The following is a 114,665-nucleotide window of genomic DNA, read 5'->3' as shown; positions in this document are numbered from 1 at the left end:
GCCTCTAGATTTCTCCTGCTGGGCCTGGGCGTGGTTATCGCCCTGCTCGGCGTAGCGCTGGCTGTGGGCGGCGCCAAGCTGGTCAGCCTGGGCGGTTCCTGGTACTTCCTGGTCGGTGGCGTGGCCATGGCCGTTTCAGGCATGTTGATCGCGCGGCGCAAGCCGGCGGGCGCCTGGCTGTTCGCCGCGTTCCTGGTTGGCACCGCCGTGTGGGCGATTGCGGACGTGGGCCTGGTGTACTGGCCGCTGTTCTCGCGGCTGTTCATGTTTGCCGTGATCGGCCTGGTGGTGGCGCTGGTGTATCCGCTGCTGGCCGGCCGACCGGCGCGTGGCGCCTATGGCGTTGCCGCCGTGCTGGCCGTCGGCGTGGCGTTGGCGGCGGGCAATATGTTCGTTGCACACCCAAGCGTTGCGCCCACCGGCAAAGGCCCTGGCGTCACGCCAGTGGCCGCCGCCGATGCGCAGAAGGACTGGGCGCATTACGGCAACACCGAAGGCGGCAGCCGTTTTGCGGCGCTGGACCAGATCAACCGCGACACGGTCAATAAGCTCAAAGTGGCGTGGACCTACCACACCGGCGACGTGGCGATCAGCGACGGCAACGGTGCCGAAGACCAACTGACGCCCCTGCAGATCGGCAACAAGGTATTCATCTGCACCCCGCACAACAACCTGATCGCCCTGGATGCCGACACCGGCAAAGAGCTGTGGAAGAACGAAGTCAACGCCAAATCGGCGGTCTGGCAGCGTTGCCGTGGCATGGCGTATTTCGATGCCACTGCGCCGATTGCCCAGCCAACCCAGCCAAACAGCTCGCCGATCATTGCTGCCAGCGTACCGGCCGGCGCGCAATGCCAGCGCCGCTTGCTGACCAACACCATTGATGCACGCCTGATCGCAGTGGATGCCGACACCGGCAAGTTCTGCGAAGACTTCGGCACCCACGGCCAGGTGGACCTCAAGGCCGGCCTGGGCAATGTACCGGACAGCTACTACCAACTGTCCTCTGCGCCCTTGATCGCCGGCACCACCGTAGTGGTCGGCGGCCGCGTGGCAGATAACGTGCAAACCGATATGCCCGGCGGTGTGATCCGCGGCTTCGACGTGATCAGCGGCCAGATGCGCTGGGCGTTCGACCCGGGCAACCCCGAAGACAAGCAGGCCCCGGCAGCCGGCAGCACTTATGTACGCAGCACGCCGAACAGCTGGGCACCGATGTCTTATGACCCGCTGATGAACACGGTCTTCCTGCCGATGGGCAGCTCGTCCACCGACATCTACGGCGTTGAGCGGACCCAACTGAACCACAAATACGGCGCTTCGGTGCTGGCGCTGGACGCCTCTACCGGTGCAGAAAAGTGGGTGTACCAGACCGTCCACAATGACCTGTGGGACTTCGACCTGCCGATGCAGCCGAGCCTGATCGACTTCACCCCACCGGGCAGCGACAAGGCCGTGCCAGCGGTGGTGATCGGCACCAAGGCCGGGCAGATCTATGTGCTCGACCGCGCCACCGGCAAGCCGCTGACCGACGTGAAGGAAGTACCGGTCAAGGCCGCCAACATCCCCAACGAGCCTTACTCGCTGACCCAGCCTAAATCGGTGGGCATGCCGCAGATCGGCGCGCAGACGCTGACCGAATCGGACATGTGGGGCGCCACGCCGTTCGACCAATTGCTGTGCCGTATCGACTTCAAGGGCATGCGCTACGAAGGCCTGTACACCGCGCCGGGCACCGACAAATCGCTGAGCTTCCCGGGTTCTTTGGGCGGCATGAACTGGGGCAGTATTTCCACCGACCCGGTGCACGGCTTTATCTTCGTCAATGACATGCGCCTGGGCCTGTGGATCCAGATGGTGCCGTCGCAGAACAAGGCCCAGGCCGCGTCCGGTGGTGAAGCGCTGAACACCGGCATGGGCGCCGTGCCGCTCAAGGGCACGCCGTATGCGGTGAACAAAAACCGCTTCCTGTCCGTGGCTGGCATCCCGTGCCAGGCACCGCCGTTCGGCACCCTGACGGCCATCGACATGAAGACTCAGCAGATCGCCTGGCAAGTGCCGGTGGGCACTGTTGAGGACACCGGCCCGCTGGGCATCCGCATGCACCTGCCGATCAAGGTCGGCCTGCCGACGCTGGGCGGCACCTTGTCGACCCAGGGCGGGCTGATCTTTATCGCCGGCACCCAGGACTTCTACCTGCGCGCCTTCAACAGCGGCAACGGTGATGAAGTCTGGAAAGCCCGCCTGCCAGTGGGCAGCCAGGGCGGCCCGATGACCTATGTGTCGCCAAAAACCGGCAAGCAGTACATCGTCATCACCGCCGGCGGTGCTCGCCAGTCCACTGACCGTGGCGACTACGTAATCGCCTACGCCCTGCCGTAACGCCCCCTCTGTTCGCGCGGTGCTCTCCTGCACCGCGCGCGCCTTTCTATACATGCCGTTTGGAAGACCCCGCATGACCCTCACTTCTCCTATGCCCTTCGGCCGCCTGGCGCTGGGCCTGGCTTTGGCTGCCGCCCTGCCCGTTCAAGCCGACGACACTACCCTGACCGGCGACTGGGGCGGCCTGCGCCGTGAACTCGACGAGCAAGGCATCCGCTTCACCGGCGACTACAGCGGCGAGACCGCCTACAACGCCGACGGCGGCCAACACCGCTCGGCGCGCTACTCGCAAAACATCAAGCTCGGTGTGCAGTTCGACCTCGGCAAGCTCTACGGCTTCACCAACGGCGACCGCATTCAGCTGACCATCAACGACCGGCGCGGCAACAGCGCCTCCGAAGACCTGGTAGGCAACCGCCTGCCGATCCAGGAAAACTATGGCGGCCTCTACACCCGCCTCACCGAGCTGAGCTACGAGCGCACGCTGTTCACGCCCGCGCTGAACATCAAGCTCGGTTACATGGCGATGGGCAACGACCTCGGCGGCCTCGACAGCGGCATCCTGTGCAACTTCATGAACGCCGGTTTCTGCGGGCACCCGCTGAACATGTCCGGCGGCAGCGGCTGGACCAACTACCCGAATGCACGCCTGGGTGCGCGGGTGAAATACGACTTTTCGCCAAACTGGCAGCTGCGTGTGGCGGCATTCAATGTCGACCCCGACAGCAACGGCAACTCCAGCCGCGCCTGGCGCCTGGACCCCAAACACACCACCGGCACCGTGGTGCCGATCGAGCTGGTGTACAAACACGCGGGCACGCTGCCGGGTGAGTACAAGCTGGGTTATTACTACGACAGCTCCGATGTGAAGCGCATCGGCAGCAACAAAGACGTGAACGGTCGCGGCGGTCACTACCTGCTGATCGACCAGGCCGTCTGGGCCTCCAGCACATCCGCAGGCCGTGTGCTGCACGCTTTCGGCCAATACTCGGCCGCCAGCGAAGCCGCCTCGCCGTTCAGCAAGTGGTATGGCGCGGGCGTGGTGCTGTACAAGCCGTTTGAAGGCCGCCCACGCGACACAATCGCCTTGGGTTATGGCCGTGCGGTGCCCAACCCACGCAGCCGTGACGTGCAGGAGTTGGCGGCGTTCAATGCGGGGACGGACTACCCCAACCTGAACAATGCCGAGCAATTGATCGAACTCAGTTATGGCTACCAGGCCACGCCGTGGCTGACGCTGCGCCCGGATGTGCAATACATCATCGAGCCTGGGGCGTTCTCCGGTGAGAGCATCGATAACGCGCTGGTACTGGGGTTGCAGGTCAAAGCCGTATTCTAAAAGCATGAAATGAGGATCGTTCCCACGCTCCGCGTGGGAACGATCTCACTTCAAGGAACACTTGCGCCATGCTGGTACTCGCGCGGCGTACAGCCAAACTCTCGCCGAAACACTGTATGCAGGTACTGCGCCGATTTGAAGCCGCAACTCTGGGCAATGTCGGCGATCGCCAGGGCGTGGTTTTCCAGGCCCTTGGCCGCCGCCGCAAGTTTGAAGCGCAGAATCTCGTCATGCACGCTGCACCCACGCACCTTGCGAAAGTGCGACTCCAGGGATGAACGCGACACCCCCACATACGCCGCCACCTGCGCGGTCTTGATGCCCTGGCAGGCGTATTGGCGAATAAACAGCAACGCCTGCATCACATACGGATTGCCCAAAGGTTGATGCAGGCTGGAGGCCTGCACATTGATTGCATCCGGCGGCACCAAAATCTGCGTGCCCGCGCAGGGTTTGCCGTGCAACATCTGGTGCAGCAGCGCGGCGGCCGTGCGGCCCATGGTTTCGGTACCCTGGATGACCGAGCTGAGCGGCACGCGCGTGAGGGTGCGGGTCAGCGGGTCATTGTCGATGCCGATCAACGCGACCTGTTCCGGCACGGCGATGCCGGCGGTGAGGCAGGCTTGCAGCAATTGCCGGGCGCGGGCGTCGGTGACGGCGATGATGCCGATGGGCTTGGGCAAGGCTTGCAGCCAGGCGATCTGCTGCTCCACCGCGCTGTCCCACAGCGGCGCACTGGTGCCCAGCCCACGGTAAACCTCAACCTGCAAACCATCGCGTTGCATCAGGCGGCGAAAGGCTTTCTCGCGCTCCTGCGCCCAGCGGTTGGCCTGGGCTTCGGGCAGGCTGAAGCAGGCAAAGCGGGTCAGCCCCGCCTCAATCAAATGTTCGTACGCCAACTTGATCAGTGCATGGTTATCGGTGGCCACATAGGGAATGCCCTTGGGGTAGGCGCGTGCATCCTGATAGGAGCCGCCCACTGCCACCACCGGCAAATGAATATCGGCCAGCGCCTCACCGATCAGCGGGTCATCGAAGTCGGCAATGATGCCGTCGCCCTGCCAGCGCTCGATGCCTCTTAAACGGCACAAAAAGTCTTCCTCCAGGAACAAGTCCCAGGACACACGCGTGCTGCTCAGGTAATTGCCGATGCCGGTAATGATGCCGCGATCGTAGATTTTGCTGCCGTTGAACAACAGGGCAATGCGGTGCACGGGCGGTAGGGTTTTCATTGTTTTTATCCTGGGGCCGGTCGCTACAGACTAGCCCTGGCTGGTCAAAATCGCACTACGTCTTGGTGATTTTCATAATCGGCAGTCCCGATGCCGTTGCTAGTATCGGGGCACCACCAAGAACAATAAGGAAAACACCATGCCGTACTTCCCAGGTGTCGAGAAGGTTCGCTTCGAAGGCCCCAGCAGCGACGCCCCTCTCGCCTTTCGCCATTACAATGCCAACAAACTGATCCTCGGCAAGCCCATGCGTGAACACCTGCGCATGGCCGCCTGCTACTGGCACACCTTTGTGTGGCCGGGGGCGGACATGTTCGGCATGGGCACCTTCAAGCGCCCGTGGCAGCGCAGCGGCGAGCCGATGGACGTGGCCATCGGCAAGGCTGAAGCGGCGTTCGAGTTTTTCTCCAAGCTGGGCATTGATTACTACAGCTTTCACGACACCGATGTGGCACCCGAAGGCAGCTCGCTCAAGGAATACCGCAACCACTTCGCGCAGATGGTCGACCACCTGGAGCGCCACCAGGAACAGACCGGCATCCAGTTGCTGTGGGGCACCGCCAACTGTTTCAGCCACCCGCGTTTTGCCGCTGGCGCCGCCAGCAACCCGGACCCGGAGGTATTCGCCTACGCGGCCGCTCAAGTGTTCAGCGCGATGAACGCCACCCAACGCCTCAAGGGTGCCAACTACGTGCTGTGGGGCGGTCGCGAAGGTTATGAAACCCTGCTCAACACCGACCTCAAGCGCGAGCGCGAACAGCTCGGGCGTTTTATGCGCATGGTGGTCGAGCACAAGTACAAGATCGGCTTTAAGGGTGACCTGCTGATCGAACCCAAGCCCCAGGAGCCGACCAAGCACCAGTACGATTACGACAGCGCCACGGTGTTCGGCTTCCTGCATGAGTTCGGCCTGGAACACGAGATCAAAGTGAATATCGAGGCCAACCACGCCACCCTGGCCGGGCACAGTTTTCACCATGAAATTGCCACCGCCGTGTCCCTGGGGATTTTCGGCAGCATCGACGCCAACCGCGGCGACCCGCAGAACGGCTGGGACACCGACCAGTTCCCCAACAGTGTCGAGGAGATGACCCTGGCCACCTATGAAATCCTCAAGGCCGGGGGCTTCAAGAACGGCGGCTACAATTTTGATTCCAAGGTGCGCCGCCAGAGCCTGGATGAGGTTGACCTGTTCCACGGGCATGTCGCCGCCATGGATGTGCTGGCCCTGTCTCTGGAGCGTGCGGCGGCCATGGTGCAAAACGACCGATTGCAGCAGTTCAAGGACCAGCGTTATGCCGGGTGGCAGCAGCCCTTGGGCCAGGCGGTGCTGGCCGGTGAGTTCAGCCTGGCATCGTTGGCCGAGCACGCGTTTGCCCATGAGCTGAACCCGCAGGCTGTGAGCGGCCGTCAGGAGATGCTCGAAGGCGTGGTCAACCGGTTTATCTACACCTGACCGCCTGCTCGCCACAGGTACGGTACATTCATCAAGTCAGTGTCTTTCCAACAACAATAAAAGGACGCACCACCATGAAAGCATTCAAACGTACCCTGCTCGCCACTGCCCTAGCCCTGCTCGCCCCGCCGGTGATGGCCGACTCGGCCCACCCGAAAATCGGCTTTTCCATCGACGACCTGCGCCTGGAGCGCTGGTCCCGCGACCGCGATTACTTTGTCGCCGCGGCCGAAAAGCTCGACGCCAAGGTGTTTGTGCAGTCGGCCGATGCCAACGAGCAGAAGCAAATCTCGCAGATCGAAAACCTCATCTCTCGCGGCGTTGACGTGATCGTCATCGTGCCGTTCAACGCCACCGTGCTGACCAACGCCGTCGCCGAAGCCAAGAAGGCCGGGATCAAGGTGGTGTCCTATGACCGCCTGATTCTCAACGCCGATATTGACGCCTATATCTCCTTCGATAACGAAAAAGTCGGCGAGATGCAGGCCAACGGCGTGCTGCAAGCGGCGCCCAAGGGCAATTACTTTTTGCTCGGCGGCGCGCCCACCGACAACAACGCCAAAGTGCTGCGCGAAGGCCAGATGAAGGTGCTGCAACCGGCCATCGACAAGGGCGATATCAAGATTGTCGGCCAGCAATGGGTCAAGGAATGGAACCCCACCGAGGCCCTGAGCATCGTCGAAAACGCCCTGACCCGAAACGACAATAAGATCGATGCCATTGTGGCCTCCAACGACGCCACCGCCGGCGGCGCGATCCAGGCCCTGGCCGCGCAGAAACTGGCAGGCAAGGTGCCGATTTCCGGCCAGGACGCCGACCTCGCCGCCGTCAAGCGCGTGATCGACGGCACCCAGACCATGACCGTGTACAAGCCTCTCAAGCTGATCGCCACCGAAGCCGCGAAGCTCTCGGTACAGCTTGCGCGTAATGAAAAACCTACCTATAGCTCGCAATACGATAATGGCAGCAAAAAAGTCGACACCATCCTGCTCACGCCAACCCCGCTGACCAAGGCCAATATCGACCTGTTGGAGAAGGATGGTTTCTATACCAAAGAGCAGATTGCCGGGCAGTGACCGCCATGGCCGACTACTTGCTGCAAATGAACGGCATCGTCAAAACGTTTGGCGGTGTCAACGCTCTGAACGGCATCGATATCAAGGTACGGCCGGGGGAATGCGTCGGCCTGTGCGGTGAAAACGGTGCCGGCAAATCCACCTTGATGAAGGTGCTGTCGGCGGTCTACCCGTATGGCACCTGGGAAGGGGAAATACTCTGGGACGGGCAGCCGCTTAAAGCCCATTCCATCAGCGAAACCGAGGCCGCCGGCATCGTTATCATTCATCAGGAGTTGACCCTGGTGCCGGACTTGTCGGTGGCCGAAAACATCTTCATGGGCCACGAATTGACCCTGCCCGGCGGCCGCATGAACTACCCGGCCATGCTGCAGCGCGCCGAAGCGCTGATGCGCGAACTCAAGGTGCCGGACATGAATGTGGCGCTGCCGGTGTCGCAGTATGGCGGCGGTTACCAGCAACTGGTGGAAATCGCCAAGGCGCTGAACAAACAGGCGCGACTGTTGATTCTTGACGAGCCCTCCTCGGCCCTGACCCGTTCGGAAATCGAAGTGCTGCTCGACATTATCCGAGGTCTCAAGGCCAAGGGCGTGGCCTGCGTGTACATCTCTCACAAGCTCGATGAAGTGGCGGCCGTGTGCGACACCATCGCAGTGATTCGCGATGGCAAGCACATCGCGACCACGGCCATGGCCGACATGGATATCGCGCAGATCATCACGCAGATGGTCGGCCGCGAGATGAGCAACCTTTACCCCACCGAGCCCCATGCAGTCGGTGAGGTGATTTTCGAGGCGCGCAACGTCACCTGCTATGACGTCGACAACCCCAAGCGCAAACGCGTGGACGATGTTTCTTTCGTGCTCAAGCGCGGGGAAATCCTCGGCATTGCCGGGCTGGTCGGTGCCGGGCGCACGGAACTGGTGTCGGCCTTGTTCGGCGCCTACCCCGGCCGCTACAGCGCCGAAGTATGGCTGGACGGGCAACTGATCGACACGCGCACGCCGCTCAAATCGATCCGCGCCGGGCTGTGCATGGTGCCCGAAGACCGTAAGCGCCAAGGCATCATTCCTGACTTCGGCGTGGGCCAGAACATCACCCTGGCGGTGCTCGACCGCTACGCGCATATGACCCGCATTGACGCCGAGGCCGAGCTTGGCAGCATCGACCAGCAAATCGCGCGCCTGCACCTCAAGACCGCCAGCCCGTTTTTGCCGATCACCAGCCTGTCCGGTGGCAACCAGCAAAAGGCCGTGCTGGCGAAAATGCTCATGGCCAAGCCACGGGTGCTGATCCTCGACGAGCCCACGCGCGGCGTGGATGTGGGCGCCAAGTATGAGATCTACAAACTGATGGGCGCGCTGGCCGCCGAGGGTGTATCGATCATCATGGTCTCCTCGGAACTGGCCGAAGTGCTGGGGGTTTCCAACCGCGTGCTGGTGATTGGCGACGGCCAGTTGCGTGGAGACTTCATCAACCAGGGGCTCACCCAGGAACAGGTGCTCGCCGCTGCGCTCAGCCAACACAATAAGAATGGGAAAACCGCGTAGATGAACCAGGTCAAACACCTTTTTACCCGCTACAAAATGCTCGCCCTGGTGATCGCAGTGGCGATCATCTGGGTGTTTTTCAGTTGGCAGACCGAAGGCGGCTTTCTCACGCCGCGCAACCTGTCCAACCTGCTGCGGCAGATGTCGATCACCGGGATTCTGGCGTGCGGCATGGTGCTGGTGATCATCAGCGGCGAGATCGATTTGTCGGTGGGTTCACTGCTGGGGCTGTTGGGCGGGCTGGCGGCAATTCTGGACGTGGTCTACCACATTCCGCTGCTCGCCAACCTGAGCCTGGTGGCGCTGTGCGGTTTGATGATCGGCCTGGCCAACGGCTACATGACCGCCTACCTGCGCATCCCCTCGTTCATTGTCGGCCTGGGCGGCATGTTGGCGTTTCGCGGGATTTTGCTCGGCATTACCGGCGGCACCACCATTGCGCCGGTGTCGCCGTCGCTGGTGTATGTGGGCCAGGGGTATTTGCCGCATGCCGTCGGTGTGGGGCTGGGCGTGTTGCTGTTTGCCTTGACCCTGTTCCTGACCTGGAAGCAACGGCGCAACCGCGCACTGCATGGCCTGGCGGCGCATTCGTTGGTGCGTGACCTGTTACGCGTGGCTGTGATCGGCGCAGTGCTGGCCGGGTTCGTCACCACCCTCAACAGTTACGACGGCATCCCCGTGCCGGTGTTGCTGTTGCTGGTGCTGCTCGGCGTGTTCAGCTACGTCACCAGCCAGACCGTGTTCGGCCGTCGCGTTTACGCGGTGGGCAGCAATATGGAAGCCACACGCCTGTCGGGCATCAACGTGCAGGCGGTAAAACTGTGGATCTTCGGCATCATGGGCGTGATGTGCGCCCTCGCCGGCCTGGTCAACACCGCGCGCCTGGCTGCCGGCTCACCGTCGGCGGGCAATATGGGCGAACTGGATGCGATTGCCGCGTGTTTTATCGGCGGCACCTCCATGCGCGGCGGCTCGGGCACGGTGTATGGCGCGTTGCTCGGCGCGCTGGTGATTACCAGCCTGGATAACGGCATGTCGATGCTGGACGTGGACAGCTACTGGCAGATGATTGTGAAGGGCAGCATTCTGGTGCTGGCGGTGTGGGTGGATGTGAGTACGCGGGCGGGGCGTCGCTGACAGGGTCGCGCCAATGTGGGAGCTGGCTTGCCAGCTCCCACCATTGACCTGCAGTGTATTTAAGTTATTTCGACACCGGCATCGCAAACTCCGCGCCCTGCTCAATGCTCTCCGACCAGCGCTGCATGATCGACTTCTGCTTGGTGTAAAAACGCACACCTTCCGTGCCGTAGGCATGCATGTCGCCAAACAGGCTCTTCTTCCAGCCACCAAAGCCGTGCCAGGCCATCGGCACCGGAATCGGCACGTTGATGCCGACCATGCCCACTTCGATGCGCCGGGCGAATTCGCGGGCGATGTTGCCGTCGCGGGTGAAGCAGCTGACGCCGTTGCCGAACTCGTGGTCGTTGACCAGCTTGATCGCCTCGGCAAAGTCATTCACGCGCACGCAGGCCAGCACCGGGCCGAAGATTTCTTCGCGGTAGATGCTCATGTCTTGGGTCACGTGGTCGAACAAGGTCGCACCGAGCCAGAAGCCGTTTTCCAAGCCTGCCTCGGTTGGCACGTAATCACGCCCGTCGAGCAGCAATTGCGCGCCGGCTTGCACGCCTTGTTCGATGTAGCCGCTGATGCGTTCCAATGCGGCGCGGGACACGATCGGGCCCATTTCAGCCTTCAAATCGCGGCCGTCGGTGATGCGCAATTGCTTGGCACGCTCGGTCAAGCAAGCGATGACTTTGTCACCCACATCGCCTACCAACACGGCGACGGAAATCGCCATGCAGCGCTCGCCGGCACTGCCGTAGGCGGCGCCCATCAGCGCATCCACGGTTTTTTCGATGTCGGCGTCGGGCATCACCACCATGTGGTTTTTCGCGCCGCCCAGGCCTTGTACGCGCTTGCCGTTGCGCGCGCCGGTTTCGTAGATGTATTGGGCAATCGGCGTGGAGCCGACGAAGCTCACGGCCTTGACGTCCGGGTGTTCGAGCAGGGCATCCACCGATTCTTTATCGCCCTGCACCACGTTGAACACGCCTTTGGGCAGGCCGGCTTCACGCAGCAGCTCGGCCATGAACAGCGAGGCGCTCGGGTCGGTCGGGCTTGGCTTGAGGATAAAGGTGTTGCCCGCCGCAATGGCGATCGGGTACATCCACATCGGTACCATCACCGGGAAGTTGAACGGCGTGACGCCGGCAACCACGCCCAGCGGCTGGCGCATCGTCCAGTTGTCCATACCACGGGAAACCTGGTCGGAATGCTCACCCTTGAGCAGGTTGGGAATGCCGCAGGCGAACTCCAAAATATCGATGCCACGGTCGACTTCACCCTGGGCATCGGTAAAGACTTTGCCGTGCTCGGCGACGATGATGCGCGCCAGGTCGTCCTTGCGTTCACGCAGCAAGTGCAGGTACTCGAACAAGACGCGAGCGCGGCGGATCGGCGGCGTGTCGGCCCAACTGGCAAACGCGGCCTGGGCAGCGGCGACGGCTTCACCGACGGTCTGGCGGCTGGCCAGGGCGACCCGACCGGTGATTTCGCCGGTGGCTGGGTTGTAGACGTCCTGATAGCGATCATCGCGGCTCACGCGTTGGTCGTTGATGTAGTGCTCGATCGTACTGGTCATGGCAGGTGATCCCAGGTGGGTAGCGTTGAGGCACACGATAGGCTTTCAGTTTGTTCCAAACCAGAGCAGAATCCTGAACTTATTGTCCTTGTGAGCGAACAATAGAACCATGGAAAAATCCGAGATCGAAGGGCTGTGGACCCATATTCACTGGTTGTCGGTGCTCGAAGAGCAAGGCACCTACACCGCCGCCGCAGCGCGTCTGGGGGTGAGCAAGTCGGCGGTCAGCCAGCGCATCTCGGACCTGGAAAAGGCCACCGGCACCCGCCTGGTCACCCGCACCACGCGCAGTGTGCGGCTTACCGATGCGGGGCTGTCGTTGACCCGCGAAGTGCGCAGCGCCTACGAACATATCGCCCGCAGTTTCTCGTCGGTGCGCGACTCGGCCGGAGAGATTCGCGGGCTGGTGCGCCTCACCGCGCCGGTGGCGTTTGCCCGGCAGCAGTTGGTGCCGCATCTGTCGGAATTCCTGCAGCAATACCCGCAAGTGCGTATTCAACTGGACGTGTCGGATGCCCTGAGTTCACTGACAGCCGAAGGTTACGACCTGGCGGTGCGCCACGGCTTTCAGGTGCCAGAAACCCACGTGGCCTGGAAGTTGTGCGACACCGGCTCGGTGCTGGTCGCCACCCAGGACTACCTGCAGCGCCACGGCGAACCCCGCGAGCCCAACGACCTCAGCGCCCACAACTGCCTCTACTACCCACGCGGCGCCGACCAGCCGGCCTGGACATTCGAGCGCGGCGGCAAAAAAGTCGAACGCGTCACCGTGCCGATCGCCGGCAGTTTTTCCACCAACAACAGCGAAGCCCTGCGCGACTCGGCGCTCAACCACCTGGGCATCGCCCTGCTCCCGGACTTCAGCGCACAGGCGGCGCTGGCCAGCGGCACGTTGGTGCAAGTGCTCAAGGGCTGGACACTCAAGGGCGCGTTTGCCGATGAGATCTACTTGATCCGCCCGTATTCGCCCCATGTGCCGAAGTCGGTGAGTGCGTTGGTGGGGTACCTGAAGGAGAAACTGTCGGGTGGGTTTCGGTTTGTGGGATGAGGCGAGGTTGCGCGAATAAATCAGCGCCATTAAGCGTGGCGCTTATAGCCAACAGGTATTGATAACTGTCATTTATACCAGGCGTATCGTCTACGCCTGCCACTTACTATTTGAAGCGTACACCTAACCCGGTTAAATACCTTGGAGGCACCATGAGCATTGCAGATTTCGACTCAGCAGTGGAAGCGGTCACACGGTTATCAAAACGACCAGCCGACGATGAACTTCTTGAACTGTATGGGTTACACAAACAATCCACACAGGGTGACAATAACTCTGCAAGGCCTGGCTTCACTGATTTTGCAGGAAAAGCTAAATGGGAAGCTTGGAACAAACTAAAAGGTACGTCACAACGTGAGGCCCAAAATAGGTATATCGAATTAGCGAATAGCCTGATCAACCGAGAGAGCACCTCATAAGGGTCGGCCACCACACTCAATTGCAGTGAAATGCTCGCCAGCCCCGAACGCGCGAAGATCCTGGCGGTGTGGCATTTGCTGGAGCTGGCCCGCACCAGGGTGGATCGCTCTATCGAGTGCCTGAAACCCGCAAAAGCAATGGCTTAAACACGGTCAAAAATGTGGGAGCTGGCTTGCCTGCGATAGCGGTGTATCAGACAGAAAATTAGGTGCAGATATACCGCTATCGCAGGCAAGCCAGCTCCCACATTGGATCGTGTGGCTGCTGCTCCGTGTGGCTGATCAGTCAGTGGCCTTTCGACATGGTTTGTAAAGGGCCAGCAAGGCGCGTCCCTTTTAATTGCAGGACGTTTCCTAGACAATCCCTGCCGCCTTGTGCCTGTTGGAATCGATGGCTAGTCTGCGATCCGTCACTGCTCATCAGTGATCGGGTTTAGCAGCCTGACTTCAATAGGTACACGGTTCACCGCTGCGTTTATGGTGGCTGTGCGTGGGGCACCTTCGGGTGCGCTGGTTTTCCTATTGACCGGTCTGCTAACCCGCGTACAGCTACCACCCTCGTTTAGCAGCGTTGGTGATAGCTCTCTGGTTCAATAGGAGTTACACCATGAAAAAAGTCGTCCCCGACCCACCCCGCAATTGCGCCAAAGACCGCGCCGCCTTCAACCGCGCCCTCGACCATTACCTGCCCACCCCAGGCGTTCACAGCGTGATCGAAGACCTGAGCTTTGAAGACGCCTTGCTCTACACCGCCAGCCTGCTCGACAGCGCTTCGGCCACCACACTCAATTGCAGTGAAATGCTCGCCAGCCCCGAACGGGCGAAGATTCTGGCGGTGTGGCATTTGCTGGAGCTTGCCCGCACCACGGTGGATCGCTCTATCGAGTGCCTGAAACCTGCAAAAGCAATGGCTTAAACACGGTCAAAAATGTGGGAGCTGGCTTGCCTGCGATAGCGGTGTATCAGACAGAAAATTAGGTGCAGATATACCGCTATCGCAGGCAAGCCAGCTCCCACATTGGATCGTGTGGCTGCTGCTCCGTGTGGCTGATCAGTCAGTGGCCTTTCGACATGGTTTGTAAAGGGCCAGCAAGGCGTGTCGCTTTTAATTGCAGGACGTTTCCTAGACAATCCCTGCCGCCTTGTGCCTGTTGGAATCGATGGCTAGTCTGCGATCCGTCACTGCTCATCAGTGATCGGGTTTAGTCGCCCGGTTTCAGAACAGGCGCATCGTCCTCCGAAGTTTATGGTGGCTGTGCGCAGGGCGCCTTCGGGCGCGCCGGGTTCCTGTTCTGACCGGTCGACTAACCTGCGTACAGCCGCCACCCTCGTTTAGTCGCGAAGCGTGTCGGCTCCTTGACCAGACAGGTACTAAACGATGAAGAAAATTGTTCCCGACCCACCCCGCAATTGCGCCAAAGACCGCGCCGCCTTCAACCGCGCCCTCGACCATTACCTGCCCACCCCCGGCGTTCACAGCGTGATTGAAGACCTGAGCTTTGAAGACGCCTTGCTCTACACCGCCAGCCTGCTCGACAGCGCTTCGGCCACCACACTCAATTGCAGTGAAATGCTCGCCAGCCCCGAACGGGCGAAGATTCTGGCGGTGTGGCATTTGCTCGAGCTGGCCCGCACCACGGTGGATCGCTCTATCGAGTGCCTGAAACCTGCAAAAGCAATGGCTTAAACACGGTCAAAAATGTGGGAGCTGGCTTGTCGGGTCGCCGCATCGCTGCGATGGCGGTATATCTGTACCTGATTTTCTAACTTATACACCGCTATCGCAGGCAAGCCAGCTCCCACAATTGACCATCGTCGCACCCACTAAACGGAATAGTTCTCGACAACTACGCGCGCATAAACTTGTTATAGCCAGCCGCAATAATTAACCAAACAAACCCCACCGTTATGTAATCCACTTGTTACTTTCAAAGCCCCTCACCAACAGCTTCTTGACGCAGACAAAAAAGCCATACAACTAATTGTAAATATTGAATAATCATCGCCACTCCTGCTCCACTCAAGCGCCCTTTTTAAACTCCCGCCCGCACAAACTTGCAAAACAACCACAACCGGCTACGTTCATGAATACCGTGAAAGCCATCAGCCATTACGCACAAAACCTGCCAGCCAGGTGAGGGGTTTTATTGCTCTAAAAACGGCGCAAGCACAGACACGGAACTTAAGTCTCAATACTCAAAAGGGATGCTTTGATGAAGCGCAGCCGGTGGTATCGTGCATGCTCGAAAAAGGCGCCAGCCGAACACTTTTGGCTGTCATTGGTGTGCTTTTCTGCGCTGGTGATTGCCAGCTTTCTGTTGTTTGAACAACAGATCCAAGACTTCCTGATTCACCTCAACCTGTACCAACCGTCCTCGCCTGCCCAGGCGTTCAACCTGGCACTGCTGCTGGTCGCCCTGCTCGCGCTGGACGTGGTGCTGCCGGTGCCGTCGAGCATGGTGGCGTTGCTGGCGGTGGCCATGCTCGGCAGCGTTGGCGGTTACCTGGTGATTTTTATCGGTCTGTGCCTGGGTGCAGGCTTGGGGTATGCGTTGGGCGCCGGTTATTTTCGTTTGCTGTCCGGCCGCCTTGGCTTGCATCAGCGCTCGCCCGGGCAGTTGGCGTACCGCTTGGGCACGCTGTCGTTGATTTGCCTGCGCGGTGTACCGGTGCTGGCGGAAACCTCGGTGGTGGCCGCCGGGATGCAGCGCTACCCGCTGCGGGCCTTTTTGCTGATCACCACTTTGGCCAATGCCGGCCTGGCGCTGGCCTACACGGCCATCGGTACCTTCCTGATCGAGCAGAATTCGTTGCTGGTCACGGTGCTGGCCAGCATGGTGTTGCCGCTGGTATTTGTGGCGATTTACAGCCTGCTCAAACGCAAGCCAAGTGGGGATCAGCCTCTGCGTGGGCGGTTCACGGTCGCTTATGACTACCCGGTGATCTTCACCGACCACCTATTCGACCCGCACAACCCATGCTTGCACCAGCAACTCACCGCAGCGCACAGCGGCCCGGTGACAGTGATGGTGTTCGCCGACGAGCAACTGCTGCACAGCGCGCCCGCGTTGCGCGACCAGATCGACGCCTACTTCGCGGCCCATGCCAATCTGCAGTTGCTCACCGCGCCCATCGCCGTACCGGCCGGTGAATTGAGTAAAACCTCAGAGGTGTTGCAACAGCTCTACAGCGACATGCTGCAACACGGCCTGGACCGGCATTGCTACGTGCTGGCCCTGGGCGGCGGCGCGGTGCTGGATTCGGTGGGTTACGCCTGCGCGACCTTCCACCGGGGCATCCGGCTGATCCGCATCCCTAGCACAGTGCTGGCCCAGAACGATGCCGGTATCGGCGTCAAAAACGGCATCAATGCCTTTGGCCAGAAGAACCTGCTCGGCGCGTTCTACCCCGCCACCGCCGTGATCAACGACTTCCAGTTGCTCACCAGCCTCACCCGCCGCGACCAGATCGCCGGCCTGGCCGAGGCGGTGAAAGTGGCGCTGATCAAGGACGCCGCGTTCTTCGAGTGGATGGAAGCCAATGCCAGCGCCCTCGCCCACTTCGACCACGCGGCCAGCCGCTACGCGATTCGCCGTTGCGCCGAGCTGCACCTGGGGCATATCACCGGCGCCGGTGACCCGTTCGAGCGCGGTAACGGCCGCCCGCTGGATTATGGGCATTGGGCCGCGCACAAACTGGAAAACCTTAGCCACCACCGGCTGCGCCATGGCGAAGCAGTAGCCGTGGGCATGGCGCTGGATGGGCTTTACGCGAACGCACTGGGCCTGTTGAGCGATTCCGAAACTGAGCGGGTGATGAGCCTGCTGCACACGTTGGGCTTCAACCTGTGCCCGCCGGAACTGAGTGTGACCGACGCACAGGGCCGCTCACCGCTGTTGCTCGGCCTGGAGGAATTTCGCCAGCACTTGGGCGGGCAACTGTCGATCCCCATGCTCACCTGCATCGGCCAATCGGTGGACCTGCATGCAATCGACAGCGCAAAAATGCAAACGGCGCTGCAACGGCTGGCGGCCCACAGCAGCCCGGCACTGGCGGCCACCGAGGGCTACGCGCGATGAGCCCGATGAAAACCTGGATGACCCTCGGCCGCGTGTCCAACCTGCCGACGGTGTGGACCAACACCCTGGCCGCCGCCCTGCTCGCCAGCAGTGCCGGGGCCTTGGCGCCGCCCTCCTCGCTGGTGTGGGTGCTGCTGTTGACCACCTTGTCGCTGCTGTACCTGGCCGGCATGTTCTTGAATGACCTGCTGGATGCCGACTGGGACGCGCAACACCACAACCCGCGCCCAATCACCCTGGGACTTGCCAGCCGTCAACAAGTCGGCCTGGCCACAACCTTGCTGCTGGTACTCGCGGCAGCGGCGGTGCTGGGCCTGAGCCGCTTGATCGACACGCCGCATTGGTTGCTCGGCGGCGTGGTGCTGCTGGTGGGCTGCATCTTCGGCTACAACCTGCTGCACAAAAAATATGCGCACAGCGTGTGGCTGATGGGCGCCTGCCGCTCGGCGCTGTACCTCACCGCCGCCGCCAGCCTGGCGGTGCCGCCGGAGCCGATCTGGCTCTGCGCGATTCTGCTTGGCGTGTACATCAGCGGCCTGACCTACCTGGCCCGCCAGGAGCACCGCAACCAACTGATCAGCCGCCTGCCGCTGCTGTTGATGCTCAGCCCGCTGGCCCTGGCGCTCTACTCCAACAACCTGTGGTTCTGGCCGGTATTGCTGCTGTGGCTGGGCTGGTTGGGCTGGCATTACTGGAAACACCTGGCCCACCCGCAACAGCGCCAGGTGCGCGCGTTTATCGGCGCAGGTTTGGCCGCGCTGCCGTTGTTCGATGCACTGGTGCTGGCGGTGGCCAATCAGCCATTGGGCAGCCTGGTGTGTGTGCTGGTGTTTTTCCTGCTTCCCCACTTTCAGCGTTGGATCAAGCCGACATGAACATGCGCCCGGATAACCTCGCCGACCTTCGCTTGAGCCTCACTCAACAGCTGGATGCCACGCAACTGCATTGGTGGTTGCAGGCACATGCAAAGCTTGAAGAACAACCGCATGCTTCCACGGCGGCGCTGCTGAGCGGCCAGTGCAAACGCCAGTTGCCTGCCGCCGTTGTCGCGCCAGCCCGGGCACTGGTGATAGCCAAGGCGCTGGAACACACGCCGGCAGACGATCACCTGCCGCTGCTGCGCCAACTGTTCCTGTGGGGCGATGACCAGGAAAAAATCGCCCTGCTCAGCGCCCTCGACTGGCTCGACCGCGACGGGATGTGCCTGGAACTCGCGTTGCAGGCCGGGCGCACCAGTAACCCCCAGGTATTTGCTGCCCTCGCCCTCGACACCGCTTACCCGTCACGTCATTACCCGGAACGCGCCTTTCACCAGTTGGTGCTCAAGGCGCTCGGTATGGGCCTCGACATCGGGCGCCTGGTGAACCTGGCGCAACACCACAGCGTGACCCTCAACCAGCTCGCCCTCGACCTGCTCGACGAACAGCTCGCGGCCTCGCGCACCGTATCCCCAGGCTTACCCAAAGCGATCGCCTTTGACCTGCTCAGCCCGGCGCAACTACAGCGCTTGCGCGGCCTGCGCCTGCCGCCCGAATGGCACGCCTACCTGAACTGATGCACATCGCCTTCCCTTGACGAGGATTCACCATGCTCAAGTACTTCGATCCGCATATCCATATGGTCAGCCGCACCACCGACGACTACCAGAACATGGCCGCCGCCGGCATCACCGGGGTCATCGAACCGGCGTTCTGGCAGGGCCAGGCGCGCACCAGCCTGGGCAGTTTCGTCGACTATTTCGACACGCTGCTGGGTTGGGAACGCTTTCGCGCGAGCATGTTCGGCATCCATCACTTCTGCACCATCGGCCTGAACCCCAAGGAGGCCAATGACCTGTCGATTGCCAATGAAGTGCTGGAGATTCTGCCGCGTTACCTGGTCAAGGATGGCGTGGTGGCGGTGGGTGAAATCGGCTACGACGACATCACCCCCGAAGAGGACCGCTTCCTCGCCGCGCAACTGGAACTGGCCAAGCAATTCAACCTGCCGGTGCTGGTGCACACGCCGCACCGTGACAAGATCGGCGGCACCAAACGCACCCTCGCCGTCATCCGCGAAGTGGGGATTGCCGAACACCTGGTGATCATCGACCACCTCAACGAACTGACCTTGCCGCTGGTGCTCGACAGCGACTGCTGGCGCGGCCATTCGATATACCCCAACACCAAGATGTCGGAGCAGCGCATGGTCGCGTTGCTGCAGGAATACGGCACCGAAAAAATGGTGGTCAACAGCGCGGCGGACTGGGGCATCAGCGACCCGCTCAAGGTGCCCAAGACCGGCCAGGCGATGCTCGCGGCCGGCTTCAGTGAAGCCCAGGTGGAACAGGTGCTGTTCCATAACCCGGTGGACTTTTTTGCCCAGAGCGGCCAACTCGACAAGGCCCTGGTGAGCACGCCGCTGCCCATCGACCAACGCAAGCAATGGCAAGAAAACTCGGCCCTGCGTGGCCAGGACCCGGTGGTCAAATGAGCGCCGCCAAGGGCTGGGCGGCCAGCCAGATCGGCTATTGCAGCAATGTACACCCGGCACGCGACCTGGCCGGGCTGCGCGCCTCCATCACCGAGCATTTTCAGGGCGTGCGCACCTTGCGCGGGCTGGCCCAACAAGACAGCGGCCTGTGGATCTGCGCCCAGGCGGCGGCGCAATTACAGCACGCCCCGGCGCGCACGCAGTTTGTGCAGTTACTCAAGCAAAGCGGCGTGCGCCTGACCTCACTGAACGGTTTTCCCTATGGCGACTTCCACCAGGGCGCGGTGAAGGCCGAGGTGTATTTGCCCAGTTGGGCCGACCCGCAACGGCTGGCTTACAGCCTGGACCTGGCGCGCATCCTTGCCCACGCCCTGCCCGACGATTGCCGCCAAGGGGTAATTTCCACGGTGCCGCTGGGCTATGCCGCAACCTGGAGCAAAGCGCGGCAACTGCGCGCCGATGAACACCTCAGCCAACTCACAGCCGCACTTGCCACGCTGCACCACAAAACCGGCAAGAAAATTGTGTTCTGCCTGGAGATGGAGCCCGACTGTGTGCTGGAAAACACCGAGCAGACCCTCGCATTCTTCCAGCACCGGCAGGCCATGGACCCGAACCATGCCTACCTGGCGCTGTGTTTTGATGTGTGCCACCAAGCGGTGATGTTCGAGGATTGTTATCAATCCCTGGAACGGCTGCGTGCCGCCGGCGTGCCGGTGGGCAAGGTCCAGCTGTCCAATGCGATGATCTGCCACTTGCCGCCCGACGATGCCGTTCGGCGCGAAGCCGTGCTCGACACCCTCGCAAGCTTTGCCGAAGCCACCTACCTGCACCAGGTCAAGGCACTCGATGCACAGGGCCGTCGCGTGGCCTGGGCCGATCTGCCGGCGGCATTGCAAGGTTGCACCGGGTTCAACGAACTGCGCATTCACTTCCATATCCCGCTGTTCAGCGAACACTTGCTGTTGCCCGAGCTGCGCGGCAGCCAGGCGGCCCTGGCCCAGACCTTCGACTACCTGGCCGCCCACACTGAGTTCCGCCCGGTGCTGGAGGTGGAAACCTACAGCTGGGGCGTGTTGCCCGCGCAACTGCGGCCCACCACGCAACAGGCGCAGCTGGAAGGCATCGCCGCCGAGCTGCGTTGGGTCGAGGGCCAATTGCGCCAGCGCAACCTGCTGCAAACCCTGATGCAGGAGGCGTATGCCGATGCGCTCTGAGCAACCGCTGCTGCTGATCAATGTGGTCGGGCTGACGCCGTCGCTGCTGGGCGAGGCGACGCCGCAGATCAACGCGCTGCTCAAGACCGCCAAGATGGCCAGTCTGCAACCGGTGTTCCCTGCCGTGACGTCCACGGTGCAGGCCTCGATCCTCACCGGCGCGCCGCCGTCGCAGCATGGGATCGTCGGCAATGGCTGGTACTTTCGCGACCAGGCCGAAGTGCGTTTCTGGCTGCAACCCAATGCGCTGATCCAGGGCGAAAAGGTCTGGCACACCCTCAAGCGTGAAATGCCGGGCTTTCGCTGCAGCCAGTTGTTCTGGTGGTACAACATGTACGCCGATGTGGACGCCTCCATCACACCGCGCCCGCATTACCCGGCCGATGGGCGCAAGCAATTTGGCCTGTATTCGTCGCCGCCCGGTTTGCATGAGCAGATCGAGGCGCAGATTGGCGAGTTCCCGTTCCATGGTTTTTGGGGGCCGGCGGCGGGCATCGCGTCGAGCCGCTGGATTGTCGAGTGCGCCATGGCCGAGTTCCAGATCAGCCGGCCGCACCTGCAATTGATCTACCTGCCGCACCTTGATTACAGCTTGCAGCGCGTGGGGCCTGAGCACCCGTCGATTGCTGATGAAGTGCGCGCCATCGACCACGAAGTCGGGCGTTTGCTGGCCTTCGCCGAGGCCCAGGGTGCGGCGGTGATGCTGCTGTCTGAGTACGGCATCGAAGCCGTCGCGCAGTCGGTGTCGATCAACCGCGTGCTGCGCGCCGAAGGCCTGTTGCAGGTGCGCCAATCCTTGAGCTGGGAACTGCTCGACCCCGGCGCCAGCGCAGCGTTTGCGGTGGCGGACCATCAGGTCGCGCATGTCTACGTAAAGCACGCGCAAGACATCCCGCGGGTCAAAGCCCTGTTGCAGCGCCAGCCCGGCATCGAGCAGGTGCTGGACAAAGCCGAACAACGCGTTTGGCAGCTCGACCATCCACGCAGCGGCGAGCTGGTGGCCGTGGCCGCCGCCGGGTTCTGGTTCGATTACTACTACTGGCTGGACGAACGCAAAGCGCCGGATTTTGCGCGCACCGTGGACATTCACCGCAAGCCCGGCTACGACCCGGTCGAGTTGTTTATCGACCCGGCCATTCGCTTGCCCAAGCTCAAAGTGGCGCGCCGCCTGCTGCAAAAAAAGCTCGGTTTTCGCTACTACATGGACCTGATCCCACTGGACACAGGGTTAGTCCGTGGCAGCCATGGTCGTCTGCCCAGCAGTGCGCAGACCGGCCCGCTGCTGATCACCAATTGCGACCTGGCGTTGCCGCAGCAACTGGCGGCGACGGCAGTCAAGCAACTGCTCCTGGAACACTTCCTGGGGCGCCCTCTCGAACTGGCGAATGCCAAGGAGCTTTCATGCGGCGAGCCTTATCTATAACGGTCCTGAGCGCACTGGCCGGATTGGCCCAGGCACAGGACACCACCCCCTTCGATTGCAGCAACTTTCTGCAGTTTGGAGGCAATCTCGACGCCACCCGGGCCGCCTTCACCCAAGGCCCCGACACCCTCGCCTGGAACTGGTTTGCCTGCCTGAACCAGCCTGCCGGCGCACAAAGCCCTGACCGGGTCTGGGAAACCCTCAAACCGTCGGACCAGGTCTACCTGCCTAACGGCGCCCAACCGCTGCCGTATGGCCAAAGCGTGCCGCCACCCGCCGCCGTGCTGAGCCAGGCCAAGGCGATGGGCATGAACCCCAACCGAATCTTGCATAACCTCAACGCCACGCAACAGGTGGACGGGCTGATCCTGCAAATGGGCGGCCAGGTGCCGGCAGCCGAGAAAGGCCAGCCGGTGCGCTTCCAACTGCTGATGGGCCAGGACACGTTCGAATACATCGTGCAGCAGAAGGTCTACAACGTGAACGGCCAGGCCGCACTCACCAGCGACCTGAACTTCCCCTCCACCGCCTGGGAGCTGAAAGCCGCGTGGCTGTGGATCGGTAACGACACGGCCTACCAGCAACAACTGGCCAGCCAGGGTTACTACATTGCCCAGGCCTACTACCAGCAGGGCAAGCAGTATCAGGTTGGCTATGCCGCGCTGAGCGGCTTGCATGTGATCAACAAGCTGAACCCCGATTGGGTGTGGACCACCTTCGAAAACCGTAACAACAGCCAGTACACGGTGACCAACGCCGCACCCGCCGCGCCGATGACCAACAGCACCGGGCCAACAGCGGCGGCGCAGCCGGTGAACGCCACCTTCCAGGCCCAATACCCGGCGTTGGCGCAGTACGAGCTGATAGGCGTGCAATCCAACACCACGCCAACGTTACTGGCCAACTCCCAGCTGGAATCGGCGTTCCAAAGTGAATCTTCCTGCTTTGCCTGCCATGGCACCGCGGCCTATTCGCCCAAGCAGGGCTACTTCAATTTCGCCTTGAACAAAGACGGCGGCATCGTCTACCCCACCGCGCCGTTGCCCGCCTCCGACTTTGTCGGCTACCACAAACTGGACTTTGTCTGGTCGCTCAAACGCGCCCAGTGGCAACGTTAAGGAGCCTCACATGAGCGTCTTGAATTTCCCGCGTATCTACCTGGGCGGCCATATGTTCTGGAACCCGCCGACGGCCAACAACAACGACATGTACCCGCTGTACGATGCGGTAAAAATGCAGATGAACTGGCCGTTCTTGAAGGCCTTCGACATCACGCCACTGAATGCCGCCAGCACCTTGCTGCCCTGGACCATCGCCCCGCTGCCGCCCGCCAGCGTGCCCGACTACGTGATGCAGGTGCCAGGCAATGCCGGGCAGTTGACCACGCCGATGATCCCTGGCGAGTGGAACCTGTTCGGCGACAATGCCTGCGGCACCGTGAGCTACAACCAGACCCAGTCGGTGATCACCGGCGGCGAGTTGCCCGGCGGTGGCTATGTGGACCAGGACCCGCTGATCAACCAGAGCTTCCAGTTGCTCGGCAACCCCTTCGGCGGTGCCCCCAGCTCGCCGGCGCGCTTTGTCGACGTGAGCCCCTGGCAGAACACTTTTACCGCGCTGTACTTCGACAAGCTGGTGCTGGGCAACGCCGAGTGCGGCCTGACGCTCAATCGCCAGTTCCGCATGCTCGACCGTTTCCTCAACTTCAACTGGGCCAACCTCGGTGGCCTGGCCTACGTGACCACCACCTGGCAAACCTGTTTCCCCAAAGAGAACCTGGAATGGGTGATCGGCAATTCCGCCTTGCTGCAAAACCTGCAGACCCAGATGGCGCAGCAAAATGCCAAGGGCTTGATGTTCCGTTTTTCGACCTACCTGACGTGCTACGACAAGAACGGCATCCTCAACAACTACCCGCCGATCGACACCCACTCCTCCAGCGCGGCGGCCCAGGCCCAGGTGCAGGCCATGTACCAACAGGGGCTGGATAACGTCGGCGATATCTTCTTCAACCCGGCCTATAGCCGCACGGTCGGCACCCTGGGCCTGTGGCTCGACGATGAGTTCCCCACCGCCCCCGCCGGCCGGCGCCTGGTGCCGGCCGGTGCAGTGCCCATCTACAAGACCTCGCCGGACACGGCCACCCAGGCGCAGCTCGGGGTGATCTCGGCGCAGGCCCACGACAACACCCTGTCGCTGGACCTGGGCAATGCCTTCCCGTTCTACCCGATCGACAAGACGGCCGACATCCCGGTCGCGGCCAAATTCCAGGCCGGCAATTACCAGATCGGCATCCGCCAGGGCACGCAATTCAGCCCGCTGGCCAGTTTTGGTTATGACGATTATCAACAGGCGGCTTTCGACAAACGCTCGGGCATCCTCGACCTGCCGCTGGGCGTGGACGCCCAGGCACTCCTGCAAACCGGCACCCTGGAACTGCAACAGCCCGGCACCACGCCCGTGATCGCCGCGACCCAGCAGATGTGGACCGCCGAAGTCGTCGAGAGCGCCAGCTTTATCGACGTGGGCGACACCAAAACCCTGCAGGTGATGGTGCAATACGACGGCCTGCCCGCGCCTGCCGGCACCACGTTGTGGGTGGCCGAATACGGCAATGCCTACATGCTGTGTACCACCGACTATTACCTGGCCTTCAGCAACGCGGCCAACTTCACCCTGTTCAACAACGACCCGGCCAACCCGGCCAATAACAGCGCCAATTGGCCGCAATTTCAAGGCGCAACCACGCTGCGCAGCCACGTGACCGAGGGCACCGGTCGCCAATTGATGGCCACGCGGCTGGCGGTGTCAGCCGATCAAATGACGCCGGTGACCTACCAGGAATTTTTACCGACACCTGCGGCAGTGGCCTTAAGCCCGACGCTCACGTTCGCCAACCCGATCGCCATGCAAGGCACCTTGCAAGACCCGCTCAACAATACGGTGCAATACAGCCTGGCGAAGATCCAGACCGACGCCAACGGCATCGCCAACCTGACCGTCACCGCCCAGGCGCCGGGTTTTCCGACCTTGCGTTTCTTTGTGCAGGAAGGTCAGCAGGCACCGGCGATCCCGTTCAGCTTCCCGCTGCCCACGGCCTTCACCGACTTCCTCGCGCCGCTGCGGGTGCTGCCGCTGGAACCGCAGTTGCAGCAGAACTTCGTCAACGCCTGGAACCTGATTTATCAACGCGAAAACGCTGGCCAGCTGATCTGGGAGACCTTCATCTACCCCTTCATCCTGCAGCCGTTTTATTACCTGTACCCGATCATGAGCAAGTTCATGCCGCTCAACTCCTTGTCGCGCATTGAGGGCGCGGTGGACCAACTGATTGTGTTGATCAGCAAGCCCTATCAGGAAGAAAGCACCCTGGCGATGCCCATTACGCGAGACATGCCGCAAAGCCGTCGAGCCGTACTGGAGTTGTGGGCGCAAGCCTTGGTGAAACGCAACTACCCGCCCGTGCAATTGAGCATGAGCGACTACCACTAAGCCACACGCAGGAGCGCCGGGTGGCCTGACGGCTGCCCGGCACCTCACAGGAGTGTCCTATGAACACCAGCCTTTTGAGCCGACTGTTGCTGCTGCTTGTGCTGCTCAGCCCCGCCGCGTTTGCCGCCGACGACAGCGGCGCCGTGTACTTCACCAATGGTGTACACAACAGCGAAGGGTGCAACGCGCAGAACGGCAACTGCATCGCCAAACGCGCGCCAGGCGAGCCGTCCGATCCGTTTTTTCCGGCGCAATGGATCAGCGACTGGACGATGTACCGGGTCATGAACAACTACGCGAAAAACCCGCCGCCCTATAGCAATCCACCCTCGACCCTCACACCTGCCGACTACACGGTCTCGCGCGGGACGAGCTACTACGACACCACGTATATCCCGCCGGATGGCGACGGCTTCGGCGCGATGATGGAGCACTACGAGAAGTACTGCCTGCCGATCTTCCCGATCAAGAACAACAACTACACCTGCTCATTCGTGTCCCTGGGCAACAAGGCGTACTTTTTGACTTACCCGCAGGACCGCCCGAAAGACATGCCGGCCTGCTGCATGTTTTCGCCGATGAACCACCCACCGCGCCAGGACTTTATCGAGCACCTGCCCTACAGCGCCGAGCGCAGCAAAAACCTCAACGCCAGCGTGCAGGCCTATGCCCTGGACCTGCAATCACCGTCGGGGCCGATCCTGTTTGGTTATGCCTTCAACAAGCGCCAGACAGGCTCACCACCCTACCGTTCGCCGCAGTCGTTCTTCTTTTCCGGGGACACCAGCGTGGCCAATGCGCCGATCGTGAGCCAGAACTACACCAACTTCCGTATCGCCAAACCCGACCCCAGGCAGACCTGGGACCAAGTGGCTGCGATGTGCCCGTCCAACCCGCCGCCTTGCCAGCTGTTCGAGCCGCCGGCCTCCCAGAGCAACGGCCATAAGGCGCAGTGGAACCAACTGATGCAGCGTAAGCCTTGAGGAAGATCATCATGAAAACACTACTGAGTGTGATGCTGCTGGGGCTGGTCAGCCTGCCGGCCCTGGCGCGCGAAGCACCGCAGCCGTCGACGCTGGCCACGCAGCTCAACTGCCAGCCACCCACCAGCGCCCCCGCCGCGAATGCGCCGCAGGACCAGTTCGATCAATACAGCTGGCAGATGTTCGTCGCCCTGAACTGGCCGGCCCAGGACGGGCAGCGTGGCACGCCCAACTGCAACAAACAGCCTGGGGATTCTGGCTACACCGTGTGGCAGACCTACAAGACCGTCAGTGAGATCTTCCTGCCGGGCGCCGCCAACCCTGGGCCGTGGAACAGCCCGCTGACGGCCCGCAGCCTGGGCATCATTAATATCGCTGCGTTGAAGAACAGTTCGCTGGTCAACTCCATCGACCAGGCGGTCGGTGGCTGGCTGATCGACCAGGCGGGCAACCCGACCTACTACGATATCTCGGCCAACCAGGCGTCCTATAACTACATTGTCGGCAACCGCTTCTACAACGCGAATGTGGTGTCCAAAGCCAATAACATCAGCTTCCCCAATGGGGTGATCGAGATCAAATCGAGCTGGCGTATCCTCACGCCCAGGGACAACGCCAGCCATTACCTGACGCAGATTGCGCGCGTGGCCACCTTCAACAGCCAGGGCCAACGCACCGGGGTGACCGAGGCGTATCTGGGGTTGGTGGGCCTGCATATCATTACCAAGGTCAATGGCTACCCGCAGTGGATCTGGTCGACCTTCGAGCAGATCGAAAACGTGCCGCCCAAGGCCAAGGTCAATGGCCAGTGGGTCGATCAGCCGGTGTCCGGTACGGCGTATTCCTACTACACCCCGTTGGCCCCGGCCGCCACGCTCAACCAGTCGCCGTGCAACTGGCAGACCCAGGGCACGCAACTGGTCTGTGTGCCCAAGCCCGGCACCACATTCAAGACGCCGAACCCGCTTAACCGCGTCACGCCGATTGCCGACGCCACCGGCTGGGTGAATGCCAATTACCAAGCCAACCCCGGCCTGCAACGCAGCGTCTTGAAGTACTACCAGCTGATCACCACCCAGCGCCCGCTGATGCCCAACAACCCGAGCAACCCACTGGGCCAGCCGACACCGGCGCTGTCGGCCAACGTGACCATGGAGAGTTATATCCAGCCCAACAGCAGCTGCATGAATTGCCATTCCATGGCCACACCGGTGAAGAGCCCGTTCAAGTCTGACTTCTCGTACCTGTTCAAATTTGCCAACCCTCCCGTCACCCCACACGCCACGGACAAGGAATAGACCATGAGCATCCTCAATGGACCACGACTGAATTTCTGGGGCGGCATCCGCACCGACGTGAGCTTGCCGAACAACTCGCCGACCATCCCGTTCAATGGCAACCCGAACTGGCCGCTGTTTGACCTGACCACCTCGACCCTGGCGCCGGGTGCGCAGTCTTATACCGATGACCAACTGAACAACATGATCAACGCGCCGGCCGGCAACTACTACACCGCCGGCGGCTGGAACCACTATGGCCAGCATGTGGTGGACATGCAGAACGCCCTGATCAGTTCCCAAGGTGTGCCGGGCAACATCAGCACCACCGGCGACCTGATTGGCCAGCCGGTGTACCTGCTCGGCTCGGTGGACCCGCTGACCGGCCAGGGCCCGGTCTCCGGCCCGATGATGGTGGACCTGGACCCCAGCGCCTCGACCACCACGCAGATTTTTGTGGGTGGCCTGCAAATAGGTGGCAACGACAATATCCAGTTGCTGATCCGCAACAATGCGGTGTGCAGCAGTTACGACGTGACCGGCCGCGTGCTCGACCCGGCAAAAATGGACGCACCGGGCTCGTTCCATGCCAGTGGCACGTTCCAGTTGACCTTCCCGCTGAGCAGTATCGTCAGCTGGAACCAGAACAGCGCCGGCCTCAAGGCGATTATCCAGGCGCCGGGGGCGACGGGCATTGTCTTGCGGTTTGTGATGTTTGAGATGTGCCCGCAGATGACCACGGCGCAGTTGGACGCCGATTACGCCGCCGGTAAATATACGCCTAACCCGAGCATCGGCCGGGTGATCGGCACCCTGGCCCCGGCGTTTGCCGGCGAGTTGCCGGGCTGCCAGCCAGGCCGCCAGATCGTCAACCAGGCCACGGGCAACGCCGCCTATGCGGCGCTGGGCAACAACGGTTTGCTGAGCCTCGATATGGTCAACGTCATCCCCAAGCAAACCTTCCGCGCCGTGCGCGATGACATCACCAGCCCCATCGGGCCGAATGCCAATTACGGGCCGGTGACCATTGCCGCCGGTGCCGCGCCGCTGACGACACTCAATCCCACCGCCAGCCCGCTGGTCAATTACTACGTGTATGGCGGTATCGTTGACCTGCCCCTGAATACCAGCCAACAGCAAGCCGTGAGGACCACGGCGCTGAACATCACCGCCCCCAATGCAGTGAACGGTAAAAAACTCAACGCCACCGAAGCGACGTACCGGGTGTATGCCGACCAGCGCAATGTGTACCTGGAGGACTACCCCACTGGTTTGACCATCACCTTGCGCGTCAGCTACCTGGGCGGACCAGTGCCCAACGCCACCAAGGTGAGCCTCGCAGCCAGCGCGCCGGGGGCTTACGATCAAAAGCAGTATTTTGACTTCCTTAACTTCCCCACGTCTCTGACCGTGAATGCCGGGCAACAGACGGTGAGCTTCCCGGTCACGCTCAAAAGCGGCAGTGCCGGCCAGGCCGGTTTTGTCGCGCTGACCTGCACGGCCAACGGCGTGGACGATGGCGCCTTCTTCACCAACTTGCGCAAATACGCCCAGACTGATTTCGGCATAGCCAAGGGCAGCACCATCACCTGGGCACAGGTTTACCCGAACGTGTTGCGCTTTCACTACCTGGCCTTCCCCGCCATGTCGCGCTACGTACCGCTCAACCAGCCCGACGCGATCATGGGCGCCAAAAACGCGATTTTGGCGCGCACCTCGGACGCCTACAAAGGCACCACGCTGTTCATGCCGGTCGTGCGCTCGATGTCGCCGGCCCAGCGTGCGTTGCTGCGCGCCTACCTCACCGGCAGCCCATGGCAGCCGCCGCAATAGGAGCACACCCCATGACCTTGCATATTCCGGCGCAGCCTATTGAGGCACTGCACCCCATTACACTGATCGCCGACGGCCTGCTCAACCCACGCGGCCTGTGCCTGCAAGACGATGGCAGCCTGCTGTTGGCCGAAGCCGGCTCCGGCCTGGCGGACCAGCCCTTCAGCGGCCGCATCAGCCAACTTCAACCCGACCCTGCGCGGCCTGGTGAATACTTGCCCGGCAAAGTCATCGCCCAAGGCTTTCGCAGCATGAACATGCAGGCGCGCATGCTGCGCGATGAAATCATGGGCGTGTCGGACATCGCCTGTGTTGATGGGCGTTGCCTGGCCAGCCTGACCGATTATGTCGGCGGCTCGCAACTGCTCGACCTGCAATACAACCCGCCTGAGCCGGTGTTCCACAGCCGGGGCAATTTGAATGCGCTGTGCTACCACCCCACGCGCCGCAGCTGGCTGGCGGTAAAACCTGATACCAATCAACTGGTGGAGTTCACACAAGGCAGGGACGAACGGGTGCTGGCGCAACTGCCGGAACTCGATCAGGGCCAGGAAGCCGTGCCCGTGACCCTGGTGTACGAACCGCAGACGGATGCAGTGCTGATCAGCCTGTTCTCTGGCGAGCTGCACGGCGACCCGGCGCGCAAGGGCATCGACTTTGCCGACTTTGCCGGCCAAGTGATCCGCGTGCACCCGGCCACCGGGCAGATGGAAGTGGTGATACGCGGCCTGCAATTGCCCACGGGCCTTGCGTTGTGCCCGCGCGGCAGGCTGCTGGTGCTGGAACTGTGCAGCCACCTGCAACAACCGCTGCTGCCGGACTGGAGCGGCGAGCCGCTGCACGGCGGTTTTACCCGATTCAGTGGGCGTTTGCTGCGTTGCAACCTGCACACCCGGGAAGTCGAAGTGCTGGTGCGCGGCCTGGATACGCCGTCCAACTTATGTGTGGTACAGGACGCCGTGCTGATCAGCGAAGGCATGGGCCTGGCCGGGCGGCCAATCCCCACGCCCTACAACACAGTGGTGCCATTGAGCGGCAAGATAAGGCGGGTGCCGCTTTGAAACCATGCCCTACGCAGTCAAGCAAGTCGAATCAGAAATCGAGCTGAAGAAAAGCAACCCGTGGCGAGCAGGCTTGCCACAGTGACAGTGTTCGTCCTTGATTAAAGGGTATCGCGGGTTATTCAAAGACCTTGAAAGCGCTGGCTCTGAAAACGGCCTTATACCGCGTCCTCCAGCAGCAAGACGGTCGCAGGCCCCGCACGAAACGACGGATTGTGTTGGGCCGCTTCCACCATATGAGGGGCGACATGGTGGGCGTCCAATGCAGCCTTTGAAGCCCATTTTTCGATGAGGACAAAGCTGTCGGGGTTGCCCACCACGGGATGCAAATCATAGTTCAGGCACCCGTGCTCGGCCCGCACCTTAGGTGCCAGCGCCTGAAACGCTGCCAACTGCTGCAAGCCCTTGCCGGGCTGGGTATTGATCATCACGACAAGCCGCACTTCATTTGGCATGAACACACCGTCACTTAGGCTGGATAAGGAAGCAGCACAGTACTTGAGCGTGATGCCTGGGTGCAAAAAACATAATTCACATGCAGATTTCACGCGTTTTTCACAGTGGCGCGCCTAGCCTGAACTCAGCTCCTAAGTGAACACCTTTTAAGCCCGCGCCCCCATCGTGGGCTTTTCTTTGTCTGGTTTTACCTGCGTGCCGAGCGGTTAGAGGTGTAGACAGCCCAGGCCATGCCCCGCCAACAACGTGAAGGCATTCACACTTCCGCAACGCCAGTGTTGAAGCACAAAAATTGCCCCAATAGTATTTCCCTCCACCCGAGCGCCCAACTTTATACGGATATTGCTCTGCGCCAGCTCGGGCGCTGACACGTGTGCAGGCAATCAAACATTGAGGTTTACCATGCGTCTTACCCAACTCGCACCCGCCGCCGCCCTGTTCAGCCTGTTTACCCTGCCCGCCCACGCCGCCGACCTGACAGCCTTGACGGGCGCGCTGTCCTCCGCCCTGGGTGGCAGCAGCAACAACACCGTCAACACCACGACCAACAACGCGTCCTGCCAGCAGCAGATCCGCGATCTGCAGGCCAACATCAATGCAGCCAACGCCAAAGGCGACACCTTGCGCGCGACAGCCTTTCAGGCGGCCCTGACGCAAACCAACAAAAGCTGCAGTAACGCGCGTTACAACACCCAGGCGCAGGTGGATACCAACCCACAACACCAGCAAAACGTGAACAAGGCTGCGGATGCGATTAATGCCATTGGTGGTTTGTTCAAGTAAGTCGAAATTTGATGTGAGAAGAGCCCGCGGTTGCGGGCTTTTTTACGACCGGTACTTGGCTATCTGCCGTGTGCAGCCCGAGGAGGTAGACATGCTTTAATGCACGCCTATCACCCTGCAAAGGGAATTGCCCGATGAGAAAATACCTCCAGTGCTCGGAGTGTTAAGGATATTTCAAATGAACGGACGCACCTTGCTGGTCGTTATGTTGCTTGCCCACCCCACGCTATCCGTTGCAGCCACCCAACCTGCCGACGGGAAGGTACTCGGGGCAAGCGATGGCCTGATGTACTCCCGGGCGCAATTCACCTGCGGGGCGCTGCCCGCCGATCTTGTTGCCGATTACGTAAAGGCATCCAAGCTGATTGCAGGGCCAAGCGCGGAATACGATGAAGGCTATGAACAAGTCGTCTCCCGAGGGGAGCGCAATTGGCCGGCCATCCCGAGCGCTGAGCAGCGAGCACTCGAATGCCAGAAGTCGAAAGAGGACCTGGCGATCAAGGTGAAGTTGGCACAACGCTGGTTTCCTGAGGCTTACAAGTAAGCGCTGGAAGTTATTGCCACCCGCTCATATTTATCTAACGGAGCGCCCACTCCATGGTCAGCGACCTCTCACAAAACTGAGGCTCTCAAAATATTTAAGGATATTTCAATACGTTATATACTATATTTAATTTTCAAATAACACTAAACGCATAACTCCTTTATAAAGATCAACACAACAAGAAAACAGCGAACACGTGATAAGCCTATAGCACTCCACGCTCAATGGACACGAAGGAATGTAAACTTATGACTGTCTCAACGAAAAATCTTGTTAATCCAACTGCCTCTTCGGCAGGAATCCAGACGAGTGAAGATTACCAAAGCCTCCTGAATTTTTCACACGCTTATGATCGAGGAGGATTTAATTTAAATGGAAAGCCGTCTTACACCATTACGCAGGCAGCGGATGAAATAACCCGAGGCGGTTACTATTGGGGCGACAATGACCATAACGGCAAATACAATTTCACCTACAGCTTTCTGACTTCAGAAAGTAAATCTTACGCCGCCGAGAAAGTTTCCGGCTTCACCGCTTTCAACGCACAACAAAAGTCCCAGGCAGCCCTTTCGTTCCAATCCTGGTCGGACGTCGCTAATATCTCATTCCGTGAATCTAAAAGCGGAGGCGACGGACATATATCCTTGGGTAACTATAGCAATGATCTGCAGCATGGCGGTGCCCGGTCGGCTTTCGCGTTCTACCCAAACAACAGCGAAAACAGTGACGCCCTGTTTTATACCAATAAAAGCTACCAGGAAAATTTAACGCCAGCGAACGGCAATTACGGCCGTCAAACGCTAACCCATGAAATTGGTCACACGCTTGGCCTGCAACACCCAGGCGCCTACGATGCCAGTGTGGGTCAGCCGTCCTATTCGGATGCGAAATATGCCGAAGATACACACGGCTACTCCGTGATGAGTTACTGGAACGAGAGCAACACCCATCAAAACTTCAGTAAAGGCGGGGGCGAAGCCTATGCAGCCGGCCCGCTGATCGACGACATCGCTGCGATCCAGAAGCTCTACGGCGCCAACTACGCCACCCGCGCCGGCGACACCACCTACGGGTTCAACTCCAATACCGGACGGGACTTCTACAGTGCCGCCTCCAATGCCGACAAGCTGGTGTTCTCGGTATGGGACGGTGGCGGCAACGACACCCTGGACTTCTCCGGCTTCACCCAGAACCAGAAGATCAACCTCACTGAAGGCGCGTTCTCCGACGTCGGCGGCCTGGTGGGTAACGTGTCCATCGCCAAGGGCGTTACCCTCGAGAACGCTTTTGGTGGCGCAGGCAACGACCTGATTATTGGCAACAACACAGCCAACATCATCAAAGGCGGTGCCGGCGACGACATCATCTACGGCGGTGGCGGTGCGGACCAACTATGGGGCGGCGCCGGCAACGACACGTTTGTGTATGGTGCCAGTTCCGACTCCAGGCCAGGGGCTGCAGACAGGATTTTTGACTTCACCTCGGGCTCCGACAAGATCGACCTGTCGGGCATTACCAAAGGTGCAGGCTTGAGCTTCGTCAATGCATTCACCGGGCATGCCGGCGATGCTGTGCTGAGCTATGCCTCGGGTACCAACCTGGGCACCTTGGCGGTGGACTTCTCCGGGCACGGCGTGGCCGATTTCCTCGTCACCACCGTGGGCCAGGCGGCCATCAGCGACATCGTGGCGTGATCTAAAGCGCGGTGCTTCGGCGCCGCGTTCTGAGGAGCCAGAAGTGGATTCTGGCCTTTAGACTAATTGTCGTAGAAGTACCACATTACAGCTATCACGGTGGCAACCCATCCTAGGGTAAGCAAAAATGATAGACCTGCGAGCCGCTTATCCATGGTGCCCTATCAAAAACCGGATGACCGCAATACGAACGCATCCAATCAGAGTAGTTGAGTGTTCTCAGTGTGCAATATCACGTGCCTGATGATCAGTCCTTGGTCGCCAGCGTCAGTGATTACCATAGCTCAATGAGGGCTACCATCAGGAACCTTTTGCATAATCTGGAATCAGTGCTGCTTGCTTTTACATCAATCAATTAGCGAGCGCCCAGCATGATTTTGAGAAACACCTTACTGTACATTGCGCTTGTCGCCGCTGGCTTCCTTGCCGGGTATGCAGCGAAGCCAACCCGTGAACTTCAAGTAACGGCCGGCCAACTCATAGAGTGCGGGCGGGTAATCATGCCGACTCTCGGTATGTGAGCCCTGCGTAATTCTTCTCGCAGGCCTGGTCAGCTATTCTGGCTCGGTCATACGCTGTGCCCAACGCTACCGTTCTTTTGGATGCGAAAGCCCAGCGTGGGCTGGGCTCTTTTTTTCGTGAATATTAAGAACCTTAGGGTTTTGCAGCAACGGTCACCGCTATTTCAACCGGACCACTATCGTGGATGCGAGCATGTCGCCTAAGCGTTTGCGTGAGCCAAAGAAAATAAAAATCCAGTCCAAAATGCTCAAAACAGGCGTAGTGATGTTGCGCATAAACGACTGATATAGATTGCAATTAAGATGGCTACGCTCGTCAATGACTGACATCCCCAGCAATTTTTTACCCACGCTTTGACCGTTTGGCATTGCGTCCGAAAACAGGTAATACGCCGCAGCGGATCCAATAGCCAGAATCCCGACCGCGTCTGGAGATACACCCACAAATTCAGCCGTTCTTCCCACGGCGAATAAAACAAAAAAGGTGATTAAGGAGTCAATCCACTGACCTCCCAACCGCCGCCCCAAGCCAGCCAAGTTGTCTGGCTTTCGGTACTCGCTTTGAGGGGTGCTCACTTCCATGCGTTGACGCTCCAATAATGTTCGATTTGAAATATCTCAATATGCACAAAGCTCAGCGCGGATACGCTTAAGCCCGTCCTCCGCAGCCGATTCCATCATGGCATATCTTGTTACAACTATTCACCTGCAGGCACCACCCGCAAAGAACTTCAAACTTTTGTCCTAGTCCCAATGACAGGCGTGCTTTAAACCGTGAGCGCCTGCTGACAACCCATAGAGGTTCACAAAATGAAAATGACACTGCCCGCCCTATTTCTGGGCGTCCTCATTTCGCAAGGAGCAATGGCTGCCGGAGATGGCACAGCCGGCCTTGGAGGCGGCGTTGGTGGTGCACTTGGCAACATCGTAGGTCAACAGCTCGGCGGCTCAACGGGCGCGGCGGTAGGCGCAGGCGTAAGTGGTGCTGCCGGCAGTGCTGTCGGTGCTCAAAAAGGCAATAGAGCGGAAGCTGCATTAGGTGGAGGAATTGGCGGCGCGGGTGGCTCATTGATTGGTAATCGCCTCGGCGGTACAACCGGCTCGACTATCGGTGCAGGTCTCGGCGGCGCGGCGGGTGGCGCGCTGGGAAACAACCTGGCAGACGATGAGAGCAATCATCGATCCGATGGCAGAAAGCACAAAGGCAACAACAAGCACAAACACAAGAACAAGCATCGTTAGGTTCTGACGCTGTTACATCGAAGCCCGGCCCAGCGCCGGGCTTCTTGTTTCTGGCAGGCTCCCTGCTCTGCTATCGTGGCCCGCTCTGATCGCAGTGGAAGCATCGAAGCATGAATTCATGGAAGACTCTGGCAATCGCCTTACTGGCATCGGTCAGCACACAGGCCGTATCAGGTGACAACGTCAACCCTGTCGCGGCAGGAATATTTATCACCATTTCCTTGCCAACCATTTTAATTGGGGCAACCACATCCCTCACCACCGAGCCGCCAAAGATATTCAAGTCAGCCAAGACTGATGCACTGGCGTTCATAGGTTCGGACGGCGAGATTCGCGGAGCACAGTTTGAGCAAGCCTGCCGACACTATCGATTGAGTTACAGGTCACCACTCATGTCCGATATGCAACTGGCCAAGGCGATCGCGGCGTCCTACTGAGCGCAACCTTTCACATCCCTTTCACACTCGGGCGCTTAGGGTTACTCCAGCTCCTAGAGAACATCCCTTTAAGCCCGCTAATCCCCATCGCGGGTTTTTCTTTGTCAGCGATTTGGAGAGCCGAGACGTGCCCTCGACGTCTTACCCGACGACCGCTATACACGCCCACCTTCAAAATGACACGATAACGCCTTGCCTTCGTAAGCAGGAATACAGGATGTTCAGTCACGTAACCGTTGGGACAAACGATCTTGATAAGGCGTCTAGCTTCTATGACGCGGTGCTGATCCCTTTGGGGCTATGTCGACGGCCTGTAACCCCTGATGGCGGGCCACCTTCGGCATGCTGGATCAAGCCAGATAACGCTCTCCCTCGCTTTTATGTGTACAGCCCTTATGACCGCAATGAGGCCGAAGCAGGGAATGGCAGCATGGTGGCTTTCACTGCACCCTCTCCAAATGCGGTAGATACCGCCTATGCAGCCGGGCTTCTTGCAGGTGGATCTGATGAGGGTGAACCTGGCCAACGCCCTCACTATGGTGACGGTTACTACGGTGCGTACCTGCGTGATCCAGATGGCAACAAGGTGCACATCGCTCATCGTGGAGATTTGCATTTGGCGGGATAGGCGCAGCTCACGGCATTGGCTTGAAGCCCGCCATTGCGCGGGCTGAATGTGCTGAATTGACTGTGTGACCAGGTGCTATCTACCGACTTTCCGAGCGCTAATCAGCAACTGGCATCTACCCGCCATCTGCGGGAGGGATACAGCCACATCAGACAACACGCGGTACATCTCATGCTCGTCCGCAAACGGGTAAACCTCGAGGTTGAGAGCGATCTGAATCTTGCGCAGATCTGTGCCTTCGACGAGCCAGCACTCAGCGGTGCGAGTCATCGTTGATCCGTTGTCATCCGTCTGCCAGGCGAGAAAGTCGAATAGCCTGGCGACCTGCCGAAAGGATATCGAGTCAGGGATATCGGCAAATGGCCGACCACCAGGAGTGCCTACGAAATTCGGGGCGATTCAGCTACTGCTGTATATCACTGATCACAATCTGCGAGCTCCCCTCGATCCTTTTGACTTCTACAGTCATGCTCCCATGCTCGCCTTTGACCAAGTAAAGGTAAAGATGAAAACCTGGCCCAGTGTCACTTTCATCGTATACAAACCGTTTCAACAAGGTTAAGGAAGCAACATTACCTATCTGAGTAGTCACCTGTTGGTTTGAACGTAAATACTCCTGAAACGCAATATTCGCCTCATCCTTTGCCTCGTAGTATCTCAGCACAAACCCTGCTATCACGACGACCAACACTGTCGCAATTACAGACCTGATTTTTTTGAATCTCGGGCTTTTTAAACTACTCATACTGAATCGTCGCTGATTTGGCAGGCAGGTGGAATGACCATTTTTGACCAAGAACGGACAAATCACAATTGCGCCCCTGCCCAGGCATTCAGTGTGGATGGAATGTCAGGAACAGCGACCGACAGGTTTGAACCGGCAGGCGTTGCGCTTAAAAAGTTATTTTCTGAAAAGGTGCATCCACTTTGATCGTTGGCTCGTAGATTCAATACCCTCACTCGGAGGGCACAAGAGCCAAGGAGATTCATCATGCACGCCTTTTACAAAAAAATTGCTGCTGCAGCCTGCTTCGCGTTTCTCTCCGTTACTGCAACACTCAGCTTTGCTGCCGACACTGTGATGGTCGGAGGCGCAGCGATGTACCCAAGCAAAACCATCGTGGAGAACGCAGTCAATTCAAAGGACCACACCACACTGGTAGCGGCAGTCAAAGCTGCCGGCCTGGTTGATACACTCAACAGCAAAGGTCCTTTTACCGTATTCGCTCCGACAAACGAAGCCTTTGCCAAGCTGCCAGCAGGCACCGTCGAAACTCTGGTCAAGCCTGAGCACAAAGCCGACCTGACTAAAATTCTGACCTACCATGTAGTTGCTGGCACACATACATCAGCACAGCTGATGGCCGACGCCAAGAAGAATGGCGGCACCGTTGTGTTGAAAACAGTTCAGGGGGAGTCGCTGAATATTAAGCTGCACGACGGCAAGCTTTGGGTTGTCGATGCCAAAGGCGGTAAGGCGAGTATCAGCATCGCAGACGTTATGCAGTCCAACGGCGTAATCCACGTTATCGACTCGGTCTTGATGCCTTAAACGCTCTTGAACCCGGCAGGCGTGCAGTTTGCCGGGTGTTGAGGCGCGCATATAGGCAGTTACTGTCAATTCAAGGAAGAGCTATGTCATCGCTACTGTTTTACACAGATGCTAACGAGGCGATCGTAGTGACTGAATTGGGCAGGGAGATCCGGCGCTTGCCGCAAAGATCGGCGGGTATCAGTTCAGGAATATTCGACCCAAAGCGGGGTCAGAAATCGTGGATATTGGCGATGCAAGCCTGTTGCTGGGGCATAGCAATCAGGAAATCGCAAAGCGCGTTTACAGAAGGCTTGGCGCCACTGCGAAGCCGTCAAAATAGAAAAGTTCTGGAACACTTCCATAATAGCTATGGAACGCGGAACAAATACAAACCCGCCACGACCAACCCCCAGAAACGCAAAAGCCCCGCTTTCGCGGGGCTTTCGTGTAAATCTTGGCGGGAAACCAGGGATTCGAACCCTGGAGACGCTATTAACGTCCGCCGGTTTTCAAGACCGGTGCATTCAACCACTCTGCCAATTTCCCTTTTGCTTCACAGGATTATGATAGCCCATCCCGTGTCAGCGGGCGCCATAATACCCGAATGAAACACACTGTCAAACTCTTGCCATGGCTTGTTACAGAGCGTCTGTTATGATCCTTGCGACTGAATGTTTCAAAACTGAAGGAGTGTCGCCATGCGCGAACAGAATTACGCACTGAATGGTAACGCGCAGGCTGAGCAGCTTGAAGTCAGCCGCGTGTTGCGCAACACCTACGGCTTGCTCGCCCTTACCCTCGCGTTCAGCGGCGTAATGGCGTATGTGGCGCAGCAGATGCGCGTCGGCTACCCGAATATCTTTGTCGTGTTGATCGGTTTCTACGGCCTGTTCTTCCTGACCAACAAGCTGCGTGACTCGGCCTGGGGCCTGGTGTCGGCGTTTGCCCTGACCGGTTTCATGGGCTTTATCCTTGGCCCGATCCTCAACCGTTACCTCGGTATGGCCGGCGGCGCGGAAGTGGTCAGTTCGGCATTTGCCATGACTGCCCTGGTGTTTGGTGGCCTGTCGGCCTATGTGCTGATCAGCCGTAAGGACATGAGCTTCCTGGGTGGCTTCATTACCGCAGGCTTCTTCGTGTTGCTGGCGGCGGTGATTGCCGGCATGTTCTTTCAGATCAGCGGCTTGCAGTTGGCGATCAGCGCGGGTTTTGTGCTGTTCTCCTCCGTGTGCATCCTGTTCCAGACCAGCGCCATCATCCACGGCGGTGAGCGTAACTACATCATGGCGACCATCAGCCTGTATGTGTCGATCTACAACCTGTTCATTAGCCTGCTGCAGATCTTCGGCATCATGAGCCGCGATGACTGATTGCTAGCGCAATAAAAAATGCCCCGTATCGAAAGATACGGGGCATTTTTGTTTTCACGGGATTGCAAACGCTCAGTACTGGTTAGGTTCCATTTCCAGATCGACCTTGAAACGCTCAGCAATATCACGCTGGATGCGCAGTGCCAGGTTGGCAATATCATGCCCAGTGGCCGCGCCATAGTTGACCAGCACCAGCGCCTGCAGTTTATGCACGCCGGCATCGCCGTCGCGAAAGCCTTTCCAGCCGGCTTTATCGATCAACCAGCCAGCGGCGAGCTTCATCTGCCCATCGGCCTGCGGGTATGCCACCAGATCCGGATACTGCGCCTTCAGCTCAGCCGCCAACACATGGGACACCAGTGGGTTTTTGAAGAAACTGCCGGCATTGCCCAGTTCTGCCGGGTCGGGCAGTTTTTCACGGCGGATGCTGCAAATGGCACGGCTGACATCACTCGGCGTCGCCTCAGTGATGCCCTGCCCGGCCAGGCGCTGCTGCACCGGGCCGTAGTCGAGCTTGAGGTGCCTGGCGCGGCTCAGGGCGAAACGCACCCGCAGGATCAGCCAGCGCCCGGTTTCGTGCTTGAACAGGCTGTCACGGTAGGCGAAGTTGCATTCTTGCAGGCTGAAGTCGCGCAGCTCGCCGGTGTGGCGATCCAGGGCGGTGAGGCCGGCAAACACGTCCTTGATCTCCACACCGTAGGCGCCGATGTTCTGCATCGGCGCAGCACCGACGGTGCCTGGGATGAGGCTGAGGTTCTCGAGGCCGCAGAAGCCGTGTTCCAAGGTCCACACTACAAACGGGTGCCAGGCTTCGCCCGCTTCGGCTTCGACCACCACGTTTACACCGTCGTCCTGCAGCACCCGAACGCCCTGGGTGGCCATGCGCAACACCAACGCCTGGATATCCTGGGTCAACAGCAGGTTGCTGCCACCGCCGATCACCAACAGTGGTAATGACTGCGCCGTTGCATAGGCCAGGGCTTCACGCACATCGGCGTCGCTGCGGGCCTCGGCAAACCACTGGGCGCGCACGTCGATGCCGAAGCTGTTGAATGGCTTGAGCGATACCTGCGCAAGCACTTGCAAGGTCATAACCGCCCCTTCAATTCGATCACCAATAAATCACAGGCCCGCTCGATCAGGTCCAGTACCCGTTCGAAGCCTTGCTCGCCTTCATAGTAAGGGTCTGGCACCTCGTCCACCTCGGCGTCATAGCGGCGCAGGAACAAGTCCAGCTCGGCTTTACCTTGGCCAGGATGCAACGCCTTGAGGTTGCGCAGATTGCTGTGATCCATGGCCAGGATCAGGTCATATCGAGCAAAGTCTGCACGGGAAACCTGCTGGGCACGCTGGGCCGACAAGTCGTAACCGCGCACCAGCGCCGCGCGCTGGCTGCGCTGGTCCGGCGGGTTGCCGATGTGCCATTCACCCGTGCCGGCAGACGCCACTTCAACCTGGCCGGCCAGCCCCGCTTCGCGCAATTTATGGCGCAGCACACCTTCGGCGGTGGGCGAGCGGCAGATATTACCCAGGCAGACGAACAGAACCTCCATCAGGCCCCCAGCAGGCGACGGACGCGCTCAAGGTCTTCCTGGGTGTCGACACCGGCTGGCGGCGCTTCCAGCGCATCGCCCACGTGGATACGCACACCGTGCCACAGGGCACGCAGCTGTTCCAGGGACTCGGTGTTTTCCAGCCAGCACGGCCCCCAGCTGACGAAGTCATGCAGGAAACCGGCGCGATAGGCATAAATGCCAATATGGCGACGGTACGGTACGCCCTGGGGCAATACGTCGGGCTGTTTGGCGAACGCATCCCGCGCCCAAGGCAGGGTCGAGCGACTGAAGGTCAGCGCAAGGCCATTGATATCGCTGACCACTTTGACCACGTTCGGGTTGAACAGGGTGTCGATGTCTTCGATGGGTTCGGCCAGGGTCGCCATACGCGCCTCGCCGTGCGCGGCCAGGTTGGCGGCGACCTGATCGATCACGCACGGCGGGATCAAGGGTTCGTCACCCTGCACATTGACCACGATCGCGTCGGGCGCCAACCCCAACTGCGTGGCGACTTCGGCCAGGCGGTCGGTGCCGGAATTGTGGTCTTCACGGGTCAGCACCGCTTCAGCACCGAAACCTTTGCAGGCTTCGATAATGCGCGGGTCATCGGTGGCAACCACCACGCGTTCGGCGCTGCTTTTGCAGGCCTGTTCCCACACCAGCTGGATCATCGGCTTGTTGCCGATCAATTGCAGCGGCTTGCCCGGCAGGCGCGTGGAGGCGTAGCGCGAAGGAATGACAACGGTAAAGGCGGTGGTCATTTATCCAGGCGCTCATCGGTGGTCAGGGTACGGGCTTCGCTTTCCAGCATTACCGGAATGCCATCACGGATCGGATAAGCCAGGCCGGCGCCCTTGCTGATCAACTCGGTTTTATCAGCGCTGAGCTTGAGCGGGCCTTTGCAGATCGGGCAAGCGAGGATGTCGAGCAGTTTGGTGTCCATGAGTATTTCCTGGAAAAAGCGGTTTAAGGCAAAAGTCGGGCGGGCAGCAGGCGCATCAATTGCGTGTCGAACCAGGCCACAAACGCCGGTGACGGCAATGCATCCACTGCAAGGTACCACCAGTCGGGCTGGGCAAAGGCGCGGCACTTCACCGCGTCTTTTTCGGTCATCACCAACGGCAATGACGGTGTGAAATTCAACACCTCTGCGCTGTACGGCGCATGGTCGGCAAATGCATGGGGAATCGGCTGCCAGTGTAGCGTTTCGAGGGTATTGAAGAAACGTTGCGGGTTACCGATACCCGCGACGGCATGGACCCGCTGGCCGGCGGCAAAGTGCTCCACCGATTGGCGCTCACCGGTTTTCAAGTTGATCAGCGCCGTGGGTTGCAGGCGAAAGGCAAACCCATCCTCGCGATCGGCTCCGGCGCCGTTGTACAACAGCGCATCCACGCTATGCAGGCGCTCCACCGGTTCGCGCAAAGGCCCGGCCGGCAGGCAACGGCGGTTGCCCAAACCACGGGCGGCGTCGATCAGCACCAGTTCCAGGTCGCGGGCCAGGCGGTAATGCTGCAGGCCATCGTCGGAGAGGATCAGGTCAAGGGGTTCACTGGCCAGCAAGGCTTTGACGGCGCGGCTGCGGTCTGGATCGATCATCAGGGGTACGCCGCAGCGCTGAACGATCAGCAACGGCTCATCGCCCGCTACTTCGGCGCTATGGCTGGCCTCGACCCGCCACGGCAACTGCGGCGGCTTGGCACCATAGCCGCGGCTGACCACGCCGACCCGCAGGCCGCTGCGCCGGCAGTGTTCGATCAGCCACAGGATCAACGGCGTCTTGCCGGTGCCGCCGACGGTGATATTGCCCACCACCACCACAGGCACCGGCGGTTGGTAAATCTCACCCTCGCCCGCCAGGAAGCGCGCGCGTTTGCGCTGTACAACGTGACGGTAAATAGATTCCAGCGGCCGCAGCAGTACGAGTGCCGGATGGCCCTCGTACCACGCCTTGAGCAAACGATCGGACATAGCCATCAGGGCGGGCTCGCCGCCTCGACGGTGGTCATGCGCAGGTGGCTGAAGCCCAGCTTGCCGGCGGCGTCCATGGCGGTGATCACGGCTTGGTGCTGGGTTTTGCCGTCAGCGCTGATGGAAAGCGGCATATTGGTATCGCCGCCGGACTCTTTCTGCAGGGCATCCATCAGGCTGGCAAGGTCATTTTTTTCGAGCAATTGGTTATTTACCGAAAACACCCCGTCGGCGCTGATGGCAATGTCCAGCTGCTTAATTTCCTGGTCTTCGGCCGGTGAGCCACTCACTGCTTCGGGTAAATCAACGCGCAGTTGGGTTTCGCGGGTGAAGGTGGTAGTCACGACAAAAAACAGCAGCAGGATAAAGACCACGTCGATCAGCGACGCCAGGTTGATATCAACATTCTCCCGTTGCTTGCGGCGAAATTTCACGCTCGACCCTCAACGAAATCGACATCACGATCGCCCTGCACCACTTCCACCAGCTTGATGGCTTCCTGCTCCATGCCGACCACCAGTTCATCGATGCGACGCTGCAGGAAGCGGTGGAAAAACACCGACGGAATACCGACCATCAGGCCGGCTGCCGTGGTGATCAAGGCCTTGGAAATACCACCGGCCAAGACGGCAGCGTTGGTGGTCATGCCTGAACCCATGAACGAGCTGAAAATGTCGATCATGCCCAGCACCGTGCCCAGCAAACCAAGCAACGGCGCCATGGCTGCGATGGTGCCGAGCGCATTGATATAGCGCTCCATTTCGTGGATGACGCGGGCAGCGGCCTCTTCGATGCATTCTTTCATGATCTCGCGACCATGTTTGGAATTGGCGAGGCCTGCTGCGAGGATTTCACCCAACGGCGAGTTGGCGCGTAACTCCTTGAGTTTTTCTTTATCCAGCTGTTTGTTCTTGATCCAGCCCCACACCTGCCCCAGCAGATGCTCGGGGGTTATGCGACTGGCGCGCAGGGTCCACAAACGTTCGGCAACGATGCCGAGTGCGGCGATGGAGCTCAAGATAATCGGCAACATCATCCAGCCGCCGGATTTGACCAATTCCCACACAGTGAATGTCCCCTCGAAAAAGTGCGCCACTTTACCATATAGGTTCACCGGCGTGGTTCGCAGGCGCCAGGCCCGCCTGTCGCAGGCCCAGGTGTTTGGTAAGCCTGTATTACGGTAACGCTTCGCGCCAGAATCGCCGTTGACTGCGCGCAACAACCGGTGCTCTAAAACTGCCCAGGTGCACACGCACGGCACCTTGCTCGGCGCTGTCGTAGACCCGGCTGCCCAGCGCCTGGTAACGCGCCATCACCTGCGGATGGGGATGCCCGAATGCGTTGCCACGGCCGCGGGAAATCAGCACCGACTTGGGCGCAAGCCGCTGTAAAAACGCCCAGGACGAGGAACTGCGACTGCCATGGTGCGGCGCTTGCAGCCAATCGGTCGGCACCGCCAAGGGCGAAGCGAGAAAGGCTGTTTCAGCCGCCTCATCAATATCACCCGTCAGTAGCAACCGCTCGCCACGGGCCTGTACCTGCAAGACGCAGGATTTCGGATTGCTGCTGGTGGCGCCAGGCCATCGCCACACCTCGAATGACACGCCATCCCACTCCCAGCGCTCGCCATTGTTACAGGGCTGGGCGGCGAGAAAAGCCGGCAGCCCTTCGGTCTCTCCGCCGATAACCCTCCCGACGGGCAGCACACGGGCAACCGCTGCGGCCCCGCCGGCATGGTCAGCGTGAGCGTGGCTGATCACCATCGCGTCCAACGCCGCCACCCCAACCTTTTGCAGGGATGGCAGCACCACGCGCGCGCCCAGGTCAACCACCCCCGAGCGCGGGCCTGCGTCGTAGAGCATGGCGTGATGGCGCGTGCGCAGGATCACCGCCTGCCCCTGGCCGACATCCAATTGCACCACCTCCACCTGCCCGTGCGGCACCAATGGTTTAGGGGCAAAGACGGCCAACAGCAGCATCGGCCAGCCCAGTAGCCGCAATGGCACGCCTTTGGGCAAGAGTAATAGCACCGCGCCCGTGACGCTGATCAACCAATAACCCAACGGCACGTCGGCGGGCACCCACGCTGCGCGCAGCCCGGCCAGCAGCGCCAAGCCTGTGAACAGGCCATCCAACGCGCCACCGGCCAGCCACAACAAGCCCTCTCCCACCCACGGTACCGCCAACAGTACAGTGCCCAGCAGTGCCAACGGCAGCACCACCAGGCTGATCCACGGCACGGCAAACAGATTGGCCACCGGCGCACTGAGGCTGATGGGCAACCCCAGCACCAGCAGCACCGGAAACAAACCAATGGCGATCAGCCATTGGGGCCGGGTCCACGCCTGCCAGACGCTCCACGCGCCCAAACGCCCGCTGAATGCCAGCACCAGCACGGCCACGGCGGCAAACGACAACCAGAACCCTGGCTGCAAGCTGGCCAGCGGCTCCAGCACCAGCACGGCATTGAACGCTAGTAATAACGGCCACCACACACCCAAGTGGCGAAACCGCAAACGCCACAGCAGCACCAACCCGACCATCACGCAGGCCCGCTGCACGGGCACACCGAACCCCGCCAGCAGGCCATACCCCAGCGCGGCAGCAAATGCCAGGCCGCAGGCCCACGGCAGCCAGGGCAAGGCGCGGGGCCAGCAACCGTAGCGCGCCAGCCCGGCCACCAGCGCGTAGATCAAACCGGCCAGCAAGCCAATGTGCTGGCCGGAAATCACCAGCAGGTGCACCGTGCCGGTGTCCTGCAACACCCGCCAATCCTCGGTTGCCAACCCCGAGCCGTCGCCCAGCACCAAGGCTGCCAGCCCCGCCTCGCGGCCCTGAGCATCCACCGCCAGCAGGCGCTGGCGGACGCTGTCACGCCAGGCGTGGCGAGCCGGCGCCAGGCGTTGGCCATCTTTCACCGAGCCGGTGGCACCGATGCGCTGGGCCAGCAGCCAGGCCTCGTAGTCAAACCCCTGGAAATTGAGCAGGCCTGCCGGCCGCTTGAGCGTGACCGCCAGCCGCCAGCGCTCGCCGCTGTTAACCTGCGGGCCGTTATGCCAGGACAGGCGGATACGCTTGGGCAGCCGGCCCTTGCGTGACCGGCTGTCGGTCAGTTCAAAGCGCACGCCGGTGCTGGTGTTTTGCGGCAACCCGATGACGCGCCCCTCAACCCAACGAGTCTGACCGTCCAGAGCCGGCCTTAATCGGTCGTCCAACGCCCATTGCGCGCTCATGCACGCCCAGCTCACGCCCAACAGCAAAAACGCCAGCGGGTAGGTACGAAACGGCAGCAACATCAGGGCCACTACCAACATGGCCAGCAGCCATGTGGTGGCCGGCAGTGCGGGTAAAAATCGCAGCGACAATAAGCCAAGTCCGAACGCGAACATCCCTGTTCTCATGAATCATCCTTTTCAAGTGATCCACTAGTCTTAGTCGGATACCCCGCGCGGCCTCTGATGTTTTGTCACAAAGTCTGAATTTTCTGTTTATAGAATGCGGGCATACTTGCCCCTCGAACTGACCTGGACCCCTTATGCCCCGGCGCTTATTCAAACGGTACATGCCCGACCCCACGAGTATCCGGGAACACAAGTCCTTACGATTTCTCGGCACGTTGTTGCATGACCCCAACCTCTGGCACCTGAACCGCCATTCCGTCGCCCGCGCCATGGCAGTGGGCCTGTTCGCGGCGTTTATCCCGATTCCGTTGCAGATGTTATTGGCGGCTGTGCTAGCGATCGCTGTGCGCGGGAATATGCCGATTGCCGTGAGCCTGGTGTGGCTGACCAACCCGATCACCATGCCGGTGGTGTTCTTCTGCACCTACCTGACCGGCGCCTGGCTGATGAACACGCCGCCGCGCAGCCTGCCCGACAACCTGACCTGGGAGTGGATCAGCAGCCAACTGGGCACACTGTGGCAGCCGTTCCTGTTGGGTTCCGTGGTGTGCGGGCTGGTGCTGGCCGCGCTGGCCTACTGCCTGACGATGGGTTACTGGCGCTGGTGGGTCGCGCACCAGTGGAAGAAGCGCAAACAACGACGCACCTGACAGCTAGCGCGCTGGCAGCCGCAGGTGCACGCACAAACCTTGCGCGCTGTTCTGCGCCCACAACGTCCCACCCTGGCGCTGTACCGCATTGCGGGCGATGCTCAAGCCCAGACCATAACCGCCATCACCCGGCCGTGAGCCTTCGAGGCGGGTGAACGGCGCAAAGATACGTTCCAAGTCCTGCTCATCAATACCGCCGCCCTGGTCTTGCAGCCAAATATGCCAATCATCGCCCTCGCGACAGCCGTCCAGCGTCACCTGCCCCTGAGCGGGGGAATGTCGAATGGCATTGCGCAGGATATTTTCCAGGGCCTGGGCCAGCGCATTCAGGTTGCCGCGCACCCAGCAGTCGACGGGCAACAGACACGGCAAACGCGCTGCTGGCCAGTCACTTTCATAACAAGCGTTTTCCCGCAGCATGTCCCACAAGGCCGGAAGCTGGATGGCTTCCTCGGGTAACCGCGTTCGCTCGCTGTCCAGCCAGGCCAGTTGCAGGCTGTCTTCCACCAGGCGCTGCATGGCGTCAATCTCCCGGCCCAGGCGCTCGCGCAACTGCGCCAGATCCTGCTCACTGTCACAGGCTACGCGCAAACGGCTCAACGGCGTGCGCAGCTCATGGGACATGTCCCGCAATAACTGTTGCTGCAACTCCACCGTGCCCTGCAAACGCTCGGACATGTGGTCAAAGGCGCGGCCCAACTCACCCAATTCATCCTGGCGGCTGGTGGCCTCGCGGGACATGCGCGTATTCAATTGATCGGCGCGCCAGGCGTTGGCCTGCTCGCGCAACTGGTTCAGCGGCATGATCAGCAGCCGATAAAGCCCCACGCACAGCAGCAAGGTAAACAGGCCGGGAATCACGCCGTTGGTCACCACGCGCCAGAACACCTGATAGCGCCCCGGCATAAAGCGCTTGGGTAATTCGATCACCAGCGAGCCGGCGCCAGGGTTGACCGGGAATGGGATTTTCACCCAGGGCAGGCCTTTGACGTGTCGGCTGACCGGCCACTCCAGCCCGCGCAGAAAAGTCAGGCGCTGGCTTTCCTTGTCGCTCAGCGGCAGGCTGCTCAGCGACTGCAAGTCGTGGCCGATCACCCCGATCCAGGTCGATTCGCGCGTGGCCATCAGCTGCAACCAGGTGTCCACGCCAGCACTGCCCTGGGTACTCCAGGCCAATTCCGCGCCCGCGGCATAGCCGCGCAAAATCTCGCGGGACTCCTCGGCCACATAGGCGTTCTGCTCTTCCATATAGCGGCCCCAGGACCAACTGAGCCAGATCATCAGCAAACAGAAGGCGATCAGCAGGCAGGCGAGCTTCCAGAATAACGAGTGCCGGCCGGGCAGCCGCTCAAAGCCCTTCATCATGGCCGCTCAGTACATAACCCTTGCCCCACACCGTGCGCACTTCGCGCTCGCTGTAGCCGATGGCCTTGAGCTTGCGGCGAATCTGGCTGATATGCATGTCCAGGCTGCGATCGTGAGGCGCGTAACCGCGCTGCAACACATGCTGGTAAAGGAAGGCTTTGCTGAGCACTTCATCGGCGCTACGGTGCAAGGTCTCGAGCAAGCGATACTCGCTGCGCGTCAGCCCGGCCCAGTGTTCTTGAAAGAACACGTCGTACAGTTCATCGTCAAAACGCAGGCTGCGTGCATCGTCGCGTGCCGGTAAACGCAGCGGCAACGGCCGCCGGTCCAGGGCCACGCGGCGCAGGATGGCTTCGATGCGTACACGCAGTTCAACCATGCTGAACGGCTTGGGCAGGTAGTCGTCCGCACCCAGGCGAAAACCGCTGATGCGATCGGCCTCGGCGCCCAGCGCAGACATGAGGATCACCGGCGTCGCATGGTGCTGGCGCAAATGGGTAAGAATCGACAAACCGTCCATGCCCGGCAGCAGGATGTCCATCAACACCACGTCGAACGCCTGGTCACGTGCCATCTGCAGGCCCTGTTGGCCGTTCTGGCACCAGGTGACCTGGAAGCCACAGCGGCCCAGTTGCTCATGCACATAGGCGCCCAATACAGGGTCGTCTTCGATTGCCAGGATACTGGGTAGGCCAACTGCGGGATTCATTAGCGTCTGCAAGTCATTCTCAATCACTGATTATTCAAGATTAAACGGTGACAGGCAATCGCCACCAGGCTGCCGATGGCTCGAAGATTGCGCTCGGCGATTGATGTCGGAGATTGACGTCGATCATTAATTTGCGAGGTTCCACACTGCGCAAATGGCTACACTGCGCAGGTGGCGTGGGCCGGATGCCCGCGCAGATAAACGAAAACAGTGTGGTAGCAGGAGAGTGGCGTGCTTAGAAGAATGGGGATAAAAGGCCGCGTACTGTTGCTGACCTTATTACCGACCAGCCTGATGGCCCTGTTGTTGGGGGGCTATTTCACCTGGATGCAGCTGTCGGAGTTGCAGACCCAATTGCTGCAACGCGGCGAAATGATCGCCGAGCAATTGGCGCCGCTGGTGGCCCCGGCGTTGAGCAGCAAGAACACCGACCTGCTTGAACGCATCGCCACTCAGTCGCTGGAGCAACCGGACGTGCGCGCGGTGTCGTTCCTGGCACCGGACCGCTCGTCCCTGGCCCACGCCGGCCCGACCATGCTCAACCTTGCGCCGGTCGGCAACAGTTCGCACCTGCTGCAGCGCAGTGGCAATGACGCCACGCGCTACCTGCTGCCGGTGTTCGGTCGCCATCGCAACCTCGCGGGCGAATTGATCCCCGATGAAGCCGATCGCCTGCTGGGTTGGGTCGAAGTGGAGCTGTCGCACAATGGCATGTTGCTGCGCGGTTATCGCAGCCTGTTTGCCAGCCTGCTGCTGATCGCCATCGGCCTGATCTGCACGGCCGCCCTGGCGTTGCGCATCAGCCGCACGATCAACTCGCCCATCGGCCAGATCAAGCAAGCTGTGGCCCAACTCAAGGACGGCAACCTCGAAACCCGCCTGCCACCGTTGGGCAGCCAGGAGTTGGACCAATTGGCCTCGGGCATCAACCGCATGGCCGAAACCCTGCAAAATGCCCAGGAAGAACTGCAACACAGTATCGATCAGGCCACCGAAGATGTGCGTCAGAACCTGGAAACCATCGAGATCCAGAACATCGAGCTGGACCTGGCGCGCAAGGAGGCCCTGGAGGCCAGCCGGATCAAGTCGGAGTTCCTCGCCAACATGAGCCATGAAATCCGCACGCCGCTCAACGGCATCCTGGGTTTCACTCATCTGCTGCAAAAAAGCGAGCTGTCGCCGCGTCAGCTGGATTACCTGGGCACCATCGAAAAATCCGCCGACAACCTGCTGGGTATCATCAACGAGATCCTCGACTTCTCGAAAATCGAAGCCGGCAAGCTGGTGCTCGACAGTGTGCCCTTCAACCTGCGCGACTTGCTGCAAGACACGCTCACCATCCTCGCCCCCGCCGCCCATGCCAAACAGCTTGAGCTGGTCAGCCTGGTGTACCGCGACACGCCGCTGGCACTGGTGGGCGACCCGTTGCGCCTCAAGCAGATCCTCACCAACCTGATCAGCAACGCGATCAAGTTCACCCGCGAAGGCACTATTGTTGCCCGCGCGATGGTCGAAGACGAACAGGAAGACAGCGTGCAACTGCGCATCAGTGTGCAAGACACCGGCATCGGCCTGTCGAACCAGGACGTGCGTGCGTTGTTCCAGGCCTTCAGCCAGGCCGACAACTCGCTGTCGCGCCAACCCGGCGGCACCGGCCTGGGCCTGGTGATTTCCAAGCGGCTGATCGAGCAAATGGGCGGTGAGATCGGCGTCGACAGCACACCGGGCGAAGGCTCGGAGTTCTGGATCAGCCTGAGCCTGCCCAAAACCCGCGACGACGCCGAAGACCTGCCCTCCCCGCCGCTGCTCGGCCGTCGTGTGGCCGTGCTGGAAAACCACGAGCTCGCGCGCCAGGCGTTGCAGCACCAACTGGAAGATTGCGGCCTGCAAGTCACACCGTTCAATACCCTGGAAAGCCTGACCAACGGCATCACCAGCGCACACCAGACTGAACAGGCAATCGACCTGGCAGTGCTCGGTGTCACCGCCAATGACATTCCGCCCGAACGCCTCAACCAGCATCTATGGGACCTGGAACACCTGGGCTGCAAGGTGCTGGTGCTGTGCCCGACCACCGAACAGATGTTGTTCAACCAGTCAGTGCCCAACCCCAACAGCCAGTTGCAGGCCAAACCTGCGTGTACGCGCAAACTGCGCCGTGCACTGGCCGATTTGATCAGCCCGCGCCCATTGCGCAGCGAACCCGGCGAACCGCTCTCCAGCCGAGCGCCGCGCGTACTCTGCGTGGACGACAACCCGGCCAACCTGTTGCTGGTGCAAACGTTGCTCGAAGACATGGGCGCCAAGGTGCACGCGGTCGAAAGCGGTTATGCGGCCATTGACGCGGTGAAGCAGGAAACCTTCGACCTGGTGCTGATGGACGTACAAATGCCCGGCATGGACGGGCGCCAAAGCACCGAGGCGATCCGCCAATGGGAAAGCGAACGCCACGGTACGCCGCTGCCGGTGGTCGCCCTCACCGCCCACGCCATGGCCAACGAAAAACGCGCGCTGCTGCAAAGCGGTATGGACGATTACCTGACCAAACCCATCAGCGAGCGGCAGTTGGCCCAAGTAGTGTTGAAGTGGACCGGCCTGGCCCTGCGCAATCAAGGGCCGGAGCGCGCGACTGACGGCTTGGCACCCGGCGTGCAACTGCTGGTACTGGATCATGAGGAAGGCCTGCGTCTGGCGGCCAACAAAGCCGACCTGGCCGCCGACATGCTCGCCATGCTGCTGGCCTCGCTGGAAGCCGATCGCCTGGCGATCACCGCCGCCCGTGAAGCCAAAGACAACAATGCGCTGATCGAACGCGTGCACCGCCTGCATGGCGCCACCCGCTACTGCGGCGTGCCGCAATTGCGCGCCGCCTGCCAGCGCGCGGAAACCTTGCTCAAGCAAGACGACGCCAAGGCCATCGCCGCGCTGGATGAACTGGACATGGCGATTGCGCGGTTGGCCAGTGAGGCACGGGTCAGCGCCTGAGGCTTCTCCAGGCCTGTGTTGAGCGGGCTTGTGTGGGAGCTGGCTTGCCTGCGATAGCATCAACGCGGTGAACAGCCAGACCCAGTTGCCCGCATCGCAGGCAAGCCAGCTCCCACAAAAAGCCCGGTGCCCACATCGGCCTACCTAAAACTCAGTGATTGCAGGGAGCATTTTTAATGCGCGTCATTCTTTTCAGCAGCCAGACCTACGACCGCGACAGCTTTCTCGGCGAGCCGCTGCCGGCAGGTGTAGAGCTGCAATTCCAACCGGCCCGCCTGAACCTCGACACCGTGGCCCTGGCCGAACACCACGAAGTGGTCTGCGCCTTTATCAACGATGACCTCAGCGCACCGGTGCTGGAACACCTGGCCGCCGGCGGCACGCGCCTGATTGCCCTGCGCTCGGCCGGTTACAACCATGTCGACCTGGCCGCCGCCCAGCGCCTGGGCCTGAGTATCGTGCGCGTACCGGCCTACTCGCCCCACGCGGTGGCAGAGCATGCGGTTGCGCTGATCCTGGCCCTCAACCGCCGCTTGCACCGCGCCTATAACCGCACCCGCGATGGCGATTTCAGCCTGCACGGGCTCACCGGGTTCGATTTGGTCGGCAAAACCGTCGGCGTGGTCGGCACCGGGCAGATTGGCGCCACCTTTGCCAAGATCATGGCCGGGTTCGGCTGCCAGTTACTCGCCTACGACCCATTCCCCAATCCGCAGGTCCAGGCCCTTGGCGCCCGCTATGTAAACCTGCCAGAGCTATTGGCCCAGGCACAGATCATCAGCCTGCACTGCCCACTGACCGCCGACAGCAAACACCTGATCAACGCACGTTCCCTGGCACAGATGCAGCCTGGCGCCATGCTGATCAACACCGGACGCGGTGGCCTGGTGGACACGCCAGCCTTGATCGAGGCCCTCAAGAACGGCCAACTCGGCTACCTGGGCCTGGATGTGTATGAGGAAGAGGCCCAGTTGTTTTTCGAGGATCGCTCCGACCTGCCGCTGCAGGACGACGTACTCGCACGCCTGCTGACCTTTCCCAACGTGATCATCACTGCCCACCAGGCATTCCTGACCCGTGAAGCCCTGGCGGCAATCGCAGCCACCACGCTGGCCAACATTGCCGCGTGGGCCGATGGCCAGCCGCAGAACCTTGTGCAAGGTTGATCAGCGGTCATATACCAGGCTCATGATAGGCCGGCACCCGTGATAGGATGCCGCGCCTATTTGGAGGATCCATGGCCGAACACGATTTCCGCTTCAGCTTGCTGAGCCCGCAACACACCCTGATCGAATGCCGCGCCCTGGTGCCGGGCCGTTACCAGGTCACCGGCAACGGTGGTTCGATCAAGCATGGCGACGTCTTGATCGTCACCCTGCGCGGCAGTAAAACCCTGTCGATGCGCCTGACCGTCGAAGGTGACGCGCGCTATTCCATTCGCCCGGCGGGCCAGTGGGTCGCCATGGCCCAGGGGCCGAAATTCGGCGAGCTGGAAATTCACACCTGGAAGGTCAACTGCGACAGCTGCGACAGCCTGCTGGAGTTTGAATTCGCCGTGGAAACCAAGCTGGCCAAAGAGCCGCTGCAACCGGCCGCCAATGCGCGCATCAAGGAACTGGGCTGGGCCAGCGAAGGCGACAAGCACCGCTGCCCGAAATGCCAGCAGGCTGCGCAATGAAAGGCGTGCTGCTCGCCGCCCTCGGTGTGGCCCTGACGGGCTGTGCCGGTGACGCGGTAAAGCTGCAGCAAGACCACAGCTACGTGGTGGAGTGGATTGGCGAACGGCCGTTGATGGATTACGCGCACCTGACCGTCACCCTCGGCGCCGATGGCCGCGCCTACGGCAATGGCGGCTGCAACCACTGGTTTGCGCCGTACACCGTCGAAGGCCGGACGCTCAGTTTCGGCAAGATCGGCAGCACCCGCAAACTCTGCGCCGAAGCCTTGATGGAGCAGGAGCACCGCTTCTTCCAGGCCCTGCAAGGTGTGCAGCGCTGGGATATCTCACCGATCGAGCAAACCCGGTTCTGGCCGGCTGAAGGCAAGCCGATTCGACTGTGGCTGGAAGAAGGCTGATCCAAAGTCAGACTGGATCGGCTTTTCTGTGGGAGCTGGCTTGCCTGCTCCCACAGATTTAACCACGCAGGGCTTTGAGCTTGGCCAACACGCCTTCTGCCGTCTGCTCACCCATCAGCTGTTCACGCACCTTGCCTTTGTCATCAATGATGTAAGTCACCGGCAGCGCCTCGCTGCGCGGAATATCGAAAATCTCTTCCGGGTTCTGCGCCAGCACCGTGAACTTGATCCCCAGCTTCTCGCTGGCGGCCTTAAGTTCTTCACCCTGCACGTTGTCGAAATTGACCCCGAACACCCCCACGTTCTGGCCTTTCAACTGTTCGGCCAAGGTGTTCAGTTCCGGAATTTCCGTGCGGCACGGGCCACACCATTCGGCCCAGTAATTGACCACCACCCATTGTTTGTCCAGGCGTTCGGCCGCCACTTTCTTGCCATATTGGTCAACGCCGTAATCGTTACCGCAGCCGCTGAGCAGCAGGGTTGTGATGATCGCCAATGCACCGATCAGTCGCCTAGTCATGGGGAAATCCTTCGCAAAAAATGAACGTTGGCTGCGACCTATCGCCTCTTACGGTTTAAGGACGGGTCGCCGCGCAGGTAGAATACCCGCCACCTTACGCAAGATGCGACCCGCACATGACCGATCTGACGCTTTATCACAACCCGCGCTGCTCGAAATCGCGCGGTGCGCTTGAACTGCTCGAAGCCCGCGGCCTGACCCCGACCGTTGTGCGCTACCTCGAAACGCCGCTGGACGCCGCGCAACTCAAGGCCTTGCTCAGAAAACTGGGGATCAGCGCACGCCAACTGCTGCGCACCGGCGAAGACGAATACAAAACCCTCAACCTGGCCGACGCCAGCCTCAGCGAGGCGCAGTTGATTGCCGCGATTGCCGAGCACCCGAAGCTGATGGAACGCCCGATCCTGGCAACCGCCGAAAAAGCCATCATCGGCCGCCCACCGGAAAACGTGCTGGAGTTGCTGCCGTGACCGCGCCCTATGTGCTGGTGCTGTATTACAGCCGCAATGGCTCGGTCAGCGAAATGGCTCGGCAGATTGCCCGCGGCATCGAGCAAGGCGGCCTCGAAGCCCGCCTGCGCACCGTACCGGCGATTTCCACCGAGTGCGAAGCCGTGGCGCCGAGCATCCCGGACGAAGGCGCGTTGTATGCAAGCCTGGATGATCTGAAGAATTGCTCGGGCCTGGCCCTGGGCAGCCCGACGCGCTTTGGCAACATGGCCGCGCCGCTCAAGTACTTCCTCGATGGCACCAGCAACCTGTGGCTCACCGGCGCACTCGTCGGCAAGCCAGCCGGCGTGTTCACCTCCACCGCCAGCCTGCACGGCGGCCAGGAAACCACACTGATGTCGATGCTGCTGCCGCTGCTGCACCACGGCATGCTGATCACCGGCCTGCCCTACAGCGAACAAGCCTTGCTCGACACCCAGGGCGGCGGCACGCCATATGGCGCCAGCCACCATTCCGGGCCGGACGGCAAACGCATGCTTGATCAGCACGAAATCACCCTGTGCCGGGCACTCGGCCTGCGTCTTGCCACCACCGCCACGCTGCTGGAGAACGGCCGTGGCCAGAAAGCCTAAGGTCCTGCCGCCCCAGGCGTGGCTGGAACCACGGGTCAAGGTGGCACGCGTACTGAGCCTGGTGGCTTTTTTAGGGCTGGTGGGCTTGCTGTGCGTGAATTACCTGTTCATCGCCGACCTGCACGGTGCGCGCCCGTGGGTGATCCTGCTGATCGAGCTGGTGCCACTGCTGGTGCTGGCGCCGGGCATGCTGCTGGGTAGCGCGCGCGGGCATTCGTGGATGTGTTTTGTGGTGAACCTGTATTTCATCAAGGGCGCACTGGCGGCATATGACCCGAACCGGCAGTGGTTCGGGGTGCTGGAGATGCTGGCGAGTCTGGCGGTGTTTTGTTCCGCGCTGTTGTATGTGCGGTGGCGGCATCAGTTGAATCGGCGGTTGGCGGAAGATTTGCAGCCTGCCTGAAGACCGCTATCGCAGCGATGCGGCGACCCGACAAGCCAGCTCCCACACTTGGAATGCATTTCCCTGTGGGAGCTGGCTTGCCTGCGATCGGATCAACTCAGTCTCAATGATTCACCGTGTAGGCCAGCATCATCGACAACTGACACATCGGCCGCCCACTCTCGGCGTGCCATTGGTTAAACGCGCCCTGCACCGTCGCCAAGTCCCGCAGGCTGGTCGGCGCCTTGTCGACGATCTTCTGTGCATTCAAGGCCGCGACCACGTCATCACTCGGCACAAACGTATCCTTGCCGACCATGCGCAAAAAGCGCGGCGCCGACAGCCCGCCCAACTGGTGACCGTGCTTGCTCAAGTACTTCCACAAGCTGACGATATCGGTCACCGGCCAGTCGGCGATAAACGCGCCGAAGCTGCCTTTTTCCTGCTCGATATCCAGCATCATCTGCGCATTGCGCGGCACGCTCTTGAGCTTGCCCAGGTGACGGATGATGCGCGCGTCCTGCATAAGGCGCTCCAGATGTTCGGCGCCCATCAGCACGACTTTTTCCGGATCGAAGCCGAAGAACACCTGCTCGAACGCCGGCCATTTGGCATCCACCACACTGTGCTTCAAACCCGCGCGAAATACGCGCAGCGCCAGGGTCGACAGGTAGCGATCATCACTGATCTTGCGCAATTGCGCCGGGGTCTTGGGTACAGGCAGGTGGGCTTCCAGCTCGGCCGCTGAACCAAAGCGGTTCAGACAATATTCGTGCAGCCACTTGTAATCGCGCATGCCCTCTCCTGGCAGTTGAATTGAAAACGGCGCCCGTGAGCGCCGTCTTTCAGAGCATTGAAACGTCTTAGAGGTTCACCACATTGACGAAGCGCGAAGCGGCGGTCTCGTCAATTTTAAGGCTGGTGAAATCGAACAGGTTGCGGTCGGCCAGTTGCGACGGCTGCACATTCTGCAAGCTACGGAAGATGCTTTCGGTGCGGCCTGGGGTTTTGCGCTCCCAGTCCACCAGCATCTCCTTGACCACCTGGCGCTGCAGGTTTTCCTGGGAGCCGCACAGGTTGCACGGGATGATCGGGAATTGCTTGAAGTCGGAGTAGGCCTGGATGTCTTTCTCGTTGCAATACGCCAGCGGGCGGATCACCACGTTGCGCCCGTCATCGGCACGCAGCTTGGGCGGCATGGCCTTGAGCGAGCCGTTGAAGAACATATTGAGGAAGAAGGTCTCAACGATGTCATCACGGTGATGCCCCAGGGCCATCTTGGTCGCGCCGATCTCATCGGCAAAGGTGTAGAGCGTGCCACGGCGCAGGCGTGAGCACAGCGAGCAGGTAGTTTTGCCCTCTGGGATCAGCTCCTTGACCACCGAGTAGGTGTCTTTTTCGACAATGTGGTACTCGACGCCCAGGTCTTTCAAGTAGGCCGGCAGCACGTGTTCGGGGAAGCCCGGTTGTTTCTGGTCCATATTGACGGCGACGATCTCGAACTGGATCGGCGCGACCTTTTGCAGGTGCAGCAGCACGTCGAGCAGGGTGTAGCTGTCTTTGCCGCCGGAGAGGCAGACCATGACCTTGTCGCCGTCCTCGATCATGTTGAAATCGGCGACCGCTTCCCCGGCCAGGCGACGCAGGCGTTTTTGCAGTTTGTTCTGGTTGACCGTAAGAGTGCCCATGGCGCTTGGATCCGCTAGAGGTGTGTGACGAAAAGCGCAGCATTTTACGCAAAAATACTTCAATGGGCGACGCCGATCCAATGTGGGAGCTGGCTTGCCTGCGATGGCGGTGTGTCAGCAACTAATACATCACTGATCCACCGCTATCGCAGCGATGCGGCGACCCGACAAGCCAGCTCCCACAGTAGGACCAGTGGTCACTGACAGACCTCAGCGCGATTAGCGCCCATGTTTACAGCGCAATTTGCTCTAAAGCCCTACAGTTTTTCAGGTCATCACTTCCTATACTGCGACGTAAGGTCGCACAACTATCCAGGACCTTATGTGGCCATTTGGCCCGTGGGCGCTCCGATGGGGGGCGATGGTAATAACGACAGGAGTGACTGGCATGATCCATCACGTCGTGGGGCTGTTTACCCATCCCGACCAGGAATGGCGGGAAATTCGTGGCGATAAGGAAGAAAGTATCGGCCACATGTACCTCACTCACACTTTGATTCTCGCGGCGATCCCCGCCGTATCGGCCTTTATCGGCACCACCCGGGTCGGCTGGGTGATCGGCAGCCGCGCCCCGGTCATGTTGACCCAGGAAAGTGCGTTGTGGATGACCCTCATGTCCTACGCGGCGATGCTCGGCGGCGTGGCGGTGATGGGCGCATTCATCCATTGGATGGCCCGCACCTACGACGCCAGCCCCAGCATGGCGCGCTGCGTAGCGTTTGCCACCTACACCGCGACCCCGCTGTTTATCGGCGGGCTGGCGGCGCTCTATCCGCATATGTGGCTGGGCATGGTCGTGGGCACGGCGGCTATCTGTTACACGGTGTACTTGCTGTATGTGGGGCTGCCGACGTTTATGAACATCGACCCGGACGAGGGCTTTCTGTTTTCCAGCTCGGTTTTGGCCGTGGGCCTGGTGGTACTGGTGGCAATCATGGCGTTTACCGTGATCGTCTGGGGGCTGGGCGTAGGCCCGATCTACACCAACTAAGCTGATCAACCGCAGGCAAAGCCACCGCAAGGTGGCTTTGTGCGTCATGCATGACCATTCGGCGCCTGACAGATTCGGAAACACCTGCTTTTGCGGCATACTGGACGTCTCTGGAGATATGGTCAGCATGCCCGAGCAACTCAATACCCGCGTCGAAGATTGTTTCCTACAAGCCGAATCATTTTTTAAACGAAGCTTCAAACGCCCCCAGGTCAGCCTCAAGCTGCGGGGCCAGAAGGCCGGTGTCGCGCATTTGCACGAGAACCTGCTGCGCTTCAACCCACAGTTGTACCGCGAAAACAGCCAGCACTTCCTCAAACAGACCGTGGCCCATGAGGTGGCGCATCTGATCGCCCACCAGTTGTTTGGCGAGCGCATCCAACCCCATGGCGAGGAATGGCAGCTGATCATGCGCGGGGTTTACGAACTGCCGCCGGATCGTTGCCACACCTATGAGATCAAGCGCCGCCAAGTGACCCGGTATATCTATCGCTGCCCGTGTGCCGACAGCGATTTCCCGTTTTCGGCCCAGCGGCATGGGCTGGTGAATCAGGGGCGGCGGTATTTGTGCAGGCGGTGTCGGCACACCTTGGTATTCACCGGGGAAACTCGGGTGGAGTAAGGGCCTCATCGCAGGCCCGATCAGTCACCCAACAACCTTGGCCCGCCGCAACTCGTCTATCCGCTGAGCACTGAGCCCCAACCCAGCCAGCACTTCATCACTGTGCGCCCCCACCGCCACGCCAATATGCCGAGGCTGCGGCAACCCCTCGGAAAACTTCAGCGGGCAAGCCAGTTGCGCCTGGGTCGAGCCATCACCCCGTGGCACCTGGCTGACCAGCTCGCGCGCCTTCAACTGTGGGTGCTCCAGCGCTTCACTCAGGCTCAGCACCGGTTCGACACACGCATCCACCCCGGCGAACAACTCACACAGCTCGTCAAAGCTGCGCTTCTCAAACTCGACCTGTAACGCCAGCTTCAGGGCTTTTTGCTGCTCGGGTTTCAAGCTTTGCATGGCCAGCTCCGGCCTTCCCAACGTTTCGCACAATTGCCGCATAAACGCCGGTTCCAGGCTACCCACCGACATCCAGCGCCCATCACGCGTGCGATAGTAATCGTAGAAGCTGCCGCCGTTGAGCACATGGCTCTCCCAATCCGGTTCGACCCCACAGGCCAGGTAGCCCGCACCGGCCATGGCATTCAGGCTGAACGAGCAGTCGGTCATGCTCACATCCAGGTATTGGCCGACGCCACTGTGCTGGCGGGCAATCACGGCGGCGAGCAACCCCACCACCGCGTGCAACGAACCACCGCCGACATCCGCCAATTGCACGCCCAGCGGCAACGGCCCGCTGTCCTGGCGGCCGGTGTAACTGGCCACGCCGGCCAACGCGAGGTAGTTGATATCGTGCCCGGCGCGGTCTTTATAAGGCCCGGTTTGACCGTAGCCGGTGATCGACACATAAATCAGCCGGGGGTTGAGCGCCTTCAGCGCCTCATAACCCAGGCCCAGACGCTCCATTACCCCAGGCCGGAATTGCTCAAGGACAATGTCATAGTCCTTGACCAGCTCACGCACGATCTGCAGCGCCTCGGCCTGCTTGAGGTCCAGTGCCAGGCTGCGCTTGTTGCGATTGAGGTATGCGTGGCTCGCCGAGGTGCCCTGGTCATGGGGCGGCAGCACGCGTAACAGGTCCATACGCGTGGGCGATTCAATACGCAGCACCTCGGCACCCATGTCCGCCAGCAACAAGGACGCGAACGGGCCAGGCAGCAAGGTGGAAAAATCCAGCACTTTGAGGGACGCCAAGGGACCTGACATAAAGACTCCATTTGGGTAGCGACTGCCCACAGCCTAGGCAGCCTTGCGCCTGGCGGCAATCGTCAGAACGATCAGCGACAGTGACCGTTTTGATCACGGCGGGCTTTTTCGCGGCGGCGGCTTTATCATTGGCTCAGGTTTGCTTGCAGAGTGTTCCATGAAGTTTGCGATTGCAGTATTTTCCGCCGCCCATGCGCCCTCCTCGCGCCGCGCCTTGCTGTTCGCCCAGGCAGCGCTTGCCGGTGGGCATGAGATTGTGCGGCTGTTTTTTTATCAGGACGGCGTGTACAGCGCTGCCAATAACATCGTTGCGCCCCAGGATGAGCAGGACATTGCCCGCAAGTGGCGTGAGTTTGTCAGCCTGCATCAGCTCGACGGCGTGGTGTGCATCGCCGCCGCCTTGCGCCGTGGCGTACTCAATACTGAGGAAGCCACGCGTTATCAACGCAGCGCGGTGAACCTCGACGCGCCGTGGGCGTTGTCGGGCCTGGGGCAGTTGCATGACGCCATCCAGGCTGCCGACCGCCTGATCTGTTTTGGAGGGCCGTGAGATGGCCAAGTCTTTATTGGTGATCAGCCGCCAGGCACCGTGGTCCGGGCCAAGTGCGCGCGAGGCGCTGGATGTCGTATTGGCCGGTGGCGCTTTTGACCTGCCGATCGGCCTGCTGTTTATGGACGATGGCGTGTTCCAGCTGGCAACCCATCAGGATGCCAAGGCCGTGCAGCAAAAAGACCTCAGCGCCAACCTGCAGGCGTTGGGCCTGTTCGGCATTGATGAGGTGTTTGCTTGCAGCCACAGCCTTGCCGAACGCAGCCTCGCAACACCTGCCAGCGCGCAGGCGCTGGACAGCGCCGCGATCGCCGAATTGATTGACCGTTATGACCAGGTGATGACCCTCTGATGTCGACTTTGCATGTGGTATCTCACTCCCCGTTTACCGATAGCCGCCTGGCCAGTTGCCTGCGCGTGTGCGGCGCCGAGGACGCTATCCTGCTGTGTGGCGATGGCGCCTACGGCCTGCACAACGCAGCCCTGCAAACCCGGGGCGTGAAGGTCTTTGTCCTGGCCGAAGACATGCAGGCACGCAACCTGCCCCTGCCGGACTGGGCCGACAGCGTCGATTACCCAGGTTTTGTGCAGCTGTCGATCGACTACAGCAAGGTCAACACCTGGCTATGAACACCCTGACCGTAGGCGAACGCACGCTGGAACTGGACAAGGACGGCTACCTCGTCGACCTGGATGACTGGTCCATCGACGTGGCCAATGCCCTGGCCGCCGCTGAATCCCTGGAATTGACCGCCGAACATTGGGAAATCCTCGAACTGCTGCGCGGGTTTTACGCAGAATTTCAGCTGTCCCCGGCCACACGCCCGTTGATCAAGTACACCGCTTTAAAGCTCGGCACGGACAAGGGCAACAGCCTGCACCTCAACAAACTCTTCAATGGCACCCCCGCCAAACTTGCCGCCAAGCTGGCGGGCCTGCCCAGGCCGACGAATTGCTTATGACCGACTTTGCCCCGCTGACCCTTGAACCCCCCGCCGAGCACCCGTTTGCGCAGTTCGTGCGCATCCTGGGCAAAGGCAAGCGCGGCGCGCGCAACCTCACCCGTGAGGAAGCCCGCGAAGCCATGGGCATGTTGCTCGACGAAAAAGTCGAAGACACCCAGCTCGGCGCCTTCCTGATGCTGCTGCGCCATAAGGAAGAAAGCCCGGAAGAGCTCGCCGGTTTCACCGAAGCCGTGCGCGAGCGCCTGAATGCGCCAGCGCTGAATGTGGATGTCGATTGGCCGACCTACGCCGGTAAAAAACGTCATCTGCCGTGGTATCTGTTGGCGGCCAAGTGCCTGGCGCAAAACGGGGTGCGCATTCTGATGCACGGCGGTGGTGCCCATACGGCGGGCCGCTTGTACACCGAGCAATTGTTGCAAGGCCTGCAAATCCCGCTGTGTCGCAATTGGCAACAGGTCGAGACGGCGTTCGAGCAAGGCAACCTGGCGTTTATCCCGCTGGGTGACTGGGCGCCACAACTGCAACGCATGATCGATTTGCGTAACACCTTGGGCCTGCGCTCACCGATTCACTCCCTGGCGCGCCTGCTCAACCCGCTGAATGCACGTTGCGGCCTGCAAAGCATTTTCCACCCCGGTTACCAGGGCGTACACCGCGATGCCAGCGGCCTGCTGGGCGATAATGTGATTGTGGTGAAGGGAGATGGCGGCGAAGTCGAGATCAACCCGGACACCCTCAGCCATTTGTATGGCACCACCGGTGGCCAGAGCTGGGACGAAGAGTGGCCCGCCCTCTCCGCCCAGCGGCACGTCAAACCGGCCAGCCTGGAACCCGAGCATTTAAAAGCCTTGTGGCGCGGTGATGTCGAGGACAGTTACCCGCAACTCGCGCTGATCGCAACCATGGCCCTGGCCCTGCGCGGCCTCGGCCACGCTCGGGAACAGGCGTTCGAATTGGCCCAGCAATACTGGGATGCGCGGGACAAATCGATTTAATCGATGATTCCCGCCCGGTCTTTGCGCTTTTAGTTCGAACTCATCCCTTTAGACTGGGCTCCAACGCTTATTAGCCAAGGAGCCAGTCATGGGTTTGCTGATCGAAGGACACTGGAAAGACCAGTGGTACGAAAGTAGCGCAGACGGCGCGTTCCAGCGCGAGCAAGCGCAACGGCGCAATTGGGTGACCGCCGATGGCGAGCCCGGCCCCAGCGGCGACGGTGGTTTCAAAGCCGAGGCTGATCGCTATCACCTGTATGTTTCACTGGCCTGCCCGTGGGCCCATCGCACGCTGATCCTGCGCAAACTCAAGGGTTTGGAAAGCTTGATCGACGTGTCTGTGGTCAGTTGGCTGATGCTGGAAAATGGCTGGACCTTCGACAAGGCTCACGGCTCGACGGGCGATAAGCTCGACGGCTTCGACTTCATGCACCAGCGCTACACCGCAGACACCGCCGATTACACCGGGCGTGTCACCGTGCCAGTGCTGTGGGACAAGAAGCTCAAGCGCATCGTCAGCAATGAATCAGCGGAGATCATCCGCATGTTCAACAGCGCGTTTAACGGGCTGACCGGCAATACTCTGGATTTCTACCCCGAAGCCCTGCGTTCGACGATCGATACGTTGAACGAGCGCATCTACCCCGCGGTGAACAATGGCGTGTACCGCGCAGGGTTTGCCACCTCGCAGCAGGCGTATGAAAGCGCATTTGATGATGTGTTTACCGAGCTGGACTGCCTGGAACAGCACTTGGCTGAGCAGCGCTACCTGGCCGGTGAATACCTGACCGAGGCCGATGTGCGGCTGTTCACCACGCTGATTCGCTTTGATGCGGTGTATTACAGCCACTTCAAATGCAACCTGCACCGGATTGCCGACTATCCGAATTTGTCGAACTGGCTAAGGGAGCTGTATCAGTGGCCGGGCGTGGCCGAGACGGTGGATTTTGCGCATATCAAGGGGCATTACTATGCGAGCCATCGGACGATCAACCCCACCGGGATTGTGCCGAAGGGGCCATTGCAGAGGTTTGATGCCGAGCATGATCGGGCGCGGTTGAGCGGTAAAGGTGTCTGGAACTGAAAACACCTTGTGGCGAGGGAGCTTGCTCCCGTTGGGCTGCGCAGCGGCCCCAATAAAAACACCGCGTTCTGCCAGGCAAAACGCGGTGTTTGGTTTTAGGGCCGCTTCGCAGCCCAACGGGAGCAAGCTCCCTCGCCACATTAAGATCACTCACCACAGCGGCGATGTCAGACCTGGGATTGCGCGCCTTCAAACCACTTGAGTTTCTCGCGCAACACCACCACCTCACCGACGATCACCAGTGTCGGCGCATGCACTTCATGCTCCGCCACCATGCGCGGCAAATCCGCCAGGGTGCCGGTAAACACGCGCTGGTTGGACGTGGTGCCCTGCTGGATCAACGCCGCCGGGGTATCTGCCGCGCGCCCGTGCTTGATCAGTTGCTCACAGATGATCGGCAAGCCGATCAGGCCCATGTAGAACACCAACGTTTGCGACGGCCCCACCAGGTCATGCCAGGGCAGGTCCGAGGTCCCGTTCTTTAAATGCCCGGTGATAAAGCGCACCGACTGCGCATAGTCACGGTGCGTCAGCGGAATCCCCGCATACGCCGCGCAACCGCTGGCTGCCGTGATCCCCGGCACCACCTGGAACGGGATGCCATGGGCCGCCAGTTCTTCGATCTCTTCGCCGCCACGGCCGAAGATGAACGGATCGCCACCTTTGAGTCGCAGCACACGCTTGCCCTGCTTGGCCAGGTCCACCAGTTGCTGGTTGATCTGGTCCTGCGGCACGGCATGGTCGGCGCGACGCTTGCCGACGTAGATACGCTCGGCGTCACGTCGGCACAGCTCAAGAATCGCCGGCGCTACCAGGCGGTCATACAGCACCACGTCGGCTTGCTGCATCAGGCGCAAGGCGCGGAAGGTCAGCAGGTCCGGATCACCTGGGCCTGCACCGACCAAATAGACTTCACCCGGCGCGTACGGCGGCGCGCCGTTGACCTTTTCGATCAACAGACGCTCAGCTTCATCGCCCTGCCCGGCCAATTGACGGTCGGCGATCGGGCCTTGGAAAACCTCCTCCCAAAAGGCCCGACGCTGCTGCACATCCGGGTACAAACCTTTGACCTGGGCGCGAAAACGCGCCGCCAAACCGGCCAACTGGCCATAAGTCGACGGAATCCAGGTTTCCAGCTTGGCGCGGATCAAGCGCGCCAGCACCGGCGCATCGCCGCCGCTGGACACCGCAATCACCAAGGGTGAACGGTCGACAATCGCCGGGAAGATCACGCTGCACAGGGCTGGCGCGTCCACCACATTGACCGGTACGCACCGGCGCTTGGCATCGCTGGACACTTGCGCGTTCAGCGGCTCGTCGTCCGTGGCCGCGATAATCAGCACGCAGCCGTCAAGGTCTGCCTCCTGATAACCGCGCAGAATCAGGTCCCCGCCACTGCCCAGCACCAGTTCTCGCAACTGGTCTTCGATCTGGGGAGCAACCACCCGCAGCAACGCACCGGCGTCGGCCAGCAGCCGGGATTTGCGCAAGGCAATCTCCCCGCCACCGACGACCAACACACGACTGCCGCGCAGGTTATGAAACAGCGGCAGAAATTCCATTTAGCCGATGACCTCAACGCCGCCCATGTACGGCTTGAGCACTTCCGGCACGCGGATGGAACCGTCGGCCTGCTGGTAGTTTTCCAGCACGGCCACCAGGGTACGGCCTACGGCCAGGCCCGAACCGTTGAGGGTGTGTACCAGTTCCGGCTTGCCGGTTTCCGGGTTGCGGAAACGCGCCTGCATGCGACGGGCCTGGAAATCACCGCAGTTGGAGCACGACGAAATTTCGCGGTACTTGTCCTGGCTCGGCACCCACACTTCGAGGTCGTAGGTTTTTACAGCGCTGAAACCCATGTCGCCGGTGCACAGCGCCAGTACGCGGTAAGGCAGCTCCAGCAGTTGCAGGACGCGCTCGGCGTTGGCGGTCAGGCCTTCCAGGGCTTCCATGGAGGTCGACGGTTCAACAACCTGCACCATTTCAACTTTGTCGAACTGGTGCTGGCGGATCATGCCGCGCGTGTCACGCCCCGAAGCGCCGGCTTCGCTACGGAAGCACGGGCTGTGGGCCACGAACTTGATCGGCAGCTGCTTGGCGTCGAGGATTTCGCCGGCGACGATGTTGGTCAGCGACACTTCGGCGGTCGGGATCAGGTACAGGTCGGCTTCGCCGTCGCGGCTGATCTTGAACAGATCCTCCTCGAACTTAGGCAATTGGCTGGTGCCCATCAGCGCCGGCGCCTGCACCAGATACGGCGTGTAGGCTTCTTCGTAGCCGTGTTCAGCGGTGTGCAGGTTGATCATGAACTGCGCCAGGGCACGGTGCATGCGAGCGATCGGGCCGCGCAGCAGAGCAAAGCGTGCGCCGGACATTTTGGCGGCGGTTTCGAAATCCAGGCCGCCGGTCAGTTCGCCCAACGCAACGTGATCCTTGATCTCGAAATCAAAGGCTTTTGGCGTGCCCCAACGGCGCACTTCGACGTTGCCGTCTTCGTCTTCACCAATGGGCACGGATTCGTGCGGAATATTCGGGATGCCCAGCAGGATCGAATCCAGCTCGGTCTGAATGCCTTCCAGCTCGACTTTGCCGTCGGACAGCTCGGTGCCCATGCGCTCGACGTCCGCCATCAACGGCGCGATGTCTTCGCCACGCTGCTTGGCCTGACCGATGGATTTGGAACGCGCATTACGCTCAGCCTGCAGTGCTTCGGTGCGGGTCTGGACGGTCTTGCGCTGTTCTTCCAGCGCTTCGATGCGCGCAACATCCAAGGCAAAGCCACGGGATGCCAGGCGGTCCGCTACGTCCTGAAGGTTGCTACGTAACAGTTTGGAATCGAGCATGTCGGTCTCTCGTTTATCAAAGTTTGGTCAAGGACAGGCCAGCCCAGGTGGCGAGCAGCCCGCCGAACACGCTGATGCCCAGGTAACCGAAAGCTACCAAAGCTTGCCCGCTTTCCAGCAGGCGCACCGTATCCAGTGAAAAGGATGAAAAGGTCGTAAGACCGCCTACAAAACCGACAATCAAGCCGGCGCGAACCTCAATCGGCACTTCGGGGCGCAACAGGAACCAGCCGTACAACAGGCCGATAATCAGGCAACCCACCAGGTTGACCGCCAGAGTGGCCGCATAAAAATGCTTCGGCCAATTGGCGCTGACCCAAGTGCCAGTGGCGAAACGCAATAATGTACCAGCGATGCCCGCGGCGGACACGGCAAGAATGGTCTTGAGCACTACTTTCTCCGCTGTTTTGGGCTGAGACGGTCGAGTTGGGCCAGGTGATTGAGCTTTTCACCGATTTTCAGCTCCAGGCCACGCGGCACCGGCTGATACAGCGGCAAGGGCTCAAGCTCATCGGGGAAGTAGTCTTCGCCGGCCGCGTAGGCGTCCGGCTCATCGTGGGCATAGCGGTATTCGTCGCCATAACCCAACTGTTTCATAAGCTTGGTCGGCGCATTGCGCAGGTGCATCGGCACCTCAAGAGAGCCGTATTCGGCAGCGGCGCGCAGGGCGGATTTGAAGCCCATGTACACCGCGTTGCTTTTTGGCGCGCAGGCCAGATAGGTGATGGCCTGGGCCACGGCCAACTCGCCTTCCGGGCTACCCAGGCGCTCCTGCACATCCCAGGCGGCCAGGCACAGGCTCAAGGCGCGCGGGTCGGCGTTGCCGATGTCTTCGCTGGCCATGCGTACCACGCGGCGCGCCAGGTACAGCGGGTCGCAGCCGCCGTCGATCATGCGTGCAAACCAGTACAACGCGCCGTCGGGGTTGGAGCCGCGCACAGACTTGTGCAGTGCCGAGATCTGATCGTAAAAGGCTTCGCCGCCCTTGTCGAAACGGCGGCGCGTGTCGCCGAGCAGGCTTTGCAACAGGTCGACGCCAATCTCGTGGCCGTCTTCGGCCAAATCCGAGGCATTCTCCAGCAGGTTCAGAAAGCGGCGACCATCGCCATCGGCGGCGGCCAGCAGAATTTTGAAGCCTTCTTCGCTGACGCTCAGCTGGCGCTTGCCCAAGCCCTTGTCTTCGCTCAGAGCCCGATGCAGCAGCTTTTGCATCGCCGCTTCGTCCAGGCTCTTGAGCACATAGACACGCGCTCGCGAGAGCAAGGCATTGTTGAGTTCAAACGAAGGGTTTTCGGTGGTAGCGCCAATAAAGATTAACGTACCGTCTTCGACATACGGCAAAAACGCGTCTTGCTGCGACTTGTTGAAACGATGCACTTCGTCGACAAACAGGATGGTGCGCTTGCCGTATTGCCCAGCCTGTTGCTTGGCAACTTCTACCGCCTGGCGAATCTCTTTGACCCCGGCCAGTACCGCCGAAACCGTTTCGAAATGTGCATCCGAGACTTTTGCCAGCAGCCGCGCCAGGGTGGTTTTACCCACGCCCGGCGGCCCCCAGAAAATCATCGAGTGCAGCGCACCCTGCTCCAGGGCTTCACGCAAAGGCTTGCCGCGAGCGAGCAGGTGTTCCTGCCCGACGTACTCATCCAGGTTGGTCGAGCGCAAACGCGCCGCCAAAGGCTGAGCAATCGGGTCACTTCGAAACAAATCCATGGGCAGCGTTTGAAACCTCTAGACAGGTTATTCCTGGATCACGTCGGCACCCTTGGGGATGACGAACTTGAACTTGGATGCGTCCACTGGCTGGTTAGCCTTGACGCCGGAGAACAGGATATCGGTCCGCTGGCCCACGCTGTCGATCAGGCGCATGTTGTTGATCACGCCATTGCCGAACGACAGGTTCAGGCTGTCAAACAGCGTGTCCTTGGATTTAGGCTTGAGGGTGAACTCGATCACGTTGCTGGTTTGCTTGGAGGTGATATCGAAGCTGTCGTTGATCTTTGATACATCGCCCGACAGCAGCAGCGCCGGCGTCTGGTTCAAACGAGGGTCGAGCTTCTTGATGGTCGCCTGCTCCAGGTCCGGGTCCCACAGGGTGACCTTCTGGCCATCGGAAACAATCGTCTGCTCGGCCTTGCCTTCGGTGTGCCAGTAGAACAGACCAGGACGCTGTACGGCCATTTCGCCTTCGGTTTGCTGCAACTGGGTGCCGCCGGCATCCAGGGTCAACTGGGAGAAGCGTGCGGTCAGGGTCTTGGACTTGTCCAGCAGGTTAGTCAGGCTGGCCACCGAGGCCGGATCAGCGTGGGCCGAAACAGCAGTCAGGGCCAGTGCCGGCAACAACAGCATGCGGATAAAGCGCATGGGAATCCTCATTGAGTCGTCAGGGCGTGCTGCGTGTTGTCACGCAGCACGGAATCAGTCGCGCATCTGCCCGGGAGCGATGACTTCACGCGAACCGTTGGTGTTCATGGCGGTTACGACGCCAGCGTTTTCCATGGATTCGATCATGCGGGCGGCGCGGTTGTAACCGATTTTGAGCTTGCGCTGCACCGCAGAGATCGAAGCGCGACGGCTTTCGAGTACGAATGCCACGGCTTCGTCGTAGAGCGCGTCGGTTTCGGCATCGTCATCACCGCTGCTACCGCCGTCGAAGCCGCTGCCGGCCTCTTCGACGCCTGCGAGGATGTCGTCGTTGTATTCCGGCGCGCCGCGCAGCTTCCAGGCTTCCACCACGCGGTGAACTTCATCATCGGAGACGAAGGCGCCGTGAACCCGGATTGGCAGGCTGGTGCCCGGAGGCATATAGAGCATGTCACCGTGACCCAGCAGTTGTTCGGCGCCGCCCTGGTCGATGATAGTGCGCGAGTCGATCTTGCTGGAAACCTGGAACGCCATCCGCGTTGGAATGTTGGCCTTGATCAAGCCGGTGATCACATCCACCGACGGCCGCTGGGTGGCGAGGATCAAGTGAATACCGGCCGCACGGGCCTTTTGGGCGATACGCGCGATCAGTTCTTCCACCTTCTTGCCGACGATCATCATCATGTCGGCAAATTCATCGACCACCACCACGATGGTCGGCAGCTTGGTCAGCAGCGGCGCTTCGTCGTGAATGCTTTCGCGCTTGTACAGTGGGTCGGTCAGCGGTGTACCGGCGTCCTGGGCTTCCTTGACCTTGGCATTGAAGCCCGACAGGTTACGCACGCCCATCTTCGCCATCAGCTTGTAGCGACGCTCCATCTCGGCGACGCTCCAGCGCAAGGCGTTGGCGGCGTCCTTCATATCGGTCACCACCGGGCACAGCAGGTGCGGGATGCCTTCGTAGATCGACAATTCGAGCATCTTCGGGTCGATCATGATCAGCTTGGCGTCATCCGGGCCGGACTTGAACAGGATCGACAGAATCATCGCGTTCACGCCCACCGACTTACCGGAACCGGTGGTACCGGCCACCAGCAAGTGCGGCATTTTCGCCAGGTCGGTGATCACCGGCTTACCGCCGATGTCGTGGCCGAGGGCCAAGGTGACCGGTGACTTGAAGTTGTCGTATTCCGGCGTCGACAGCACCTCGGAGAACCGCACGATCTGACGGTCTTCGTTGGGAATCTCGATGCCGACGGTGGTCTTGCCGGGGATCACTTCCACCACACGCACACTGGTCACGGCCAGGGAACGGGCCAGGTCTTTGGCCAGGTTGGAGATACGGCTGACCTTGACGCCGGCTGCCGGCTGGATTTCGTAACGGGTAATCACCGGGCCTGGGTGGATCGAATCCACCGAGACTTCGACGCCGAATTCCTTGAGCTTGATTTCCAGCAGGTGGCCGACGGCCGCCAGGGATTCCGGAGAATAATTGAGTTGTTTCTTTTCGGCCGGGTCGAGAATCGAGATCGGCGGCAAGGTGCCCTCTACGGCGCTATCGACGAACAACGGCGCCTGCTTCTCTTTCTGCACACGATGGCTCGGCTCCGGCGCTTTGGGCGGTGCCGGGGCAATCACCGGCGGCACCTGCTTCTCGCGGTCCGACATGTGCTTGCTCAGGGCTTGCTCGCGCTCGATAAGGCGTTCCTTGACCTTGGCTTGCTCGCGGCGGTCCGGCGTACTCGGGGCCACCACTTCGTTAACGCGGGTGTCCACCTCACGCAGTTGCGCGACCATGCGTTTGCGATCGACCCGGGCCGACCACCAGCGGTTGGCGGCGCCCTGGAACAATTCGAGCAGGTCCAGGGTGATCTTGCCGGTCACGTCCATCACCTTGAACCACGACAGGTCGGTGAACACAGTGAGGCCGAACAGGAACAGCGCGATAAACATCAAGGTGCTGCCCTGGATATTCAGGGTCTTGCGCGCCAGGTCGCCGAGGCTTTCGCCCAACGCCCCGCCCGCGCCCGCCGGCAAGCCGGTAGGTGCATGAAAATGAATGTGCGCCAGCGCCGCGCCGGACAACACCAGGAACACCAGGCCGATCAGGCGCCAGGAGAACAGCCAGCCGCTCCACTGCCACGGTTCGTGACGCTGGCGGAAGATCTGCCAGGTCTTGATCGCCAGCAATAACGGGAAGATATACGCGAAGTAGCCCAGCACCATAAACAGGATATCGGCGCTGTAGGAACCGGCGGGGCCGCCGAAGTTCTGCACGTCTTCGATCTTGCTGTTGTGGCTCCAGCCCGGATCGTCCTTGCCATAGGTAAGCAAGGCCATCATCAGGAACAGGCACAGGGCGCCGATAGCGATCAGCGCGCCTTCCTTGAGTCGATAATGCAGGTGCTGGCGCCAGGCCGGCACGACTGCTGCTTTAGGTGTTGCGGCGGATTTCTTCAAAACGGGTCTATTCCTGCGCCTTTAGCGCGTCCATCTGTTGAATGACTGCACACTGCTCAATCCGAGCAGCTGAAAAATGAACGAATGTCGCTGAAACTACTTTTAACATTGGGTGATGAACAGGTGAAAGGGCGAAAACGCCACAATGCCCGCATTGTACGGGTTTGCGTCGACGATGCCACGTACTTGCCCTCACCCGGTGGCCTGCACAGATGATGTGTCATAGCCTGTTCAATTTGAGCACGCATTGTCTTTGCTGACAAAGGCTTATGCGCTGTTTTTATCAAAGCAGGCAAGCTTGGCAATTGGCCTGCATGGCCCAGACCCGATTACGACCGCGCCCAAAGGGTAGAGTTGCAGAAACACCTATTAACGCTATTGCGCGCGGATGCCCGATTCGGGCTGGCCCCACAGCGCCATGTCGACAATAATCATCCCACATGCGGCAGGCGTCATACCTGCCACTCCCCTCCCCTACCGTAAGCCTGGATACCATGCTGACCTGGTTGCAACGCGATTCCCTGACTTTCCCGCCGCTGGCCAAAGCCATGCGTGAACCCAATGGCTTGCTGGCCGCCGGTGGCGACCTGTCGGCCGAGCGACTGATCCAGGCCTACCGCCATGGCTGTTTCCCGTGGTTCTCCGACGGCCAGCCGATCCTCTGGTGGTCTCCAGACCCGCGCACGGTGATATTCCCCGACGAGCTGCACGTGTCACGCAGCCTCGGCAAACTGTTGCGTCAGCAGCGCTACAGCGTGACCTTTGATCAGGACTTCGCCGCCGTCATCCAGGCCTGCGCCGCGCCCCGCGCTTATGCAGACGGCACCTGGATCACCGAAGGTATCCAAAGCGCCTACCTGGAGCTGCACCGGCGCGGCTACGCGCATTCCGTCGAAGTATGGGATGAAGGCAAGCTGGTCGGCGGCCTGTATGGCCTGGCAATGGGCCAGTTATTTTTTGGCGAATCGATGTTCAGCCGCGCCGACAATGCCTCCAAGTTCGGCTTTGCCACGCTGACCCGCCAGTTGCAGGCCTGGGGTTTTGTACTGATCGACTGCCAGATGCCCAATGATCACCTGCACAGCCTCGGCGCCCGCGCCATACCGCGCAGTGAATTTGCCGGCTTCCTGCGTAACCATTTAGACCAGCCCAGCTCTGGCCCGTGGGTTTCCTAGGCGACTTCCTCGTACCTGGCTTACACTTATTTCAAAGCTTATCCCGAGGGTTGATCATGACCGAGCTGGCACGCTTGAAGTTCTATGCCACTCAAGCTCACTCTTGCAGCTATCTGCCTGACGAGCAGGCCACCACACTGTTCCTCGACCCCAGCCAGCCGATGGACGTGCATGTGTATGCCGACCTCTCAGAGATGGGTTTTCGGCGCAGCGGCGATCATCTGTACCGGCCCCATTGCCAGAACTGCAATGCGTGCGTGCCTGCACGCATCCCGGTTGCGCAGTTTTTGCCGGACCGCAACCAGAAACGCATCCTCAAACGTAACGCCGACCTGACGGTCACGGCCACCAAGCCGCAGTACAGCGAAGAATATTTCGATCTTTACCAACGCTACATCGAACAACGCCATGCGGACGGCGATATGTTCCCGCCCAGCCGCGATCAGTTTTCGACCTTCCTGGTGCGCGACCTGCCCTTCTCGCGCTTCTATGAGTTCCGCCTGGACGGCCGCCTGTTGGCGGTGGCCGTGACCGACCTGCTGCCCAACGGCCTGTCGGCGGTCTACACCTTCTACGAGCCGGCCGAAGAACGCCGCAGCCTTGGGCGCTTTGCGATTTTGTGGCAAATCGGTGAAGCCGCGCGCCTGGAACTGGAGGCGGTGTACCTCGGATACTGGATCAAGAACTGCAAAAAGATGAACTACAAGACCCAATATCGGCCCATTGAGCTACTGATTAATCAAAGATGGGTAACGCTTAACTAGAACCCCTTGGCTTAAACACCCTTTTTCGGGCACAATGCACGCCGCTTTTGCCTGGCGCAGTTGCACCGGGCCATTCACTGGATACCGAGGGCTTTACTGCATGTCGAAAGAAGACAGCTTCGAAATGGAAGGCACTGTCGTCGACACCCTGCCCAACACCATGTTTCGTGTGGAGTTGGAAAATGGGCACGTCGTAACCGCGCATATCTCCGGCAAGATGCGCAAGAACTACATTCGTATTCTTACCGGTGACAAAGTGCGCGTCGAGCTGACGCCCTATGACTTGAGCAAAGGGCGCATCACTTACCGCGCTCGTTAAGCAAGTCAATACAAAACGCCCGGTTATACCGGGCGTTTTTGTGTGTGCGCAATTTTGTTCAACACCACAAATCCCTGTGGGAGCTGGCTTGCCTGCGATGGCGGTCTATCAGGAAAATATTCTTCAGCTGACCCACCGCTATCGCAGGCAAGCCAGCCCCCACAGTAGATCTCCAACGTATTCAAGACAGCAAAAAGGCGCCCTTGGGCGCCTTTTTACTGTGTTGCGATCAGCTATCAGGCCATTTCGGCGGTGGTTTCGAACTCGAAGGTCAGCTCGCCATCCTTCAGGTCGATGTGCACCACGCCACCATGGTCGGAAAGCTCGCCAAACAGGATCTCTTCGGCCAGTGGCCGCTTGATCTTGTCCTGGATCAGACGCGCCATTGGACGAGCGCCCATTGCCGAGTCGTAGCCACCCTGGGCCAGCCAGTTGCGCGCCGCGTCCGTTACGTCAAGCTGCACGCGCTTGTCTTCCAACTGCGCTTGAAGCTCGGTAAGGAACTTGTCCACCACGCTTTTGATGACCTCATGGCTGAGGCGACCAAACTGGATAATGGTGTCCAGACGGTTGCGGAACTCCGGCGTGAAGCTCTTCTTGATCACTTCCATCGCATCGGACGAGTGATCCTGATGCGTAAAGCCAATAGAGGCTCGCGCAGCAGTCTCGGCACCGGCGTTGGTGGTCATGATCACGATGACGTTGCGGAAGTCCGCCTTGCGCCCGTTGTTGTCGGTCAGGGTACCGTGGTCCATGACCTGCAGCAGCAGGTTGAAGACTTCCGGGTGAGCCTTCTCGATTTCATCGAGCAACAACACGCAGTGTGGCTGCTTGGTGATGGCTTCGGTCAGCAGGCCGCCCTGGTCGAACCCGACATAGCCCGGAGGCGCGCCGATCAGGCGCGACACGGTGTGGCGCTCCATGTATTCGGACATGTCGAAACGCACCAGCTCAATACCCATGGCCTTGGCCAATTGCCGCGCCGCTTCGGTCTTGCCGACGCCGGTCGGGCCTGCGAACAGGAACGATCCGACCGGTTTGTCCGGCGACTTGAGGCCTGCACGCGAGAGCTTGATTGCGGTGGACAGCGCGTCGATAGCGGCATCCTGGCCGAACACCGTGAGCTTGAGGTCGCGCTCCAGGTTACGCAGCAGTTCCTTGTCGGAACTGTTGACGTGCTTGGGTGGAATACGTGCGATCTTGGCCACGATGTCCTCGACTTGAGGCACGTCGATGCGCTTCACACGCTTCTCGACCGGCTGCAGGCGCTGGTAGGCACCCGCCTCGTCGATCACGTCGATGGCCTTGTCCGGCATATGCCGGTCATTGATGTAGCGCGACGCCAGCTCAGCAGCAGCGCGCAGGGCTTCATCGGTGTACTCGATGCCGTGATGCGCCTCGAAGCGTCCCTTGAGGCCGCGCAGGATGCCGATGGTGTCTTCAACCGAAGGCTCGGACACGTCGACCTTCTGGAAGCGACGCGCCAGGGCACGGTCTTTTTCGAAGATGCCGCGAAACTCCTGGAACGTGGTCGAACCAATGCAACGGATATCACCCGACGACAGCAGCGGCTTGAGCAGGTTGGAGGCGTCCATCACCCCACCGGACGCCGCGCCGGCGCCAATGATGGTGTGGATTTCATCGATAAACAGAATCGCTTGCGGGCGTTTTTTCAGCTCGCCGAGCAGCGCCTTGAAGCGCTTCTCGAAATCGCCACGGTACTTGGTCCCGGCGAGCAATGCGCCAAGATCAAGGGAGTAGACGACGCTGTTGGCCAGCAGATCAGGCACCTGGTTATCAACGATGCGCTTGGCCAGGCCTTCGGCAATTGCGGTTTTACCCACGCCGGCCTCACCCACCAGCAACGGATTGTTCTTGCGACGACGCGCGAGGATCTGCGCTACACGCTCAACCTCAAGCTCACGCCCCACCAGCGGATCAATCCGCCCCTGGCGCGCCAGTTCGTTAAGGTTGCTGGCATAGGCATCCAGTGGATTGCCCGAAGAAGAAGACTCACCGCCCTCGTCGTCCTGCATATCCTGCTCACCCTCGGAATGATCGCCGTGCCCTGGCACTTTGGAGATACCGTGGGCGATGTAGTTGACGACATCAATACGGGCAACGCTCTGCTGCTTGAGCAGGAACACTGCCTGGCTTTCCTGTTCGCTGAAAATCGCCACAAGCACATTGGCGCCCGTGACCTCACGCTTACCGGAGCTCTGTACATGGAAGACAGCACGCTGCAATACCCGCTGGAAGCCCAGGGTTGGCTGGGTCTCACGGTCCTCGTCATGCACGGGGATCAGTGGCGTGGTGGAGTCGATGAACTCCTGCAGGTCATGCTTGAGTTTGTCGAGGTTGGCGCCGCACGCACGCAGAACGGTGGCGGCAGCTTCGTTATCCAAAAGTGCCAGCAGCAGGTGCTCGACGGTCATGAATTCATGACGCTTCGAACGAGCCTCCTTGAAGGCAAGATTGAGGGTGACTTCGAGCTCGCGGTTTAACATAGCTTCACCTCATACCCAAGTGGTCGGCGTTAACCGTCCTTCTCGATTTCACAGAGTAGCGGATGCTGGCTTTCCCTGGCGTACTGGTTGACCTGCATGGCCTTTGTCTCGGCGATGTCACGGGTAAACACTCCACATACTGCCCGTCCTTCTGTGTGAACGGCCAGCATTACCTTGGTCGCCAGCTCGCGGTTCAGGTTAAAAAACACCTCGAGCACTTCGACGACGAAATCCATCGGTGTGTAGTCATCATTAAACAAAACCACCTTGTACATCGGCGGCGCCTGAAGAGCAGGCTTCGCCTCCTGGACAGCAATGCCTGCAGAACCGTCGTCATCGTGTTCCTGATCCGGGCGATCCTGATTGAATGTTAGTCGAATCTGGCTGTTTGCATGCATGGAAAGAAAGGTTCGTCAGTGGTTCAAATACAGTGGTGGGGGCGACCTGTCAGATTTTCAACTACTGACCGGTTGGTCGCCTTGACTATCGGCGAAACGGTGTTACAACCAATAGAACCCACAGTGGGTAAAAAAGGTCCGCGCAGTCAACCTTATTTATTCGGGTTAGGACGGATAAACTGGATGATACTCCAGTGATGGAGTCTGGTGCAGAGGGATATGGTTATGTCTGGCGTCAAGGTCAGTGGCAAGGTCAAATGGTTTAACAACGCCAAGGGATATGGGTTCATCAACGCAGATGGAAAATCCGGAGAAGACCTCTTCGCGCATTATTCAGCGATTACCATGGATGGGTACAAGACCCTAAAAGCGGGCCAGCCTGTGGAGTTTTTAATCATTCAAGGGCCGAAAGGGCTGCACGCCGTCGAAATTTGTGCAGCCTGCGCAGTTACATCGGGAACAATCCACGACGAAACGCACGAAACAAAGCCCAGGACAAGTCAGGCCACCCCATCAAAAAAGAAACAAACGGCCTGATAACGCCTTAAGCAATACGGCACAAAAAAGCCGGCCATTCTGAGTCATCAGAATGGCCGGCTTTTTTACAGCAGCGCTTTACATATGCGCAATCAACGCATCACCAAACCCTGACGACGACACCAGCTTCGCGCCGTCCATCAAACGCTCAAAGTCATAGGTCACGGTCTTCGCCGAAATCGCGCCATTGGTGCCTTTGATGATCAAATCCGCCGCCTCAGTCCAGCCCATATGCCGCAGCATCATTTCCGCCGACAAGATCAGCGAACCCGGGTTGACCTGATCCTTGCCGGCATATTTAGGCGCAGTACCGTGGGTGGCCTCGAACATTGCCACGGTGTCGGAGAGATTGGCCCCCGGCGCAATACCAATACCACCCACTTCCGCCGCCAGCGCGTCAGACAGGTAGTCACCGTTGAGGTTAAGCGTGGCGATCACATCATATTCCGCCGGGCGCAGTAGAATCTGCTGGAGCATGGCATCGGCAATCGCGTCCTTGACCACCACATTCTTGCCGGTCTTCGGGTTTTTGAACTGCATCCACGGGCCGCCGTCGAGCAGGGTCGCGCCAAATTCTTTTTCGGCAATACCGTAGGCCCACTCTTTGAAGGCACCCTCGGTGAACTTCATGATGTTGCCTTTGTGCACAATGGTCAGCGAATCACGATCATTATCCACTACATATTGCAGGGCTTTGCGCGCCAGGCGCTCGGTGCCTTCCTTGGAAACCGGCTTGATGCCAATGCCACAGTCCTGGTCGAAACGGATCTTGGTAACGCCCATTTCTTCCTTGAGGAACTTGATCACCTTGATGGCTTCCGGCGAACCGGCCTTCCACTCGATACCGGCGTAAATGTCTTCGGAGTTTTCACGGAAGATGGTCATATCGACGTCGCCAGGCTTCTTGACCGGGCTGGGCACGCCTTCAAACCAGCGCACCGGGCGCAGGCACACATATAAATCGAGCTGCTGACGCAGGGCCACGTTCAGCGAACGGATGCCGCCGCCAACCGGCGTGGTCAGCGGGCCTTTGATGGAAACCACGTAATCCTTGACCGCATCCAGGGTTTCCTGGGGCAGCCAGGTGTCCTGGTCGTAGACTTGAGTCGCCTTCTCGCCGGCATACACCTCCATCCAGGAGATTTTGCGTTTTCCGCCGTAGGCCTTTTCAACAGCTGCGTCGACCACCTTGATCATCACCGGGCTGATGTCGACGCCAATACCGTCGCCTTCTATATAAGGGATGATCGGTTGGTCAGGAACATTGAGAGAATGGTCTGCATTGACGGTGATTTTGTCGCCGACTGCCGGAACCTGAATCTTCTTGTATCCCATGCTGAACTCCATCTATGGATTGAACATCTGGCTGCGTTCGAGCCTACTCCAGATAAATGGCGACTGAAACCTCACGCCATGCTCATTTGCATCGAAAACAGCATAATTTGTCGCCTACAAGCCTGAAAGCAAAGACAAAATCGCCAATCTTGAGCACATCGTGCGACTTTGGTCGCAGTCTGGGCCCTGCGACCTTTAGACCAATGGACGACACACCTTTTGTATGAAGGCTCGGCGTAAGCATAGCGACCTATGTATAATGCCGCCGCTGACCAAAGAGTCACGACGGCGGACCGCTCTAGAACAAAGCCTTCCGCTACAAAGCAGGACTAATACAATAGTCCACCCGCTTGACGCTCGACTGATGCAACCCAACATCACCGCGAAGAAACCTCGACATTTCGCTCATGGATGACTTTGAACGAACGCGCTCCACCCGGCGCATCTCGAGTTTCTGCGCACGCTTTCAGCAAAGAAGAGAGTTAATCCGAATATGCCCACCCGCTCGAAGATCATCTACACCTTCACCGACGAAGCCCCAGCCCTCGCCACCTATTCACTGCTGCCTATCGTAGAGGCCTTCACCGCTTCCGCTGATATTGCCGTGGAAACCCGCGACATTTCCCTGGCCGCGCGCATCCTCGCAAGCTTCCCCGAGCAACTGGGCACCAAGGCTATCCCGGACCACCTCGCCGAACTGGGCGACCTGGCCGTTACGCCTGAAGCCAACATCATCAAGCTGCCTAACATCAGTGCTTCGACCCCGCAGCTGCAAGCGGCGATCAAGGAACTGCAGGCCCAGGGCTACGCCCTGCCGGACTACCCGGAAACCGTAACCACCGACGCGGAAAAAGAAACCCGCGCACGTTACGACAAGGTCAAGGGCAGCGCCGTGAACCCGGTACTGCGCGAAGGCAACTCCGACCGCCGCGCACCGCTGTCGGTCAAGAACTACGCGCGCAAGCACCCGCATAAAATGGGCGCCTGGGCTGCGGACTCCAAGTCCCACGTGGCCCACATGAGCAACGGCGACTTCTACGGCAGCGAGAAAGCCGTACAGATCGAAGCGGCTGACGCCGTCAAGATCGAACTGATCGCCAAGGACGGTACCGCTACCGTCCTGAAAGAAAAAACCAGCTTGCAGGCTGGCGAGATCATCGACACCGCCGTGCTGAGCAAGAATGCCCTGCGCAGCTTCATCGCCGCTGAAATCGAAGACGCCAAGAAACAAGGCGTACTGCTGTCGGTCCACTTGAAAGCCACCATGATGAAGGTCTCCGACCCGATCATGTTCGGCCAGATCGTTGCCGAGTTCTATAAAGACGCACTGGCCAAGCACGCTGTCGTGCTGGAGCAGATCGGCTTTAACCTGAACAACGGCATCGGCGACCTGTACGCCCGCATCAAGGCCCTGCCGGCCGATCAGCAAGCGCAGATCGAAGCCGACATCCAGGCGGTGTACGCCGCTCGTCCGTCCCTCGCCATGGTCAACTCGGACAAAGGCATTACCAACCTGCACGTGCCGAGCGACGTTATCGTCGACGCCTCGATGCCTGCCATGATCCGTGACTCAGGCAAAATGTGGGGCACCGACGGCCAACTGCACGACACCAAGGCCGTGATCCCGGATCGCTGCTACGCCACCATCTACCAGGCAGTGATCGAAGACTGCAAGGCCAATGGCGCCTTCGACCCAACCACCATGGGCAGCGTGCCGAACGTTGGCCTGATGGCGAAAAAAGCCGAAGAGTACGGTTCCCACGACAAGACCTTCCAGATCAAGGCTGACGGCGTGGTCCGCGTCACCGACAGCAAGGGCAACCTGCTGATGGAACAGGCTGTCGAAGCCGGCGACATCTTCCGCATGTGCCAGACCAAAGACGCGCCGATCCAGGACTGGGTCAAACTGGCCGTCAACCGTGCTCGCGCCAGCAACACCCCGGCCATTTTCTGGCTGGACCCTAAGCGTGCCCACGATGGCGTGGTGGTCGAGAAAGTTCAGGCTTACCTGAAAGACCACAACACCGAAGACCTGGACATCCGCATCATGTCGCCGGTCGACGCGATGAAGTTCACCCTGGAGCGCACCCGCAAGGGCCTGGACACCATCTCGGTGACCGGTAACGTTCTGCGTGACTACCTGACCGACCTGTTCCCGATCATGGAACTGGGCACCAGTGCCAAGATGCTGTCGATCGTCCCGCTGATGAACGGCGGCGGCCTGTTCGAAACCGGCGCCGGCGGTTCGGCTCCAAAGCACGTGCAGCAACTGGTTGAAGAGAACTTCCTGCGCTGGGATTCCCTGGGCGAGTTCCTGGCCCTGGCCGCGTCCCTTGAGCATTTGGGTGTCACCTACAACAACCCGAAAGCCCTGGTGCTGTCCAAGACCCTGGACCAGGCCACTGGCCAGTTCCTGGACAACAACAAGTCGCCATCGCGCAAAGTCGGCAACATCGACAACCGCGGCAGCCACTTCTACCTGGCGCTGTACTGGGCTCAAGCCCTGGCCGCACAGACTGAAGATGCTGCACTGCAAGCGCAGTTTGGCGAACTGGCCAAAACCCTGGCCGACAACGAGGCAACCATCGTTGCCGAGCTGAACGCCGTACAGGGCAAGCCAGTGGACATCGGCGGCTACTACGCGCCGAACCCGGAGCTGACCAGCAAAGCCATGCGCCCAAGCAACACCCTCAACGCGGCCATTGCCAAGTTGAAGTAAGGTTGTAAGGATGCAAAGAAGCCCCGGCCCCGTGCCGGGGTTTCTGTTTGTGCCCCCGATTTCATTGAACAACCCCGATCAAATGTGGGAGCTGGCTTGCCTGCGATAGCGGTGGTTCAGCTGCATCTGGGTCAACTGACAGACTGCTATCGCAGGCAAGCCAGCTCCCACACTGAACGAGTTTCTTCAGTCACTACACATTGAGGAACCTATGACCTGGCAACCCCACATCACCGTCGCCACCCTCGTCGAAGACAACGGCCGCTTCCTGATGGTCGAGGAACTCAAGGGCGGCCGCGCCGTGCTCAACCAGCCGGCCGGCCATCTGGACCCGCATGAAACCCTCACCGAAGCTGCCGTGCGTGAAACCCTCGAAGAAACCGGCTGGGACGTCGAGGCCACCGGCATTGTCGGCATCTACCTGTACACCGCTCCCAGCAATGGCGTGACTTATCAGCGCGTGTGTTTTACCGCCAAGGCCTTGAAACATCACCCCGACTACACACTCGATGAAGGCATCGTCCGCGCCCGCTGGCTGACCCGTGAGGAGCTGATGGCCCTGCGCGACGACTGGCGCAGTGAGCTGATCATCCGCTGTATCGATGATTATCTGGCCGGCCAGCGCCATAGCCTCGAATTGATCCGCCCTTCTCTTTAGCCTTGCGGGCGTGAGCCTGTTAGAATCGCGTCCTTTTTCAAGACACCCGTTGAAACCCTATGCGTGATCCAGCCCCTTCTGACACACAAAAGAAGCGCGTCATCGTCGGCATGTCCGGCGGCGTGGATTCTTCCGTTTCCGCCGTTCTGCTCATGGAGCAGGGTTATGAGGTGGAAGGCCTGTTCATGAAGAACTGGGAAGAAGACGATGGAACGGAATATTGCACCGCCATGGACGACCTGGCCGACGCCCAGGCCGTGTGCGACAAGATCGGCATCAAGCTGCACACCGCCAATTTCGCCGCCGAGTACTGGGACAATGTGTTCGAGCACTTCCTGGCCGAATACAAGGCCGGCCGTACGCCGAACCCGGACATCCTGTGTAACCGCGAAATCAAGTTCAAGGCGTTCCTCGACTACGCCATGATCCTTGGCGCCGACCTGATTGCCACTGGCCATTACGTGCGCCGTCGCGATATCGATGGCCGTACCGAACTGCTCAAAGGCCTGGACCCGAACAAGGACCAGAGCTACTTCCTGCACGCCGTGGGCGGTGAACAGATCGCCAAGACCCTGTTCCCGGTCGGCGAGCTGGAAAAACCCGAAGTGCGCAAGATCGCCGAAAAACACGGCCTGGCTACCGCCAAGAAGAAGGATTCCACCGGGATCTGCTTTATCGGCGAGCGCCGCTTCAGCGACTTCCTCAAGCAATACCTGCCGGCACAACCAGGCGAGATCAAAACCACCGACGGTGAAGTGATCGGCCGTCACCATGGCTTGATGTACCACACTATTGGCCAGCGTCAGGGGCTGGGCATCGGCGGCCTTAAAGACGCCGGTGAAGAACCCTGGTACGTGCTGGTCAAGGACCTGGAAAACAACGTGCTGGTCGTCGGCCAGGGCAACGAGCACCCGCTGCTGTTCTCGGGCGCGCTGCTGGCCTCGGAAATCTATTGGGTCAACCCGATCGACCTGAGCACGCCACGCCGCCTGACCGCCAAAGTGCGCTATCGCCAAAGCGACCAGCCCTGCACCCTGGAAAAAACCGCCAACGGCTACCGCGCCACGTTCGATGACCCGCAACGCGCGGTCACGCCCGGCCAATCGGTGGTGTTCTATGACGGTGAAATCTGCCTGGGTGGCGGCGTGATTGAAGTCGCCGAAGCCTGGAGCAACCCGGCATGAGCCCGACCCAGGAGCAATTGACGGCGCTCGGCGGAGTTTTCCTCGCCGCGGTGCTGGTCGACAAGATTGCCAAGACCGGCCAGGTGAGCGAGGCAGGCCTGACCTGCATGCTCGGCAGCCTGCTGATTCGCGACCCCAAGGACACACTGGAAGTCTACGGCGGTGATGATCTGGCGCTACGCGAAGGCTACCGCGCGCTGATCGGCGCCCTGGAGCGCGACCCAAGCACCTTGCAACGTGAGCCGTTGCGCTATGCGCTGTCGATGCTCGGCCTTGAACGGCAACTGGCCAAGCGTGACGACCTGCTCGAAACCATCGGCAAACGCCTGCCGCAGATTCAGTCCCAGGTGGAGCACTTCGGCCCGGCCCACGAAAACGTGATTGCCGCCTGTGGCGCGCTGTACCAGGACACGTTGAGCACCTTGCGCCAACGCATCCAGGTGCACGGCGACATGCGCAACCTGCAACAACCGAACAACGCCTCGAAAATCCGCGCCCTGCTTCTGGCCGGCATTCGTTCGGCGCGGTTGTGGCGCCAGTTGGGCGGTCATCGCTGGCAGTTGGTGATCAGCCGACGCAAATTGCTCAAAGAGCTTTACCCGTTGATGCGCAACGAATAAGTCGCAGCGACCCGTTTTTTTATAGCCTCACGCGTAATACGCCGGTCAGTTGGCGACGGACCGGCGGATTTTTTCATGTATGATACGCGCCCCATTTCGTTGCCCGACTGTCCGAGAACACCCCATGCAGCTCTCTTCGCTCACTGCGGTTTCCCCTGTTGACGGCCGCTACGCCGGCAAAACCCAGGCCCTGCGCCCTATTTTCAGCGAATACGGTCTGATCCGTGCTCGTGTTCTGGTTGAAGTGCGCTGGCTCCAGCGCCTGGCCGCTCACCCTGCCATCAGCGAAGTGCCGGCGTTTTCCGCCGAAGCCAACGCTGTATTGAACACCCTGGCGGAAAACTTCTCCCTGGAGCACGCCGAGCGTGTGAAAGAGATCGAGCGCACCACCAACCACGACGTTAAAGCCATCGAATACCTGCTCAAAGAGCAAGCGGCCAAGCTGCCGGAACTGGCCCAGGTCAGCGAGTTCATCCACTTTGCCTGCACCAGCGAGGACATCAACAACCTGTCCCACGCCCTGATGCTGCGCGAAGGCCGTGATGACGTGATGCTGCCGCTGATGCGCCAGACCGCTGACGCCATCCGCGAACTGGCCATCCGTTTCGCCGACGTGCCGATGCTGTCGCGCACCCACGGCCAACCGGCCTCGCCGACCACTTTGGGCAAAGAACTGGCCAACGTGGTGTATCGCCTGGAGCGCCAGATCGCTCAAGTCGCCGCCGTGCCGCTGCTGGGCAAGATCAACGGCGCCGTGGGCAACTACAACGCCCACCTGTCGGCCTACCCGGAAATCGACTGGGAAGAAAATGCCCGCGCCTTCATCGAAGACGAGCTGGGCCTGGGCTTCAACCCCTACACCACGCAGATCGAACCGCACGACTACATCGCCGAACTGTTCGACGCCATTGCGCGCTTCAACACCATCCTGATCGACTTCGATCGCGATATCTGGGGCTACATCTCCCTGGGCTACTTCAAGCAGCGCACCATCGCCGGCGAGATCGGTTCGTCGACCATGCCGCACAAGGTCAACCCGATCGACTTCGAAAACTCCGAAGGCAACCTCGGCATCGCCAACGCCCTGTTCCAGCACTTGGCCAGCAAGTTGCCGATCTCGCGCTGGCAGCGCGACCTGACCGACTCCACCGTACTGCGTAACCTCGGCGTGGGCTTTGCCCACAGCGTGATCGCCTACGAAGCCAGCCTCAAAGGCATCAGCAAGCTTGAGCTCAACGCGCAGAAGATCGCCGCTGACCTGGATGCGTGCTGGGAAGTGCTGGCCGAGCCGATCCAGACCGTAATGCGCCGCTACAACATCGAAAACCCGTACGAGAAGCTGAAAGAGTTGACGCGCGGCAAGGGCATCAGCCCTGAGGCGCTGCAAACTTTCATCGACGGCCTGGACATGCCAGCCGCCGCCAAGGCCGAGCTGAAATTGCTCACCCCGGCCAACTACATCGGCAATGCGGTGGCCCAAGCCAAGCGCATCTGATTTAGCGCAAGCCCTCTTGAGACGCCCGGCCGCGCCGGGCGTTTTTATTCCTGTCTTAAAAGCGCTTTTTTTCAATAGGTTACACATGAATCCTGATATTCCTCTTCAACTTCTGGGCGGCATCACGGCACGCGAATTCCTGCGCGACTACTGGCAGAAAAAACCGCTGCTGATCCGTCAGGCCATCCCTGATTTCGAAAGCCCGATCGACGCCGACGAACTGGCCGGCCTGGCCCTGGAAGAAGAAGTTGAATCGCGCCTGGTAATCGAACACGGCGAGCGCCCATGGGAACTGCGCCGCGGGCCGTTCGCCGAAGATGCGTTCAGCACATTGCCAGAGCGTGAGTGGACCCTGCTGGTGCAGGCAGTCGACCAGTTCGTACCCGAAGTTGCCGAATTGCTCGGGCACTTCCGCTTTTTGCCCAGCTGGCGCATCGACGATGTGATGATCAGCTTCGCCGCACCCGGCGGCAGTGTTGGCCCGCACTTCGACAACTACGACGTGTTCCTGCTGCAGGCCCAAGGCAAGCGCAACTGGAAAATCGGCCAGATGTGCAATTCCGAAAGCCCGCTGCTGCAGCACGCCGACCTGCGCATCCTCGCAGAATTCGAACAGAGCGAAGAATGGGTGCTGGAACCGGGCGACATGCTTTACCTGCCGCCGCGTCTGGCGCACTTCGGCATCGCCGAAGATGACTGCATGACCTATTCGGTGGGCTTCCGCGCACCGAGCGCCGCCGAAGTGCTGACCCACTTCACCGACTTCCTCAGCCAGTACCTGACCGATGAAGAGCGCTACACGGACGCCGACGCCCAACCAGTCAGCGACCCGCACCAGATTCAGGCGGATGCACTCGACCGCCTCAAAGGTCTGTTGGCCGAGCACATGAGCGACGAGCGCATGCTGCTGACCTGGTTCGGCCAGTTCATGACCGAGCCGCGGTACCCGGAACTGGTCGCCGGTGAAGAATTGGGCGAAGAAGACTTTATCAGCAGCCTGGAAAACGGCGCGATTCTGGTGCGCAACCCGAGCGCGCGCATGGCGTGGTCGGAAGTGGACGATGACGTACTGCTGTTTGCCAGCGGCCAGAGCCGTTATCTGCCAGGCAAACTGCGCGAACTGTTGAAACTGGTCTGCTCGGCCGACGCCCTGCACAGCGAAAACCTCGGCACCTGGCTGGCCGACGAAGACGGTCGTGACCTGCTGTGCGAACTGGTCAAGCAAGGAAGCCTGGGATTTGCCGATGAATAAGATTCACGTAAGTGTCGCGGACTGGCAAAAGGATATCGCTGAGATTCGGCGCATTCGTGAGGCGGTGTTTATCGCTGAACAATCGGTTCCACCAGAGTTGGAATGGGATGCGGATGACGCCGACGCAATGCATTTTCTTGCATTCGAAGGCGATTTTCCGATTGGCACCGCTCGCCTGCTGCCCAGCGGCGAGATTGGTCGCGTGTCGGTACTCAAGGACTGGCGCGGACTGAAGGTCGGCGACAAGCTGATGGAAACGGTGATCGGCGAGGCCGAAAAGCGTGGCCAGACCAGGCAGTTCCTGAGTGCGCAGGTGTATGCGGCGCCGTTTTATGAGCGGCTGGGTTTCAAGATCGTCAGTGACGAATTCCTTGAAGTCGGGATTCCGCACGTTGATATGGTGCGCGAGGGCTGATTCGAGATCGAGTCGCCCTTATCGCAGGCAAGCCAGCTCCCACAGGGGAATGCATTCCAAATGTGGGAGCTGGCTTGCCTGCGATAGCGCCATCAGCAACACCCAAAATGCCCTGCCTGCCAGGGCATTTTGCCGTCTACGATTCAACTTGCGACCCGCCAGGCCGACAAACTGGCACTATCAAGCCTAATTGACTCGCAGAGATAACGGACATGTCCCTACGCACCCTGCTCACCGCCCTGCTCCTCACTGCCAGCGCCTGCGCCATGGCCGACACCGAAGTCGTCAACCTGAGCAACCGCACCAGCGCCGACCTGCTGCCCGTCGCGCAGAACTTTATCGGCAAGGACGGCACCGTCAGCGCCTATGGCAACCAGCTTATTGTTAAAGCGGACCCCGGCAAGATCCAGGACCTGCGCGCCCTGCTCACGCAACTGGACACACCCGCCAAGCGCCTGTTGATCACCGTCGACAGCAACGAAAACAACCAGCAGAACAGCGGTGACAGCCAAACCCGCATCATCAGCTACGGCACTGCCAGCCGCGACGGCGGCATCCAGCAGATCCAGGCCAGTGAAGGCGTGCCCGCACTGATTCAGGTCGGCCAGAGCGTGCCACTGACCACCACGCAGCCTGACGCCTACGGCCGCCCGCAGAACCAGACCCAGTACCGCAACGTCACCCAGGGCTTTTACGTGACTGCCAGTGTCACTGGCGAGACCGTACACCTGGCTATCAGTACCAACCGTGACCGCATGAGCCAGGAACGTCCCGATGTAGTGAATATTCAAAGTACCAACACAACGGTCAGTGGCCGCCTGGGCGAATGGATCCCGCTGGCGGGTATCAATCGCGAGACCCAGGCCGATAAATCCTCTACAACCCTCAGCTACTCTACCCAGGGCCGTGATGACCTGACTTTGCGTGTCAAGGTCGACACCCTGAACTAAAGCACCAAAAACTGACTGGCGAGTCGCATTAGACTAAAGATGTAGTGCCTGAAAAATAGCACTACAAAACATTTGACGAGCCAAAAAAGCCTGTGCATGATGGCCTCGCTCCCGCTAATCAGAGGCCCTGGCAAGGGCCTTCGAATCGCCGCTCTAAGCTACCCACCTGAGCCGATTCGTGTCTGTACCGCCCACAAGGTGTGTTTGACGTTGGTTGCGACTGGAACGAAGTTGTCCCGAGGGACGGAAGCTAACCAGGTAACCCGGCTACACACTGATGGATCGTACCAAGGCCCACGATGCCCGAAGACTGTTCGCAGTTTGCCCTTACCTGCTCAACTCGCCCTCTCGCACTGCGTTTATCCCGTCGCCTTCCCCCGCCAAACCCGACTTGACCGCCTAAGCTTCTGGTCAGCGAGCAGCCCTGCCCACGCATTGAATGCACGGCTGGCAAAACGGATGTTTTTCCAAACAAGACGCGACGAGGTTTTTCCCCATGGCACTGACACGCGAACAGCAAATTGCAGCCCTTGAAAAAGATTGGGCTGAAAACCCACGCTGGAAAGGCGTAACCCGCGCTTATTCCGCTGCTGACGTCGTCCGCCTGCGTGGCTCGGTTCAACCTGAGCACACCTTTGCAAAACTCGGCGCCGAGAAGCTGTGGAAGCTGGTCACCCAGGGTGCCAAGCCGTCCTTCCGCCCCGAAAAAGATTTCGTCAACTGCATGGGCGCCCTCACTGGCGGCCAGGCAGTTCAACAGGTAAAAGCCGGTATCCAGGCGATTTACCTGTCCGGCTGGCAAGTGGCAGCGGACAACAACTCCGCTGAATCCATGTACCCCGACCAATCGCTGTACCCGGTGGACTCCGTGCCAACCGTGGTCAAGCGCATCAACAACTCGTTCCGCCGCGCCGACCAGATCCAGTGGAAAGCCGGTAAAGGTCCGGGCGACGAAGGCTACATCGACTACTTCGCACCCATCGTGGCTGACGCCGAAGCGGGTTTCGGCGGCGTACTCAACGCCTACGAACTGATGAAGAGCATGATCGAGGCAGGCGCTGCCGGCGTGCACTTCGAAGACCAACTGGCGTCGGTGAAAAAATGCGGCCACATGGGCGGCAAGGTACTGGTTCCAACCCAGGAAGCCGTACAAAAGCTGACCGCAGCACGCTTGGCCGCTGACGTTGCTGGCACGCCGACCATCATCCTGGCGCGTACCGACGCCAACGCGGCAGACTTGCTAACCTCCGACTGCGACCCGTACGACCAGCCGTTCGTAACCGGCGAACGCACCCAGGAAGGCTTCTATAAAGTGCGCGCCGGTCTCGACCAGGCGATCGCCCGTGGCCTGGCCTACGCGCCTTACGCCGACCTGATCTGGTGCGAAACCGCCAAGCCGGACCTGGACGAAGCGCGTCGTTTCGCCGAAGCGATCAAGAAGGAATACCCGGACCAACTGCTGTCCTACAACTGCTCGCCTTCTTTCAACTGGAAGAAGAACCTGGACGACGCGACCATCGCCAAGTTCCAGCGCGAACTGTCGGCCATGGGCTACAAGCACCAGTTCATCACCCTGGCTGGCATTCACAACATGTGGCACAGCATGTTCAACCTGGCGCACGACTATGCCCGTAACGACATGACCGCCTACGTGAAACTGCAGGAGCAAGAGTTCGCTGACGCCGCCAAGGGTTACACCTTTGTGGCGCACCAGCAGGAAGTGGGCACCGGCTACTTCGACGACATGACCACCGTGATCCAGGGCGGCACCTCGTCCGTGACCGCGCTGACCGGCTCGACCGAAGAAGAGCAGTTCCACTAAGTCGCGAGTAAACGGCCAGTGCGGCCCCACGGAAGACCTAACCGCACTGCCGCTTGATCTGACGCCCCGACTGGTTCGGGGCGTTTTTTTTGCCCGCTTGAAAACACCACACATCACCTGTGGGAGCTGGCTTGCCTGCGATGGCGGTGGGTCAGTGACAGATTTTTCAACTGTTCCACCGCTATCGCAGGCAAGCCAGCTCCCACATCGACCGTGTCGACCCTGAAGGTTTTGCGCAAAACATTGACCCAGGGCGCTATTTGCCTGAATCAAATCGGTTAAAAGATCCCCTCCAGCAACTAGCAGCAATCACGCAAGTAACAACAACTTCCCGCGCCACACGAGAAACATTCGCTTAAATCCTGCGCAAACAATATTCATTATCATTTAGCCGATGAAAACTTCTTTACCGCTTAAACAAAACACATTTGATTAAATGCCCGCTAATCCCCGCCCCACAAGGGCTACAGCCCCAAGAAGGTGCACTATGTGCTTATTCCATCGAATAATTTCGCTATAGGAATTTTACTTGCCCGGTGTTTAGCCATAAAATCACCGCGATTGATTGCAGTGCGACATATCGTCACTGCATCGTTACTTTTTCGAGCTCAGAGACCTTTGCTCTCTGTTAAGGATTTCCAGCATGACCGAAGCGACAGGACTCATGGCCCACAACTGGGGCTTTGCCATTTTCCTCCTCGGTGTTGTCGGCCTTTGTGCCTTCATGCTCGGCGTCTCCAGCCTCCTCGGGTCAAAAGCCTGGGGCCGCAGCAAAAATGAACCGTTCGAGTCCGGCATGCTGCCTACAGGTGGCGCCCGCTTGCGGCTCTCAGCCAAATTCTATCTGGTCGCGATGCTGTTCGTGATCTTCGATATCGAAGCCCTCTTTCTCTTTGCCTGGTCTGTGTCCGTCCGCGAAAGCGGCTGGACCGGATTCGTCGAAGCCCTCGTTTTCATAGCAATTCTGTTGGCAGGCCTTGTCTACCTATTCCGAGTGGGCGCCCTTGACTGGGCTCCGGAAGCTCGTCGTAAGCGGCAAGCGAAGCTGAAACAATGAGGCTTTGGCGATGCAATACAATCTCACCAGGATCGACCCGGATGCTCCTAACGATCAGTACCCTATCGGCGAACGGGAAACCGTCTCCGATCCGTTAGAAGATCAAGTCCACAAAAACATCTACATGGGCAAACTCGAAGACGTGCTGAGTGGCGCGGTCAACTGGGGGCGTAAAAACTCCCTGTGGCCGTACAACTTCGGCCTTTCGTGCTGCTACGTGGAAATGACCACCGCCTTCACGGCGCCCCACGACATCGCGCGCTTTGGCGCCGAAGTTATCCGGGCATCACCGCGCCAGGCGGATTTCATGGTTATCGCTGGCACCTGCTTTATTAAAATGGCGCCGATCATTCAGCGTCTCTACGAGCAAATGCTCGAACCGAAGTGGGTTATCTCCATGGGTTCGTGCGCCAACTCCGGTGGCATGTACGACATCTACTCCGTCGTTCAAGGGGTGGACAAGTTCCTGCCCGTGGACGTCTACGTGCCTGGCTGCCCGCCCCGCCCTGAAGCTTTTCTGCAAGGCTTGATGCTGTTGCAGGAGTCGATTGGCAAGGAGCGTCGTCCGCTTTCCTGGGTGGTCGGTGATCAAGGCGTTTATCGCGCCGAGATGCCGTCACAAAAGGAACAGCGCCGCGAACAGCGAATCGCAGTCACCAACCTGCGCAGCCCCGACGAAGTCTGATCCAGCCCCGCTTCTTTTATAGAACGAAAACCTGGCTTCATTCTTTACGTTGACCGAAAGCGATAAAAAACCATGACTACAGGCAGTGCTCTGTACATCCCGCCTTACAAGGCAGACGACCAGGATGTGGTTGTCGAACTCAATAACCGTTTTGGCCCTGACGCCTTCACCGCCCAGGCCACACGCACCGGTATGCCGGTGCTGTGGGTGGCGCGCGCCAAGCTCGTCGAAGTCCTGAGCTTCCTGCGCAACCTGCCCAAGCCGTACGTCATGCTTTATGACCTGCATGGCGTGGACGAGCGTCTGCGCACCAAGCGTCAAGGTTTGCCGAGCGGTGCCGATTTCACCGTGTTCTACCACTTGATGTCGCTGGAACGTAACAGCGACGTGATGATCAAGGTCGCGCTGTCCGAAAGCGACTTGAGCATCCCGACCGTCACCGGTATCTGGCCGAATGCCAGCTGGTACGAGCGCGAAGTTTGGGACATGTTCGGTATCGACTTCCCGGGCCACCCGCACCTGACGCGCATCATGATGCCGCCGACCTGGGAAGGTCACCCGCTGCGCAAGGACTTCCCTGCCCGCGCAACCGAATTCGACCCGTTCAGCCTCAACCTCGCCAAGCAGCAGCTTGAAGAAGAAGCTGCACGCTTCCGTCCGGAAGACTGGGGCATGAAACGCTCCGGCACCAACGAGGACTACATGTTCCTCAACCTGGGCCCGAACCACCCTTCGGCTCACGGTGCCTTCCGTATCATCCTGCAACTGGACGGCGAAGAAATCGTCGACTGTGTGCCGGACATCGGCTACCACCACCGTGGTGCCGAGAAGATGGCCGAGCGCCAGTCCTGGCACAGCTTCATCCCGTACACCGACCGTATCGACTACCTCGGCGGCGTGATGAACAACCTGCCGTACGTGCTGTCGGTCGAGAAGCTGGCCGGTATCAAGGTGCCGGACCGCGTCGACACCATCCGCATCATGATGGCCGAGTTCTTCCGCATCACCAGCCACCTGCTGTTCTTGGGTACCTATATCCAGGACGTTGGCGCCATGACCCCGGTGTTCTTCACCTTCACCGACCGTCAGCGCGCCTACAAGGTTATCGAAGCCATCACCGGTTTCCGCCTGCACCCGGCCTGGTATCGCATCGGCGGCGTGGCGCACGACCTGCCGAACGGCTGGGAGCGCCTGGTCAAGGAATTCATCGACTGGATGCCCAAGCGTCTGGACGAGTACCAAAAGGCTGCGCTGGACAACAGCATCCTCAAGGGTCGTACCATCGGCGTCGCGCAGTACAACACCAAAGAAGCCCTGGAATGGGGCGTCACCGGTGCCGGCCTGCGTTCGACCGGCTGCGACTTCGACCTGCGTAAAGCACGGCCGTACTCGGGCTACGAGAACTTCGAGTTCGAAGTGCCGCTGGCCGCCAATGGCGATGCCTACGACCGGTGCATCGTGCGCGTTGAAGAAATGCGCCAGAGCCTGAAGATCATCGAGCAGTGCATGCGCAACATGCCGGCTGGCCCGTACAAGGCGGATCACCCGCTGACCACACCGCCGCCGAAAGAGCGCACGCTGCAGCACATCGAAACCCTGATCACGCACTTCCTGCAAGTTTCGTGGGGCCCGGTGATGCCGGCCAACGAATCCTTCCAGATGATCGAAGCGACCAAGGGTATCAACAGTTATTACCTGACGAGCGATGGCGGCACCATGAGCTACCGCACCCGGATTCGTACCCCAAGCTTTGCCCACTTGCAGCAGATCCCTTCGGTGATCAAAGGCGAGATGGTCGCGGACTTGATTGCGTACCTGGGTAGTATCGATTTCGTTATGGCCGACGTGGACCGCTAAGCATGAACAGCACGCTTATCCAGACAGACCGTTTCACCTTGAGTGAAACCGAGCGCTCGGCCATCGAGCACGAGCTGCATCATTACGAAGACCCGCGCGCGGCGTCTATCGAAGCCTTGAAGATCGTCCAGAAGGAACGTGGCTGGGTGCCGGACGGCGCCCTCTACGCCATCGGCGAGATCCTCGGCATCCCCGCCAGCGACGTTGAAGGTGTGGCCACGTTCTACAGCCAGATCTTCCGCCAGCCGGTCGGCCGCCACATCATTCGCGTGTGCGACAGCATGGTCTGCTACATCGGTGGCCATGAATCAGTGGTCAGCGAAATCCAGAACAAGCTGGGCATTGGCCTCGGCCAAACCACTCCGGACGGCCGCTTCACGCTGCTGCCGGTGTGCTGCCTGGGCAACTGCGACAAGGCGCCGGCGTTGATGATCGACGACGACACATTCGGTGACGTGCAGCCTGCTGGCGTGACCCAATTGCTCGAGGGCTACCCATGACCCTTACATCTTTCGGCCCGGCCAACCTGATCAAGCGTTCGCCTGAAACCCACCCGCTGACCTGGCGCCTACGTGACGACGGCGAGCCGGTATGGCTCGACGAGTACCAGGCCAAGAACGGTTACGCGGCGGCGCGCAAAGCCTTCGCCGACATGGCCCAGGACGATATCGTCCAGACCGTGAAAGACGCCGGCCTTAAAGGCCGCGGCGGTGCAGGCTTCCCCACCGGTGTTAAGTGGGGCCTGATGCCCAAAGACGAATCCATCAACATCCGTTACCTGCTGTGCAACGCGGACGAGATGGAGCCGAACACCTGGAAAGACCGCATGCTGATGGAGCAACTGCCCCATCTGCTGATCGAAGGCATGCTGATCAGCGCCCGCGCGCTGAAAACCTACCGGGGCTATATCTTCCTGCGTGGCGAATACACCACCGCCGCCAAGCACCTCAACCGTGCCGTGGAAGAAGCCAAGGCCGCAGGCCTGTTGGGCAAGAACATCCTCGGCTCGGGTTTTGACTTCGAGCTGTTTGTGCACACCGGCGCCGGGCGTTACATCTGCGGTGAAGAAACCGCACTGATCAACTCCCTCGAAGGTCGCCGCGCCAACCCGCGCTCCAAGCCGCCCTTCCCTGCCGCCGTGGGCGTGTGGGGCAAGCCTACCTGCGTGAACAACGTTGAAACCCTGTGCAACGTGCCGGCGATCATCGCCGACGGCGTCGACTGGTACAAATCGTTGGCCCGCGAAGGCAGCGAAGACATGGGCACCAAGCTCATGGGCTTCTCCGGCAAGGTCAAGAACCCTGGCCTGTGGGAGCTGCCGTTCGGCGTCACCGCACGCGAGCTGTTCGAGGACTACGCCGGCGGCATGCGCGACGGCTACACCTTGAAAGCCTGGCAGCCAGGCGGCGCCGGTACCGGCTTCCTGCTCCCCGAGCACCTCGACGCACAAATGTATGCCGGCGGCATCGGCAAGGTCGGCACCCGTATGGGCACTGGCCTGGCGATGGCGGTGGACAACACCGTGAACATGGTTTCGTTGCTGCGCAACATGGAGCAGTTCTTTGCCCGTGAATCGTGCGGCTTCTGCACCCCGTGCCGTGACGGCTTGCCATGGAGCGTCAAGCTCTTGATGGCGATCGAGAACGGTGAAGGCCAGCCAGGCGACATCGAGACCCTGCTGGGTCTGGTCGGGTTCCTCGGCCCAGGCAAGACCTTCTGTGCTCACGCACCGGGCGCCGTGGAGCCATTGGGCAGCGCAATCAAATACTTCCGCTCGGAGTTCGAAGCCGGCATCGCGCCTGTCAGCGCCGCCGTCCCGCCTCTGGCAAGGCCGATCGTAGTCGGCGCGTAACGCTTTAAAGGCGAAGGGTCCGTGCCCTTCGTCTTCTCATGGGCTGACGCCGTAAAGGCTGTGTTGATGCCCATGAATAACAAGATTCCATTAGCCACGCCCGCTGACAACGGGCCAACGAAGAACTTTGAACCATGGCCACTATCCACGTAGACGGCAAAGCGCTCGAAGTCGATGGGGCAGACAACCTGTTACAGGCATGTCTCTCACTAGGCCTCGACATCCCGTATTTCTGCTGGCACCCCGCGCTTGGTAGCGTTGGTGCCTGTCGCCAGTGCGCGGTCAAGCAGTACACCGACGAGAACGACACCCGTGGTCGTATCGTCATGTCCTGCATGACCCCAGCCACCGACAACACCTGGATCTCCATCGAAGATGAAGAATCCAAGGCGTTCCGCGCCAGTGTCGTCGAATGGCTGATGACCAACCACCCGCATGACTGCCCGGTCTGTGAGGAAGGCGGTCACTGCCACCTGCAAGACATGACGGTGATGACCGGCCACAACGAGCGCCGTTATCGCTTCACCAAGCGCACCCACCAGAACCAGGACCTCGGCCCGTTCATTTCCCACGAAATGAACCGCTGCATTGCCTGCTACCGTTGCGTGCGTTTCTATAAAGACTACGCCGGCGGCACCGACCTGGGCGTCTTCGGCGCCCACGACAACGTGTACTTCGGTCGCGTTGAAGACGGCGTGCTCGAAAGCGAGTTCTCCGGCAACCTCACCGAGGTCTGCCCGACCGGTGTGTTCACCGACAAGACTCACTCCGAGCGCTACAACCGTAAGTGGGACATGCAGTTCTCGCCGAGCATCTGCCATGGCTGCTCCAGCGGTTGCAACATCTCCCCGGGCGAGCGCTACGGCGAACTGCGTCGCATCGAAAACCGCTTTAACGGTTCGGTCAACCAGTACTTCCTGTGCGACCGTGGCCGTTTCGGCTATGGCTACGTCAACCGCGAAGACCGCCCACGCCAGCCGCTGTTGGCCGGTGGCGCCAAGCTGAGCCTGGACGACGCGCTGGATAAAGCCGCCGACCTGCTGCGCGGCCGCAACATCGTCGGTATCGGTTCCCCGCGTGCCAGCCTCGAAAGCAACTACGCGTTGCGCGAGCTGGTGGGTGCCGAGCACTTCTACTCCGGTATCGAAGCCGGTGAGTTGGAGCGCATCCGCCTGGTCCTGCAAGTGCTGAACGACAGCCCGCTGCCAGTCCCGAACATGCGCGACATCGAAGACCACGATGCGATCTTCGTCCTCGGCGAAGACCTGACCCAGACTGCCGCGCGTATTGCGCTGTCGCTGCGTCAGTCGGTCAAAGGCAAGGCCGAAGACATGGCCGACGCCATGCGCGTACAGCCTTGGCTCGACGCCGCGGTGAAAAACATCGGCCAGCACGCGCTGAACCCGCTGTTTATCGCAAGCCTGGCTGAAACCAAGCTCGACGACATCGCCGAAGAATGCGTTCACGCAGCGCCGGACGACCTGGCCCGCATCGGTTTCGCCGTAGCCCACGCCCTCGACGCCAGCGCGCCTGCCGTCGAAGGCCTGGACGCTGAAGCCGCTGAACTGGCCCAGCGCATCGCCGACGCCCTGCTCGCGGCCAAGCGCCCATTGATCATTGCCGGCACCTCGTTGGGTTCCAAGGCACTGATTGAGGCTGCTGCGAATATCGCGAAGGCCTTGAAGCTGCGCGACAAGAACGGTTCCATCAGCCTGGTCGTGCCGGAAGCCAACAGCCTCGGCCTGGCGATGCTCGGTGGCGAGTCCCTGGACGCGGCCCTGCAAGCGGTGACCGACGGCAACGCCGACGCCATCGTGGTACTGGAAAACGACCTGTACACCCGCACCGATGCCGCGAAGGTTGACGCTGCACTGGACGCCGCCAAAGTACTGATCGTGGCCGACCACCAGAAGACCGCCACCAGCGAGCGTGCCGACCTGGTACTGCCAGCTGCCACCTTCGCCGAAGGCGACGGTACCCTGGTCAGCCAGGAAGGCCGCGCCCAGCGCTTCTTCCAGGTGTTCGATCCGAAGTACATGGACGCCAGCATCCTGGTTCACGAAGGCTGGCGCTGGTTGCATGCCCTGCGTGCGACCTTGCTGAACCAGCCGATCGACTGGACCCAGCTCGACCACGTGACCGCTGCTGCCGCCGCAAGCGCGCCGCAATTGGCACGTATCGTCGACGCGGCTCCGTCCGCCTCGTTCCGCATCAAGGGCATGAAACTCGCCCGTGAACCGCTGCGTTACTCCGGCCGTACGGCCATGCGCGCCGACATCAGCGTGCACGAGCCGCGTACCCCGCAAGACCCGGATACCGCGTTTGCCTTCTCCATGGAAGGTTACTCGGGCTCGGTCGAGCCACGTCAGCAGGTGCCATTTGCCTGGTCGCCGGGCTGGAACTCGCCGCAAGCCTGGAACAAGTTCCAGGACGAAGTCGGTGGTCACATCCGCGCTGGCGACCCAGGCACCCGCCTGATCGAAAGCACCGGTGACTCGCTGAACTGGTTCGCTGCGGTGCCGCGACCATTCAACCCGGCCCAGGGCACCTGGCAGGTTGTGCCGTTCTTCCACCTGTTCGGCAGCGAAGAGACCTCTTCCAAAGCCGCGCCGGTGCAAAGTCGCATTCCTGAAGCCTACGTGTCCGTGGCCAAGTCCGAAGCCGACCGCCTGGGCGTCAACGACGGTGCCCTGCTCAGCCTGAACGTGGCTGGCCAGACCCTGCGTCTGCCGCTGCGTATCAATGATGAGTTGGGTGCTGGCCTGGTTGCACTGCCTAAAGGCCTTGCGGGTATTCCACCTGCAATCTTTGGCAAAACCGTTGACGGTCTGCAGGAGGCAGCGCAATGACCTGGTTCACGCCGGAAGTAATTGACGTGATCATTTCGGTGGTCAAGGCCATCGTGATCCTGTTGGCCGTGGTCGTTGCGGGCGCCCTGCTCAGCTTCGTCGAACGTCGCCTGCTGGGCTGGTGGCAGGACCGTTACGGTCCGAACCGCGTTGGCCCGTTCGGTATGTTCCAGATCGCCGCCGACATGCTGAAAATGTTCTTCAAGGAAGACTGGACCCCGCCGTTTGCCGACAAGGTGATCTTCACCCTGGCACCGGTCGTGGCCATGAGCGCCTTGCTGATCGCCTTCGCGATCATCCCGATCACCCCGACCTGGGGCGTGGCGGACCTGAACATCGGTTTGCTGTTCTTCTTCGCCATGGCCGGTTTGTCGGTCTATGCGGTGCTGTTCGCCGGTTGGTCGAGCAACAACAAGTTCGCCCTGTTGGGCAGCTTGCGGGCTTCGGCCCAGACCGTGTCCTACGAAGTGTTCATGGGCCTGGCGCTGATGGGCATCGTGGTGCAGGTCGGCTCGTTCAACATGCGCGACATCGTCGAGTACCAGGCGCAGAACCTGTGGTTCATCATTCCGCAGTTCTTTGGCTTCTGCACCTTCTTCATCGCTGGCGTCGCCGTGACTCACCGTCACCCGTTCGACCAGCCGGAAGCGGAACAGGAACTGGCTGACGGTTACCACATTGAATACGCCGGCATGAAATGGGGCATGTTCTTCGTTGGCGAATACATCGGCATCATCTTGATCTCGGCCCTGTTGGTCACGCTGTTCTTCGGCGGCTGGCACGGTCCGTTCGGCATCCTGCCGCAGTTGGCGTTCTTCTGGTTCTTCCTGAAGACCGCGTTCTTCATCATGTTGTTTATCCTGCTGCGCGCTTCCATTCCGCGTCCACGATACGACCAGGTGATGGATTTCAGCTGGCGCTTCTGCCTGCCGCTGACCCTGATCAATTTGCTGGTGACGGCTGCCGTTGTGTTGTTGAACACGCCAGCCGGCGCGGTTCAGTGAGGATTTGACCCATGTTCAAATATATTGGCGACATCGTTAAGGGTACCGGTACCCAGTTGCGAAGCCTGGTGATGGTGTTCGGTCACGGCTTTCGCAAACGCGACACCCTGCAATACCCGGAAGAAGCGGTGTACCTGCCGCCGCGCTATCGCGGCCGCATCGTACTGACCCGCGACCCCGATGGCGAAGAGCGTTGCGTAGCCTGCAACCTGTGCGCCGTGGCGTGCCCGGTGGGTTGCATCTCCCTGCAGAAAGCTGAAACCGAAGACGGTCGCTGGTACCCGGACTTCTTCCGCATCAACTTCTCGCGCTGCATTTTCTGTGGCCTCTGCGAGGAAGCTTGCCCGACCACCGCCATCCAGCTGACACCGGATTTCGAGATGGCCGAGTTCAAACGTCAGGACCTGGTGTACGAGAAAGAAGATCTGCTGATCTCTGGTCCCGGTAAAAACCCTGATTACAACTTCTATCGTGTTGCAGGTATGGCCGTTGCCGGTAAGCCGAAGGGCGCCGCACAAAACGAAGCCGAGCCGATCAACGTGAAGAGCTTGCTGCCTTAAGGAAGAAAGATGGAATTCGCTTTCTATTTCGCGTCCGGTATTGCAGTGGTGTCCACGCTTCGCGTGATCACCAACACCAATCCTGTGCACGCCCTGCTCTACCTGATCATTTCGTTGATCGCCGTGGCCATGACTTTTTTCAGCCTCGGCGCACCGTTCGCCGGTGTGCTGGAAGTGATCGCCTACGCCGGCGCCATCATGGTGCTGTTCGTGTTTGTGGTGATGATGCTCAACCTGGGGCCGGCCTCGGTCGCCCAGGAACGCGTCTGGCTCAAGCCCGGCATCTGGCTCGGCCCGGTCATCCTGGCAGCCCTGCTGCTGGGTGAACTGCTGTATGTGCTGTTCGCTCACCAGAGCGGCCAGGCCATCGGCCACACCACCGTAGACGCGAAAGCCGTGGGCGTCAGCCTGTTCGGCCCGTACCTGCTGGTGGTCGAACTGGCTTCGATGCTGCTGCTCGCGGCAGCCATCACCGCCTTCCACTTGGGCCGCAACGAAGCCAAGGAGCAATGACGATGCCTGCTATCCCTTTGGAGCATGGTCTGGCGGTCGCCGGCATCCTGTTCTGCCTTGGCCTGGTCGGCCTGATGGTTCGCCGTAACATTCTGTTCGTGTTGATGAGCCTGGAAATCATGATGAACGCCGCCGCACTGGCGTTCGTTGTTGCAGGTAGCCGATGGGCGCAGCCGGATGGGCAAGTCATGTTCATCCTGGTGATCAGCCTGGCAGCCGCCGAGGCCAGTATTGGCCTGGCGATCCTGCTGCAACTGTATCGTCGCTTCCACACGCTTGATATCGACGCTGCCAGTGAGATGCGCGGATGAACATGATCTTTCTGACTTTCGTATTTCCCCTGATCGGTTTCCTGCTGCTGTCGTTCTCTCGTGGACGCTGGTCGGAAAACCTTTCTGCCTTGATCGGCGTGGGTTCCATTGGCTTGTCGGCGATCGTCGCCGCCTACGTCATCTGGCAATTCAACGTGGCGCCGCCGGAAGGCGGCCACTACACCCTGGTGCTGTGGCAATGGATGTCGGTGGACGGCTTCAAGCCCAACTTCGCCCTCTACGTCGACGGCCTGTCGATCACCATGCTCGGCGTGGTGGTGGGTGTAGGCTTCCTGATCCACCTGTTCGCGTCCTGGTACATGCGTGGTGAGGCCGGCTACTCGCGCTTCTTCTCGTACACCAACCTGTTTATCGCCAGCATGCTGTTCCTGGTACTCGGCGATAACCTGTTGTTCCTGTACTTCGGCTGGGAAGGCGTGGGCCTGTGCTCGTACCTGTTGATCGGTTTCTACTACAGCAACCGCAACAACGGTAACGCGGCACTCAAGGCCTTTATCGTCACCCGCATCGGCGACGTGTTCATGGCCATCGGCCTGTTCATCCTGTTCCAACAAGTGGGCACGCTGAACATCCAGGAACTGCTGGTGCTGGCACCGCAGAAATTCCAGGTTGGTGACTTCTGGATCACCCTGGCGACCCTGATGCTGCTGGGCGGCGCTGTGGGTAAATCCGCACAACTGCCGCTGCAAACCTGGCTGGCGGACGCGATGGCCGGTCCTACGCCGGTGTCGGCGCTGATCCACGCGGCAACCATGGTGACTGCGGGTGTCTACCTGATCGCGCGTACCCACGGCCTGTTCACCCTGGCGCCGGAAATCCTGCATCTTGTAGGACTGGTCGGTGGTGTGACCCTGGTTCTGGCGGGTTTTGCCGCGCTGGTACAGACCGACATCAAGCGTATCCTCGCCTACTCGACCATGAGCCAGATTGGCTACATGTTCCTGGCCCTGGGCGTTGGCGCCTGGGACGCGGCGATTTTCCACCTGATGACCCACGCCTTCTTCAAGGCCCTGCTGTTCCTTGCCTCCGGTGCAGTGATCGTTGCCTGCCACCACGAGCAGAACATCTTCAAGATGGGCGGCCTGTGGAAGAAACTGCCATTGGCCTACGCCAGCTTCATCGTCGGGGGTGCCGCCCTGGCCGCCCTGCCGTTGGTGACCGCAGGTTTCTACTCCAAGGACGAAATCCTCTGGGAAGCGTTCGCCAGCGGTAACCAGAACCTGCTGTATGCAGGCCTGGTCGGTGCGTTCATGACCTCGCTGTACACCTTCCGCCTGATCTTCATCACCTTCCACGGTGAAGCCAAGACCGAAGCGCACGCAGGCCACGGCATCTCCCACTGGTTGCCACTGTCGGTGCTGATCATCCTGTCGACCTTCATCGGCGCCATGATCACCCCGCCTCTGGCCGGTGTACTGCCGGAAAGCGCCGGGCATGCCGGTGGCGCCGCCAAGCACAGCCTGGAAATCGCCTCGGGCGCCATCGCCATCGCCGGTATCCTGCTGGCCGCGCTGCTGTTCCTCGGCAAGCGTCGCTTCGTGACGGCTGTGGCCAACAGTGGCATTGGTCGCTTCCTGTCAGCCTGGTGGTTCGCTGCGTGGGGCTTCGACTGGATCTACGACAAACTGTTCGTCAAGCCATACCTTGCTATCAGCCACCTTCTGCGCAAAGACCCGCTCGACCAGACCATCGGTTTGATCCCGCGCGCCGCCAAGGCCGGTCACACCGCCCTGAGCCGCAGCGAGACGGGCCAATTGCGTTGGTATGCCGCGTCCATGGCTGCCGGTGCGGTGCTGGTGATCGGTGCCATCGTGGTGGTGGCGGTATGACTATGAACATTGCGTACTTTGCGAACTTGCAAAAGGAAACGAGCCCGTCATGATTCTGCCCTGGCTAATCCTGATCCCCTTTATCGGCGGCCTGCTCTGCTGGATGGGTGAACGCTTCGGCGCCACCCTGCCCCGCTGGATTGCGTTGCTGACCATGTCCCTGGAACTCGCGCTCGGCCTCTGGCTGTGGGCGCACGGTGACTATTCATTCGCTCCGGCACCGGGTGTCGATCCAACCTTCGCGCTTGAATTCAAGCACGTGTGGATCCAGCGCTTCGGCATCAACGTGCACCTGGCCCTCGACGGCCTGTCGCTGTTGATGATTTTGCTGACCGGCTTGCTGGGTATCCTCTCGGTACTCTGCTCCTGGAAAGAAATTCAGCGTCACGTGGGCTTCTTCCACCTGAACCTGATGTGGATTTTGGGCGGCGTTGTCGGCGTGTTCCTGGCGCTGGACCTGTTCATGTTCTTCTTCTTCTGGGAAATGATGCTGGTGCCGATGTACTTCCTCATCGCGCTCTGGGGTCACAGTTCTTCGGACGGCAAGAAAACCCGGATCTACGCGGCGACCAAGTTCTTCATCTTCACCCAGGCTTCCGGCCTGATCATGTTGGTGGCGATCCTGGGTCTGGTACTGGTCAACTTCAACAACACTGGCGTGATTACCTTCAACTACGCCGACCTGTTGAAAACCAAGATGTCGCTGACCACCGAGTACATCCTGATGCTGGGCTTCTTCATCGCCTTCGCGGTGAAGCTGCCGGTGGTGCCGTTCCACTCCTGGTTGCCTGACGCTCACGCCCAGGCACCGACCGCAGGTTCCGTCGACCTCGCCGGTATCCTGCTTAAGACTGCTGCTTATGGCCTGCTGCGTTTCGCCCTGCCACTGTTCCCGAATGCCTCGGCCGAGTTCGCGCCGATCGCCATGACCCTGGGTCTGATCGGGATCTTCTACGGTGCGTTCCTGGCTTTTGCGCAAACCGACATCAAGCGTCTGATTGCCTTCTCGTCCGTTTCCCACATGGGTTTCGTACTGATCGGCATCTACTCCGGCAGCCAACTGGCGCTGCAAGGCGCGGTGATCCAGATGTTGGCCCACGGTGTTTCGGCCGCGGCACTGTTTATCCTCAGTGGTCAGCTGTACGAGCGCCTGCACACCCGTGACATGCGTGAAATGGGTGGCGTGTGGTCGCGCATCGCGTACCTGCCGGCCATCAGCCTGTTCTTCGCCGCCGCATCCCTGGGCTTGCCGGGCACCGGTAACTTCATCGGCGAGTTCCTGATCCTGATGGGTTCGTTCGTACACACGCCGTGGATCAGCGCCATTGCTACCTCGGGCCTGGTGTTTGGTTCGGTCTACTCGCTGATCATGATCCACCGCGCCTACTTCGGCCCGGCCAAGTCCGACACCGTCCTGCAAGGGATGGATGCTCGCGAACTGATCATGGTGCTCGGCCTTGCGGTGCTGCTGATCTACATCGGTGTGTACCCGCAACCGTTCCTGGACACTTCTGCCGCGACGATGCATGGCGTGCAGCAGTGGATCGGCACCGCCTTCTCTCAACTCGCTTCGGCCCGGTAAGAGCGCTATGGAATTCACGATCCAACACTTTATCGCGCTTGCGCCGCTGCTGATTACCAGCCTCACCGTTGTGGCGGTGATGCTGGCAATCGCCTGGCGCCGCAATCACTCGCAAACGTTCCTGCTGTCGTGTGCCGGTCTTAACCTGGCCCTGCTGTCGATCATCCCGGCACTCAAGGTCGCGCCATTGGCCGTGACCCCGCTGATGATGGTCGATGACTTCGCGCTGCTGTACATCGCGTTGATCCTCGTTGCCACCCTGGCCTGCGTCACCCTCGCCCACGCCTACCTCGGCGAAGGCGGCACCGGCTACCCCGGCAACAAGGAAGAGCTGTACCTGCTGATTCTGCTGGCTGCGGCCGGTGGCATCGTGCTGGTCAGCGCTCAGCACCTGGCCGGCTTGTTCATCGGCCTGGAACTGCTGTCGATCCCGACTTACGGCCTGGTGGCCTACGCGTTCTTCAACAAGCGCTCGCTGGAAGCCGGCATCAAGTACATGGTGCTGTCGGCGGCCGGTTCCGCGTTCCTGTTGTTCGGTATGGCGCTGCTCTACGCAGAGGCCGGCAACCTGAGCTTCACCGGTATCGGTCACGCCCTGGCGGCCACCAACATGCCTGCACCGATTGCCCAACTGGGCCTGGCGATGATGCTGATCGGCCTGGCGTTCAAGCTGTCCCTGGTGCCGTTCCACTTGTGGACCCCGGACGTGTACGAAGGCGCCCCGGCGCCAGTGGCGGCGTTCCTGGCCACCGCGTCCAAGGTTGCCGTGTTTGCTGTGATGGTGCGTCTGTTCCAGATCTCGCCTGCGGCCAACACCGGCGTGCTGAGCACCGTGCTGACCGTGATCGCCATTGCGTCGATCCTGTTCGGTAACCTGCTGGCCCTGACCCAGAACAACCTCAAGCGTCTGCTCGGTTATTCCTCCATCGCGCACTTCGGCTACCTGCTGATCGCCCTGGTGGCGAGCAAAGGCCTGGCCGTGGAAGCCATGGGCGTGTACCTGGTCACCTACGTGATCACCAGCCTGGGCGCATTTGGCGTGATCACGTTGATGTCCTCGCCGTTCAAAGGTCGTGATGCCGACGCCCTGTACGAATATCGCGGCCTGTTCTGGCGCCGTCCGTACCTGACCGCCGTGCTTACCGTGATGATGCTGTCCCTGGCCGGTATCCCGCTGACCGCAGGCTTTATCGGCAAGTTCTACATCGTGGCTACCGGTGTTGAAGCCCATGAATGGTGGCTGGTTGCATCCTTGGTACTGGGCAGCGCCATCGGCGTGTTCTACTACCTGCGCGTGATGGTCACCCTGTACCTGATCGAGCCAAACCTGCGCCGTGTGGATGCCGAGTTGCACTGGGAACAGAAGGCAGGCGGCGTGATGCTGCTGGCCATCGCCCTGCTCGCGTTCTTCCTGGGCGTGTACCCACAACCGTTGCTCACCCTGGTGCAGCACGCGGTACTGGGCGTTTGATCGCTTAGCTTGATGCAGTAAACGAAACGGCGCCTTCGGGCGCCGTTTTGCGTTTCTGGACTTTCAATTCTTTTGCCCTCCCCTGTGCGCTGAAATTTCCTTCCTCCTCTACCTCTTTGTCTGGCATCTAGCCGCTGAACCTAGCCGTATGGTGATTGTGTTTTAGGAAAGTTCCCACAGCCAGGTCACTTGACCCCGGGCGCGTGGGCCACCACACTATACGCAGGCTACGTACAGAACATGGATGCTCTATTTATCGAGTTGCCGGCCTTTGAACGGCATCGCAGGGACTATCTGAGTGACGAGCTATTCCAAGGCTTTCAACAGGAGTTGATGAAGAATCCGCAAGCGGGCGACGTCATCGAGGGAACCGGCGGGTTGCGCAAGGTCCGTTTCGTCGATGAGCGACGCAACAAAGGCAAACGCGGAGGCTTGCGGGTCATTTACTACTGGTGGTCGGGCGGCACGCAGTTCTGGTTATTCACCCTGTACGGCAAACACGAACAGGATGACCTTACCCCCAATCACAAGAAAGCCTTAAAACACATGCTGGACAGGGAAATCAAAGCGAGAACACATCATGAAACGTGAAATCTTTTCCGAACTGGTCGAAGGCTTCGACGCCCTGGCCGAAGAACGCCAAGGCAAAGTCACCCTGCGGACCCACAAGGTCCATCTCAACAACCTGGCCCCCCTGAGCGCCGAAGAAGTGGTGGCCGTGCGCCAACAGCTCAACCTCTCGCGCTCGGTGTTCGCCATGTACCTGCGTACCAACGTGCGCACCCTGGAAAACTGGGAACAAGGCCGGGCCAAGCCCAACGCCCAGGCCACCACCTTGATTCGGCTGGTGTCGCGCTTTCCGGAAACCGTGGCGCAGCTCGCGGCCTTGGGTTGATGGACAAAGCCCCGACAGGTTCGGGGCTTCTTCATACAGGCTTATCGGCTCCCCCGAGGACTAGGCCCCTCCTCCTTCGCCACGAAACGCACTCGGGCTCACCCCTGTCCAGCGCTTGAAGGCCCGCCGAAAACTGCGCACATCGCTATAACCGACTTCCTCGGTAATACGTTCGATCGACAGCCCCGGATTCCCCAGCAACCCCATGGTACGTGCACGTCGCACTTGCTCCTGCAACGCTTCGAACGTCAGCCCGTGTTCGGTCAGGCGCCTGCGCAGGGTGCGCCCACTCATGTTCAAGTCGCCGGCGACCTTCTCCAGCTGGCTGCCCTGCAAATCCCGCGAAATAGCGCGTTCAACGGCCTGGATCAGGTCCATCTTCTGGTGCAACTGCGCGCTCTCCAACTCCAGCAACTCCAGGGCCTGGCGCAACGCCAAGGCGTGGTGATTAGGCAGGCGTTTATCCAGCCAATGCGGGGCCAGCACCATGCGATTGTGCAGGCAGCCAAAGCGCACATCCGCGCCAAACAGGCGTTGGTACTCAGCCTGGTAAGGCGGCGCAGCGTGCACGAACTCCATGCGCAGGGGCATAAACGTCTCCCCCACGAGCGCGCGGCCATACACCATCAGGCTGGCGAAGAACTCTTCGGCCGCAAACACCTGCACCTCGGCAAACGGCAGCAGGCATTCGACGTCGACGTGTACTTCTTCCAAGGTCTCATGGGTACGGGTGGTGGCGATGCCGCCTGAGGTGTGCTGATGGCGCTCGCCAATGGCAAATGCATCGCGCAGGGTTTTGCACAGGGAGATCACATGGCCGAGCAGGCCGAGGGTGCCCAGCACGTTCTGATGCCCCACCCACAGGCCCAGCCCCTGATCGGGAAGCACCTTGAGTGCGCGCTGGATCATCGCCACAGCCTGGCGATAGGAAATACGCTGGGCCGGGTCATCCAGGTCGGCCAGGGTAAACCCCAGGCCTCGGCACAACGCTTCGGCATTCGCGCCCTTTTGCGCTACCACCTGCCCGAGGGTCTGCAACAGGAAGGGCGACACCAGCGCCAATTCAAATTGCGGGTCAACGGCTTTCCTTTGCATGGCTCACGGGTTCCCGACTGAGTACTTCAGTTCTTGTTTTAGAAACATCCTGTTAATCATAGGCGCTTGCAAGAGCCGCTGCATCCTGAGTGAAACCTGTCCGGCAAAGTCCCCCTATCTGGCCGCCAAAACCCTGCCCCGCCGGGCGCTGAAGGCATATTTCTAACGTCAGCGGTGCCCTAACAATAATAAAGAGGCCAGACATGAACCCCACCCGTGCACTTCCCCCCCTGCAACTGGCGTTGTTGAGCCTGCTCAGCCTGCCGGCCCTGGCCACCGAAGGCGGCGTCGACAACATCGGCCCCGGCACCGATGGCTTCTACATCCTGCCGCTGGACGTGAACAACCTGCCCGACCATATGTTCGCGTTCAACCTGTATTACAACCACTACCAGGCACGCAAACTGGACATCAGCTCCCTCGGCGGCAAGGTCTCGCAAGTGCGGATCAAGTCCGACGCGATCATCCCACGCCTGGACTATCTGAGCCCCGTGCGTGTGTTCGGCGGGCGCCTGGGCGGCTACATCGCCCAGCCGTATATCAAGCAACAGGTGTCGCTGTTCGGTATGTCCGACACCCGCGAAAGCATGGGCGACACCACCCTGGCGCCGATCATCCTGTGGGACATGGGCAAAAACCTGACCCTGGCCGCCGCCGTGGAAATCACCCTGCCCACCGGCGAATACGACGCCACGCGCCTGGCCAACACCAGCAACAACTTCTACACCTACAAGCCGCTGGTCTCGGCGACCTGGATGCCCAATGAACGCACCGAACTGTCGATCAAGACCACCTACAGCTTCAACGAAGAAAACCACGACACCGACTACCGCTCCGGCCAGATTTTCCATTTCGACTACTCGGCCAGCTACAAGGTGACCGACAACCTGAGCCTGGGGGTCAACGGCTATTACCTCAAGCAGACCACCGACGATAAGCAGTACGGGCGCACGGTGGTAAACATCTATGGTGATGAAGTGAATGATGGGGTCAAGGGACAAGTGTTTGCCATTGGCCCGGCGGTGTATTTCACCTTCTTGAAATACGCCAGTGCAGAGGTGCGCTGGGCTAAAGAGTTCGATGTGAAGAACCGGCCGGAAGGCGATATGTTGTGGGCCAAGCTCACCATTCCCTTTGCCCTGTAAAAACCCGACTTGAAACAGGAACACTGACGTGTGTGGGAGTGTGATTGTGTGGGAGCTGGCTTGCCTGCGATAGCATCACCGCGGTCTAACCTTGAGACCGAGGCGTCTGCATCGCAGGCAAGCCAGCTCCCACACAAGCCAGCCCCACAATCACACTCCCACATTTCGAGCGCTTTGCGTCAGGCATAAACAGGCCAGGTCTCGACGATTTTCCCGTCCCGCACCCCCAGCAAATCCCCAAACTGCAACAACACAAACTCACTCTGGGTCGGGCGCAAAAACACTTGATCCTCAATATTCAATCCCACCGCTGGCGAGCCGTTGACCATCTCCTGATTGGAACTGCGCCCAAACAGCTCATTGCTTTGCAGCCCCTGCGGCGACTCGAATTGCGCCATCCAGTTACCGCCATAAATAAAGAACGTCTCGCGCTGATTCGGATCCCACCACGAAAACACCCGCGACTTGCCATCCAGCGCCGGAATCTCCACCGACCCGGTGCTTTTCAACACTGGCGTGGCGATAAACGCTGCCGGCACATGCTCGCTCAACGACGGCAAATCGTAATGCGTGGGCTTGAGCAACGCGGTACCCACCGACACCTCGGTACTGAGTGTTTCCTGCTCGTGAATCCGATAGCTGGGGCTGCCAGCCGTGTTCAACGTCAGCCCCTCACGCCATAACCCGGCAAACTGCTGACGGGTGAAATCAACATGGCCGTTGTAGCGCTGCATCACCTGCTCAAACAGCGTCTGGGGCGAACCGAGAATACCCGGCACGCCCATGCCCACAAACGGGTCGTAGCCCATAAATCCGGCAAACTCCAAGTGCTGCGGGTTGGCGCTGATCAGCGTGAGCATCCGCCCCAGCACCGCGTTATCGCTAATGCCGCCGCGATGCAGCCCCACATCCAGCTCGATGTTCACCCGCAACCGCGTGCCCAACCCTTGCGCCAACGCCAGGTAGTGCTGCAACCGCTCTGGCGTGTCCAGTAGCCACTGCAATTGCCTGGCCGGGTCAAACGGACCTTTATGGGTTTGATAAAACAGCTCGGCCGAGCGCACCGGCAACGGCTTGCCCATGAGGATGTCGGCCTCGGGAAACACCTGCGCATCGTGGTTCAGAAACGGTTGATGAAACGACATCAGCCGCGCAGTACCCGCGCGCTTGGCGATATACGCCAGCAACCCCGGCGACGGCAGCGACTTCTCCACCAGGCGCAAATGCTTGCCACCACGCTGCACCGACTGCATCACCACGTCGATATTGTGATCAAGGCGATCCAGGTCGATCAGCATCACCGGGCGCATCGGCCCATGGGCTTTGAGTTCATCATTAAGGCTGCGGAAATACTCGCTGTACGGGCCGCCGCGATCACTGGGGCGCAGCCACCAGCCACCCGCCACTGCCGCCACTGCGGCGCCCAGCACAAAATGTCGGCGTTTCATCAGGCCACTCCCAGGATGGATTGCAGGTGCGCATTGAGGAACTTGCCGCTCGGGTCCAGCTCGCGGCGCACGCGGGTGAATTCGTCCCAGCGCGGGTACAGCGGCTGCAAGGTGCGCGCGTTAAGGGTGTGCAATTTGCCCCAGTGCGGGCGGCCGGCGTACTTCCAGAAAATCGGCTCCACGGCGGCAAAGAAGTTGTGATGGTCCATGGCGTAATGCTGATGGACCGAAATCGAACAGCTGTCGCGGCCTTCGAACATGCTCAAAGGGATGTCATCGGCCTTGACGTAGCGATACTCGATAGGAAACCAGGTGCGCAGGTCCTTGTCGGTGATCAGCTTGAGGATTTCCCGCAGGCACGCCGGGCCATGTTCGGCAGGCACCGAATATTCCATCTCGTTGAAACGCACGTTGCGCACATTGGCATAGACCTGGAACGACTCGGCCACGCGGTCCTGGAAGCTGGCAAAAAAACGCAGGCTGTTGAGCAAGGTGCGGCGGGTGCCCGGGAAATCACTGCCATACTTGTCGAGCTTTTCGATGATCGACACAAACTCATTGCCGCCCGCCTCCGCCGGGTCGACGGGAGGCGTTTCGGGGTCATCGGTTTCGTTGAGGGCGATGGACAGCGCGTAGTCGGAATGGGTGACCACGAGCATTTCCCAGTGCTGGTTTTCGCGGGTGTTCTTGTGCACATCCTCCAGCAACTCTTCGGTCTTGGCGATCCACTGACGCTCACGCAAGCGGTACGGTGCGCGATTCTGCGAGCGGATCTGGGTGACCACGCCCAGCGCACCAAGAGACACGCGCGCGGCGCTGAACAGCTCGGGATGGCGTTGCGCATCGCAGTCCAGCACGGCGCCTTGGGCGGTGACCAGTTGCAGGCCGGTGACGCAACCGGAATACGAGGTAAAGCCCAAGCCGGTGCCATGGGTGGAGGTGGAAATCGCCCCGGCCAGGGTCTGGTAATCGATGTCCGCCATGTTCGGCAGCGCCTGGCCGACGGCCTTGAGCGCCGGCCCCATGCGCGACATCGGCGTGCCGGCGGCAAAGGTCGCTTGCAAGGTGGCGGGGTCATGGTCCAACAGCCCATTGAAGTAACTCAGCGACAGCAAGGTGCCGTCGGTGGGCACCAGGGCACTGAACGAATGTGCCGAGCCTACGGGCCGAATAGTGCTCGGTGCCTGGCGAATCATTTGCACCAATTCATCCAGATCTTTGGGCGCCAGGCGCGCCAGCGGCAGGCAGGTCTGCGCGCCCGACCAGTTGCGCCACGGGATCAACCGTGGCGCGCGGGCCAACTGGGCCAGTACCGGGTTGCTCGACAGGGCCAGAAAAACCCCGGCCACTGCCGAGCGTTGCAAGAGTTGCCGCCGTGAAAGCGCCATCCACCACCTCTTTTTATTATTGGAGTTGAACACCGGCCATAAAGCTGATCAGCGCCAGAAACTGCGCTTCGGAACACTGCATGCACAGCCCCATCGGCGGCATGCCGTTGTAGCCGTTGATGCTGTGATCCAGCAGCGTGTCGGCGCCCTGGGCGACGCGCGGGCTCCAGGCAGCCTTGTCACCCGCCAACGGCGCGCCGGCCGCCGGGTTGGCGTGGCATAGCTTGCAGCTGGTGTCGTAGACCTGGGCCAGTGCCGGGTCGGTGGGCACGGTCGTGGTCGCAGCAGTGCGTTCGGGGGCAGGTTTGGGCGTGTCGTCACAGGCCGTCAGCAGGCTGAGTACGAGCAACAGTAACGCGGTGCGGGGCATGGCCACCCTCTCTTATTGTGCAGTGGAAGCTGTTTGCACACTAAGGCAGCGAAGGCAGGGCGTTGAGGGTTTTGGGGGACACAAAGGGGGCTTGGGCGGACAGTCGAATGCTCGGCGTAAGGGTTGGTGCGGTCCTTGAGGTCTACCGTGTCGCTGCCCACCTTCGAGTTTGAAATCGTTATAGCTGCCCTGCAGGCCCAGGACGGAAATCGGGCCAGTCGGTGCTGCGGCGAACACCACAGCAGGCGCGGTGACCAGCGTCAGCAGTGAGGAACCCTTGAGGAATTTTCCGAATAACTTGGACATCGTTTTACATCTCCTTGTCTGGTGAGCAAATTATTCAGGAACCGGTTCGAACCTCGGCTTTTGCCAAAGGCTCGAATTAATTTGCATTGACATGAAGGTAAACGGTTCAGCGAAGGCTCTAGATCAAGGCTCCCTGAAGTTTGCCATTACTAAGCCATCAAGGGTTTGGCGAAGCTGCGGATGACTTGGCAAACGAATACCGAAGGTGCCCTGCAGCAATTCCAGCAACTCATCAGCACTCTCGACTGCACGCTTTTCGCTGGGCTGGTCAAGGCAGTGAACCGCGTAATTGGCATTGGCCAAGGTATGGCGTTTACCCGGTGCCAACCGCGCCGCTTTCAGCTGACCGACAAAAACGGAAGCCGGGTGCGTCGACACGTACCAATTGCCGATGGTGTAGTCGATATCGGCCTGCACTTGCAGGTCGAACACATATAAGCCACGCCATTCCTCACCCACCTGCGCCCACAGGGTGTAATCGGCACCGTTGAAGGTCAGGCGATAAGGTTCATGGGCGGTGGCCTGGGGCACCTCGGTATCCAGCTGCAACGGACTACTGGGCACCATGCCGCCGAAGCCGACATCGGTGACATAACGCACGCCGTCCAGGGTCACCAGGCTCAGGCGATGGGTGCGCCCGGTGCGCGCATCAGGCGGCCCGCCCATCACCACCCAGCCGGTAAGCCCGCGGGCGTCGAAACCCAGCTCCTGCAACAGCGCCAGGAACAGGTAGTTAAGCTCGAAACAGTAACCACCACGCCCATCCAGCAAGACCTTTTGCTCGATGCTGGGCAGGTCAATCGGCACCGGTGAATGCAGCAATGTCGACAGGCTCTCAAAGGCGAAGGTGCACACGTGACGCAGCTGCAGGTCTTGCAAGGTTTTGAGCGTGGGTGGCGGGGCTGAGTCGTAGCCCAGACGCTGCAGGTAGAGCTGGCTGTGAGTCAATCGGGACATGGCGCGATCCTTGGGCGCGTGGCGGATGCGTCACTATGCCGCGCCAGTGTGCGACTTGTCATTTTGAGTGAACCTTTTTGAACGCCCGCCTATCCATCTATAACAAGACAGGGAGGCAACATGAGTACCGCAAAAATCTACACCATTCACTATCAACTGCACGGTCAACCGAAGTCCTTTGTGGTACGCGCCGAAGTGATGAATAACGCTGAAGCGTGGCATTGGGCGGCGGTCGATGCTGACATTGCCCATGTCAGCCGCATTGGGCGCGTGGGTCATGAGCAGGTCAAGAAAACTACCCGGCCTTGGGCGGAGAAGTTTGGGATCAGCGAGGTGACCTGGGTGCCGCCCAAGTAGGTTTCGTTTGGATGTGATCAGGCCCCGCTTTTGCGGGGTTTGGTTTTTGGGGGTGTTGGGGTGTTGGGGGTGTGTATATCCGTTATTTAGGTAACGGCGGCTTATGGTTCCGCTCTTACAGCGGCTCACTTTTTGAAGGACCGGAATGCCGGCCCAGCAAAAAGTAAGCAAAAAGTCCTCGCCCCAACACTCGGTGCCTCGCTATGGCTCGGCATGCCCGCAATCCGCCAGTGATTTGGGGGGCCGCCGCGATGGG

Annotated in this window: 108 protein-coding genes, 1 tRNA gene and 1 pseudogene (1 of these 110 running past the window's edge); 77 read left to right on the top strand and 33 right to left on the bottom strand. The window is 60.2% G+C overall.

The genetic code is table 11. The features are described from left to right. A protein-coding gene (locus tag HX790_RS28880; protein WP_138450606.1) for a glucose/quinate/shikimate family membrane-bound PQQ-dependent dehydrogenase crosses the window boundary here: on the top strand, window positions 1-2,382 show its 3' portion. The gene continues 27 nt to the left of window position 1, outside the view; 2,382 of the gene's 2,409 nt are visible here — the last part of the coding sequence; the start codon falls outside the window, past its left edge; the stop codon is at window positions 2,380-2,382. A gap of 73 nt (window positions 2,383-2,455) precedes the next feature. Continuing rightward, window positions 2,456-3,721 carry a carbohydrate porin gene (locus HX790_RS28875; RefSeq protein WP_169988323.1) on the top strand — a complete coding sequence of 422 codons (1,266 nt, stop codon included), beginning with the start codon at window positions 2,456-2,458 and terminating at the stop codon, window positions 3,719-3,721. Window positions 3,722-3,771: 50 nt separating this feature from the next. Here the strand turns inward: HX790_RS28875 and HX790_RS28870 are convergent, their stop codons facing one another. Then, complete coding sequence (locus HX790_RS28870) at window positions 3,772-4,953, bottom strand: XylR family transcriptional regulator (RefSeq protein WP_176992585.1); 1,182 nt, start codon at window positions 4,951-4,953, stop codon at window positions 3,772-3,774. A gap of 139 nt (window positions 4,954-5,092) precedes the next feature. Here HX790_RS28870 and xylA point away from each other — a divergent pair, with 139 nt between their 5' ends. The 4 genes from xylA to HX790_RS28850 all read left to right on the top strand — a co-directional run bounded on the left by xylA (window position 5,093) and on the right by HX790_RS28850 (window position 10,172). Beyond that, a complete protein-coding gene (gene xylA / locus HX790_RS28865) occupies window positions 5,093-6,409 on the top strand; it encodes a xylose isomerase (RefSeq protein WP_176992584.1) in 1,317 nt (438 codons plus the stop codon). A gap of 74 nt (window positions 6,410-6,483) precedes the next feature. Next, window positions 6,484-7,485, top strand: a complete 1,002-nt coding sequence (gene xylF / locus HX790_RS28860) for a D-xylose ABC transporter substrate-binding protein (protein ID WP_176992583.1) — start codon at window positions 6,484-6,486, stop codon at window positions 7,483-7,485. Window positions 7,486-7,490: 5 nt separating this feature from the next. Then, window positions 7,491-9,035, top strand: a complete 1,545-nt coding sequence (gene xylG / locus HX790_RS28855; RefSeq protein ID WP_176992582.1) for a D-xylose ABC transporter ATP-binding protein — start codon at window positions 7,491-7,493, stop codon at window positions 9,033-9,035. After that, entirely contained in the window at window positions 9,036-10,172 is a 1,137-nt protein-coding gene (locus HX790_RS28850; protein WP_138453461.1) for a sugar ABC transporter permease, read from the top strand. A 64-nt stretch (window positions 10,173-10,236) separates the two neighbouring features. On the opposite strand, the gene HX790_RS28845 is transcribed toward HX790_RS28850, so the two are convergent. Further along, window positions 10,237-11,736 carry a CoA-acylating methylmalonate-semialdehyde dehydrogenase gene (locus tag HX790_RS28845; protein ID WP_176992581.1) on the bottom strand — a complete coding sequence of 500 codons (1,500 nt, stop codon included), beginning with the start codon at window positions 11,734-11,736 and terminating at the stop codon, window positions 10,237-10,239. Between the two features lie 109 nt (window positions 11,737-11,845). Between HX790_RS28845 and HX790_RS28840 the strand changes: the two genes are divergently transcribed. From HX790_RS28840 to HX790_RS28765, 16 genes are all read left to right on the top strand, one after another. Beyond that, on the top strand, window positions 11,846-12,784 hold the full coding sequence (locus tag HX790_RS28840; RefSeq protein ID WP_017136534.1) for a LysR family transcriptional regulator: 939 nt from the start codon (window positions 11,846-11,848) through the stop codon (window positions 12,782-12,784). A 152-nt stretch (window positions 12,785-12,936) separates the two neighbouring features. Next, the gene (locus tag HX790_RS28835) at window positions 12,937-13,203 is read left to right on the top strand and encodes an acyl-CoA-binding protein (RefSeq protein ID WP_170040178.1); all 267 of its coding nucleotides are present in this window, start codon (window positions 12,937-12,939) and stop codon (window positions 13,201-13,203) included. A gap of 607 nt (window positions 13,204-13,810) precedes the next feature. Further along, window positions 13,811-14,119 (top strand): DUF6124 family protein, encoded by a 309-nt coding sequence (locus HX790_RS28830; protein ID WP_017136535.1) that lies wholly within the window; start codon window positions 13,811-13,813, stop codon window positions 14,117-14,119. A 462-nt stretch (window positions 14,120-14,581) separates the two neighbouring features. Continuing rightward, on the top strand, window positions 14,582-14,890 hold the full coding sequence (locus tag HX790_RS28825) for a DUF6124 family protein (RefSeq protein WP_056861838.1): 309 nt from the start codon (window positions 14,582-14,584) through the stop codon (window positions 14,888-14,890). A 526-nt stretch (window positions 14,891-15,416) separates the two neighbouring features. Continuing rightward, window positions 15,417-17,282: a 3-dehydroquinate synthase gene (locus tag HX790_RS28820; RefSeq protein WP_176992580.1), complete on the top strand. Its 1,866-nt coding sequence runs from the start codon at window positions 15,417-15,419 to the stop codon at window positions 17,280-17,282. A gap of 5 nt (window positions 17,283-17,287) precedes the next feature. After that, window positions 17,288-18,157 carry a UbiA family prenyltransferase gene (locus HX790_RS28815; RefSeq protein WP_017136537.1) on the top strand — a complete coding sequence of 290 codons (870 nt, stop codon included), beginning with the start codon at window positions 17,288-17,290 and terminating at the stop codon, window positions 18,155-18,157. Next, a complete protein-coding gene (locus tag HX790_RS28810; RefSeq protein WP_017136538.1) occupies window positions 18,154-18,837 on the top strand; it encodes an EboA domain-containing protein in 684 nt (227 codons plus the stop codon). The genes HX790_RS28815 and HX790_RS28810 overlap by 4 nt, the downstream gene beginning before the upstream one ends. Before the next feature lie 32 nt (window positions 18,838-18,869). Beyond that, on the top strand, window positions 18,870-19,754 hold the full coding sequence (locus HX790_RS28805; protein WP_017136539.1) for a TatD family hydrolase: 885 nt from the start codon (window positions 18,870-18,872) through the stop codon (window positions 19,752-19,754). Beyond that, window positions 19,751-20,971, top strand: a complete 1,221-nt coding sequence (eboE, locus tag HX790_RS28800) for a metabolite traffic protein EboE (RefSeq protein ID WP_176992579.1) — start codon at window positions 19,751-19,753, stop codon at window positions 20,969-20,971. Before HX790_RS28805 ends, eboE begins: the two co-directional genes overlap by 4 nt. Continuing rightward, the gene (locus tag HX790_RS28795) at window positions 20,961-22,394 is read left to right on the top strand and encodes an alkaline phosphatase family protein (protein ID WP_085985973.1); all 1,434 of its coding nucleotides are present in this window, start codon (window positions 20,961-20,963) and stop codon (window positions 22,392-22,394) included. Before eboE ends, HX790_RS28795 begins: the two co-directional genes overlap by 11 nt. Further along, the gene (locus HX790_RS28790; protein ID WP_017136542.1) at window positions 22,373-23,512 is read left to right on the top strand and encodes a hypothetical protein; all 1,140 of its coding nucleotides are present in this window, start codon (window positions 22,373-22,375) and stop codon (window positions 23,510-23,512) included. The genes HX790_RS28795 and HX790_RS28790 overlap by 22 nt, the downstream gene beginning before the upstream one ends. 10 nt (window positions 23,513-23,522) lie before the next feature. Next, window positions 23,523-25,886, top strand: a complete 2,364-nt coding sequence (locus HX790_RS28785; protein ID WP_176992578.1) for a hypothetical protein — start codon at window positions 23,523-23,525, stop codon at window positions 25,884-25,886. A 59-nt stretch (window positions 25,887-25,945) separates the two neighbouring features. Further along, a complete protein-coding gene (locus tag HX790_RS28780; protein ID WP_176992577.1) occupies window positions 25,946-26,869 on the top strand; it encodes a hypothetical protein in 924 nt (307 codons plus the stop codon). 11 nt (window positions 26,870-26,880) lie between these two features. After that, entirely contained in the window at window positions 26,881-28,167 is a 1,287-nt protein-coding gene (locus HX790_RS28775) for a hypothetical protein (RefSeq protein ID WP_017136545.1), read from the top strand. Window positions 28,168-28,170: 3 nt separating this feature from the next. Next, entirely contained in the window at window positions 28,171-29,979 is a 1,809-nt protein-coding gene (locus HX790_RS28770; RefSeq protein WP_017136546.1) for a hypothetical protein, read from the top strand. A gap of 11 nt (window positions 29,980-29,990) precedes the next feature. Next, window positions 29,991-31,040, top strand: a complete 1,050-nt coding sequence (locus HX790_RS28765) for a hypothetical protein (RefSeq protein WP_026013656.1) — start codon at window positions 29,991-29,993, stop codon at window positions 31,038-31,040. A gap of 158 nt (window positions 31,041-31,198) precedes the next feature. Here the strand turns inward: HX790_RS28765 and HX790_RS28760 are convergent, their stop codons facing one another. Continuing rightward, window positions 31,199-31,495, bottom strand: coding sequence for a putative quinol monooxygenase (locus HX790_RS28760; protein ID WP_099547926.1), 297 nt, complete (start codon window positions 31,493-31,495; stop codon window positions 31,199-31,201). A gap of 403 nt (window positions 31,496-31,898) precedes the next feature. On the opposite strand from HX790_RS28760, the gene HX790_RS28755 reads away from it, so the two are divergent. From HX790_RS28755 to HX790_RS28745, 3 genes are all read left to right on the top strand, one after another. After that, window positions 31,899-32,279 carry a DUF1090 family protein gene (locus tag HX790_RS28755; protein WP_017136550.1) on the top strand — a complete coding sequence of 127 codons (381 nt, stop codon included), beginning with the start codon at window positions 31,899-31,901 and terminating at the stop codon, window positions 32,277-32,279. A gap of 178 nt (window positions 32,280-32,457) precedes the next feature. Beyond that, the gene (locus HX790_RS28750; RefSeq protein WP_176992576.1) at window positions 32,458-32,823 is read left to right on the top strand and encodes a hypothetical protein; all 366 of its coding nucleotides are present in this window, start codon (window positions 32,458-32,460) and stop codon (window positions 32,821-32,823) included. Window positions 32,824-33,071: 248 nt separating this feature from the next. Next, window positions 33,072-34,517 (top strand): serralysin family metalloprotease, encoded by a 1,446-nt coding sequence (locus HX790_RS28745; RefSeq protein WP_176992575.1) that lies wholly within the window; start codon window positions 33,072-33,074, stop codon window positions 34,515-34,517. Window positions 34,518-35,197: 680 nt separating this feature from the next. Here HX790_RS28745 and HX790_RS28740 read toward each other — a convergent pair. Then, window positions 35,198-35,620 (bottom strand): RDD family protein, encoded by a 423-nt coding sequence (locus HX790_RS28740; protein ID WP_017136552.1) that lies wholly within the window; start codon window positions 35,618-35,620, stop codon window positions 35,198-35,200. Between the two features lie 228 nt (window positions 35,621-35,848). Here HX790_RS28740 and HX790_RS28735 point away from each other — a divergent pair, with 228 nt between their 5' ends. The 5 genes and pseudogenes from HX790_RS28735 to HX790_RS29700 all read left to right on the top strand — a co-directional run. Continuing rightward, the gene (locus HX790_RS28735) at window positions 35,849-36,280 is read left to right on the top strand and encodes a hypothetical protein (protein WP_176992574.1); all 432 of its coding nucleotides are present in this window, start codon (window positions 35,849-35,851) and stop codon (window positions 36,278-36,280) included. A 110-nt stretch (window positions 36,281-36,390) separates the two neighbouring features. Beyond that, the gene (locus HX790_RS28730; protein ID WP_138452158.1) at window positions 36,391-36,717 is read left to right on the top strand and encodes a DUF2388 domain-containing protein; all 327 of its coding nucleotides are present in this window, start codon (window positions 36,391-36,393) and stop codon (window positions 36,715-36,717) included. Between the two features lie 217 nt (window positions 36,718-36,934). Beyond that, window positions 36,935-37,345: a VOC family protein gene (locus HX790_RS28725; RefSeq protein WP_080593752.1), complete on the top strand. Its 411-nt coding sequence runs from the start codon at window positions 36,935-36,937 to the stop codon at window positions 37,343-37,345. A gap of 991 nt (window positions 37,346-38,336) precedes the next feature. Beyond that, entirely contained in the window at window positions 38,337-38,897 is a 561-nt protein-coding gene (locus HX790_RS28715) for a fasciclin domain-containing protein (RefSeq protein ID WP_017136558.1), read from the top strand. A 145-nt stretch (window positions 38,898-39,042) separates the two neighbouring features. After that, window positions 39,043-39,219: pseudogene (locus tag HX790_RS29700) on the top strand (integrase); the annotation flags it as partial. Window positions 39,220-39,334: 115 nt separating this feature from the next. On the opposite strand, the gene HX790_RS28710 reads toward HX790_RS29700, so the two are convergent. Then, a tRNA-Ser gene (locus HX790_RS28710) sits at window positions 39,335-39,425 on the bottom strand. 152 nt (window positions 39,426-39,577) lie between these two features. Here HX790_RS28710 and HX790_RS28705 point away from each other — a divergent pair. Then, window positions 39,578-40,249, top strand: a complete 672-nt coding sequence (locus tag HX790_RS28705; RefSeq protein WP_017136559.1) for a Bax inhibitor-1/YccA family protein — start codon at window positions 39,578-39,580, stop codon at window positions 40,247-40,249. Between the two features lie 72 nt (window positions 40,250-40,321). Here the strand turns inward: HX790_RS28705 and murB are convergent, their stop codons facing one another. From murB to HX790_RS28665, 8 genes are all read right to left on the bottom strand, one after another. Further along, window positions 40,322-41,341 (bottom strand): UDP-N-acetylmuramate dehydrogenase, encoded by a 1,020-nt coding sequence (gene murB / locus HX790_RS28700; protein ID WP_017136560.1) that lies wholly within the window; start codon window positions 41,339-41,341, stop codon window positions 40,322-40,324. Further along, a complete protein-coding gene (locus HX790_RS28695; protein WP_017136561.1) occupies window positions 41,338-41,802 on the bottom strand; it encodes a low molecular weight protein-tyrosine-phosphatase in 465 nt (154 codons plus the stop codon). Before HX790_RS28695 ends, murB begins: the two co-directional genes overlap by 4 nt. Continuing rightward, window positions 41,802-42,566, bottom strand: coding sequence for a 3-deoxy-manno-octulosonate cytidylyltransferase (kdsB, locus tag HX790_RS28690; protein ID WP_017136562.1), 765 nt, complete (start codon window positions 42,564-42,566; stop codon window positions 41,802-41,804). Before kdsB ends, HX790_RS28695 begins: the two co-directional genes overlap by 1 nt. Further along, window positions 42,563-42,748: a Trm112 family protein gene (locus HX790_RS28685; protein ID WP_003174668.1), complete on the bottom strand. Its 186-nt coding sequence runs from the start codon at window positions 42,746-42,748 to the stop codon at window positions 42,563-42,565. The genes kdsB and HX790_RS28685 overlap by 4 nt, the downstream gene beginning before the upstream one ends. A gap of 23 nt (window positions 42,749-42,771) precedes the next feature. Then, complete coding sequence (gene lpxK / locus HX790_RS28680; RefSeq protein WP_017136563.1) at window positions 42,772-43,782, bottom strand: tetraacyldisaccharide 4'-kinase; 1,011 nt, start codon at window positions 43,780-43,782, stop codon at window positions 42,772-42,774. Further along, window positions 43,782-44,210: a biopolymer transporter ExbD gene (locus HX790_RS28675; protein WP_017136564.1), complete on the bottom strand. Its 429-nt coding sequence runs from the start codon at window positions 44,208-44,210 to the stop codon at window positions 43,782-43,784. The genes lpxK and HX790_RS28675 overlap by 1 nt, the downstream gene beginning before the upstream one ends. Then, window positions 44,207-44,842, bottom strand: a complete 636-nt coding sequence (locus HX790_RS28670; RefSeq protein ID WP_016969293.1) for a MotA/TolQ/ExbB proton channel family protein — start codon at window positions 44,840-44,842, stop codon at window positions 44,207-44,209. The genes HX790_RS28675 and HX790_RS28670 overlap by 4 nt, the downstream gene beginning before the upstream one ends. Window positions 44,843-44,951: 109 nt before the next feature. Continuing rightward, complete coding sequence (locus HX790_RS28665; RefSeq protein WP_017136566.1) at window positions 44,952-47,177, bottom strand: DNA internalization-related competence protein ComEC/Rec2; 2,226 nt, start codon at window positions 47,175-47,177, stop codon at window positions 44,952-44,954. Window positions 47,178-47,311: 134 nt separating this feature from the next. On the opposite strand from HX790_RS28665, the gene HX790_RS28660 reads away from it, so the two are divergent. Further along, window positions 47,312-47,827, top strand: a complete 516-nt coding sequence (locus HX790_RS28660) for a DUF2062 domain-containing protein (protein WP_017136567.1) — start codon at window positions 47,312-47,314, stop codon at window positions 47,825-47,827. A 3-nt stretch (window positions 47,828-47,830) separates the two neighbouring features. On the opposite strand, the gene HX790_RS28655 is transcribed toward HX790_RS28660, so the two are convergent. Next, the gene (locus tag HX790_RS28655; RefSeq protein ID WP_176992592.1) at window positions 47,831-49,189 is read right to left on the bottom strand and encodes a sensor histidine kinase; all 1,359 of its coding nucleotides are present in this window, start codon (window positions 49,187-49,189) and stop codon (window positions 47,831-47,833) included. After that, window positions 49,176-49,901, bottom strand: coding sequence for a response regulator transcription factor (locus HX790_RS28650; protein WP_017136569.1), 726 nt, complete (start codon window positions 49,899-49,901; stop codon window positions 49,176-49,178). The genes HX790_RS28655 and HX790_RS28650 overlap by 14 nt, the downstream gene beginning before the upstream one ends. 231 nt (window positions 49,902-50,132) lie before the next feature. Here HX790_RS28650 and HX790_RS28645 point away from each other — a divergent pair, with 231 nt between their 5' ends. From HX790_RS28645 to HX790_RS28630, 4 genes are all read left to right on the top strand, one after another. Continuing rightward, window positions 50,133-52,886 carry a response regulator gene (locus HX790_RS28645; protein WP_017136570.1) on the top strand — a complete coding sequence of 918 codons (2,754 nt, stop codon included), beginning with the start codon at window positions 50,133-50,135 and terminating at the stop codon, window positions 52,884-52,886. A gap of 176 nt (window positions 52,887-53,062) precedes the next feature. Next, a complete protein-coding gene (locus HX790_RS28640; RefSeq protein WP_017136571.1) occupies window positions 53,063-54,052 on the top strand; it encodes a 2-hydroxyacid dehydrogenase in 990 nt (329 codons plus the stop codon). A gap of 71 nt (window positions 54,053-54,123) precedes the next feature. Next, window positions 54,124-54,564 (top strand): hypothetical protein, encoded by a 441-nt coding sequence (locus HX790_RS28635; RefSeq protein WP_017136572.1) that lies wholly within the window; start codon window positions 54,124-54,126, stop codon window positions 54,562-54,564. Continuing rightward, entirely contained in the window at window positions 54,561-54,962 is a 402-nt protein-coding gene (locus HX790_RS28630) for an META domain-containing protein (protein ID WP_017136573.1), read from the top strand. The genes HX790_RS28635 and HX790_RS28630 overlap by 4 nt, the downstream gene beginning before the upstream one ends. A gap of 58 nt (window positions 54,963-55,020) precedes the next feature. Here the strand turns inward: HX790_RS28630 and HX790_RS28625 are convergent, their stop codons facing one another. Further along, entirely contained in the window at window positions 55,021-55,482 is a 462-nt protein-coding gene (locus HX790_RS28625) for a TlpA disulfide reductase family protein (RefSeq protein WP_017136574.1), read from the bottom strand. A gap of 116 nt (window positions 55,483-55,598) precedes the next feature. Here HX790_RS28625 and arsC point away from each other — a divergent pair, with 116 nt between their 5' ends. The 3 genes from arsC to HX790_RS28610 are packed head-to-tail and all read left to right on the top strand — an operon-like array spanning window position 55,599 to window position 56,966. Continuing rightward, a complete protein-coding gene (gene arsC, locus HX790_RS28620; protein ID WP_017136575.1) occupies window positions 55,599-55,952 on the top strand; it encodes an arsenate reductase (glutaredoxin) in 354 nt (117 codons plus the stop codon). Next, window positions 55,949-56,563, top strand: a complete 615-nt coding sequence (gene wrbA / locus HX790_RS28615) for an NAD(P)H:quinone oxidoreductase (RefSeq protein ID WP_017136576.1) — start codon at window positions 55,949-55,951, stop codon at window positions 56,561-56,563. The genes arsC and wrbA overlap by 4 nt, the downstream gene beginning before the upstream one ends. Continuing rightward, window positions 56,547-56,966, top strand: a complete 420-nt coding sequence (locus HX790_RS28610) for a DUF2069 domain-containing protein (protein WP_017136577.1) — start codon at window positions 56,547-56,549, stop codon at window positions 56,964-56,966. Before wrbA ends, HX790_RS28610 begins: the two co-directional genes overlap by 17 nt. A gap of 103 nt (window positions 56,967-57,069) precedes the next feature. Here the strand turns inward: HX790_RS28610 and HX790_RS28605 are convergent, their stop codons facing one another. Together HX790_RS28605 and ttcA are read right to left on the bottom strand one after the other, a co-directional pair. Then, a complete protein-coding gene (locus HX790_RS28605; protein WP_017136578.1) occupies window positions 57,070-57,741 on the bottom strand; it encodes a DNA-3-methyladenine glycosylase I in 672 nt (223 codons plus the stop codon). A 67-nt stretch (window positions 57,742-57,808) separates the two neighbouring features. Beyond that, window positions 57,809-58,633 carry a tRNA 2-thiocytidine(32) synthetase TtcA gene (gene ttcA, locus HX790_RS28600; protein WP_017136579.1) on the bottom strand — a complete coding sequence of 275 codons (825 nt, stop codon included), beginning with the start codon at window positions 58,631-58,633 and terminating at the stop codon, window positions 57,809-57,811. Window positions 58,634-59,021: 388 nt separating this feature from the next. On the opposite strand from ttcA, the gene HX790_RS28595 reads away from it, so the two are divergent. Both HX790_RS28595 and HX790_RS28590 read left to right on the top strand, forming a co-directional pair. Continuing rightward, window positions 59,022-59,624: a Yip1 family protein gene (locus HX790_RS28595; protein ID WP_099548019.1), complete on the top strand. Its 603-nt coding sequence runs from the start codon at window positions 59,022-59,024 to the stop codon at window positions 59,622-59,624. A 127-nt stretch (window positions 59,625-59,751) separates the two neighbouring features. Then, complete coding sequence (locus HX790_RS28590) at window positions 59,752-60,246, top strand: SprT family zinc-dependent metalloprotease (protein WP_026013658.1); 495 nt, start codon at window positions 59,752-59,754, stop codon at window positions 60,244-60,246. 24 nt (window positions 60,247-60,270) lie between these two features. Here the strand turns inward: HX790_RS28590 and HX790_RS28585 are convergent, their stop codons facing one another. Further along, entirely contained in the window at window positions 60,271-61,446 is a 1,176-nt protein-coding gene (locus tag HX790_RS28585) for a CaiB/BaiF CoA-transferase family protein (protein WP_017136581.1), read from the bottom strand. 157 nt (window positions 61,447-61,603) lie between these two features. Here HX790_RS28585 and tusD point away from each other — a divergent pair, with 157 nt between their 5' ends. The 6 genes from tusD (at window position 61,604) to HX790_RS28555 (ending at window position 65,040) form a co-directional block, all read left to right on the top strand. After that, window positions 61,604-61,996 (top strand): sulfurtransferase complex subunit TusD, encoded by a 393-nt coding sequence (gene tusD / locus HX790_RS28580; RefSeq protein ID WP_138453903.1) that lies wholly within the window; start codon window positions 61,604-61,606, stop codon window positions 61,994-61,996. 1 nt (window position 61,997) lies between these two features. Beyond that, window positions 61,998-62,348, top strand: coding sequence for a sulfurtransferase complex subunit TusC (gene tusC / locus HX790_RS28575; protein ID WP_017136583.1), 351 nt, complete (start codon window positions 61,998-62,000; stop codon window positions 62,346-62,348). After that, the gene (gene tusB, locus HX790_RS28570) at window positions 62,348-62,626 is read left to right on the top strand and encodes a sulfurtransferase complex subunit TusB (protein WP_017136584.1); all 279 of its coding nucleotides are present in this window, start codon (window positions 62,348-62,350) and stop codon (window positions 62,624-62,626) included. The genes tusC and tusB overlap by 1 nt, the downstream gene beginning before the upstream one ends. After that, window positions 62,623-62,958 (top strand): TusE/DsrC/DsvC family sulfur relay protein, encoded by a 336-nt coding sequence (locus HX790_RS28565; RefSeq protein WP_017136585.1) that lies wholly within the window; start codon window positions 62,623-62,625, stop codon window positions 62,956-62,958. The genes tusB and HX790_RS28565 overlap by 4 nt, the downstream gene beginning before the upstream one ends. After that, on the top strand, window positions 62,955-63,956 hold the full coding sequence (locus HX790_RS28560; protein ID WP_017136586.1) for a glycosyl transferase family protein: 1,002 nt from the start codon (window positions 62,955-62,957) through the stop codon (window positions 63,954-63,956). Before HX790_RS28565 ends, HX790_RS28560 begins: the two co-directional genes overlap by 4 nt. Window positions 63,957-64,044: 88 nt before the next feature. Next, window positions 64,045-65,040, top strand: a complete 996-nt coding sequence (locus HX790_RS28555; RefSeq protein ID WP_176992573.1) for a glutathione S-transferase family protein — start codon at window positions 64,045-64,047, stop codon at window positions 65,038-65,040. A gap of 167 nt (window positions 65,041-65,207) precedes the next feature. On the opposite strand, the gene cysG is transcribed toward HX790_RS28555, so the two are convergent. The 6 genes from cysG to HX790_RS28525 are packed head-to-tail and all read right to left on the bottom strand — an operon-like array spanning window position 65,208 to window position 72,707. Next, complete coding sequence (gene cysG, locus HX790_RS28550; protein ID WP_017137497.1) at window positions 65,208-66,602, bottom strand: siroheme synthase CysG; 1,395 nt, start codon at window positions 66,600-66,602, stop codon at window positions 65,208-65,210. Next, complete coding sequence (serS, locus tag HX790_RS28545) at window positions 66,603-67,883, bottom strand: serine--tRNA ligase (protein WP_017137498.1); 1,281 nt, start codon at window positions 67,881-67,883, stop codon at window positions 66,603-66,605. Window positions 67,884-67,899: 16 nt separating this feature from the next. Beyond that, window positions 67,900-68,274, bottom strand: a complete 375-nt coding sequence (crcB, locus tag HX790_RS28540) for a fluoride efflux transporter CrcB (RefSeq protein ID WP_017137499.1) — start codon at window positions 68,272-68,274, stop codon at window positions 67,900-67,902. Further along, window positions 68,274-69,596, bottom strand: a complete 1,323-nt coding sequence (locus HX790_RS28535) for a replication-associated recombination protein A (protein ID WP_017137500.1) — start codon at window positions 69,594-69,596, stop codon at window positions 68,274-68,276. The genes crcB and HX790_RS28535 overlap by 1 nt, the downstream gene beginning before the upstream one ends. 27 nt (window positions 69,597-69,623) lie before the next feature. Further along, a complete protein-coding gene (gene lolA, locus HX790_RS28530) occupies window positions 69,624-70,247 on the bottom strand; it encodes an outer membrane lipoprotein chaperone LolA (protein ID WP_017137501.1) in 624 nt (207 codons plus the stop codon). 54 nt (window positions 70,248-70,301) lie between these two features. Continuing rightward, a complete protein-coding gene (locus HX790_RS28525) occupies window positions 70,302-72,707 on the bottom strand; it encodes a DNA translocase FtsK (protein ID WP_069788233.1) in 2,406 nt (801 codons plus the stop codon). A 494-nt stretch (window positions 72,708-73,201) separates the two neighbouring features. On the opposite strand from HX790_RS28525, the gene aat reads away from it, so the two are divergent. From aat to infA, 3 genes are all read left to right on the top strand, one after another. Continuing rightward, entirely contained in the window at window positions 73,202-73,882 is a 681-nt protein-coding gene (gene aat / locus HX790_RS28520) for a leucyl/phenylalanyl-tRNA--protein transferase (protein WP_017137503.1), read from the top strand. A 56-nt stretch (window positions 73,883-73,938) separates the two neighbouring features. Then, window positions 73,939-74,646 carry an arginyltransferase gene (locus tag HX790_RS28515; RefSeq protein ID WP_017137504.1) on the top strand — a complete coding sequence of 236 codons (708 nt, stop codon included), beginning with the start codon at window positions 73,939-73,941 and terminating at the stop codon, window positions 74,644-74,646. Window positions 74,647-74,746: 100 nt separating this feature from the next. Then, on the top strand, window positions 74,747-74,965 hold the full coding sequence (gene infA, locus HX790_RS28510) for a translation initiation factor IF-1 (RefSeq protein ID WP_002553999.1): 219 nt from the start codon (window positions 74,747-74,749) through the stop codon (window positions 74,963-74,965). A 236-nt stretch (window positions 74,966-75,201) separates the two neighbouring features. Here the strand turns inward: infA and clpA are convergent, their stop codons facing one another. Both clpA and clpS read right to left on the bottom strand, forming a co-directional pair. Beyond that, entirely contained in the window at window positions 75,202-77,472 is a 2,271-nt protein-coding gene (clpA, locus tag HX790_RS28505; RefSeq protein ID WP_053256828.1) for an ATP-dependent Clp protease ATP-binding subunit ClpA, read from the bottom strand. Window positions 77,473-77,501: 29 nt separating this feature from the next. Next, window positions 77,502-77,870: an ATP-dependent Clp protease adapter ClpS gene (gene clpS, locus HX790_RS28500; RefSeq protein WP_005789091.1), complete on the bottom strand. Its 369-nt coding sequence runs from the start codon at window positions 77,868-77,870 to the stop codon at window positions 77,502-77,504. Between the two features lie 225 nt (window positions 77,871-78,095). On the opposite strand from clpS, the gene HX790_RS28495 reads away from it, so the two are divergent. Then, window positions 78,096-78,407, top strand: a complete 312-nt coding sequence (locus HX790_RS28495; protein ID WP_099548040.1) for a cold shock domain-containing protein — start codon at window positions 78,096-78,098, stop codon at window positions 78,405-78,407. 78 nt (window positions 78,408-78,485) lie between these two features. On the opposite strand, the gene icd is transcribed toward HX790_RS28495, so the two are convergent. Beyond that, entirely contained in the window at window positions 78,486-79,742 is a 1,257-nt protein-coding gene (icd, locus tag HX790_RS28490; RefSeq protein ID WP_017137506.1) for an NADP-dependent isocitrate dehydrogenase, read from the bottom strand. A 493-nt stretch (window positions 79,743-80,235) separates the two neighbouring features. Here icd and HX790_RS28485 point away from each other — a divergent pair, with 493 nt between their 5' ends. From HX790_RS28485 to HX790_RS28370, 24 genes are all read left to right on the top strand, one after another. After that, window positions 80,236-82,461: an NADP-dependent isocitrate dehydrogenase gene (locus HX790_RS28485; protein ID WP_176992572.1), complete on the top strand. Its 2,226-nt coding sequence runs from the start codon at window positions 80,236-80,238 to the stop codon at window positions 82,459-82,461. 211 nt (window positions 82,462-82,672) lie between these two features. Further along, the gene (locus HX790_RS28480; protein ID WP_176992571.1) at window positions 82,673-83,119 is read left to right on the top strand and encodes an NUDIX hydrolase; all 447 of its coding nucleotides are present in this window, start codon (window positions 82,673-82,675) and stop codon (window positions 83,117-83,119) included. 59 nt (window positions 83,120-83,178) lie between these two features. After that, window positions 83,179-84,303, top strand: coding sequence for a tRNA 2-thiouridine(34) synthase MnmA (mnmA, locus tag HX790_RS28475; RefSeq protein WP_176992570.1), 1,125 nt, complete (start codon window positions 83,179-83,181; stop codon window positions 84,301-84,303). Beyond that, window positions 84,300-84,923: a high frequency lysogenization protein HflD gene (gene hflD, locus HX790_RS28470; RefSeq protein ID WP_176992569.1), complete on the top strand. Its 624-nt coding sequence runs from the start codon at window positions 84,300-84,302 to the stop codon at window positions 84,921-84,923. The genes mnmA and hflD overlap by 4 nt, the downstream gene beginning before the upstream one ends. 124 nt (window positions 84,924-85,047) lie before the next feature. Beyond that, window positions 85,048-86,418 carry an adenylosuccinate lyase gene (purB, locus tag HX790_RS28465; RefSeq protein ID WP_017137511.1) on the top strand — a complete coding sequence of 457 codons (1,371 nt, stop codon included), beginning with the start codon at window positions 85,048-85,050 and terminating at the stop codon, window positions 86,416-86,418. A gap of 85 nt (window positions 86,419-86,503) precedes the next feature. After that, window positions 86,504-87,670: a cupin domain-containing protein gene (locus tag HX790_RS28460; RefSeq protein WP_017137512.1), complete on the top strand. Its 1,167-nt coding sequence runs from the start codon at window positions 86,504-86,506 to the stop codon at window positions 87,668-87,670. Further along, window positions 87,663-88,085: a GNAT family N-acetyltransferase gene (locus HX790_RS28455; protein ID WP_017137513.1), complete on the top strand. Its 423-nt coding sequence runs from the start codon at window positions 87,663-87,665 to the stop codon at window positions 88,083-88,085. The genes HX790_RS28460 and HX790_RS28455 overlap by 8 nt, the downstream gene beginning before the upstream one ends. 212 nt (window positions 88,086-88,297) lie before the next feature. Continuing rightward, complete coding sequence (locus HX790_RS28450) at window positions 88,298-89,035, top strand: secretin N-terminal domain-containing protein (RefSeq protein WP_176992568.1); 738 nt, start codon at window positions 88,298-88,300, stop codon at window positions 89,033-89,035. A gap of 496 nt (window positions 89,036-89,531) precedes the next feature. Beyond that, window positions 89,532-90,857, top strand: a complete 1,326-nt coding sequence (gene aceA, locus HX790_RS28445) for an isocitrate lyase (protein WP_003219577.1) — start codon at window positions 89,532-89,534, stop codon at window positions 90,855-90,857. A 643-nt stretch (window positions 90,858-91,500) separates the two neighbouring features. Beyond that, window positions 91,501-91,914 carry an NADH-quinone oxidoreductase subunit A gene (locus HX790_RS28440; protein ID WP_003219575.1) on the top strand — a complete coding sequence of 138 codons (414 nt, stop codon included), beginning with the start codon at window positions 91,501-91,503 and terminating at the stop codon, window positions 91,912-91,914. A gap of 10 nt (window positions 91,915-91,924) precedes the next feature. Further along, on the top strand, window positions 91,925-92,599 hold the full coding sequence (locus HX790_RS28435; RefSeq protein ID WP_012724951.1) for an NADH-quinone oxidoreductase subunit B family protein: 675 nt from the start codon (window positions 91,925-91,927) through the stop codon (window positions 92,597-92,599). Between the two features lie 72 nt (window positions 92,600-92,671). Continuing rightward, window positions 92,672-94,456: an NADH-quinone oxidoreductase subunit C/D gene (nuoC, locus tag HX790_RS28430; protein WP_017137515.1), complete on the top strand. Its 1,785-nt coding sequence runs from the start codon at window positions 92,672-92,674 to the stop codon at window positions 94,454-94,456. Between the two features lie 2 nt (window positions 94,457-94,458). Continuing rightward, complete coding sequence (nuoE, locus tag HX790_RS28425) at window positions 94,459-94,956, top strand: NADH-quinone oxidoreductase subunit NuoE (RefSeq protein WP_003174721.1); 498 nt, start codon at window positions 94,459-94,461, stop codon at window positions 94,954-94,956. Then, on the top strand, window positions 94,953-96,308 hold the full coding sequence (nuoF, locus tag HX790_RS28420; protein ID WP_017137516.1) for an NADH-quinone oxidoreductase subunit NuoF: 1,356 nt from the start codon (window positions 94,953-94,955) through the stop codon (window positions 96,306-96,308). The genes nuoE and nuoF overlap by 4 nt, the downstream gene beginning before the upstream one ends. 134 nt (window positions 96,309-96,442) lie before the next feature. Next, a complete protein-coding gene (gene nuoG / locus HX790_RS28415; protein ID WP_176992567.1) occupies window positions 96,443-99,157 on the top strand; it encodes an NADH-quinone oxidoreductase subunit NuoG in 2,715 nt (904 codons plus the stop codon). After that, entirely contained in the window at window positions 99,154-100,161 is a 1,008-nt protein-coding gene (gene nuoH, locus HX790_RS28410; protein WP_017137518.1) for an NADH-quinone oxidoreductase subunit NuoH, read from the top strand. Before nuoG ends, nuoH begins: the two co-directional genes overlap by 4 nt. Window positions 100,162-100,172: 11 nt before the next feature. Continuing rightward, on the top strand, window positions 100,173-100,721 hold the full coding sequence (gene nuoI, locus HX790_RS28405; RefSeq protein WP_003174725.1) for an NADH-quinone oxidoreductase subunit NuoI: 549 nt from the start codon (window positions 100,173-100,175) through the stop codon (window positions 100,719-100,721). A 9-nt stretch (window positions 100,722-100,730) separates the two neighbouring features. Beyond that, complete coding sequence (nuoJ, locus tag HX790_RS28400; RefSeq protein ID WP_017137519.1) at window positions 100,731-101,234, top strand: NADH-quinone oxidoreductase subunit J; 504 nt, start codon at window positions 100,731-100,733, stop codon at window positions 101,232-101,234. A gap of 2 nt (window positions 101,235-101,236) precedes the next feature. Next, window positions 101,237-101,545 carry an NADH-quinone oxidoreductase subunit NuoK gene (gene nuoK / locus HX790_RS28395; protein WP_017137520.1) on the top strand — a complete coding sequence of 103 codons (309 nt, stop codon included), beginning with the start codon at window positions 101,237-101,239 and terminating at the stop codon, window positions 101,543-101,545. Then, window positions 101,542-103,395, top strand: coding sequence for an NADH-quinone oxidoreductase subunit L (nuoL, locus tag HX790_RS28390; RefSeq protein ID WP_138450408.1), 1,854 nt, complete (start codon window positions 101,542-101,544; stop codon window positions 103,393-103,395). The genes nuoK and nuoL overlap by 4 nt, the downstream gene beginning before the upstream one ends. A gap of 49 nt (window positions 103,396-103,444) precedes the next feature. Further along, complete coding sequence (gene nuoM, locus HX790_RS28385; protein ID WP_017137522.1) at window positions 103,445-104,977, top strand: NADH-quinone oxidoreductase subunit M; 1,533 nt, start codon at window positions 103,445-103,447, stop codon at window positions 104,975-104,977. Window positions 104,978-104,984: 7 nt separating this feature from the next. Beyond that, on the top strand, window positions 104,985-106,448 hold the full coding sequence (gene nuoN, locus HX790_RS28380; protein WP_017137523.1) for an NADH-quinone oxidoreductase subunit NuoN: 1,464 nt from the start codon (window positions 104,985-104,987) through the stop codon (window positions 106,446-106,448). Between the two features lie 240 nt (window positions 106,449-106,688). Next, entirely contained in the window at window positions 106,689-107,039 is a 351-nt protein-coding gene (locus HX790_RS28375) for a toxin (RefSeq protein ID WP_026013737.1), read from the top strand. Then, window positions 107,029-107,343, top strand: a complete 315-nt coding sequence (locus HX790_RS28370) for a DNA-binding transcriptional regulator (protein WP_176992566.1) — start codon at window positions 107,029-107,031, stop codon at window positions 107,341-107,343. Before HX790_RS28375 ends, HX790_RS28370 begins: the two co-directional genes overlap by 11 nt. Before the next feature lie 60 nt (window positions 107,344-107,403). On the opposite strand, the gene HX790_RS28365 is transcribed toward HX790_RS28370, so the two are convergent. Then, a complete protein-coding gene (locus HX790_RS28365; protein WP_176992565.1) occupies window positions 107,404-108,438 on the bottom strand; it encodes an AraC family transcriptional regulator in 1,035 nt (344 codons plus the stop codon). Between the two features lie 203 nt (window positions 108,439-108,641). On the opposite strand from HX790_RS28365, the gene HX790_RS28360 reads away from it, so the two are divergent. Continuing rightward, a complete protein-coding gene (locus HX790_RS28360) occupies window positions 108,642-109,583 on the top strand; it encodes a transporter (RefSeq protein ID WP_017137527.1) in 942 nt (313 codons plus the stop codon). A gap of 179 nt (window positions 109,584-109,762) precedes the next feature. Here HX790_RS28360 and HX790_RS28355 read toward each other — a convergent pair whose 3' ends face one another. From HX790_RS28355 to HX790_RS28340, 4 genes are all read right to left on the bottom strand, one after another. Further along, window positions 109,763-110,971, bottom strand: coding sequence for a DSD1 family PLP-dependent enzyme (locus HX790_RS28355; RefSeq protein WP_176992591.1), 1,209 nt, complete (start codon window positions 110,969-110,971; stop codon window positions 109,763-109,765). Between the two features lie 59 nt (window positions 110,972-111,030). Then, window positions 111,031-112,359: a D-arabinono-1,4-lactone oxidase gene (locus tag HX790_RS28350; RefSeq protein ID WP_176992590.1), complete on the bottom strand. Its 1,329-nt coding sequence runs from the start codon at window positions 112,357-112,359 to the stop codon at window positions 111,031-111,033. A gap of 76 nt (window positions 112,360-112,435) precedes the next feature. After that, window positions 112,436-112,789 (bottom strand): cytochrome c5 family protein, encoded by a 354-nt coding sequence (locus HX790_RS28345; protein WP_099548032.1) that lies wholly within the window; start codon window positions 112,787-112,789, stop codon window positions 112,436-112,438. A 429-nt stretch (window positions 112,790-113,218) separates the two neighbouring features. Next, on the bottom strand, window positions 113,219-114,052 hold the full coding sequence (locus tag HX790_RS28340) for an arylamine N-acetyltransferase (protein WP_176992564.1): 834 nt from the start codon (window positions 114,050-114,052) through the stop codon (window positions 113,219-113,221). A gap of 120 nt (window positions 114,053-114,172) precedes the next feature. Between HX790_RS28340 and HX790_RS28335 the strand changes: the two genes are divergently transcribed. Further along, the gene (locus HX790_RS28335; RefSeq protein ID WP_017137532.1) at window positions 114,173-114,409 is read left to right on the top strand and encodes a DUF6555 family protein; all 237 of its coding nucleotides are present in this window, start codon (window positions 114,173-114,175) and stop codon (window positions 114,407-114,409) included. Window positions 114,410-114,665 lie beyond the last annotated feature (256 nt).

This window comes from Pseudomonas sp. IPO3747 (genome assembly GCF_013385245.1).
Lineage (GTDB): Bacteria > Pseudomonadota > Gammaproteobacteria > Pseudomonadales > Pseudomonadaceae > Aquipseudomonas > Aquipseudomonas edaphica.
The sequence above is the reverse complement of the archived record's forward strand: the minus strand, read 5'-3'. Positions and strand labels throughout refer to the sequence as shown.

Excerpts from the sequence above, each read along its gene's own strand:
- HX790_RS28685 (WP_003174668.1), bottom strand. The coding sequence starts at position 42,748 with ATGGACACCAAACTGCTCGACATCCTCGCTTGCCCGATCTGCAAAGGC.
- HX790_RS28535 (WP_017137500.1), bottom strand. The coding sequence starts at position 69,596 with ATGGATTTGTTTCGAAGTGACCCGATTGCTCAGCCTTTGGCGGCGCGT.
- HX790_RS28485 (WP_176992572.1), top strand. The coding sequence starts at position 80,236 with ATGCCCACCCGCTCGAAGATCATCTACACCTTCACCGACGAAGCCCCA.
- nuoK (WP_017137520.1), top strand. The coding sequence starts at position 101,237 with ATGCCTGCTATCCCTTTGGAGCATGGTCTGGCGGTCGCCGGCATCCTG.
- HX790_RS28735 (WP_176992574.1), top strand. The coding sequence starts at position 35,849 with ATGAAAATGACACTGCCCGCCCTATTTCTGGGCGTCCTCATTTCGCAA.
- HX790_RS28555 (WP_176992573.1), top strand. The coding sequence starts at position 64,045 with ATGGGTTTGCTGATCGAAGGACACTGGAAAGACCAGTGGTACGAAAGT.
- HX790_RS28370 (WP_176992566.1), top strand. The coding sequence starts at position 107,029 with ATGAAACGTGAAATCTTTTCCGAACTGGTCGAAGGCTTCGACGCCCTG.
- tusD (WP_138453903.1), top strand. The coding sequence starts at position 61,604 with ATGAAGTTTGCGATTGCAGTATTTTCCGCCGCCCATGCGCCCTCCTCG.
- tusB (WP_017136584.1), top strand. The coding sequence starts at position 62,348 with ATGTCGACTTTGCATGTGGTATCTCACTCCCCGTTTACCGATAGCCGC.
- nuoM (WP_017137522.1), top strand. The coding sequence starts at position 103,445 with ATGATTCTGCCCTGGCTAATCCTGATCCCCTTTATCGGCGGCCTGCTC.
- hflD (WP_176992569.1), top strand. The coding sequence starts at position 84,300 with ATGAGCCCGACCCAGGAGCAATTGACGGCGCTCGGCGGAGTTTTCCTC.
- HX790_RS28590 (WP_026013658.1), top strand. The coding sequence starts at position 59,752 with ATGCCCGAGCAACTCAATACCCGCGTCGAAGATTGTTTCCTACAAGCC.
- serS (WP_017137498.1), bottom strand. The coding sequence starts at position 67,883 with ATGCTCGATTCCAAACTGTTACGTAGCAACCTTCAGGACGTAGCGGAC.
- nuoH (WP_017137518.1), top strand. The coding sequence starts at position 99,154 with ATGACCTGGTTCACGCCGGAAGTAATTGACGTGATCATTTCGGTGGTC.
- HX790_RS28875 (WP_169988323.1), top strand. The coding sequence starts at position 2,456 with ATGACCCTCACTTCTCCTATGCCCTTCGGCCGCCTGGCGCTGGGCCTG.
- HX790_RS28595 (WP_099548019.1), top strand. The coding sequence starts at position 59,022 with ATGATCCATCACGTCGTGGGGCTGTTTACCCATCCCGACCAGGAATGG.
- nuoG (WP_176992567.1), top strand. The coding sequence starts at position 96,443 with ATGGCCACTATCCACGTAGACGGCAAAGCGCTCGAAGTCGATGGGGCA.
- HX790_RS28375 (WP_026013737.1), top strand. The coding sequence starts at position 106,689 with ATGGATGCTCTATTTATCGAGTTGCCGGCCTTTGAACGGCATCGCAGG.
- HX790_RS28660 (WP_017136567.1), top strand. The coding sequence starts at position 47,312 with ATGCCCCGGCGCTTATTCAAACGGTACATGCCCGACCCCACGAGTATC.
- HX790_RS28850 (WP_138453461.1), top strand. The coding sequence starts at position 9,036 with ATGAACCAGGTCAAACACCTTTTTACCCGCTACAAAATGCTCGCCCTG.
- arsC (WP_017136575.1), top strand. The coding sequence starts at position 55,599 with ATGACCGATCTGACGCTTTATCACAACCCGCGCTGCTCGAAATCGCGC.
- infA (WP_002553999.1), top strand. The coding sequence starts at position 74,747 with ATGTCGAAAGAAGACAGCTTCGAAATGGAAGGCACTGTCGTCGACACC.
- nuoI (WP_003174725.1), top strand. The coding sequence starts at position 100,173 with ATGTTCAAATATATTGGCGACATCGTTAAGGGTACCGGTACCCAGTTG.
- aat (WP_017137503.1), top strand. The coding sequence starts at position 73,202 with ATGCTGACCTGGTTGCAACGCGATTCCCTGACTTTCCCGCCGCTGGCC.
- tusC (WP_017136583.1), top strand. The coding sequence starts at position 61,998 with ATGGCCAAGTCTTTATTGGTGATCAGCCGCCAGGCACCGTGGTCCGGG.
- HX790_RS28835 (WP_170040178.1), top strand. The coding sequence starts at position 12,937 with ATGAGCATTGCAGATTTCGACTCAGCAGTGGAAGCGGTCACACGGTTA.
- HX790_RS28870 (WP_176992585.1), bottom strand. The coding sequence starts at position 4,953 with ATGAAAACCCTACCGCCCGTGCACCGCATTGCCCTGTTGTTCAACGGC.
- HX790_RS28635 (WP_017136572.1), top strand. The coding sequence starts at position 54,124 with ATGGCCGAACACGATTTCCGCTTCAGCTTGCTGAGCCCGCAACACACC.
- HX790_RS28495 (WP_099548040.1), top strand. The coding sequence starts at position 78,096 with ATGTCTGGCGTCAAGGTCAGTGGCAAGGTCAAATGGTTTAACAACGCC.
- HX790_RS28775 (WP_017136545.1), top strand. The coding sequence starts at position 26,881 with ATGAAAACACTACTGAGTGTGATGCTGCTGGGGCTGGTCAGCCTGCCG.
- HX790_RS28790 (WP_017136542.1), top strand. The coding sequence starts at position 22,373 with ATGCGGCGAGCCTTATCTATAACGGTCCTGAGCGCACTGGCCGGATTG.
- nuoE (WP_003174721.1), top strand. The coding sequence starts at position 94,459 with ATGAACAGCACGCTTATCCAGACAGACCGTTTCACCTTGAGTGAAACC.
- HX790_RS28725 (WP_080593752.1), top strand. The coding sequence starts at position 36,935 with ATGTTCAGTCACGTAACCGTTGGGACAAACGATCTTGATAAGGCGTCT.
- HX790_RS28450 (WP_176992568.1), top strand. The coding sequence starts at position 88,298 with ATGTCCCTACGCACCCTGCTCACCGCCCTGCTCCTCACTGCCAGCGCC.
- HX790_RS28845 (WP_176992581.1), bottom strand. The coding sequence starts at position 11,736 with ATGACCAGTACGATCGAGCACTACATCAACGACCAACGCGTGAGCCGC.
- HX790_RS28820 (WP_176992580.1), top strand. The coding sequence starts at position 15,417 with ATGAAGCGCAGCCGGTGGTATCGTGCATGCTCGAAAAAGGCGCCAGCC.
- HX790_RS28360 (WP_017137527.1), top strand. The coding sequence starts at position 108,642 with ATGAACCCCACCCGTGCACTTCCCCCCCTGCAACTGGCGTTGTTGAGC.
- nuoN (WP_017137523.1), top strand. The coding sequence starts at position 104,985 with ATGGAATTCACGATCCAACACTTTATCGCGCTTGCGCCGCTGCTGATT.
- HX790_RS28340 (WP_176992564.1), bottom strand. The coding sequence starts at position 114,052 with ATGTCCCGATTGACTCACAGCCAGCTCTACCTGCAGCGTCTGGGCTAC.
- HX790_RS28480 (WP_176992571.1), top strand. The coding sequence starts at position 82,673 with ATGACCTGGCAACCCCACATCACCGTCGCCACCCTCGTCGAAGACAAC.
- HX790_RS28840 (WP_017136534.1), top strand. The coding sequence starts at position 11,846 with ATGGAAAAATCCGAGATCGAAGGGCTGTGGACCCATATTCACTGGTTG.
- eboE (WP_176992579.1), top strand. The coding sequence starts at position 19,751 with ATGAGCGCCGCCAAGGGCTGGGCGGCCAGCCAGATCGGCTATTGCAGC.
- HX790_RS28705 (WP_017136559.1), top strand. The coding sequence starts at position 39,578 with ATGCGCGAACAGAATTACGCACTGAATGGTAACGCGCAGGCTGAGCAG.
- lolA (WP_017137501.1), bottom strand. The coding sequence starts at position 70,247 with ATGCGCTTTATCCGCATGCTGTTGTTGCCGGCACTGGCCCTGACTGCT.
- HX790_RS28780 (WP_176992577.1), top strand. The coding sequence starts at position 25,946 with ATGAACACCAGCCTTTTGAGCCGACTGTTGCTGCTGCTTGTGCTGCTC.
- HX790_RS28745 (WP_176992575.1), top strand. The coding sequence starts at position 33,072 with ATGACTGTCTCAACGAAAAATCTTGTTAATCCAACTGCCTCTTCGGCA.
- HX790_RS28805 (WP_017136539.1), top strand. The coding sequence starts at position 18,870 with ATGCTCAAGTACTTCGATCCGCATATCCATATGGTCAGCCGCACCACC.
- xylA (WP_176992584.1), top strand. The coding sequence starts at position 5,093 with ATGCCGTACTTCCCAGGTGTCGAGAAGGTTCGCTTCGAAGGCCCCAGC.
- nuoJ (WP_017137519.1), top strand. The coding sequence starts at position 100,731 with ATGGAATTCGCTTTCTATTTCGCGTCCGGTATTGCAGTGGTGTCCACG.
- kdsB (WP_017136562.1), bottom strand. The coding sequence starts at position 42,566 with ATGACCACCGCCTTTACCGTTGTCATTCCTTCGCGCTACGCCTCCACG.
- xylG (WP_176992582.1), top strand. The coding sequence starts at position 7,491 with ATGGCCGACTACTTGCTGCAAATGAACGGCATCGTCAAAACGTTTGGC.
- HX790_RS28695 (WP_017136561.1), bottom strand. The coding sequence starts at position 41,802 with ATGGAGGTTCTGTTCGTCTGCCTGGGTAATATCTGCCGCTCGCCCACC.
- clpA (WP_053256828.1), bottom strand. The coding sequence starts at position 77,472 with ATGTTAAACCGCGAGCTCGAAGTCACCCTCAATCTTGCCTTCAAGGAG.
- HX790_RS28585 (WP_017136581.1), bottom strand. The coding sequence starts at position 61,446 with ATGTCAGGTCCCTTGGCGTCCCTCAAAGTGCTGGATTTTTCCACCTTG.
- HX790_RS28770 (WP_017136546.1), top strand. The coding sequence starts at position 28,171 with ATGAGCATCCTCAATGGACCACGACTGAATTTCTGGGGCGGCATCCGC.
- HX790_RS28625 (WP_017136574.1), bottom strand. The coding sequence starts at position 55,482 with ATGACTAGGCGACTGATCGGTGCATTGGCGATCATCACAACCCTGCTG.
- HX790_RS28750 (WP_176992576.1), top strand. The coding sequence starts at position 32,458 with ATGAACGGACGCACCTTGCTGGTCGTTATGTTGCTTGCCCACCCCACG.
- clpS (WP_005789091.1), bottom strand. The coding sequence starts at position 77,870 with ATGCATGCAAACAGCCAGATTCGACTAACATTCAATCAGGATCGCCCG.
- xylF (WP_176992583.1), top strand. The coding sequence starts at position 6,484 with ATGAAAGCATTCAAACGTACCCTGCTCGCCACTGCCCTAGCCCTGCTC.
- HX790_RS28460 (WP_017137512.1), top strand. The coding sequence starts at position 86,504 with ATGAATCCTGATATTCCTCTTCAACTTCTGGGCGGCATCACGGCACGC.
- cysG (WP_017137497.1), bottom strand. The coding sequence starts at position 66,602 with ATGGAATTTCTGCCGCTGTTTCATAACCTGCGCGGCAGTCGTGTGTTG.
- HX790_RS28815 (WP_017136537.1), top strand. The coding sequence starts at position 17,288 with ATGAAAACCTGGATGACCCTCGGCCGCGTGTCCAACCTGCCGACGGTG.
- HX790_RS28650 (WP_017136569.1), bottom strand. The coding sequence starts at position 49,901 with ATGAATCCCGCAGTTGGCCTACCCAGTATCCTGGCAATCGAAGACGAC.
- HX790_RS28640 (WP_017136571.1), top strand. The coding sequence starts at position 53,063 with ATGCGCGTCATTCTTTTCAGCAGCCAGACCTACGACCGCGACAGCTTT.
- mnmA (WP_176992570.1), top strand. The coding sequence starts at position 83,179 with ATGCGTGATCCAGCCCCTTCTGACACACAAAAGAAGCGCGTCATCGTC.
- HX790_RS28760 (WP_099547926.1), bottom strand. The coding sequence starts at position 31,495 with ATGCCAAATGAAGTGCGGCTTGTCGTGATGATCAATACCCAGCCCGGC.
- HX790_RS28560 (WP_017136586.1), top strand. The coding sequence starts at position 62,955 with ATGACCGACTTTGCCCCGCTGACCCTTGAACCCCCCGCCGAGCACCCG.
- HX790_RS28440 (WP_003219575.1), top strand. The coding sequence starts at position 91,501 with ATGACCGAAGCGACAGGACTCATGGCCCACAACTGGGGCTTTGCCATT.
- HX790_RS28755 (WP_017136550.1), top strand. The coding sequence starts at position 31,899 with ATGCGTCTTACCCAACTCGCACCCGCCGCCGCCCTGTTCAGCCTGTTT.
- HX790_RS28515 (WP_017137504.1), top strand. The coding sequence starts at position 73,939 with ATGACCGAGCTGGCACGCTTGAAGTTCTATGCCACTCAAGCTCACTCT.
- HX790_RS28365 (WP_176992565.1), bottom strand. The coding sequence starts at position 108,438 with ATGCAAAGGAAAGCCGTTGACCCGCAATTTGAATTGGCGCTGGTGTCG.
- HX790_RS28565 (WP_017136585.1), top strand. The coding sequence starts at position 62,623 with ATGAACACCCTGACCGTAGGCGAACGCACGCTGGAACTGGACAAGGAC.
- ttcA (WP_017136579.1), bottom strand. The coding sequence starts at position 58,633 with ATGGGCACTCTTACGGTCAACCAGAACAAACTGCAAAAACGCCTGCGT.
- HX790_RS28345 (WP_099548032.1), bottom strand. The coding sequence starts at position 112,789 with ATGCCCCGCACCGCGTTACTGTTGCTCGTACTCAGCCTGCTGACGGCC.
- HX790_RS28630 (WP_017136573.1), top strand. The coding sequence starts at position 54,561 with ATGAAAGGCGTGCTGCTCGCCGCCCTCGGTGTGGCCCTGACGGGCTGT.
- murB (WP_017136560.1), bottom strand. The coding sequence starts at position 41,341 with ATGACCTTGCAAGTGCTTGCGCAGGTATCGCTCAAGCCATTCAACAGC.
- HX790_RS28730 (WP_138452158.1), top strand. The coding sequence starts at position 36,391 with ATGAATTCATGGAAGACTCTGGCAATCGCCTTACTGGCATCGGTCAGC.
- nuoF (WP_017137516.1), top strand. The coding sequence starts at position 94,953 with ATGACCCTTACATCTTTCGGCCCGGCCAACCTGATCAAGCGTTCGCCT.
- lpxK (WP_017136563.1), bottom strand. The coding sequence starts at position 43,782 with ATGGCTATGTCCGATCGTTTGCTCAAGGCGTGGTACGAGGGCCATCCG.
- HX790_RS28435 (WP_012724951.1), top strand. The coding sequence starts at position 91,925 with ATGCAATACAATCTCACCAGGATCGACCCGGATGCTCCTAACGATCAG.
- HX790_RS28785 (WP_176992578.1), top strand. The coding sequence starts at position 23,523 with ATGAGCGTCTTGAATTTCCCGCGTATCTACCTGGGCGGCCATATGTTC.
- HX790_RS28825 (WP_056861838.1), top strand. The coding sequence starts at position 14,582 with ATGAAGAAAATTGTTCCCGACCCACCCCGCAATTGCGCCAAAGACCGC.
- HX790_RS28795 (WP_085985973.1), top strand. The coding sequence starts at position 20,961 with ATGCGCTCTGAGCAACCGCTGCTGCTGATCAATGTGGTCGGGCTGACG.
- HX790_RS28830 (WP_017136535.1), top strand. The coding sequence starts at position 13,811 with ATGAAAAAAGTCGTCCCCGACCCACCCCGCAATTGCGCCAAAGACCGC.
- HX790_RS28810 (WP_017136538.1), top strand. The coding sequence starts at position 18,154 with ATGAACATGCGCCCGGATAACCTCGCCGACCTTCGCTTGAGCCTCACT.
- icd (WP_017137506.1), bottom strand. The coding sequence starts at position 79,742 with ATGGGATACAAGAAGATTCAGGTTCCGGCAGTCGGCGACAAAATCACC.
- HX790_RS28665 (WP_017136566.1), bottom strand. The coding sequence starts at position 47,177 with ATGAGAACAGGGATGTTCGCGTTCGGACTTGGCTTATTGTCGCTGCGA.
- aceA (WP_003219577.1), top strand. The coding sequence starts at position 89,532 with ATGGCACTGACACGCGAACAGCAAATTGCAGCCCTTGAAAAAGATTGG.
- HX790_RS28765 (WP_026013656.1), top strand. The coding sequence starts at position 29,991 with ATGACCTTGCATATTCCGGCGCAGCCTATTGAGGCACTGCACCCCATT.
- nuoC (WP_017137515.1), top strand. The coding sequence starts at position 92,672 with ATGACTACAGGCAGTGCTCTGTACATCCCGCCTTACAAGGCAGACGAC.
- nuoL (WP_138450408.1), top strand. The coding sequence starts at position 101,542 with ATGAACATGATCTTTCTGACTTTCGTATTTCCCCTGATCGGTTTCCTG.
- HX790_RS28455 (WP_017137513.1), top strand. The coding sequence starts at position 87,663 with ATGAATAAGATTCACGTAAGTGTCGCGGACTGGCAAAAGGATATCGCT.
- HX790_RS28715 (WP_017136558.1), top strand. The coding sequence starts at position 38,337 with ATGCACGCCTTTTACAAAAAAATTGCTGCTGCAGCCTGCTTCGCGTTT.
- HX790_RS28740 (WP_017136552.1), bottom strand. The coding sequence starts at position 35,620 with ATGGAAGTGAGCACCCCTCAAAGCGAGTACCGAAAGCCAGACAACTTG.
- purB (WP_017137511.1), top strand. The coding sequence starts at position 85,048 with ATGCAGCTCTCTTCGCTCACTGCGGTTTCCCCTGTTGACGGCCGCTAC.
- HX790_RS28655 (WP_176992592.1), bottom strand. The coding sequence starts at position 49,189 with ATGAAGGGCTTTGAGCGGCTGCCCGGCCGGCACTCGTTATTCTGGAAG.
- HX790_RS28605 (WP_017136578.1), bottom strand. The coding sequence starts at position 57,741 with ATGCGCGATTACAAGTGGCTGCACGAATATTGTCTGAACCGCTTTGGT.
- HX790_RS28335 (WP_017137532.1), top strand. The coding sequence starts at position 114,173 with ATGAGTACCGCAAAAATCTACACCATTCACTATCAACTGCACGGTCAA.